This is a genomic window from Wolbachia endosymbiont of Tettigetta isshikii (assembly GCF_041154185.1).
GTDB lineage: Bacteria > Pseudomonadota > Alphaproteobacteria > Rickettsiales > Anaplasmataceae > Wolbachia.
Map to the genome: position 1 here is coordinate 1 of NZ_JBFTEN010000001.1, position 115,343 is coordinate 115,343.

Annotated in this window: 101 protein-coding genes, 5 tRNA genes and 10 pseudogenes (1 of these 116 running past the window's edge); 49 read left to right on the top strand and 67 right to left on the bottom strand. The window is 35.7% G+C overall.

Going from position 1 to position 115,343, the window contains the following annotated elements; translation table 11 throughout:
* Nucleotides 1-428: 428 nt before the first annotated feature.
* Nucleotides 429-1,379, bottom strand: coding sequence for a complex I NDUFA9 subunit family protein (locus AB6N09_RS00005; RefSeq protein WP_411130933.1), 951 nt, complete (start codon nucleotides 1,377-1,379; stop codon nucleotides 429-431).
* 48 nt (nucleotides 1,380-1,427) lie between these two features.
* Nucleotides 1,428-2,803 (bottom strand): annotated as a pseudogene (locus AB6N09_RS00010) (UDP-N-acetylmuramoyl-tripeptide--D-alanyl-D-alanine ligase).
* Nucleotides 2,804-2,987: 184 nt separating this feature from the next.
* On the opposite strand from AB6N09_RS00010, the gene AB6N09_RS00015 reads away from it, so the two are divergent.
* From AB6N09_RS00015 to mdh, 6 genes are read left to right on the top strand one after another with little or no spacing between them, the layout of a single operon-like run.
* Entirely contained in the window at nucleotides 2,988-3,851 is an 864-nt protein-coding gene (locus tag AB6N09_RS00015) for a hypothetical protein (protein ID WP_411130934.1), read from the top strand.
* Nucleotides 3,852-3,854: 3 nt separating this feature from the next.
* A complete protein-coding gene (locus AB6N09_RS00020; protein WP_411130935.1) occupies nucleotides 3,855-4,223 on the top strand; it encodes an HIT domain-containing protein in 369 nt (122 codons plus the stop codon).
* Between the two features lie 25 nt (nucleotides 4,224-4,248).
* Nucleotides 4,249-4,602 carry an NADH-quinone oxidoreductase subunit A gene (gene ndhC / locus AB6N09_RS00025; RefSeq protein ID WP_411130936.1) on the top strand — a complete coding sequence of 118 codons (354 nt, stop codon included), beginning with the start codon at nucleotides 4,249-4,251 and terminating at the stop codon, nucleotides 4,600-4,602.
* A gap of 4 nt (nucleotides 4,603-4,606) precedes the next feature.
* The gene (locus AB6N09_RS00030) at nucleotides 4,607-5,122 is read left to right on the top strand and encodes a NuoB/complex I 20 kDa subunit family protein (RefSeq protein WP_411130937.1); all 516 of its coding nucleotides are present in this window, start codon (nucleotides 4,607-4,609) and stop codon (nucleotides 5,120-5,122) included.
* On the top strand, nucleotides 5,115-5,687 hold the full coding sequence (locus AB6N09_RS00035) for an NADH-quinone oxidoreductase subunit C (RefSeq protein WP_411130938.1): 573 nt from the start codon (nucleotides 5,115-5,117) through the stop codon (nucleotides 5,685-5,687). The genes AB6N09_RS00030 and AB6N09_RS00035 overlap by 8 nt, the downstream gene beginning before the upstream one ends.
* A gap of 3 nt (nucleotides 5,688-5,690) precedes the next feature.
* On the top strand, nucleotides 5,691-6,641 hold the full coding sequence (mdh, locus tag AB6N09_RS00040) for a malate dehydrogenase (protein ID WP_411130939.1): 951 nt from the start codon (nucleotides 5,691-5,693) through the stop codon (nucleotides 6,639-6,641).
* Nucleotides 6,642-6,646: 5 nt separating this feature from the next.
* Here the strand turns inward: mdh and AB6N09_RS00045 are convergent, their stop codons facing one another.
* Genes AB6N09_RS00045 through AB6N09_RS00055 form a run of 3 tightly spaced genes read right to left on the bottom strand, consistent with a single transcriptional unit; the run spans nucleotide 6,647 to nucleotide 8,543 of the window.
* Complete coding sequence (locus tag AB6N09_RS00045) at nucleotides 6,647-7,444, bottom strand: TatD family hydrolase (protein ID WP_411130940.1); 798 nt, start codon at nucleotides 7,442-7,444, stop codon at nucleotides 6,647-6,649.
* A gap of 15 nt (nucleotides 7,445-7,459) precedes the next feature.
* Nucleotides 7,460-7,945: an RNA pyrophosphohydrolase gene (locus tag AB6N09_RS00050; protein WP_411130941.1), complete on the bottom strand. Its 486-nt coding sequence runs from the start codon at nucleotides 7,943-7,945 to the stop codon at nucleotides 7,460-7,462.
* Complete coding sequence (locus AB6N09_RS00055) at nucleotides 7,938-8,543, bottom strand: hypothetical protein (protein WP_411130942.1); 606 nt, start codon at nucleotides 8,541-8,543, stop codon at nucleotides 7,938-7,940. The genes AB6N09_RS00050 and AB6N09_RS00055 overlap by 8 nt, the downstream gene beginning before the upstream one ends.
* Nucleotides 8,544-8,711: 168 nt before the next feature.
* Between AB6N09_RS00055 and rsfS the strand changes: the two genes are divergently transcribed.
* From rsfS to AB6N09_RS00070, 3 genes and pseudogenes are all read left to right on the top strand, one after another.
* Nucleotides 8,712-9,038: a ribosome silencing factor gene (gene rsfS, locus AB6N09_RS00060; RefSeq protein ID WP_411131030.1), complete on the top strand. Its 327-nt coding sequence runs from the start codon at nucleotides 8,712-8,714 to the stop codon at nucleotides 9,036-9,038.
* 58 nt (nucleotides 9,039-9,096) lie between these two features.
* Nucleotides 9,097-10,347: a tyrosine--tRNA ligase gene (tyrS, locus tag AB6N09_RS00065; protein ID WP_411130943.1), complete on the top strand. Its 1,251-nt coding sequence runs from the start codon at nucleotides 9,097-9,099 to the stop codon at nucleotides 10,345-10,347.
* Between the two features lie 275 nt (nucleotides 10,348-10,622).
* Nucleotides 10,623-11,341 (top strand): annotated as a pseudogene (locus AB6N09_RS00070) (IS982 family transposase); the annotation flags it as partial.
* Nucleotides 11,342-11,408: 67 nt separating this feature from the next.
* Here the strand turns inward: AB6N09_RS00070 and AB6N09_RS00075 are convergent.
* The 7 genes and pseudogenes from AB6N09_RS00075 to map form a co-directional block, all read right to left on the bottom strand.
* Nucleotides 11,409-11,558 (bottom strand): annotated as a pseudogene (locus AB6N09_RS00075) (IS5 family transposase); the annotation flags it as partial.
* 131 nt (nucleotides 11,559-11,689) lie between these two features.
* Nucleotides 11,690-12,358: a conjugal transfer protein TraJ gene (locus AB6N09_RS00080; RefSeq protein ID WP_411130945.1), complete on the bottom strand. Its 669-nt coding sequence runs from the start codon at nucleotides 12,356-12,358 to the stop codon at nucleotides 11,690-11,692.
* 40 nt (nucleotides 12,359-12,398) lie between these two features.
* On the bottom strand, nucleotides 12,399-12,707 hold the full coding sequence (locus AB6N09_RS00085) for a hypothetical protein (protein WP_411130946.1): 309 nt from the start codon (nucleotides 12,705-12,707) through the stop codon (nucleotides 12,399-12,401).
* Nucleotides 12,691-13,203, bottom strand: coding sequence for a hypothetical protein (locus tag AB6N09_RS00090; RefSeq protein ID WP_411130947.1), 513 nt, complete (start codon nucleotides 13,201-13,203; stop codon nucleotides 12,691-12,693). The genes AB6N09_RS00085 and AB6N09_RS00090 overlap by 17 nt, the downstream gene beginning before the upstream one ends.
* Before the next feature lie 64 nt (nucleotides 13,204-13,267).
* Nucleotides 13,268-14,098 (bottom strand): DNA polymerase III subunit delta', encoded by an 831-nt coding sequence (locus AB6N09_RS00095; RefSeq protein ID WP_411130948.1) that lies wholly within the window; start codon nucleotides 14,096-14,098, stop codon nucleotides 13,268-13,270.
* A complete protein-coding gene (locus tag AB6N09_RS00100; RefSeq protein ID WP_411130949.1) occupies nucleotides 14,076-14,696 on the bottom strand; it encodes an L-threonylcarbamoyladenylate synthase in 621 nt (206 codons plus the stop codon). Before AB6N09_RS00100 ends, AB6N09_RS00095 begins: the two co-directional genes overlap by 23 nt.
* Before the next feature lie 445 nt (nucleotides 14,697-15,141).
* The gene (gene map / locus AB6N09_RS00105; RefSeq protein WP_411130950.1) at nucleotides 15,142-15,924 is read right to left on the bottom strand and encodes a type I methionyl aminopeptidase; all 783 of its coding nucleotides are present in this window, start codon (nucleotides 15,922-15,924) and stop codon (nucleotides 15,142-15,144) included.
* 636 nt (nucleotides 15,925-16,560) lie between these two features.
* On the opposite strand from map, the pseudogene AB6N09_RS00110 reads away from it, so the two are divergent.
* Nucleotides 16,561-16,819, top strand: a pseudogene (locus AB6N09_RS00110) (IS66 family transposase); the annotation flags it as partial.
* Here the strand turns inward: AB6N09_RS00110 and AB6N09_RS00115 are convergent.
* The 11 genes from AB6N09_RS00115 to AB6N09_RS00165 form a co-directional block, all read right to left on the bottom strand.
* Nucleotides 16,779-16,949, bottom strand: a complete 171-nt coding sequence (locus AB6N09_RS00115) for a hypothetical protein (RefSeq protein WP_411131040.1) — start codon at nucleotides 16,947-16,949, stop codon at nucleotides 16,779-16,781. The pseudogene AB6N09_RS00110 and the gene AB6N09_RS00115 overlap by 41 nt on opposite strands.
* A gap of 132 nt (nucleotides 16,950-17,081) precedes the next feature.
* Nucleotides 17,082-17,930 (bottom strand): hypothetical protein, encoded by an 849-nt coding sequence (locus AB6N09_RS00120; protein WP_411130951.1) that lies wholly within the window; start codon nucleotides 17,928-17,930, stop codon nucleotides 17,082-17,084.
* A gap of 181 nt (nucleotides 17,931-18,111) precedes the next feature.
* Complete coding sequence (locus tag AB6N09_RS00125) at nucleotides 18,112-19,008, bottom strand: cation diffusion facilitator family transporter (RefSeq protein WP_411130952.1); 897 nt, start codon at nucleotides 19,006-19,008, stop codon at nucleotides 18,112-18,114.
* 24 nt (nucleotides 19,009-19,032) lie between these two features.
* Nucleotides 19,033-19,105, bottom strand: a tRNA-Val gene (locus AB6N09_RS00130).
* 574 nt (nucleotides 19,106-19,679) lie between these two features.
* Nucleotides 19,680-20,300 (bottom strand): WD_0853 family protein, encoded by a 621-nt coding sequence (locus AB6N09_RS00135; protein WP_250778772.1) that lies wholly within the window; start codon nucleotides 20,298-20,300, stop codon nucleotides 19,680-19,682.
* A complete protein-coding gene (locus tag AB6N09_RS00140; protein WP_411130953.1) occupies nucleotides 20,287-23,544 on the bottom strand; it encodes a TrbL/VirB6 family protein in 3,258 nt (1,085 codons plus the stop codon). Before AB6N09_RS00140 ends, AB6N09_RS00135 begins: the two co-directional genes overlap by 14 nt.
* Before the next feature lie 75 nt (nucleotides 23,545-23,619).
* Nucleotides 23,620-26,649: a TrbL/VirB6 family protein gene (locus tag AB6N09_RS00145; RefSeq protein ID WP_411130954.1), complete on the bottom strand. Its 3,030-nt coding sequence runs from the start codon at nucleotides 26,647-26,649 to the stop codon at nucleotides 23,620-23,622.
* Nucleotides 26,646-29,072: a TrbL/VirB6 family protein gene (locus AB6N09_RS00150; RefSeq protein WP_411130955.1), complete on the bottom strand. Its 2,427-nt coding sequence runs from the start codon at nucleotides 29,070-29,072 to the stop codon at nucleotides 26,646-26,648. Before AB6N09_RS00150 ends, AB6N09_RS00145 begins: the two co-directional genes overlap by 4 nt.
* 41 nt (nucleotides 29,073-29,113) lie before the next feature.
* Nucleotides 29,114-31,762 (bottom strand): TrbL/VirB6 family protein, encoded by a 2,649-nt coding sequence (locus AB6N09_RS00155; protein WP_411130956.1) that lies wholly within the window; start codon nucleotides 31,760-31,762, stop codon nucleotides 29,114-29,116.
* The gene (locus AB6N09_RS00160) at nucleotides 31,755-34,160 is read right to left on the bottom strand and encodes a VirB4 family type IV secretion/conjugal transfer ATPase (RefSeq protein WP_411130957.1); all 2,406 of its coding nucleotides are present in this window, start codon (nucleotides 34,158-34,160) and stop codon (nucleotides 31,755-31,757) included. The genes AB6N09_RS00155 and AB6N09_RS00160 overlap by 8 nt, the downstream gene beginning before the upstream one ends.
* Nucleotides 34,161-34,169: 9 nt before the next feature.
* The gene (locus tag AB6N09_RS00165) at nucleotides 34,170-34,463 is read right to left on the bottom strand and encodes a type IV secretion system protein VirB3 (protein WP_250778086.1); all 294 of its coding nucleotides are present in this window, start codon (nucleotides 34,461-34,463) and stop codon (nucleotides 34,170-34,172) included.
* A gap of 65 nt (nucleotides 34,464-34,528) precedes the next feature.
* On the opposite strand from AB6N09_RS00165, the gene AB6N09_RS00170 reads away from it, so the two are divergent.
* Entirely contained in the window at nucleotides 34,529-36,106 is a 1,578-nt protein-coding gene (locus AB6N09_RS00170) for a lysine--tRNA ligase (RefSeq protein WP_411130958.1), read from the top strand.
* A gap of 463 nt (nucleotides 36,107-36,569) precedes the next feature.
* Nucleotides 36,570-36,728 (top strand): hypothetical protein, encoded by a 159-nt coding sequence (locus AB6N09_RS00175; protein WP_411130959.1) that lies wholly within the window; start codon nucleotides 36,570-36,572, stop codon nucleotides 36,726-36,728.
* A gap of 127 nt (nucleotides 36,729-36,855) precedes the next feature.
* Here the strand turns inward: AB6N09_RS00175 and surE are convergent, their stop codons facing one another.
* Nucleotides 36,856-37,599, bottom strand: coding sequence for a 5'/3'-nucleotidase SurE (gene surE / locus AB6N09_RS00180; RefSeq protein ID WP_411130960.1), 744 nt, complete (start codon nucleotides 37,597-37,599; stop codon nucleotides 36,856-36,858).
* 220 nt (nucleotides 37,600-37,819) lie between these two features.
* Here surE and ligA point away from each other — a divergent pair, with 220 nt between their 5' ends.
* Entirely contained in the window at nucleotides 37,820-39,856 is a 2,037-nt protein-coding gene (ligA, locus tag AB6N09_RS00185) for an NAD-dependent DNA ligase LigA (RefSeq protein ID WP_411130961.1), read from the top strand.
* A gap of 81 nt (nucleotides 39,857-39,937) precedes the next feature.
* On the opposite strand, the pseudogene AB6N09_RS00190 reads toward ligA, so the two are convergent.
* From AB6N09_RS00190 to mnmE, 14 genes and pseudogenes are all read right to left on the bottom strand, one after another.
* Nucleotides 39,938-40,367: pseudogene (locus tag AB6N09_RS00190) on the bottom strand (crossover junction endodeoxyribonuclease RuvC).
* 60 nt (nucleotides 40,368-40,427) lie between these two features.
* Entirely contained in the window at nucleotides 40,428-41,255 is an 828-nt protein-coding gene (locus AB6N09_RS00195; RefSeq protein ID WP_411130962.1) for a cytochrome c oxidase subunit 3, read from the bottom strand.
* A gap of 47 nt (nucleotides 41,256-41,302) precedes the next feature.
* Nucleotides 41,303-41,911 carry a TenA family protein gene (locus AB6N09_RS00200; RefSeq protein ID WP_411130963.1) on the bottom strand — a complete coding sequence of 203 codons (609 nt, stop codon included), beginning with the start codon at nucleotides 41,909-41,911 and terminating at the stop codon, nucleotides 41,303-41,305.
* Nucleotides 41,912-42,000: 89 nt separating this feature from the next.
* A complete protein-coding gene (locus tag AB6N09_RS00205; protein WP_411130964.1) occupies nucleotides 42,001-42,687 on the bottom strand; it encodes a TenA family protein in 687 nt (228 codons plus the stop codon).
* A 117-nt stretch (nucleotides 42,688-42,804) separates the two neighbouring features.
* Entirely contained in the window at nucleotides 42,805-43,977 is a 1,173-nt protein-coding gene (metK, locus tag AB6N09_RS00210; RefSeq protein WP_411130965.1) for a methionine adenosyltransferase, read from the bottom strand.
* A gap of 64 nt (nucleotides 43,978-44,041) precedes the next feature.
* A tRNA-Ile gene (locus AB6N09_RS00215) sits at nucleotides 44,042-44,118 on the bottom strand.
* Nucleotides 44,119-44,388: a 50S ribosomal protein L27 gene (rpmA, locus tag AB6N09_RS00220; RefSeq protein ID WP_041045731.1), complete on the bottom strand. Its 270-nt coding sequence runs from the start codon at nucleotides 44,386-44,388 to the stop codon at nucleotides 44,119-44,121.
* A gap of 10 nt (nucleotides 44,389-44,398) precedes the next feature.
* On the bottom strand, nucleotides 44,399-44,701 hold the full coding sequence (gene rplU, locus AB6N09_RS00225; RefSeq protein WP_411130966.1) for a 50S ribosomal protein L21: 303 nt from the start codon (nucleotides 44,699-44,701) through the stop codon (nucleotides 44,399-44,401).
* 99 nt (nucleotides 44,702-44,800) lie between these two features.
* A complete protein-coding gene (locus AB6N09_RS00230) occupies nucleotides 44,801-45,523 on the bottom strand; it encodes an ankyrin repeat domain-containing protein (RefSeq protein WP_411130967.1) in 723 nt (240 codons plus the stop codon).
* Entirely contained in the window at nucleotides 45,511-46,185 is a 675-nt protein-coding gene (locus tag AB6N09_RS00235; RefSeq protein WP_411130968.1) for an NB-ARC domain-containing protein, read from the bottom strand. The genes AB6N09_RS00230 and AB6N09_RS00235 overlap by 13 nt, the downstream gene beginning before the upstream one ends.
* A 66-nt stretch (nucleotides 46,186-46,251) precedes the next feature.
* Nucleotides 46,252-46,857 (bottom strand): hypothetical protein, encoded by a 606-nt coding sequence (locus tag AB6N09_RS00240; RefSeq protein WP_411130969.1) that lies wholly within the window; start codon nucleotides 46,855-46,857, stop codon nucleotides 46,252-46,254.
* On the bottom strand, nucleotides 46,854-47,165 hold the full coding sequence (locus tag AB6N09_RS00245) for a hypothetical protein (RefSeq protein ID WP_411130970.1): 312 nt from the start codon (nucleotides 47,163-47,165) through the stop codon (nucleotides 46,854-46,856). Before AB6N09_RS00245 ends, AB6N09_RS00240 begins: the two co-directional genes overlap by 4 nt.
* 254 nt (nucleotides 47,166-47,419) lie before the next feature.
* A tRNA-Ser gene (locus AB6N09_RS00250) sits at nucleotides 47,420-47,507 on the bottom strand.
* Nucleotides 47,508-47,554: 47 nt separating this feature from the next.
* Nucleotides 47,555-48,883: a tRNA uridine-5-carboxymethylaminomethyl(34) synthesis GTPase MnmE gene (gene mnmE, locus AB6N09_RS00255; protein WP_411130971.1), complete on the bottom strand. Its 1,329-nt coding sequence runs from the start codon at nucleotides 48,881-48,883 to the stop codon at nucleotides 47,555-47,557.
* A 235-nt stretch (nucleotides 48,884-49,118) separates the two neighbouring features.
* Between mnmE and AB6N09_RS00260 the strand changes: the two genes are divergently transcribed.
* Nucleotides 49,119-50,267 (top strand): SurA N-terminal domain-containing protein, encoded by a 1,149-nt coding sequence (locus AB6N09_RS00260; protein ID WP_411130972.1) that lies wholly within the window; start codon nucleotides 49,119-49,121, stop codon nucleotides 50,265-50,267.
* Nucleotides 50,268-50,295: 28 nt separating this feature from the next.
* Here AB6N09_RS00260 and AB6N09_RS00265 read toward each other — a convergent pair whose 3' ends face one another.
* From AB6N09_RS00265 to AB6N09_RS00280, 4 genes are all read right to left on the bottom strand, one after another.
* Nucleotides 50,296-51,627, bottom strand: a complete 1,332-nt coding sequence (locus AB6N09_RS00265) for a dihydroorotase (RefSeq protein ID WP_411130973.1) — start codon at nucleotides 51,625-51,627, stop codon at nucleotides 50,296-50,298.
* Between the two features lie 156 nt (nucleotides 51,628-51,783).
* Complete coding sequence (locus AB6N09_RS00270) at nucleotides 51,784-52,386, bottom strand: hypothetical protein (RefSeq protein ID WP_411130974.1); 603 nt, start codon at nucleotides 52,384-52,386, stop codon at nucleotides 51,784-51,786.
* Between the two features lie 72 nt (nucleotides 52,387-52,458).
* Nucleotides 52,459-52,587 (bottom strand): hypothetical protein, encoded by a 129-nt coding sequence (locus tag AB6N09_RS00275; protein ID WP_411130975.1) that lies wholly within the window; start codon nucleotides 52,585-52,587, stop codon nucleotides 52,459-52,461.
* A 298-nt stretch (nucleotides 52,588-52,885) separates the two neighbouring features.
* Nucleotides 52,886-53,455 carry a hypothetical protein gene (locus AB6N09_RS00280; protein WP_411130976.1) on the bottom strand — a complete coding sequence of 190 codons (570 nt, stop codon included), beginning with the start codon at nucleotides 53,453-53,455 and terminating at the stop codon, nucleotides 52,886-52,888.
* 273 nt (nucleotides 53,456-53,728) lie between these two features.
* On the opposite strand from AB6N09_RS00280, the gene AB6N09_RS00285 reads away from it, so the two are divergent.
* The 5 genes and pseudogenes from AB6N09_RS00285 (at nucleotide 53,729) to radA (ending at nucleotide 58,263) form a co-directional block, all read left to right on the top strand.
* A complete protein-coding gene (locus tag AB6N09_RS00285; RefSeq protein ID WP_411130977.1) occupies nucleotides 53,729-54,340 on the top strand; it encodes a 50S ribosomal protein L25/general stress protein Ctc in 612 nt (203 codons plus the stop codon).
* Nucleotides 54,340-54,894, top strand: a complete 555-nt coding sequence (gene pth / locus AB6N09_RS00290; protein WP_411130978.1) for an aminoacyl-tRNA hydrolase — start codon at nucleotides 54,340-54,342, stop codon at nucleotides 54,892-54,894. Before AB6N09_RS00285 ends, pth begins: the two co-directional genes overlap by 1 nt.
* Nucleotides 54,895-55,464: 570 nt before the next feature.
* Nucleotides 55,465-55,538, top strand: a tRNA-Pro gene (locus AB6N09_RS00295).
* A gap of 93 nt (nucleotides 55,539-55,631) precedes the next feature.
* Nucleotides 55,632-56,609, top strand: coding sequence for a quinone oxidoreductase family protein (locus AB6N09_RS00300; RefSeq protein ID WP_411131031.1), 978 nt, complete (start codon nucleotides 55,632-55,634; stop codon nucleotides 56,607-56,609).
* Nucleotides 56,610-56,915: 306 nt separating this feature from the next.
* Nucleotides 56,916-58,263 (top strand): annotated as a pseudogene (gene radA, locus AB6N09_RS00305) (DNA repair protein RadA).
* Here the strand turns inward: radA and ftsY are convergent.
* Nucleotides 58,250-59,161, bottom strand: coding sequence for a signal recognition particle-docking protein FtsY (gene ftsY, locus AB6N09_RS00310; protein WP_411130979.1), 912 nt, complete (start codon nucleotides 59,159-59,161; stop codon nucleotides 58,250-58,252). The pseudogene radA and the gene ftsY overlap by 14 nt on opposite strands.
* Nucleotides 59,162-59,347: 186 nt before the next feature.
* Here ftsY and iscU point away from each other — a divergent pair, with 186 nt between their 5' ends.
* Genes iscU through hscA form a run of 4 tightly spaced genes read left to right on the top strand, consistent with a single transcriptional unit; the run spans nucleotide 59,348 to nucleotide 62,353 of the window.
* Nucleotides 59,348-59,737 carry a Fe-S cluster assembly scaffold IscU gene (gene iscU, locus AB6N09_RS00315; RefSeq protein ID WP_411130980.1) on the top strand — a complete coding sequence of 130 codons (390 nt, stop codon included), beginning with the start codon at nucleotides 59,348-59,350 and terminating at the stop codon, nucleotides 59,735-59,737.
* Entirely contained in the window at nucleotides 59,730-60,134 is a 405-nt protein-coding gene (locus AB6N09_RS00320) for a HesB/IscA family protein (protein WP_411130981.1), read from the top strand. Before iscU ends, AB6N09_RS00320 begins: the two co-directional genes overlap by 8 nt.
* Nucleotides 60,127-60,585 (top strand): iron-sulfur cluster co-chaperone HscB C-terminal domain-containing protein, encoded by a 459-nt coding sequence (locus AB6N09_RS00325; RefSeq protein WP_411130982.1) that lies wholly within the window; start codon nucleotides 60,127-60,129, stop codon nucleotides 60,583-60,585. The genes AB6N09_RS00320 and AB6N09_RS00325 overlap by 8 nt, the downstream gene beginning before the upstream one ends.
* Nucleotides 60,563-62,353: a Fe-S protein assembly chaperone HscA gene (gene hscA / locus AB6N09_RS00330; protein WP_411130983.1), complete on the top strand. Its 1,791-nt coding sequence runs from the start codon at nucleotides 60,563-60,565 to the stop codon at nucleotides 62,351-62,353. The genes AB6N09_RS00325 and hscA overlap by 23 nt, the downstream gene beginning before the upstream one ends.
* Before the next feature lie 3 nt (nucleotides 62,354-62,356).
* On the opposite strand, the gene lepB is transcribed toward hscA, so the two are convergent.
* A complete protein-coding gene (gene lepB, locus AB6N09_RS00335; RefSeq protein WP_411131032.1) occupies nucleotides 62,357-63,103 on the bottom strand; it encodes a signal peptidase I in 747 nt (248 codons plus the stop codon).
* Nucleotides 63,104-63,565: 462 nt separating this feature from the next.
* On the opposite strand from lepB, the gene AB6N09_RS00340 reads away from it, so the two are divergent.
* Nucleotides 63,566-63,616 carry a hypothetical protein gene (locus tag AB6N09_RS00340; protein ID WP_411131033.1) on the top strand — a complete coding sequence of 17 codons (51 nt, stop codon included), beginning with the start codon at nucleotides 63,566-63,568 and terminating at the stop codon, nucleotides 63,614-63,616.
* A 125-nt stretch (nucleotides 63,617-63,741) separates the two neighbouring features.
* On the opposite strand, the gene AB6N09_RS00345 is transcribed toward AB6N09_RS00340, so the two are convergent.
* From AB6N09_RS00345 to AB6N09_RS00360, 4 genes are all read right to left on the bottom strand, one after another.
* Nucleotides 63,742-63,813 (bottom strand) — tRNA-Asn (locus tag AB6N09_RS00345).
* Nucleotides 63,814-63,930: 117 nt separating this feature from the next.
* A complete protein-coding gene (gene purH / locus AB6N09_RS00350) occupies nucleotides 63,931-65,451 on the bottom strand; it encodes a bifunctional phosphoribosylaminoimidazolecarboxamide formyltransferase/IMP cyclohydrolase (protein WP_411131034.1) in 1,521 nt (506 codons plus the stop codon).
* Nucleotides 65,452-65,623: 172 nt separating this feature from the next.
* Nucleotides 65,624-66,895 (bottom strand): APC family permease, encoded by a 1,272-nt coding sequence (locus AB6N09_RS00355; protein ID WP_411130984.1) that lies wholly within the window; start codon nucleotides 66,893-66,895, stop codon nucleotides 65,624-65,626.
* 75 nt (nucleotides 66,896-66,970) lie between these two features.
* Nucleotides 66,971-68,254, bottom strand: coding sequence for an APC family permease (locus tag AB6N09_RS00360; RefSeq protein ID WP_411130985.1), 1,284 nt, complete (start codon nucleotides 68,252-68,254; stop codon nucleotides 66,971-66,973).
* A gap of 136 nt (nucleotides 68,255-68,390) precedes the next feature.
* On the opposite strand from AB6N09_RS00360, the gene AB6N09_RS00365 reads away from it, so the two are divergent.
* A complete protein-coding gene (locus AB6N09_RS00365) occupies nucleotides 68,391-69,803 on the top strand; it encodes a hypothetical protein (protein ID WP_411130986.1) in 1,413 nt (470 codons plus the stop codon).
* Between the two features lie 546 nt (nucleotides 69,804-70,349).
* On the opposite strand, the gene AB6N09_RS00370 is transcribed toward AB6N09_RS00365, so the two are convergent.
* From AB6N09_RS00370 to AB6N09_RS00395, 6 genes are all read right to left on the bottom strand, one after another.
* Nucleotides 70,350-71,600, bottom strand: a complete 1,251-nt coding sequence (locus AB6N09_RS00370; protein WP_411130987.1) for a citrate synthase — start codon at nucleotides 71,598-71,600, stop codon at nucleotides 70,350-70,352.
* An 80-nt stretch (nucleotides 71,601-71,680) separates the two neighbouring features.
* Nucleotides 71,681-71,950 carry a 30S ribosomal protein S20 gene (gene rpsT / locus AB6N09_RS00375; protein WP_411130988.1) on the bottom strand — a complete coding sequence of 90 codons (270 nt, stop codon included), beginning with the start codon at nucleotides 71,948-71,950 and terminating at the stop codon, nucleotides 71,681-71,683.
* 50 nt (nucleotides 71,951-72,000) lie between these two features.
* Nucleotides 72,001-72,726, bottom strand: coding sequence for a lysophospholipid acyltransferase family protein (locus tag AB6N09_RS00380; protein ID WP_411130989.1), 726 nt, complete (start codon nucleotides 72,724-72,726; stop codon nucleotides 72,001-72,003).
* Between the two features lie 55 nt (nucleotides 72,727-72,781).
* Complete coding sequence (locus AB6N09_RS00385; protein WP_411130990.1) at nucleotides 72,782-73,768, bottom strand: tyrosine-type recombinase/integrase; 987 nt, start codon at nucleotides 73,766-73,768, stop codon at nucleotides 72,782-72,784.
* Nucleotides 73,769-74,126: 358 nt separating this feature from the next.
* Entirely contained in the window at nucleotides 74,127-74,762 is a 636-nt protein-coding gene (locus tag AB6N09_RS00390; protein ID WP_411131035.1) for an HdaA/DnaA family protein, read from the bottom strand.
* Nucleotides 74,763-74,865: 103 nt separating this feature from the next.
* Nucleotides 74,866-75,939 carry an AI-2E family transporter gene (locus tag AB6N09_RS00395; protein WP_411130991.1) on the bottom strand — a complete coding sequence of 358 codons (1,074 nt, stop codon included), beginning with the start codon at nucleotides 75,937-75,939 and terminating at the stop codon, nucleotides 74,866-74,868.
* 928 nt (nucleotides 75,940-76,867) lie between these two features.
* Here AB6N09_RS00395 and AB6N09_RS00400 point away from each other — a divergent pair.
* From AB6N09_RS00400 to AB6N09_RS00420, 5 genes are all read left to right on the top strand, one after another.
* A complete protein-coding gene (locus tag AB6N09_RS00400; protein ID WP_411131036.1) occupies nucleotides 76,868-77,527 on the top strand; it encodes a CADD family putative folate metabolism protein in 660 nt (219 codons plus the stop codon).
* Nucleotides 77,528-77,626: 99 nt separating this feature from the next.
* Nucleotides 77,627-78,040 (top strand): dihydroneopterin aldolase, encoded by a 414-nt coding sequence (locus AB6N09_RS00405; RefSeq protein WP_411130992.1) that lies wholly within the window; start codon nucleotides 77,627-77,629, stop codon nucleotides 78,038-78,040.
* The gene (gene folP / locus AB6N09_RS00410) at nucleotides 78,040-79,338 is read left to right on the top strand and encodes a dihydropteroate synthase (protein ID WP_411130993.1); all 1,299 of its coding nucleotides are present in this window, start codon (nucleotides 78,040-78,042) and stop codon (nucleotides 79,336-79,338) included. Before AB6N09_RS00405 ends, folP begins: the two co-directional genes overlap by 1 nt.
* Entirely contained in the window at nucleotides 79,335-79,829 is a 495-nt protein-coding gene (locus AB6N09_RS00415; protein WP_411130994.1) for a dihydrofolate reductase, read from the top strand. The genes folP and AB6N09_RS00415 overlap by 4 nt, the downstream gene beginning before the upstream one ends.
* Nucleotides 79,819-80,562, top strand: coding sequence for a putative folate metabolism gamma-glutamate ligase (locus tag AB6N09_RS00420; RefSeq protein ID WP_411130995.1), 744 nt, complete (start codon nucleotides 79,819-79,821; stop codon nucleotides 80,560-80,562). Before AB6N09_RS00415 ends, AB6N09_RS00420 begins: the two co-directional genes overlap by 11 nt.
* A gap of 775 nt (nucleotides 80,563-81,337) precedes the next feature.
* On the opposite strand, the gene cgtA is transcribed toward AB6N09_RS00420, so the two are convergent.
* From cgtA to murC, 3 genes and pseudogenes are all read right to left on the bottom strand, one after another.
* Nucleotides 81,338-82,360 (bottom strand): Obg family GTPase CgtA, encoded by a 1,023-nt coding sequence (gene cgtA, locus AB6N09_RS00425; RefSeq protein ID WP_411130996.1) that lies wholly within the window; start codon nucleotides 82,358-82,360, stop codon nucleotides 81,338-81,340.
* Nucleotides 82,348-83,625 (bottom strand): phosphopyruvate hydratase, encoded by a 1,278-nt coding sequence (eno, locus tag AB6N09_RS00430; protein WP_411130997.1) that lies wholly within the window; start codon nucleotides 83,623-83,625, stop codon nucleotides 82,348-82,350. Before eno ends, cgtA begins: the two co-directional genes overlap by 13 nt.
* A gap of 1 nt (nucleotide 83,626) precedes the next feature.
* A pseudogene (gene murC, locus AB6N09_RS00435) lies at nucleotides 83,627-85,140 on the bottom strand (UDP-N-acetylmuramate--L-alanine ligase).
* Between the two features lie 201 nt (nucleotides 85,141-85,341).
* Between murC and AB6N09_RS00440 the strand changes: the two are divergent.
* From AB6N09_RS00440 to ruvB, 3 genes and pseudogenes are all read left to right on the top strand, one after another.
* Nucleotides 85,342-85,839, top strand: a complete 498-nt coding sequence (locus tag AB6N09_RS00440; RefSeq protein ID WP_411130998.1) for a septal ring lytic transglycosylase RlpA family protein — start codon at nucleotides 85,342-85,344, stop codon at nucleotides 85,837-85,839.
* Between the two features lie 127 nt (nucleotides 85,840-85,966).
* Nucleotides 85,967-86,539, top strand: a pseudogene (ruvA, locus tag AB6N09_RS00445) (Holliday junction branch migration protein RuvA).
* A pseudogene (gene ruvB, locus AB6N09_RS00450) lies at nucleotides 86,536-87,515 on the top strand (Holliday junction branch migration DNA helicase RuvB). The pseudogenes ruvA and ruvB overlap by 4 nt, the downstream one beginning before the upstream one ends.
* 614 nt (nucleotides 87,516-88,129) lie before the next feature.
* Here ruvB and AB6N09_RS00455 read toward each other — a convergent pair.
* On the bottom strand, nucleotides 88,130-88,936 hold the full coding sequence (locus AB6N09_RS00455; protein ID WP_411130999.1) for a hypothetical protein: 807 nt from the start codon (nucleotides 88,934-88,936) through the stop codon (nucleotides 88,130-88,132).
* 137 nt (nucleotides 88,937-89,073) lie between these two features.
* Between AB6N09_RS00455 and AB6N09_RS00460 the strand changes: the two genes are divergently transcribed.
* The 5 genes from AB6N09_RS00460 to AB6N09_RS00480 all read left to right on the top strand — a co-directional run bounded on the left by AB6N09_RS00460 (nucleotide 89,074) and on the right by AB6N09_RS00480 (nucleotide 93,504).
* Nucleotides 89,074-90,129, top strand: a complete 1,056-nt coding sequence (locus AB6N09_RS00460) for an aspartate-semialdehyde dehydrogenase (protein WP_411131000.1) — start codon at nucleotides 89,074-89,076, stop codon at nucleotides 90,127-90,129.
* A 287-nt stretch (nucleotides 90,130-90,416) separates the two neighbouring features.
* Nucleotides 90,417-91,220 carry an MFS transporter gene (locus tag AB6N09_RS00465; protein WP_411131001.1) on the top strand — a complete coding sequence of 268 codons (804 nt, stop codon included), beginning with the start codon at nucleotides 90,417-90,419 and terminating at the stop codon, nucleotides 91,218-91,220.
* A 101-nt stretch (nucleotides 91,221-91,321) separates the two neighbouring features.
* A complete protein-coding gene (locus tag AB6N09_RS00470) occupies nucleotides 91,322-91,579 on the top strand; it encodes a hypothetical protein (protein WP_411131002.1) in 258 nt (85 codons plus the stop codon).
* A gap of 577 nt (nucleotides 91,580-92,156) precedes the next feature.
* Entirely contained in the window at nucleotides 92,157-92,777 is a 621-nt protein-coding gene (locus tag AB6N09_RS00475) for an ankyrin repeat domain-containing protein (RefSeq protein WP_411131003.1), read from the top strand.
* The gene (locus AB6N09_RS00480; protein WP_411131004.1) at nucleotides 92,764-93,504 is read left to right on the top strand and encodes an ankyrin repeat domain-containing protein; all 741 of its coding nucleotides are present in this window, start codon (nucleotides 92,764-92,766) and stop codon (nucleotides 93,502-93,504) included. Before AB6N09_RS00475 ends, AB6N09_RS00480 begins: the two co-directional genes overlap by 14 nt.
* On the opposite strand, the gene ccmA is transcribed toward AB6N09_RS00480, so the two are convergent.
* Nucleotides 93,488-94,099 carry a heme ABC exporter ATP-binding protein CcmA gene (ccmA, locus tag AB6N09_RS00485; protein ID WP_411131005.1) on the bottom strand — a complete coding sequence of 204 codons (612 nt, stop codon included), beginning with the start codon at nucleotides 94,097-94,099 and terminating at the stop codon, nucleotides 93,488-93,490. The genes AB6N09_RS00480 and ccmA overlap by 17 nt on opposite strands.
* Before the next feature lie 3 nt (nucleotides 94,100-94,102).
* On the bottom strand, nucleotides 94,103-94,534 hold the full coding sequence (locus AB6N09_RS00490; protein ID WP_411131006.1) for a hypothetical protein: 432 nt from the start codon (nucleotides 94,532-94,534) through the stop codon (nucleotides 94,103-94,105).
* Nucleotides 94,535-94,732: 198 nt separating this feature from the next.
* Between AB6N09_RS00490 and aspS the strand changes: the two genes are divergently transcribed.
* Nucleotides 94,733-96,535, top strand: coding sequence for an aspartate--tRNA ligase (gene aspS, locus AB6N09_RS00495; RefSeq protein ID WP_411131007.1), 1,803 nt, complete (start codon nucleotides 94,733-94,735; stop codon nucleotides 96,533-96,535).
* A 30-nt stretch (nucleotides 96,536-96,565) separates the two neighbouring features.
* On the top strand, nucleotides 96,566-97,828 hold the full coding sequence (locus AB6N09_RS00500) for an MFS transporter (RefSeq protein WP_411131008.1): 1,263 nt from the start codon (nucleotides 96,566-96,568) through the stop codon (nucleotides 97,826-97,828).
* A 105-nt stretch (nucleotides 97,829-97,933) separates the two neighbouring features.
* Here AB6N09_RS00500 and infC read toward each other — a convergent pair whose 3' ends face one another.
* Nucleotides 97,934-98,443, bottom strand: coding sequence for a translation initiation factor IF-3 (gene infC / locus AB6N09_RS00505; RefSeq protein WP_411131009.1), 510 nt, complete (start codon nucleotides 98,441-98,443; stop codon nucleotides 97,934-97,936).
* 3 nt (nucleotides 98,444-98,446) lie between these two features.
* Nucleotides 98,447-100,357, bottom strand: coding sequence for a threonine--tRNA ligase (gene thrS / locus AB6N09_RS00510; RefSeq protein ID WP_411131010.1), 1,911 nt, complete (start codon nucleotides 100,355-100,357; stop codon nucleotides 98,447-98,449).
* A gap of 494 nt (nucleotides 100,358-100,851) precedes the next feature.
* Between thrS and bfr the strand changes: the two genes are divergently transcribed.
* Nucleotides 100,852-101,331 (top strand): bacterioferritin, encoded by a 480-nt coding sequence (bfr, locus tag AB6N09_RS00515; protein ID WP_411131011.1) that lies wholly within the window; start codon nucleotides 100,852-100,854, stop codon nucleotides 101,329-101,331.
* 1 nt (nucleotide 101,332) lies between these two features.
* Nucleotides 101,333-101,947, top strand: coding sequence for an SURF1 family protein (locus AB6N09_RS00520; RefSeq protein WP_411131012.1), 615 nt, complete (start codon nucleotides 101,333-101,335; stop codon nucleotides 101,945-101,947).
* Between the two features lie 40 nt (nucleotides 101,948-101,987).
* On the opposite strand, the gene AB6N09_RS00525 is transcribed toward AB6N09_RS00520, so the two are convergent.
* Together AB6N09_RS00525 and AB6N09_RS00530 are read right to left on the bottom strand one after the other, a co-directional pair.
* Nucleotides 101,988-103,706, bottom strand: a complete 1,719-nt coding sequence (locus AB6N09_RS00525) for a monovalent cation:proton antiporter-2 (CPA2) family protein (protein WP_411131013.1) — start codon at nucleotides 103,704-103,706, stop codon at nucleotides 101,988-101,990.
* 5 nt (nucleotides 103,707-103,711) lie between these two features.
* The gene (locus AB6N09_RS00530; RefSeq protein ID WP_411131014.1) at nucleotides 103,712-104,284 is read right to left on the bottom strand and encodes a thioredoxin family protein; all 573 of its coding nucleotides are present in this window, start codon (nucleotides 104,282-104,284) and stop codon (nucleotides 103,712-103,714) included.
* Nucleotides 104,285-104,398: 114 nt separating this feature from the next.
* Here AB6N09_RS00530 and tmk point away from each other — a divergent pair, with 114 nt between their 5' ends.
* The 7 genes and pseudogenes from tmk to plsY all read left to right on the top strand — a co-directional run bounded on the left by tmk (nucleotide 104,399) and on the right by plsY (nucleotide 111,810).
* The gene (gene tmk, locus AB6N09_RS00535) at nucleotides 104,399-105,001 is read left to right on the top strand and encodes a dTMP kinase (protein ID WP_411131015.1); all 603 of its coding nucleotides are present in this window, start codon (nucleotides 104,399-104,401) and stop codon (nucleotides 104,999-105,001) included.
* 613 nt (nucleotides 105,002-105,614) lie between these two features.
* Nucleotides 105,615-106,683 (top strand): annotated as a pseudogene (gene recA / locus AB6N09_RS00540) (recombinase RecA).
* 229 nt (nucleotides 106,684-106,912) lie between these two features.
* Complete coding sequence (locus AB6N09_RS00545; RefSeq protein ID WP_411131037.1) at nucleotides 106,913-107,605, top strand: phosphatidylserine decarboxylase; 693 nt, start codon at nucleotides 106,913-106,915, stop codon at nucleotides 107,603-107,605.
* Complete coding sequence (locus AB6N09_RS00550) at nucleotides 107,602-108,372, top strand: CDP-alcohol phosphatidyltransferase family protein (RefSeq protein ID WP_411131016.1); 771 nt, start codon at nucleotides 107,602-107,604, stop codon at nucleotides 108,370-108,372. The genes AB6N09_RS00545 and AB6N09_RS00550 overlap by 4 nt, the downstream gene beginning before the upstream one ends.
* A gap of 31 nt (nucleotides 108,373-108,403) precedes the next feature.
* Nucleotides 108,404-109,744, top strand: a complete 1,341-nt coding sequence (locus AB6N09_RS00555) for an alanine/glycine:cation symporter family protein (RefSeq protein WP_411131017.1) — start codon at nucleotides 108,404-108,406, stop codon at nucleotides 109,742-109,744.
* A gap of 2 nt (nucleotides 109,745-109,746) precedes the next feature.
* Nucleotides 109,747-111,213, top strand: coding sequence for an alanine/glycine:cation symporter family protein (locus AB6N09_RS00560; RefSeq protein ID WP_411131018.1), 1,467 nt, complete (start codon nucleotides 109,747-109,749; stop codon nucleotides 111,211-111,213).
* Between the two features lie 12 nt (nucleotides 111,214-111,225).
* Nucleotides 111,226-111,810, top strand: coding sequence for a glycerol-3-phosphate 1-O-acyltransferase PlsY (gene plsY / locus AB6N09_RS00565; protein ID WP_411131019.1), 585 nt, complete (start codon nucleotides 111,226-111,228; stop codon nucleotides 111,808-111,810).
* Between the two features lie 771 nt (nucleotides 111,811-112,581).
* On the opposite strand, the gene ruvX is transcribed toward plsY, so the two are convergent.
* The 3 genes in view from ruvX to AB6N09_RS00580 are tightly spaced (at most 48 nt apart) and all read right to left on the bottom strand, a layout consistent with a single transcriptional unit that may run on beyond the window.
* A complete protein-coding gene (gene ruvX / locus AB6N09_RS00570; protein ID WP_411131020.1) occupies nucleotides 112,582-113,049 on the bottom strand; it encodes a Holliday junction resolvase RuvX in 468 nt (155 codons plus the stop codon).
* Nucleotides 113,050-114,834 (bottom strand): ribonucleoside-diphosphate reductase subunit alpha, encoded by a 1,785-nt coding sequence (locus AB6N09_RS00575; protein ID WP_411131021.1) that lies wholly within the window; start codon nucleotides 114,832-114,834, stop codon nucleotides 113,050-113,052. It lies immediately after the preceding gene.
* A 48-nt stretch (nucleotides 114,835-114,882) separates the two neighbouring features.
* On the bottom strand, nucleotides 114,883-115,343 hold the 3' portion of the coding sequence (locus AB6N09_RS00580) for a methyltransferase (RefSeq protein WP_411131022.1). 613 nt of this gene lie beyond the right edge of the window; 461 of the gene's 1,074 nt are visible here — the last part of the coding sequence; the start codon falls outside the window, past its right edge; its stop codon occupies nucleotides 114,883-114,885.

The following is a 115,343-nucleotide window of genomic DNA, read 5'->3' on the forward strand; positions in this document are numbered from 1 at the left end:
ATGTCTTAAACGACTTATAAGCGCCTTTCAGCTTGTATAGGTAAAAAACCAGAAGTTTTAAAAAGACATGCAGTGCACATAGTGCGAAAAATTAAACATAAGACGCCAAATATGCTAAGTTTTTTTGTTATTTAATCTGCACAGACTGAAGATAAATAATAGCTTCAGCGCTATGATAAAGATAACGGCCGAGGTTGTCAAGTAGTTTTTTTCTACTGGGTAACGTTATAACTTTTTTCACTATTGTCTATTCACTTCCTGTGTAGTGAAATTGGTGGTGCATCCCAGTTAGTAATTTTATAATTATAATCCACGCTTCCAGGTTTTTTTGACCAAAAATCTCCTGTTCCTTACGCCTTTTTCTCCCACTCATATAAAGCTGTCTTGCCAATTTTAAACCTTCTGGCAACATCTGCTACGCTTTCTCCTCAATACTTTCTATAAACCTTCAAATATTCTGGCACTATATTTTCAATTGACACTGGACGGATTTTTATTGTTTCAAGGTCAGTTGATTTTTCGATTGAGCTACTCATCATAACTTTCACCTGATCTCGAGTAAGTGTGGGATTTGTATTACCGGTTATAGGCTTTAGCAACATAGAAATAATCCTACTTTCTAAGAAAAAAGCTATTAACTTTGCGATTGGAAAAGATACGTTGACTAACAAGCACTTTCTGTTAGTAACATTCAAAATAAACTTTAATAGGCTTTTGAAAGAATAGATCTTTGGTCCGCCTATATTGTAGGTTTTCTTATCTTTTTTGTTAAGGTTGATGATACGATATACCACTTCAGCTAGGTCTGTTACACATATCGGCTGAAATTTAGTTGTTCCACCGCCAATTAGCAGCAAAAAAGGAAGAATTGTTGCTAGCTTCGCAAATTTATTAAAGAAACTATCTTCTTTGCCAAATACAAGACTGGGCCTAATTATTATTACTTCTGGAAATGCTGAAGTTACAGCTTTTTCAGCTTCCAATTTACTTTGGGCATACTTTGACAGCTTGTTATTTTCTACTCCCATAGCAGAAAAATGTATCATCACGGGTACATTTTTTATCTTTGCAGCTCTTGCTATTCTCTCAGCTATGCCAACATGAATGGCATAGAAATCATGCTTTTTTGTCTCATATAATATTCCTACTAAGTTTATGACTGCATCACATCCCTCCATACTTTCCAAAATTGATTTTTCATTAAAAAAATTGCCTTTAAGTACTGATATTTGCCCTAAATTTCCACATAGTTTCAGGCAAGCAGCTTTTTTCTGGTCACGAGTAAATATTCTTATTAAATACCCTGCTGCTGCCAGGCGCCTTACGATGTATTTTCCTATAAACCCTGTTCCACCAAAAATAACTATACGTTTTGTCACGATTAAAACTTCTAATAACTTAATCCTAAATTAATACAGTAGTTTTATTTAATATTCTATTATGAATCTCTGTACTATAAGATCCATTTTCATTCCACGTGAGCCTTTAACTAGAATTACATCATTATTCTGAACAATATTAGCTAAATCACTTTTCAATTGATTGGAATCATTAAAATGTGTGCCTTTTATATTGCTTGGCAAAAGCCTGTGCAATTCTAACATAAATTTACCGACCGTATAAACTTTACTTACACCACATTCTGCGATAAAATCAAGCAGCTCCGTATGAAATGCTACGTTTTCATTACCAAGTTCTAGCATATCGCCGAGTAATGCTACTTTTCTCCGATTTAAATATGTACCTAAAGTCCTTATTGCAGCTTTCATTGAAGCAGGATTGGCGTTATAGGAATCATCAATCAAATATACGTTCTTTCCATTGTATTTAGCTTTGTGAATACTACCTCTACCTTTGGTTACACTAAAATTCTTAAGTGCAAGTGGTAATTTCGACAAATCAAGACCGAGACTTTGCACAACTGCTGCAACAGCCAACACAGAGTATGCAAAATGTTCGCTTTGCGCAGGTAAACTACAGTCTATGATCAGATTATTATTCAGTCTAATTTTTAAATCCAGCCCGCCATCGTTTTTTATTAGGTCTAATAAATGAACAGTAGCGCTTCTATCTTTACCAAAACTTATTACATCTCTATCGGCATGTGATGAGAGATAGTCATAGTATTTATTATCTCTGTTCAAAACCAAAGTACCGTTATTTTTCATACCGTACAGAATTTCTGATTTTGCTTGAGCAATATCAAGTAGCGACGAAAAATTCTCAACATGTGCAGGTTCTACATTGGTAATAACTGCAATATTCGGATTGCTAATCTTAGATAATTCTTTGATTTCACAAGCCTTATTCATTCCTACTTCAAGAATTAAGTGCTGGCAACTTTCCGGAGCTTTCAGAACTGTCAAAGGCAATCCTATATTATTATTCAAGTTCCCTTCGTTTACATGAGGCACTCCATATTGCGATAAAACAGTCTGCAGCATGTCCTTTGTAGTGGTTTTCCCGACACTACCTGTGATTGCAATAACTTTAGCATTAACAAGAACATTTCTAATGTAATACGATGCCATATCATGCAAAGCTTTGAGAGTATCTTGCACAACAATTAGAGGAAGATTTCTATATTTGCCTTCGCTGACTACTGCAGCTGCTGCCACTTTTAAAAATGCTTCATGTAAAAACCATGCCCATCAAAATTCTTTCCCTTGAGAGCAATAAATACATCACCTTCTTTTATACTTTTTGTATCTGTTGAAATATTCGAGCTATGTACCAAATTACAACTACCCACTTTTCTTCCGCCAGTAGCGCCGATGATATTATTTGCGTCCCACTTGAACATAATTTTGCCTTAAAGCAAATTGAACAGTAAAAGTAGCGAAAATACTACATGCTTAAGAAAATTTGTAAATAATAGTTGCAATCCCTATAAATTCATGTTGTAATAGATACAGAAGTTTAAATGTTTTCATTTATAATTTAGGGTATATTATAATATTTAGTATGGAAATACTTAGGAGGTATGTATGGGAGATATCTGGGCTAAAATGGGCGGGGCAGTTAAAAAAGGCGCGGAAACTACAAAAGACGTACTTCTTCTTGTGCCTAAAGCGCTCATTTACCCTATAAAGAAGCTGTTTGCTTCATGGGGTGAAATGAAACATGATGCCAAAATTTCATTAAAGAAAGCTGTTGGTATGGATGTACCTGAAGAAGAAAAGGAATATTACCCACCTATAGAAACAACAGAAGCTAGCAAGAATCTCGGCATAAAAATAATATGCCATAAGGATGGGAAAATAAAATTTTTAGCGTCAAAAACTTTGACTGGAGATATACCTTATTTGACGCCAGAACAATTAGGTAAAATAGAAGAACTAAATAAGAAAAACAAGTATTCAAGCATAGCTATTTTTAAAGAAGAAAACAAAGTTGTAATTGAAGTTGATGTTGAGAAAATTACCGAAAAAATTAAAAATGCTTCTGAACACAAAGGAAAGAGTCAAGAAAAGATAAAAGAGCTTATTATTGAACAAATTAAACAGAAAGTTGACGATGACCTTAAGGAGCTGGCAAAAATTACTGGTCGAGGGTTTAAAGTTCACACAGACCGAAAATTGCTATATAGCATTGCGGAAAAATTGTATCGAGAGTATGATGGTCAGGACAAATCAGCAGAAGAGTTTAACATGACTAATCCTAGCCAGTTTCCTTTTTCTTTTGGTAAAGAAACTATATTCCCTACAAAAATACAATTATCACAAGACATCAAAAAAGGATTAGAGGGTGCTTTTAATTTTAAGGATATCTCTTCTGGTAAACCAGACAACCCACTATCTACGCCTACTGTGGAAAATAAAGAAACAGGGAAAGGTGGTCGCTCTATTTAAAGTATGAGCAATGACAATTACAACGACGGTAATATCTTTGCTCAAATATTAAGAGGTGAGTTGCCTTGTGAGAAGGTACACGAGAATGAGTGTGTGTTGGCGTTTTATGATAAGTACCCTGAAGCACCAGTTCATATTTTAGTTGTACCAAAAAGTCAATATATTTCATATGACGACTTTATTCTAAAAGCCTCTGCAGAGGAAATAGTGAGTTTCTTTAAAACCGTAAGAGAGATAACACATAAGTATAATCTAGAAAAAACAGGGTACAGATTAGTTACTAACTATGGTGAAAATGGAGAACAAGTTATACCACACTTTCACATGCATATTTTAGGTGGCAAAAGATTAGGAAAGCATGTAAGTTTGTAGTGTTGCTTTCTATATATTTTGTTAAATGAGTGAATATTTAACCATAGTAATTTTTATCTGCGTATCAATCATAGTGTCTCTTACCCTAGGCGTATTGCCGGTGTTTCTTGCGGTAAGCAATCCTGATAGCGAAAAACTTTCAGCATATGAGTGCGGCTTCAGCCCTTTATCAAGAGCAAGAAAAAATTTTAACATTAAGTTTTACTTAGTTTCAATATTATTTATAATATTTGACTTAGAAATTGCTTTTCTTTTTCCTTGGGCTGTTTCTTTATCTAAAATAAGTTATTGTGGATTTTGGTCTATGATGATATTTCTTGCTATACTCACTATAGGATTTATCTATGAGTGGTGCAAAGGTGCATTAGAATGGGAGTAAGTTTATGACAGGTCAAGTTCTATCTAATGATGATTGGGGTTATTATAAGAAAGAAGGGTTTCTTGTCACTAAATTTGGTGATTTAATAGATTATATAATGAATTGGGCAAGATCTGGTTCATTGTGGCCAATGACATTTGGTCTTGCGTGTTGTGCGGTAGAGATGATGCACACTGCGTCCAGTCGTTACGATCTTGATAGATATGGTATAATGTTTCGTGCAAGTCCAAGGCAAGCGGACGTTATGATTGTTGCCGGCACACTAACTAACAAAATGGCAGCGGCGTTGCGTAAGGTTTACGACCAAATGGCAGATCCGAAGTATGTTGTATCCATGGGCAGTTGCGCAAATGGTGGTGGTTATTATCATTACTCCTACTCAGTAGTCCGTGGTTGTGATAGAATTGTACCAGTTGATGTGTATGTTCCTGGATGCCCACCAACCGCTGAGGCGTTGTTATATGGAATGCTATGCTTACAAAATAAAATAAAACGAACTCAGAATATACAACATGGATAAAACTGCAAAACATATACAAAAAAAGACTAAATGTGAATGCCTTCAGCAAGGTGATGGTACTATTGTAATGTATTCAGCTTTAGGTGATATTGAAAATCACTTACTCTTTCTACGTGATGATGAGAAATGCAGGTTTGAATTATTAGTTGATATTTTTGGAGTTGATTATCCGGATAGAGAAAAACGTTTTGAGCTCGTATATAACTTGCTCAGCATTGTGCATAACATCAGGGTACATATAAAGCTTCAGTTATATGAAAGTGATATGCCTACAAGTGTAGAGAATATATTCAGCACAGCTTCATGGTTTGAGCGCGAGGTGTTCGATATGTATGGAATAGAATTCTCTGATCACTCCGATTTGCGTAGGATCCTAACGGATTATGGATTCAAAGGCTATCCAATGTTGAAAGATTTTCCTCTTACTGGCTATGAGGAAGTTAGGTATGATATAGAAGCGAAAAAGGTTGTGTATAATCCTATGGATTTGCCGCAGGATTTTCGGATGTTTGATAGTTTATCCCCTTGGGAAGGTAAAGCTACAAAAGTAAATATAAAGGAGTAGAAAATGACAATACAAAGAAAAAAAATATCTTTGATTGGTGCAGGAAATATCGGTGGAACTCTTGCCCATATGATTGTACTTAGGGAGCTTGGTGACGTTGTTTTACTTGATGTCAGTGATGGAATACCGCAAGGTAAAGCACTTGACATTGCAGAATCATCCCCTATTGACAGGTTTAATACTAGCATCACCGGCACAAATAGGTACGAAGATATAAAAAACTCCGATGCAGTTATAATAACTGCTGGTATTGCAAGAAAACTAGGAATGAGCAGGGACGATCTCCTCCAAACTAATGCCAAAGTAATGAAGGAGGTTGGCGAAAATATTAAAAAATATTCTCCAAATGCGTTTGTAATAGTGGTTACTAATCCTTTGGATGCCATGGTTTCAGTGGTGCACAAATTTTCAGGCATTCCAACTAACATGATTGTTGGAATGGCAGGAGTGCTTGATTCTTCTCGGTTTTGCTATTTTCTTGCAAGTGAGTTAAATATCTCAATTGAAGATATATCTGCTTTCGTGCTTGGAGGACATGGTGATACTATGGTACCACTCATTCACTGTGCTTCCATTGCTGGCATTCCACTTACCCAAATCATTGATATGGGCCTCACCACACAGAAAAAAGTTGATGAAATAGTAAAACGCACTCGTAATGGTGGAAAAGAGATAGTTGATTTACTGAAGTCTGGGTCTGCATACTATGCTTCTGCCTCTTCAGCCATATGTATGCTAGAATCGTATTTAAAAGATAAAAGGCGTATACTACCATGTGCTGCTTATCTCAGTGGTGAATATGGCGTGAAAGACCTATTCATTGGCGTTCCTGTAATTATTGGAAAAAACGGAGTTGGAAGGGTATTAGAAGTTAAAATGGAATGTAGTGAACAAGAGATGTTCGACCAATCTGTGAAAGCAGTGAAAGATTTAGTGAAGTCTTTAGGTTTATAAGTAAATTAATATTTTATAGGATTTCTTGATAATTTGAATTTCGCAAACAGCCTAAAAAAGTTGCTTGTGGTTACCTCTGCGACTTTATCAGGTGATTCATCCCATAATTTCGCCAGGCAATCCACAACATATTTTACCATTGCCGGCTCGTTTTTCTTTCCTCTGTAAGGTTCAGGTGATAGATACGGTGCATCAGTTTCAACTAAAACACGCTCACGTGGTATATCCTGCGCAATTCCTCTCAATAAGCTAGCATTCTTAAAAGTAATAATTCCAGAAAATGAAATATACAATCCTAAATCCATAGATTGATAAGCAAGCTCTCTCGAAGAAGCAAAGCAGTGCATTACCCCACTAAAAGTGCCATTCTTCATTTCTGACTTTAATATATCAATCATCTCACAATCAGCATTTCTAGTGTGAATGACTAAAGGCAACCCAGTTATTTTTGCTGTCTCTATGTGCAATGCAAAACTTTTTTTCTGATTGCTTTTGTTATTAGATTTATAAAAATCTAATCCGGTTTCGCCGATGCTAATTACCTTTTGATTTTTGGTAAATTCAACTAGTTCATCAACACGTATACACTCACCGTTTTCTACAGTAGTATCAAGTGGATGTACACCAACAGAGGAGTAAACGTAATCATAGGATGAAGAAATTTTTAATAACTTAGGAACATCATCAATGCTCACGCATATATTATGTAAAACTTTTACATCATTTTGCTCTGCCCTCGAAATTACTTTCGGTATTTCATCATCAGAAAAATAAATCAAATGGCAATGAGAATCTACTATCATGAATTTATTATAATTTCATTCAATAATAGAGGCTTTTATTTGAGAAGAAAACTCTTCTATCACTGTTTTATAAACTTCTTTTTTAAAGGATATAGCATTTGCCACCAAATCATCTATACTTTGCCAACGCCATTCTTTGAACTCTGGATGATCAGTATAGTTAATATTAATGTCCTGATTCTCCCCATAAAACCTCATTAAGAACCATCTCTGCTTTTGGCCAGAATATCTCCCATTCCAACAAGTTGGTATAAATTCCTCAGGCAAGTTGTAGTATGTCCAATCCTTATTTTTAGCTACAATCTTTGCTTTATCAGTGCCAACTTCTTCTAGCAATTCACGTAACGCTGCATGTTTCAGCTCTTCACCATCACCAACCCCTCCTTGCGGCATTTGCCAGCAAAAGTCACTATCAAAGCGTTTTCCAACAAAAACGTGTCCTTGTTTGTTAAATAGCATTATGCCAACACAAGGGCGATACTTATCTTTCTGTTCAGCCACGAGTACGCTTTGTTAAATTATTTACAGAAGTTTTAACTAATTTTTCTCCATTGTTCATCCTTTTAACAATTCTTTCTGCAACTTCCTTTGCACTCAAGTTCGAATTGTCAATTTCAAGCGAACCTTCAGGCACAAATAGCCTTTTTTCTCTAGTCCTTTTTATGGCAAAATCTGAATCAGTAATTTTATCTTCCTGATCTCTCTCTTTTGATTCAACACGCTTTATTAGCTCTTCATTATTGCAATGTAATACTACAGGAAGAATTTCTACACCCATTTTCTCACCTAAATTTACCATTGAGCTGTATACTCTTTGGTCGTAGGAATCACCATCTATCAACTCATTTGTAAATATATAATGCTTTGATTTTATGTGATGTTCTCCCAGCACCGCTAGCATATTTTCTCTAACCGCAAAAATTTTTTTCCACAGGTCATCGGGAACTTCAGCATTTGGTAATTCAACCACGTTAAGTATGACATTGTTGAATAGATTATTACTTATTATCACTGCATCAATGATCTCACTAAGTTTTCGTGCAATAGTAAACTTGCCACTACTTGGAAAGCCGATTAAGTAAACAAGAGTTTTGCTCATAATAAGTACACTATTAGAAAACCACCATTAAGTTATATATAAAAGGATATGTATTGTATATACTGTTGCATCAAAAGCATAAACAATTTTGTCTTAGTAATATCAAAAATAGTTCATGTTTAGAAATTTTGAGTATATAATTATAAACAAATTATATAATTTAAGATGATGGCTGGTGTATCTGGTGATACAGAATTAATAAAAAACATGATTGTAAGCATCATAGATCAAAATAAAGGTCATGATATAGTCACTTTAGACGTGCAGAATAAAACCGTTATTGCAAAATATATGATTATTGCATCCGGTGATTCTAGTCGCCACGTGAAAGCGTTAGCTGAGTATGTAATAAAGAGTCTCAAGCCACATGATAAAGCAGACGTAGAAGGTATGAATGAAGGCAATTGGGTAATTGTGAATTTTCAAGGTATAATGCTTCACATATTCAGACCGGAAGTAAGGGAGTATTATAAAATAGAAGAACTGTGGAATTAACTTTCTTTCATTTGTAGGACTCATAGATTTAAATCACTTTAATTGACGAAGGCAAATCATGAAACATAAGTCCGAATTTTTGAATTTTATCCAAGAAAGGGGGTGCCTATACCAATGTACAAACATCAAAGGATTAGACCAGTTATTATCACAGAATAATTATATCGTTGCATACATCGGGTTTGATTGCACAGCTCCGAGTCTTCATGTTGGTCATCTCATGCATATTATGATGTTCCGTCACGTACAAAAATTTGGTTATAAGCCGATAGTTTTACTCGGAGGCGGAACAACGAAAGTTGGTGATCCATCTGGTAAGGATAAGACAAGAAGTGTCTTACCTATAGAAGATATCAACCAAAACATATCCGGCATAAAAAAAACACTCGAGAAAATGATATCCATCAATGATGGAAAGACTGGTGCTATCGTAGTAAATAACGCAGATTGGCTAGATAGTATAAAATATATAGATTTTTTACGCGATGTAGGAGTGCATTTTTCTGTGAACCGTATGCTAAGTTTCGATAGTATAAAAATTAGGCTCGATAGAGAGCAAAATTTAAGCTTTCTTGAGTTTAACTACATGCTGTTGCAGGCTTATGATTTTGTTGAATTGAGTAAAAAGTATGGCTGCCGTTTGCAGATAGGGGGATCAGATCAGTGGGGAAATATAGTAAATGGAATTGAGCTTGGCAAAAAGTTGAATTTACCTGAATTATTTGGTCTTACCACGCCTCTTTTATTAAACGCGCAAGGAAAAAAGATGGGTAAGACTGAAAGTGGAGCGGTATGGCTCGATGGCAATATGCTAAAGCCTTACGACTACTGGCAATATTTTCGCAATGTTGATGATCAAGATGTTGGGCATTTTTTGAGGTTACTCACTGATTTGCCAATTGACGAGATTAAAAAACTAGAGTCTCTAAAGGATCAAGAAATAAATGAAGCGAAAAAAGTTTTGGCAACAGAAGTAACAAAAATATGTCATGGTGAAAAAGAAGCAGAACTTGCACAATCTGCAGCAGTCTCTGCTTTTGAGAATGAAGATAGTTCATTACTTCCTGATTATGTCATAACAAAAGAACAAGTTGCAAATGGCATACCCTTAGTAGATCTGCTAGACAACACCGGTCTTGAACCTTCAAAAGGTGCTGCAAAGCGTTTAATACAGGGCAAAGGATGTAAAGTTAATGATAATACTATAAACGATGTTAACTATATAATAAATTTCGAGAGCTTTAAAGGTCAGTCATTTATAAAGCTATCCGCAGGGAAGAAACGCCATATAAAAGTTGTGGTGGGTTAAACTTTGAAGTAATACTAATTATTTGTTATTGAAAAAGCAAATAAACACATCATAAATCCGCTTAAACACGCAGTTATAGGCAAGGAGCGTTTTTTCAATTTGTCTTACTACCATTGATGTTTGGCACTAGATGCAATTAACCAATATCAAGTGCGTAACATTATAAAATCATCTGCAGGACCATATAAACGCTAACTATGGATTAGAAAGAGAATAGAGAGAGGAAGAGAAATAGGGTAAACTCCAGTATTTTAGCAACAATAGGAGGTTACCCAATGCATAAGAATATAACAGAGTTATTCTGTTTTGTAGATGATTATTGTAAAATAATAGATGAGAACTTTGCAAGTAGGCTACTAGCCAATGGTAAAAAATCTACAAGAATACCCGCAATAACGTATTCTGAAATTATAACAATAATCCTATTATATCATCAATCTAGATATGAAAACTTTAAATCCTTTTATATACGTTGCTTAAAGCCATTACACAAGTCAGACTTTCCAACACTACCTTCATATGATAGGTTTATTGCTCTAAAACCTCGGGTTCTATGGTATTTAGCAATGTTGCTGCAATGGTTATGTGAGCAAGCAAAAGAAACAGGTATCAACTATGTTGATTCAACTCCTATCGCATGCGAAAAGAATATCAAAAAACAAAGTTTTTGCTGGAATTGCAAAATTAAGCAAGAGCTCTTATGGCTGGTTTTATGTGTTCAAACTACATATGGTAATTAATGAAAAGGGTGAAATTCAAGGTTGACAAAAGGTAATGTTGATGACAGGGAACCAGTTCCAGATCTAACCAAAAAGCTAGTAGGTTTATTACTTGGGGATAAAGGTTATATCCAAAAAGATTTATTTCTGCAATTACTTGATAGAAATTTAAAGCTTGTTACCAAGATAAAAAAGGTATGAAAAACGCATTAATCTCGCTAAATGAGAAGATTCTTCTGAGGAAAAGATCTATCATCGAAACGGGTTTTGGTTGGGAGTGTTAAATAAACTGTATCAAACCTCTATTTTTTATATCAATTTATTATTTTTTTTTACGGTTTAATACAGTTTATTTAACACTCCCCCTGCCACTTTTGGGGTGTTTTCATACCAATTTTCTATAGTATCATTGATGAAGTGAAAGAAATTTCCTCTTTTTTCTAAAAATTGATTATATTCGTTATGGTTACTGACTTTCATTTTTTGTGGCATATACTCCTCAAAGTATTCATTTTTTAACGGAGCAAGTATTCACCTTAGATTTTTCTCTCTTTTTTTTTACCTTGCACAACCTCCTTGCTATGCAACAAAGCCATCCATAGTTAGCGTTAATAAGATGGTGATCACCTGTATTTATAACAATCAACAATAAATTTAAATGGTATTATACCACTTAGAGATGCCTGAATATTGGACAAAGTAAAGCTGATATCAACAGTTCGATTCTCCACCTTCTTATTTTGTTCAGTTGTAAAAACTACAACAGCACTTCCAGCGAATGTGACTATGTCCTTAATTGGTCGGTCAATGGATAACTTTACTATATTTATGTTGGAAATTTTTTTCTTAGATAAAGACAAATCACTAATTTCATTGCTCATTTTTTCTTGAAAACCTTGATATACTTTATATATGGAGTTGTTTTGTATGAAATTTTCTCGGTATTCTGGCTCAATAACTCTACTAGATTCATATGTTTCAACGTATTTACTTACTAAGTACTTGGCTATAGAAGTGTATTCATCATCTTCTTCATTAAAACTAAGCTTACGTATTATAGAGAACTCATCTTCTGTGTAATTCACATATTTTATAAAATTTAAATCTCTTTTAATAGGGAACAACAGGTATATATTTAGTAGTAATAGACATAAGCACACTAGGAGAAATGATACTATCAATACCATCCAAGATCTTTCTGCTATACAGGACAGATATCTATAACAGTACCATTCAATTGCTTTACTAAAATAACTCTTGTTTTTTACTGATTCAAGCAACTTGTCTTCCATAGTATAAAGCCCTATTGAATTATCATAACAACAATAAACCCTAAAAATTTTTAAATATATTTAAATTTTCTAAAACAGGATGAATGATTATATCACCTTGTTCAGCAATAAGGCAGAATTTGTCGATTTTGCTCATATCCACATTTATCATCTTTACATTGAAATTTCCAGGATCATAGGTATTACCATCTGCACTTTTGTGGTAATTATAATAACGTAATTTATCTTGGTCGTCAAAATAACCAAATTCATCAGTGAGGGCTCCCATCTTTTTGCCTCTGTCACCTTTAACTAGCCCGAATAAATCCGCTGCATGGTTTCGAGATCCAGGCTCAACAGCTCCATCCATAGCAAAAAAACTCAGGTGCGTGACCAACATGTTCCTTAAATTTTAGGTTATGGGTCTTTTTCACACTACCAAAATCCACAAATTTATATTCATCTGAAATACCAGAATATTGTGGATCATATTTTTTATATTCAAAAAACTCATTGCCTAAAACGTTGCAAAACGTTAATTTATAATTACCGTCGTTCAATTTGACAACTTTAAGGTAATGAAAATCTCGAGGAATTTTTACCTCTTCTTTTATAATATGTTTACGCACAACAAGCTCGCCACTGAGCATGTGATAGCCAATTTTTGGTAAAGTAGCTATATTAATTGTTTTGTTTAGCTTAAAATTTGCTTCATAAATACCATTTGATAGCTCCTTTCCTTTTTCTAAGGTTACGTCCTGGTCTAGAGCGATATTCTTAATTAAGCTTAATTCTTCCTGCATGTTCAGTATAGCTTTCGTCAAAACTTCTATCGATTGCCATACAGTTAATTTATTATCAGTCAAACCACTTACTTCAAATATCAAATTAACAGTATTTTATCACAAATTTATGCTAAAAGTATTATGCTCAGTGGACTGATGCTATGATATTAATTGCATTAGCTAAAACATGCTTTTTATCTAAGTGGAGTTGCTTAGCAGCAACAAAAAGTTCATCTATTTTCTTCCACTTACTTAGCAAAATTTCAACACCATTTACCTCTCTTTTTATTTTTTCTAAAACGAAGGCTTGAATTATATATGATGCTAGTTCTAACTCGGTTTCGCTGTTTATTACTTTATTAATTGCTTCGGGGTTATTTAAATTACGAAGGAATGTATAAAAGCATTTGTATGATTCACAGGCATCGCTACTTATTGCATTTATTATCATTCCTGGTGTTCCAGAGAATAGGGTAACAATTTCATCGAATACTTGATCATCAAATTTACATTGAGATGAAACAACTTGCTTCGTTTCATCATAAGTCAGTGGCAGTAAATTTAGTTGAAAGCACCTACATTTAATAGTGGTTTGTATATTGTATGGCTTGTGGCTAATTATGAATATTTTAGAGTTCTTTGGTGGCTCTTCTAATATTTTTAATATCGCATTTTTAGCGTTGTTCGTCATTGCTTCTAAGTTGTCTATAACAGCTATCTTGTATTCTGATTGAATAGGGCTTAAGTGCAGAAAATTTTTCATTTCTCTCACCTTTTCTACTCCTATTGTGTCACCTTCAACAATGTGCAAATCCAACGCTACTTCATCATAGTTTTTTATAAGAAACCAATTAGAAAAGGATTTTACGAGTGTTGCCTTTCCTATTCCCTTTTTACCACAGACAAGCCAAGATTGAGCAGACGAGTTGTCCATCAACTTTTTTTTGGCTTGATCATGACCTATTACTTTTTTCATTCCTCCTCCTATCGACCTCAGCCTGAAAACATATTACTTGAAGTGAAACTGCACCCTCTCTTAAAACCTTAATCTTATCTCCAGTTAAGTCAATAACAGTAGATTCTATATCGGAAACTAATTTATCATCTTCAATTACCGCAGACAGATATTGCTTAATAGATTGAGGTATATCGCTTGCTTTGCATACACTTTTTTCTCCTGAAATATTGATACTAGTTGCAACTATTGGAGTTTTCAGCTCATTTAATATTGAAATTGCAATAGGATGATTAGGAATTCTTACGCCTATGCTGCCTTTAAAGAATTCATTTGGTAATATGTTATTATTTTTAAGCGGTAAGATATAGGTAATTGGTCCAGGAGAGAAGTGGTTTATTAAACTAAAGTATTTTTCCTCTAGCTCTGCTATTTTTGTCAAACTGTAAATATCACTAACAGATATAGATAGTGGTTTATTTTGAGAACGCTTCTTTACCTGGTATATTTTCTTTATAGCTCCACTATCTAGTGCACTACAAGCAAGAGCATAAACTGTCTCTGTTGGAAAACACACTAACAAGTTGTTCTGTATTGCATTTATTATTTCAGATATCATATAGCTAAAAACTTACATCCATATTATACAGCATAAGCAGTAAATAATTTTATTTCGGCACCAGCTTTTTTCTGGCGTGTTTTTCTTCAGCTGTTAAACTGCTATCTTATAATGGATTTTGTCAGCAACCGCTAGGTTTTTTCGATTGCTGTGCAACAAAGTCATTCCAGCTTCACATGCTGGAATGACACCACTTGTTGTAAAAACAAATGTTTGTTCATAAATTGCAACTAGCTATAAATATTTAAGAAATTTACTAAACAAAAAAAAGGCAAAAAACTGTTAGCTAGTTATTCATTATCTATCTTATAATATTGGCGTTTTTTTTGATGTCTTAAACGACTTACAAGCGCGTTTCAGCTTGAAAACCCAAAGTTTTAAGACAATGCAGTGCATATAATGCGAAAAATCAAACATAAGATGCCAAAAAAAGAGTGTAAAGAATCTAGCTATAAGGCGGGAAATGCCAATTCTTAGGTGATAATGTAAATACTTCAACACCGTCTTTTGTTACCCCAAGCGTATGCTCAAACTGCGCAGAAAGTGAAAGGTCACGTGTTGTTACTGTCCAGCCATCTAGCTTGCTGAGCAGAGTTTCATGTTTTCCAGCGTTAATCATTGGTTCTATTGTAAAAAACATGCCTTTCTTTAAGACAAGAGTTTCATCTTTATCATAAAAATGCACTACATTTGGCGGAGCGTGAAAGACTTTTCCTATACCATGTCCACAATAGTTACGTACGATAGAATAGCCAAAATCTTCAATATATTTCTCTATAGCAAGCCCAATTTCATTTAATTTATTACCAGGTTTAACTTGTTTTATCGCATTCATCAATGCGCCATAAGTAGCATCACATAAGCGTTTTGCTTTTATTGATGGCTTACCAGTCCAAAACATACGACTCGTGTCGCCATGCCAGCCATTTAAAATTACCGTGACATCGATATTTACAATATCTCCATCCTTAAGCGGCTTATCATCAGGAATGCCGTGACACACAACAGCATTTTTTGAAGTGCAAATCGATTTGGGGTACCCTCTATAGTTCAATGGTGCTGGAATTGCGCCTGCTTTGATTATAAAGTCATGACATAAATCATTTAACTCATTAGTTGTTACTCCTACTTCTACATGTGGTGCAATAAAATCGAGAGTTTCAGCTGCTAACCGGCCAGCTTTACGCATAAACTCAGAGTCTTCCTGTGAATGTATAGTTATGCCCATATTTTCCGTATATTATTGTAATTATCATACACATTTTTGTGCAGAATTAATAACTTTGTTTATAGCCTGCCATGTCATCAAAGTAGTCCCCATAGGTTCTAGCGTCAAGCGTATAACTGCACAAGCATTATGATTTGACCAGCCTTCATCCAATAGAAACAAAAAACTACTTGACAACCTTTGCCGATACCCTTACCACAGTATTGGAGCTATTCATTTAGCTTCAATCTGTGCAGATTAAACGACGAAAGTACCACGGTTGGTGTCTTATGTTTAATTTTTTGCACTATGTGCGCCTCATGTCTTTATTAATTTCACCTAGACTTCTAGGTTTTTCCCTATACAAGCTGAAACGCGCTTATAAGTCGTTTAAGACAGTATAGTACGCCAATTTGCAGAATTAGGGAGTGAGCAACTTCTACCACGGGATTTCTTTTGTCTTTTTTTTTGCTTGGTAAATTTCTTAAATATTTATAGCTAGTTGCAATTTATGAACGAACATTTGTTTTTACAACAAGTGGTGTCATTCCAGCGCGTGACGATAAAATTCTGGAATTTTATCAAGCAGGTAAGCATATTTTATGGAAAACTGGATTCCAGACACAGGATTTGGTATTACCTGAGAGCTTCTCGAGTTGCAAAAACATTTTAAAGTCTGAAAGAATGATGTGGAAATTTTTGGATGATCTAGAAAACACTCCGCTACCATGCTGAGCGGCAGATACGGCATTATGTTGTGTATCGCAAAAACTCATATTTTACACAATCGGAGCGAGGAAATACACTCCTCGAGCGAATAATTTCGTTATACTTAATATGGAAGCAAAAAGATTTGAATCCTTTTCCGCAGCTTCTTATCTATCGTTTCTTAAACCGCTTTTATGGATACCTGTAACACTATCAACATTTAAACTAGATCTTGCCTTATTCTCATCAGTTAATTTATCAGAGTTAATGTACTCAAGATTTTCTATTGTATCTATTACATTCTGTTCACTACAATTCAAGCTATACAGTCTTCTCATTAAAGGTATTGTAATTTTCTGAATAAAATTAGAAATTATTTGGTTACTGTTGTCATTTGACTTATCCCAAGCATCGAGGATTTCTTGATGATTCTTCTTTTTTTTTAGCTCTTTCTTAATAAACTCACATGCCTAATTTTCCGCATTCATTCCAATTCTATCTTCCATAAAGTATTCCACCCTAATACCAGGATGTATTCCTTCTAATGACTTTAGCATTGCACCAATAATGCCGGTAAAGCAGGTTTCAGGAACAACTGTTCCTTTAGCATAGTTCATGGCATACATTAAAGACCTTACCAACTCTTTCCTTTTTGCTGTAATTGATTCATCATCTCCACTATTACAGGCCTTTAGAACCAAATATAAAATTTGCCACCCTGTGAGTCCAGAAACACGAACTTGTTTATCATCATTGCACCATTCTCTAAGAAAACTAATCAAATCTCTTTTATTATTGTTTCCAAACTCTTTTTCCCCTTCTACGAACTTAACGAACTCAACAAATTCATCATTACGTATAACACCATTGGGTTCTGGTATCTTCTCGCCATATTCACCTTTGAGTGTATTAATACTGTCAACAATGCTATTGTTTGCCATATGAGGCATCATATGTTCTTTCATAGCACTCATCATATTCTTTGTGCCAATTAGATTCTCATATAAACCATTGGAAAGTAGCTTTAATGAAGCTTTAAGTAAGGCTATGGGGTTAAGCTTTGCTGGTCTTGTTTCAGGCTGTAATAGGATTATTCCAATTGTCAGTGGTATCGGTGCTAATAGCCAAGATAATATTAAAGGCTTACAAAAAAAATAATAAATTGTTAGCCCCGCAATACATGAGACTAAGATTGACTTGATTATGTTACCTTGACCAAATATTTTCCAATATTCTTTTTTACTTATCTTCTCCCCACCTTTTATTTTTTTATATCCAAGAAATGTTTTGATTTCTGTGTCATATAGAGCAGATACCAAGCTGACTGCTATCGAGGTAGGAATGGTTGCTATAGCTAATGCATAATAAAAAGATAAATAGAGAGCAGTTCTAACTTTACTGGAACCAATATGAGGAAATTGTGCTTGAGAAAAACCTAAAATAACCTACTCCTTCATACTACCAAATTTTCATAATAATATTATATAATGGTTTTAAATTTCAATGTTTAAGTATCTTATCATCCGCACACTCATCATATTCAATTTCAACTGTAGAGTGTGCTATTTCAAACTTATCCAGCAATATTTTTTTTATTCCATACAAAATATCAGTGTGTTGCACGCTTCGCTTAATTTTAGCGTGCATAGTTATTATGAAATAATTATCAGACAGTGACCATGCATGTATATGGTGCACATCTATCACTTCAGGTAGTTCAGATACAATCTCACTTTTTATTTCCTCAGCAGAGATACCTTCAGGTGTACCTTCAAGGAGTATATGGCAGGAATTCTTGAGAATTTTATAGCCGCTATTTAGAATTATTACGCTAACAAATACTGATAATATTGGATCTACTATTTGCCACCCAGTAAACATGATAATTATGGATGCAAGTATAGCAGCTACAGAACCTAAAATGTCTCCTATAACGTGCAGTACGGCGCTTTTTATGTTTATGTTGCTTTCGCATTTACTGTGTAATACAAAAAAGACTACAATATTAGCAATCAGACCAAGTGTGGCAATCATTAACATTATTTGCCACTCAACATTGACTGGGAAAATAAATCTCTTTATTGACTCAATTATGATGATTACTGCAATGAGAAATGGAGTTAAACCATTGACAAATGCTGCGATTATCTGCAATCGATGGTACCCGTATGATCTTTGCAGGTCAGATTTCTTAGCTGAAAACCTGTGCGCCACCCAACTTAAGACTAAGGCAAAGAGGTCAGTGAGCATATGTCCTGCATCTGATAGCAGAGCAAGCGAATGTGAAATTGTTCCACCCACTGTCTGCATGAGCATTGTTATCGCGACTATTATTATGGAATAGATTAAGCGTTTGGACTCCGTTGCTGAGTGTTTACCATTGTGTACCACTGCCATATAAAATCTTTTCATGAACAAAAATGGGTAACACTGGACTCGAACCAGCGACCGCTTGCACGTCAAGCAAGTGCTCTACCAACTGAGCTAATTACCCATTGTGGCTTTAGTATAGTGCTTCAACAGGATGAAAGTCAATTTGCTTTTAAACTATTGATTTTTCGCGTAGCTTTTGGCAGCGCACTAGGCGTATCATCCAGGAGCAAAAAACTACTTGATAAGTTCCTCCAAACCCATTATCAGGACAGTAAGGGTATTTCTGACTCAAAACTTGTTTTTTGATCTGCGGGCTCAATGACAAAATTCAGTAAAAACTCAGGATATTTTCTGGCGGATTGTATCAAATTATAGCGGCTGCATGTCTTTTTCATTTTTTCTACATTCAGCCAAATCGCACTTAAACTAAGCGTCAGTAAATTATTATAGCGCCAATTTAAAGTATTATAGAGTCAAAACTTGCCACTCGGGATTTCTTTGCCTTTTTTTTGCTTGGTAAATTCCTTAAATATTTATTACTAAAATAGTATCCTAGATCCCAGTATCAAGTACTTGGATGACAAGAAAAGGAGACGCTGGAATGACACACCATTGTTGACTGGTAAAATGGTATCTTAATTTTGTCCTATTGCCATTGGCATTAGGAAGAAAGTTGTAGACACAAAATCAGTCGACTACTTTTTTTTGATTGTATCTATTGCTCGACCAATTTCATCTTGTAAATCATCACAGTCATTTTTTTCATCATGATTTAGCCCTTCAATTCTGCTTTCTAGCTCTAGCTTAATTATAGTGTTGATTTTATCTATGTTATCGAGAAAGCTTTTACATTCTTCATCACTATATTCCTCACCAGATGCCTTTCTTTCGATAAACAGGTCTTTAAACCCTGCTAGATCGGAATTCTGATCGGTATTCAGTACAACATTTCTCTCTATGAAGCTAAGATCCGATAGTAATAAACTAACCTCGAGTAGATCTTCACTTTTAATGTTTGCAAGATTATCAAGGTTGTCTAAAATATTAAACATCTTGAGTTCTTCCTGAGCAATTTCTTGATCTTCCTTGTCAAATTCAGACAACAATTCTCTATCATCCACGAATTTCTCACTAAGAGCTTTATTGAGCTTTGAAAGATTAATATCATCTTGCTTAGTGTTATCCAGCAACAAGTCTACTCTTGCCCTACGCGCATTTAAAATGTCGTCGTAGTCACTTAGCTTGATGTTACCGTCTTTGTCCTGGTGCAGTTTATAATAATCAAGACCTTTGAAGTTTTTTTTACTGATCTTCATTGCTACCCTCTTCCTTCTCACCCGGTACACTTCTTTTTACTGATCCTTTTGATGAATTTTTCAAAAACTCATCTGATTTCTTCGAATTTGGCTCACTAGGCTCTAGTGATTTATCCGGACACGGCGCACTTGATTGACTACTATCACCTTCATCCTTGTATCTCTCTGGCTTTCTTTTGCGCCCTATGGTGTAATCATGAAGTTTGTCCAAGAATTCTCGCCTATGCGATTTTGCTCTATAGAGTAAGTTATGGTTATAGCTATGCTTTCCTATAGAATCAACACCATGTTCCCAGGTAAATTTCATAGCATCTTCTATTGTATAACCCAAGTGTGATCCCACGCATCCTTTGTAATAATCTAAATACCTACCAATTCTTTTGTGTGTAATATCTTCCTTGTCAACTCCAAACGCCTTGTAAATTTTTTCCTCAAGTTTATCGACGTCATTTTCAGGCGATGTTGCAAATTTTGTTGCTTCGATAGTAGCACCTACAAACTTACGTGGCACATCAATGGCGTATTTCAACACACCTCCAACTCGTGGTATCCTGCCCAGTAGATTAGCCGTACCTCCGGCTAATCTATCCGGTAAATGAGTAGCCCAACTGCCTAAAGACTCTAGTCTTCCGCCAACTGTATCTTGCACTCCTGATTTGCCAGAATATAAGAGTTGACTTACAAGAGATGCATTTGGGTCGCCACGTGCAGTAGCGCTTGGAGAATGCTTAGAATACATACTAGATATGTTGTAAACACTGTAGCCGCCACCGGCAATACTTGAGCCCATTTGTTGTACGAACTCACGTAAGGAGAACATTAAGAATGAAAGTAAGAACAATATAAAGATTTCCCCTGCATTGATTAAATAACCTCTCTGTATATCTTGTACCCTTTGATAGTCGCTATTTTCTTGATATTTCTTTTTATTTACATCATGAAAATTCTTTAATTCGCAGCTTACACTTCGCTTAATTATATTCTGCACTAAAACCCTTATTTTATTTATTATTTCCCTGTAACTGCTGCACTTGTTTATATCTTGGCAGTGGTGCTCTACTATTTTATTAATATCATCACCACCTATCTTATTATTTATACTATCTATCAACGATAAGATATCAGCCTTTTCTGATGCATGGGATAAACTGTTTGTTAAGCGTACTAGATCTTTTTCACTACAGTTCTTATCAACCACTATGTCACTTTCTGCTATGTAATGGTCTGCTGGATTCTGCTCAGTACCAGGAACTGGGTTAAAGAAGGGATAGTCTATATAACGGAAGCCTTTTCCAATGTAATCCGGTGGAAGAAGGATATACCCAGCACCACCAGTAAATTTTATTGTGCCATCTTCTCTGCTTAGTTTTTCTATGCCTTCTATGCTTTTGTCTACGTTCAATGGGGAAGCCTCTTCGATAGTGTAAGGTACAAAAATTTGTCCTGGAGTCCAACCAAAGTACTGTTTATCAATGATACAAAAACCGCCAAACATCCATTTTGGAGCACACAATCTTACCTCAAGCCATTTATTGTAGCATACAGTGAAACCTAGCTGTCTATAGAAGGTATTCATTATAATTGCAGCCAACAATGACAGCAGGGCAAATATCATAATCGATTGTAAACAGAAACTAATACAGAATTTTATCCAACCTTCAAATAGATTTTTCAGCTGTGAAAATAAGATAGAAATTAGAAACAGTGGCATTATGGCTATAAGAAAAGCTATACCCACGAAGCCGGAAAGGAATATTATGTAAGCATATACACATAGCAGGAAATATAAAACGATCCCTATGAGAATTGCCGGTATCATAAGTATGCTTGCCCACATTTGGTAATGCAAAAGCGCTGCAAACTTTTTCCAAACAGAGTAAGCAAAAAACTTATTGAACATGTCCTCCATAAAACTGAACAATTTAACGCGGGCTTCTCCACCGGCTTCGGCAGGGTTCCAATTAGCATCTGTATTCGTATTAGGAGCAAAGCTAGTAATTACATTTATCATATATTCAAGTCCTTCAACAAACAAAGTAAGGAAATGATCGTAGAAAAACTTAAAACTTCCGGGAGATATAAGCACTATTACTAGAGTGATTTTCATCATCTTGATGAGCATATCATGCTTAGTCTCTCGTATCATACCAAAAAGGTAAAGGAGCGATGAAATCATTATAAATAGGACAAGCAAGGAAAGAACAAAATTATGAAAACTTGTACTATTTTCAGCTATATTCTGAAACATAGCCTGTGCGGCTGCAGGGTCATTACTGTCAAAATACTTTTTGCAATTTTTATTGATCAATAATACACACTTTAGGTAGTGATAAACGTAATCAAAAAATCCAAAACTACTTGGTTTCTGCACTCCGCTCAAAAATTCAAAAGAGTAGCCGCCTACATTATCTAAGTAATATCTGTCTAATATTTTTACATATATTTTCCATCCTTTTTCCAATTCTAGCATATCGCAATTTCTGCCCTTTAATTTAGTTCTATCTCCTCTCTTTAAAGTAAAAAGTCCGCTTCCATCTTCTGCTACGGAATTGTAACCCAAATGTATAGTGGGAGATTCGGGATTGCGCATAGATTTCAGACTTTCGTTAGGGTTGTTATCACCCGGCCTTTTAAACAGAAAGTAAGCACCATGACCGTTGGTAAACCAACATGGAGCGCCACGTGATACTATGCTTTTGCAATCATCCTCATTAATGCGCTTACAATTTACAGTACAACTTGTACTAGAACTACTTGAAAATTTTTGCATACTAGATTTATAATCATTGCAAACCAAGTGAAAGTCAGGCAAGCTATTATCGCCTTGTTGGCCTTCGAATTTGGTTGCATATTTCAGCTGCTCCAAGCTTTGCAAGTTGTAACTGCCTTTAGATTCTTTCTTATTATTATTACTCCAAGATGTCCATGCACCATTAACTCGTACTATTAAGTCGTCTCCATTGGTCTCGAGTCCGGTATCCTTCCACTTCACCACTTGATTAGGGTGAAAACCATAATTGATTTCGCCGGTCTCAGGATCAATAGGTTCTCCACTTTCACCTTCTGGAAAAAACGCATCATGACCAATTGGAAAATGAGCACCAACTGTAATAGGTTCAGGACCAAAATAGTCAGCAGATATGCATCTTGGAAAAGGCATATCGTTTTTATCACAACCTGTTATCAGCGTATAAGCTGCAAGAAGTAGTAACCTAAACCAAAATGTGCCTAAGCGTAACTGCATATCTAAATTTTTTCCAAATATAGAAATAAAATTTTACTTAAAATATCTTTTTAATTAGTTACTCTATGATATCACTTATGTATTATCATCCTCCTTTTTTCTTTCTTTATTTTCAGCTTTATTACTAGGATCATTTCTTCTTATTTTATCAGAACCTTCTTGTTGCTCTGATTGTTTTGGTGTTTCAGGGTTAGAGCTTACAGAATTTTTCTTCATTTTTTTATCAGAATCTCCTTGTTTATCTGGCAACTTGGCCTCAATTTGTGTTCGATTTTTACCCATTTGCTGCTTGATTCCCTGTATCATATGCTGAGTCTTATCATCAAGTCCAATAGTTGACAGAATAGCTTGTGATGCGCTCCCAGCAACCGTGCCAACACTTTGAGCAACTCCAAAGCCAGAGCCGAATAGTGCTTGTGCCATCATCTCTGATACAGAAACAAAAACTTCCATTGCGCTAGCAATAATGAGGTATATAATTGCCTGAATTAGGTCTATAGGTAATGCCGCAAAGTGCCCGCCAGTTTTCGTTCCATCACTTAATGCAACATCAACACTAGTGCCAGGACTATATCCAAGAGGCAGTATAGATTTCATAAGACAGAAATCATAGGACAAGAAATTTATACTAATTAAACATTGATAGCATGCAGAGAAATTTGTGAGGTTGTACAAAACTGAATACATCAGTTGATTTAAAATGGATAAAGATGAAAATAAAATTATCGGCTGTACTGCAACATGAGCAAGTGTCTTTATCCAGTTATCAAACAGGGACTTAGTCTGTTGAAATAAGATAAACACGATAAATAAAGGTGTTAATGACAGCAAAAACGCCACTAGGACAGTAGATATCACATATCTTAATGTAGCGCTAATAATACATTTTAAGAACATAAAACTAGCATGGAGTATTATCAAAAAAGCGATAAAACCAAAAGGACCAGCGAATATCAACGATAAAAACTTCAACCATGTTTCTCCTGTGAGTAATATTCCTGCTGTTAAATCTAAGAACGCAAATCTTTTATCTACTTTATCTCCTTCTCCTATATAACCAGAGAAACTATCTACTAAATAAGTGCTACTGTCCATAAAAAGTTTGGATAAAGTTGTGCCAAAGAGTTCCCAGCTCTTATCGCTAAAGGCAAAAGCTATAAATGCTATCTTCATCATCCTTACAATAAAGTCAAATTGACTTAGCTGTATTGTTCCAAGCATATAGCCAATGACAGTAAATATAATGTATAAAGTAAGTAAAGCTCTTATCCCTTGAAGAAGGCCTTCAGCATACCCTTTGTATAAATCTTTGACGCTATCTCCAATTACTTCTCTTTTTATAAAGTCAAATACCTTTTTTACATTTGATGAAATGAAATCGTTAATCTTTCTTTTGACAAATAAGGTTATATTATACTCATTATTTTTATAATATTTGCCTTTTTCGTCTGTAATATCTTCTTTTTCTACGTTACTTACATCGATACCGAAATATATCTTCTTAGATTCTTCATCCTGAAAATGTTCTCCGCTTACTATATCTAATATAGTATACTTATCTTTTCCGTTTCTTACTCCTACTACTTTGAAATCATTAGTTCCCACGCCACTCAAATCTTTAGGTGGCTCATTACCTAAATACATATACAGTTTTTGGCCATTAACGTATTCACATGATCTGGTTACTTCAACATGGTACCCGCCCCTATCAGCTCCATAGAAACCATAGTCTGCAATAGCGAGCATTACATCACTACCATGCGGTACATCTCCGTTTACATCATAATTATAATTCAACCTTAAAGAAAAATCTTCAAAATTATTGATGGTTTTTGAACACTTAAATACATAATCATACCCTTCTCGCTTATCATTTTCACCTGCACCCTTTTCTCTTGGGAGACATTGAGCAACCCTAGCGCCACCATTCTCCCTATCAAACCTACGATTCTTTGTAGGGTCAAAATTACCAATTTTCGCAACAAGAGCTTCAGCCCAGAAGATATTTTCGATGTCTTCTTTGCTGTTTGACGTAAAACCAGGGCTACCTTTACTTTCTTTAATTTCCTTAAGCTTGCCTTCAACCTCTTTAAGGTGAGAATACATGTTGCATGTATTGTTGTTAGCATCGTATTTTTTGTATCTTATAGAGGAGACACAATTTCGGTTTCCTTTTTTACGCAAACCCTCATTGAATATACCTTCTTTGGTGTAACATATGTTCTGGTAGTAACAATTAAGCTCATAAGAGCCATACTTTTTTATCTCGTTAAGATTACAGTTTTTTCCGTCGCATAATTCATTCAACCCTACTTTTGCTTGTCGCAAATCTAACAGCGCGCCATTTACCCATGGTTCGTCGTCCTTAATGAAATATTTATTAAAATGCACTTTGTTATCATATGGAGTGTAGCCGTTACCAACTAACACTTTTCTTTTTTCTATGTCCTCTTTATTGAGATTAGGAAATTTTACTGCAGTCCTTTTGCCATTGTTTCCACAAAAGAACGTTCCTCCATTGAGCATTTCTTTTATTGTAACTCTTTCTTTGTCATCTTCTTTTTCAGTTCTATAACAATTGTCATCAAAGCTGATTTTTTCTCCTGGGTTGTCATAATCAATTATTATCTCTCTAGGAACCAAGTTAAAGCTTAACTTATCACCAGGATTTACTTTAATTCCAGTGTCTACATAACGTCTATCGCTACCAAATCCTTTACCACCACACAGTTCGTTTTCACTTACGCCTTTTTCGTCAACGCCGTAATTATTAGGCACATCGTTAATATTTGCGGCTTTACTATAATTTGGAATTGAATTATCAGCACAAAATACGGCAGGAACAAGTACTTTTCTTGGATTCTTGTCTTTTCTATGGGGGCAAAAATTTACTGATCCGCCAAGGGTAAATTTGATTTTTTCATTCTTACTAATTACTTGACCAGAATCAACCCAATGAATTTTAACTCCTTCATTATCTTTACGAACTGGAACATTCACGTTAACACTAGTATTTCTGCTTTGCAGTCCAGGCTCAACACAATCGATGTTACAGCCAGTGATTGCAAGGTACAGTATCAATAATAGTGATCTTCTATTTATCATGGTGCGCCTTCTGACCCTCCTGGCCCCCTAGACGGTTGAGTCCTTGGTAATTCAAGTCTTTTGCTTGGTGCACCTGACGGTTGAACACCTCCTCCTCCAGCCTGTCTTCTGTGGACGCTTTGCTCATCTAATCCTACTAGTCCCATTAGGCTCTGTTGATATTGTTTTCCAGGTTCTTCGTGCACATAAGCACCAAACAACGAGTCAGATATTTTCGAAGAAGCTTCGACTAAAGCTTTCATAGCATGACCTAAGATAACAAAAGCGATCATAGCAGCGATATTAGGTGTATGCTTAGAAGCATATCCATAGAAGATGCAAAATTCAAAAATCTTTAGGTTAACATTAAGTATACATGTAGTGCAAACCTCAAAATCAAACACTGAATATATGATGTAATCCATAGCTTGGCTTATCAGCGATATAAAAATTAAAAGCACCACTGGATGAATCGCAAATCTCGCCAAGTTTTTGACCCAATTGTGAAACATCTGTCTAGTGTATGTAAACAGAAGGCAGATAATAAAGATAGGTGTTAGAGAAAGCAATAGCATAACTATTGCTATAGATGTAACAAAAGAAAATAAGGCGTTAAAAATAGATAATACCACTATTATTAAGCCCCAAATCACTAAGCAAAAAGATACAATGCCTAGAGGGCCAGAAAATATAAGAGATATTATTAACAACACTGAATGTGATGATAAAAATCTATTCAACGGCAAATCAAGAAACTCAAAAACATTTGATGTCGTGCCCCTAAAATTTGCTATTTCTATCAACTGTTTTGGAGTGTTGATAAAGATAGAAAAAGCATTGTTATAAAAAAAATCCCAACTATTATCTCGCAGAAGTTGGGTAATAACTCCTATCTTTACACATATAATTAAAAACTCATATATAGAAACATGAGTTAAGCCAAAAAAGTAATAAAGAGTATACAATACTATATACAATACTAACAGCGATACTATCGTGGATCTAATAGTCTTCGTTCTATTTGATGCTACAAAACTTTGATAGAGAGACTTTACAGGGTTAGACTCAGAGTGGACCGCATTTGGATCTTTGTAGCTAGAACTGAAAAATGCAGTTTTTACTTTTTCATCAAAAAAATTATATATTACACTAAAAGTTCTTGTAGATGGTTCTTTGGTCGTTAGGTTAATGCTGAACTGACCTTCGTTTTCCTTATAATCGCAACCATGGTCTCTTACCCCGTAATATATGGTGCCGCTTTTGTCTTTTAGCTTGTCTTTTAAGCCTTCCATGTACTCAGTATCATGAACTCTGTTAATATTAACAGGTATATCTCCCTGGGTTTCGTCAGGGTCATGTTCAGGGAATGTGTCAGACACACCTATGTACAAGTCATCTTTCGGACTAGGTATTCTTGTTACTCTTATGTTGTAGCCACCCTTGCCATTGCTATCCCCTAACCAGAAAGTTAATTTTGGTACTGGATGATCTTTTTTTATCTCGTGGTTATAATTAGTATATGTACCACCATTTTGCGAATATTCAAAACTTTCATCATCCATATAAATTCTTAAGTGCGGGACATCAGTTTTGACTTTTGCATTCTTTAAAACATCACCAATAATCTCAGCATCTGCGAATTTACCACCAGAATTATTTAAAGCGCTAGTAATAGAATTAAACAATTCGTGTTCTGTAGTATTATATTCAACATAAGCGTAACTCTCTTCTTCTTTGTTAGGATTGTAAAGCTTATATATACGCCCACAGGCAAGATTCAGAATGTACGTATCTACTTCGCTTACCTGGCCGTCTGAAAGCTCGCTGCAATCTATATTTTTTCCTTGTTGTTTTATAGAGTTGATGATCTCTTTAATTTTCTCTTCATCTTGATCTGACTCTGAAGAATCGAGACTCCGATACCCTTTCCCATTCAACCACTTTAACTTTTCTGGGTCGCCTACAATGTATTTATTAGGGCATATTGTGTACTTGTATTCTCCATTTTGCCATATTGCCTGACATTCATTGTGATTTAAAACATGTGCAAAATACTCCGTCTCTCCTTCACCGCAAATCTCGTCAATTTTTTTATAGGTGACCGTGCCATTATCGTTTTTACACATTTTACTCCCAATGACACTAAAGCTTATTAAATCACCAACTTTAAGTGCGAATGGTAATGTAACAGCAACAGGATCTTTCCAGGGTTGAGCTGCAAAATCTTCATACCGCTTAGGACAAAAATTAACCTTGCTGGGCACTATGCTAATCTCTGTTACTTTTATACTATCTGAGATATGGACACCAGAATCAACCCACTTCTGCTCTGTTGACACTACATCTAATTTCTCGCGCAAGCCTGATAAATCTTCTGGTTTAATACAGTGATACTCACAACCGGATAACAAAAGGAGTACCACTATTAACAAAAACTTACGCATAACCTACCAAAGTTTTGGCTACTTGAACTTTTAAGCACCTGTTATCCATTTTGACCAGCACCACCAGAATTACCTCCTTCACTTCCAGCGGCTTTAATAGCTTCACTAGTGGCCTCTTTAAGAGCCCCTCCAGTAGCGTCAGCAGCTCCAGCACCTGCAGCTTTAGTGGATGGTCCGCCTTTATCATCAGCATTTCCAGACGCGGAAGCTCCCACGTCACCCCTTACCTGCTTACCTTCTTTAGCAGCTCCAGCAGCATCTCCAGAGCTGGCTTTACCAACAGCCACAGCGATAGCTTTAGCCGCAGAGAAAGCTTTAGACATCATTTTTCCAGGTGTAGCACCAGAACCAAGTTTTGCCCTGTAATTACCAGAAAGTTCTGCAGCCATTTCAGGAAGAATATTTAAAAAGTGATAGAATAAGAATAATATTAGAGCTAGTTTTAATAATTCTCCGATGAGAGAGCTGCCAAACTCCATGTATGTAAAATCGAATAGACCGAGTAAGCTGCTTTTTTTAAAGCTATAATTTTGCATCATACATGCAAGAGTATCTTCATTTTTATCACATTCGCCGCTTTTCAGTTTAAACCACTGTTTTTTATTTCCTAATATTTTAATCTCTTCTTTTTCAAAGCTTAATTTGTTAAAGTAGATTTTATCACATGCTATGAACATAAAGGACAAAAACGCAAAAAGCATAACAGGGTATAGGCTATAGGTGATCAACTCTTTTACCCACCCATCAAAGTATCCTCTAGTATGTTGAAATAAAACCATAGGGATAAACAAAGGTGATAAGATGATAATTACACTTAGGGCAACTAAAGATAAGATAAATACGTAGCACATCCACAAAATAACCATCATCATCATAACGGCCATGAATATACAGGCAAGAGCTACTAAGATCTGCCCACCGGCGAAAATGATACCGATTATGGAGCCTGCTACTAACAAAACAGGAGCAGCACCTAGTAAAACAGCCAATATTCCTACACTTCCAGTACCAATTTTGCCACCAATTCCATCTAAAGGCGCTCCTAGGTAAAATAGAATTCTACAATCAAGCCTGTCCCAAGGTGCAAGATAACTGTAAGATACCTTTTTTCCTGTATGAAGAGTATATTCATAATCTGTACCTGCATTATAATTACATATACCTTTACTTTCAGATGAAGCTTTGAGCACTATTTCTGACAAACCATTTGAAAGTTTTGTTAACTCTCCATAATAATGAGACATGGTATCGCCTGTTGTGAAGTAAATCACTAAGGCAAATTTGATGATCAACATGTACATTTCTTGAGGACCGCGAACACCACCAGACATGGCTTTTATAGAAAATAGTATCAAAGCTAAAACTAAAACGGCAGTTACGGTGTTTTTCAGCTTTTTCTGTGCTACAGATAAAAAACTACCCTTCTTATTTCCACTCTCGTATTTCAGTAGATTACCGCTTGAATCACGACCAGCGACTAAATTATCTAAGGATTCCTTAATGCATTGCACTATCATAGAAGTTATAGGAACAGGGGCTAGTGACTTACTCCCTGCCTGATTATAGCAAGCCTCAGAGACATACTGGCTAAAACAACTGGCATTATTATAACCTGCAAAAATTTTTCCTTCTTTTTCCTTTTCCCTTATAATAGTTCTGTAATCTTTATCTTTATTTCCATGGTCGTTAAGATCAACCTTATATTCGCCTGTACCATCTTTATTTTTGAATATCATCACAGATTTTTCACACATAGGAGCAATTGGGTCAGGTGGCAATTCTGTGCATCCCATATCAACCCCTTGTGGCCAAGGAGTCATTTTAATACCAAGTGTACTAACACTTTCTAACTCCACACACAACCTGCCCATTTTTTTTACTGCCTTGAATGTTGACCCATCTATGGTTTCGCGTTGTCCAGCTTTCAAAACTTTACACTCCAGATCACCATCAACCTTCGGAGACCACCCTTCCTTTCCATAGTTAAGCTCTTTCTCTCTTACATCGAAGTCTTTTTCTATTTCTTCATATGATTGAAATAACTTGCCAAATGTTAAAGGATTTCGATGACATATTTCTATATACTCGCTATATTGCGCACCATTTTTTGGCCAGTAATAGTTTTCTCTATTGACATTAACAACGTTCCAATCAGTAAAGTTTAAAATCTCTTTTTCTGTCTGTTTTCCATCTTTTCCTGATTTTTCTTGTAGTGCAGAAAAATATTCATCCTCAGTTTGATAATTTTTATCCGTGTAATCACTATAACTTGTGTTTTCTAGTTTGAAGTTTTTATATTTTCCATCATGATCGCGTGCAACTGGATGCCTAACAAAACTATGTTGACAAACAACAAGCCCTCCTATAGCTTTCCAGACCCCAACAACTGCGGCTATCATTCCAACGAAGACAAGAATGGTAAATAAACCAGCAGAAGAAACGATCAAAACAATGCCAGTAAATATTGCGCCAACAGCAATCGCTATTCCGGCAAGTGCTGCAGCCGTCTTAAACGCTCCACAATCGGGATTGGAGGCACGACTGAAACTGCCAGCAGAATTAAACCTACTAACGAATTCCGTCTTTTCAGTACCACTTACCTCATCTGCAAACACTGGATATGAGAGTAAAAAATCGATATTTAATAAAAATATCGCAATTAATAGCAATGACAGCTTAGTCTTAAACATTTTTTACCTTCTGATAGAATATAGGCAACCATACTTTTGGGTCGTCTCCGACCTCTTTTAGTATATCATGTAACAATAGAACGCTTTCTGCACGTCCGGATAACACGTTGACTATATCATCTAAGCCTTTTAAGTCTATTCTAGCAACAACGGCATTGACTCCTTGCTTTACCAAAAAAAATCTAGTGCTTGGATCTGTGTGTTTAATTAGTATGTACTCACGTTCAGTTAACATAAAAACATCCCGATAGACACTAGTGGCTTTCAGATTTGGCAAAAAAATCTGTGTTGCTGTTTGCTGTACAAGCGTATCACTAATAGCACTTTTACTTGCATCTTCAACACTCTGAGTAGCGAAAATTACAAAAGCATTTAATTTCCTCAGCACTTTCAACCAGTCTTTTATCTTGGGTGCAAAAACTGGATTATCTATTAACGCCCATGCCTCATCAAGAACAATAATAGATGGAGTGCCATCAAGAGATATACTAATCCTATGAAACAAATAAATCAAGACCGGCCCAATAGCAACGGGATCTTTGAGCAAGTTAGCCATTTCAAAGCCAAATACCCTTGCTTTTGAAAAATCTAACAAGTCTTCTTTATTGTCAAATACTGCAGCATGAGAACCATCACCATGCCACATAGATATTGCTCCAGCTAGAGTATCAGGGCCTGCAAGCCCTAAAAATGGTACGAGATTTCTTAAAAATCTGTCTTCTTTTCTCAATTTAAAATTTCCTTCAATTGCATCATTAATTCGTGCAATATCCTCTGAAGTGAATTTATCGTTGTATACCGAGATTAAAGATTTTATCCACTCCATTAAAAATGTTCTATTCTCAGGAGTATCGTCAAGTTGTAGGGGATTAAAATTTGTTTTAGTTCTAGGCTCTATTATAGTGTAAATACCACCAAGTGCTCTCAAAAAAATCTCTGCACCACGATCTTTATCAAAAAAGAATATTCTTGGAGAAAATTTCATTGCTTGAGCACATAAGAAATTCATTAAAACAGTCTTACCGGCACCAGTTGGCCCAATTATCATAGTGTGCCCAACATCCCTTATATGAAAGTTGAAGAAAAATGGGGTGCCAGATGTTGTGTCAAAAACTGTAACAGCATCTCCCCAGTGGTTATTGAATTTTTTACCAGTAGGATAATTATGTTGAGATGCAAAACCGGCCAAATTAAGACTACTTATTGTACCTTTTCTTACTATATAATCGAAATTACCAGGAATTTGTGCCCAAAATGCTGGTTCAAGATTAACTCTCTCACGGATAGGGTAAACACCGCAATTAGAAAGCTCTGATTCTACCAACGACAAAACATTATCCAATGATTTAGGGTTTTTCTCTATACATAGGATAGTTAAGTGATGTTCACCAAACGCAATCTTACCACTCATTGCACCATCAAGTGCATGAGAGATCTCTGCTATTTGAGAAATAGCTTTATCTGCAGATTGTATCATCCGATTTTGCTGTATCTGCATTTTTGCAATTGCCATTTGCCTATTTGTAAATTGGAAAGACTGTGTGATGATAAATTCATAAGGAAGTTGTAAAAAAGAATCGAGCATACCTGCAGAAGTATTATTTCCATACTCTTTGATACTAACTATTCCAGCGTATTTATTTTCATTATGAGTCACAACCTGTATCATCTTACGGCCAAAAAATAACCTATGTACCGGTAAGTATCTTGATATTTCAGTTTTTAGCGGAAGGAGTGTGTTTGTAACAAAGCCACAATTTACAATCCTAGATAGAAATTCCATTATTTCACAGAATAGGCCGTTTGAGGTTTCTTTTACTTCAAGGATTTTAGGTGAGTAATTCCTAAAGCTCGTTACCACGCGGTTTGTTGTTTCCTCTAAGTCTTCATAAGTAGCGCGCATATCGCTTTCCCAAGCGTGTTTTGAGGTCACATGTCCGAATTTTTTTAGTAGGTGCGATAAAAATTCTACTCCTTTTGTATCTGCCCTACGAATAATTGTAATGTATAAGTCATTAATAAACGATTGCCTTGTTGCGTGTTTTTCTCTCCATTTTAGATTTACGTGGTTAGCAAAAAAGTTCGGCAAATTCTGACTTGCAAACTCATCGGAAAAAATGTTTTTTTTACGCCTAATGGTGTGAAAATATAAACTAAATGCCGGGGATGAAATGCTTCTTAGCATCTGATTCCTGATCTTGTTTTGTATTACCAAATCTTCATCATCGGCTGTTTCAAATGCGAAGCCATTTAATTTGATAAACTTCACTAACCAATTTTGCTTTGTTATTAAGGTTGTGCTGTTCCAGTAACAAGAGTACGGTATAAACTCTGCAGTGTGAACCTCTCTGCCCAGAATAGATTTATTCTTCGATTGAATAGCTCTAAATCTTAGCATCGCATAATTTCAAGCAACATCATAAGAATTGGCTCCGTGATAAAAACGATTTAAACACTTGGAGCATTTTCCTAATTTTACCATAAATAATTCAATAAACAATGGTTCTTTCGCAGAAGCTATATAACCAAGTCCGTGTATCCCAAATAACATCAAGAAAGTTCTAAGATCATTTGAATTAATGAAAATTAGCATGCAAGTTAGAACGTTTAATATTGCAAACATATAACTCACACCAAAAAGCATTGCAGGTCTTGTAAGACCTTTAAACAATTGATCTGTTTGTATATTACCTGTAGACATATCCTTGTCCTTCTAATTAATAGCTCTAACACTAATACTACATCATTAATTAAAAATCCATTGAAATGAGTAGCACTTTAGGTAAGATAAGTAATTTAGCCCTAATGATGATAAGTTGGCCGTTTCAAGAAGCAGAAAAGATATTACAAGAGTTTCCTAACAAAAAAGAGATAATATTTGAGACTGGCTATGGACCTTCAGGTTTGCCGCATATTGGTACTTTTGGAGAAGTTTTTCGCACTACAGTTGTTGCAAATGTACTAAAGAAAATAGCTCCTAGTATAAAAATCAAAATCATTGTAGTATCCGATGATATGGATGGTTTGCGAAAAATACCAGACAATGTGCCAAATCAGGAGATGCTAAGGGAACACTTAAACAAGCCACTAACCATGATACCTGACCCATTTGGCACTCATGAGAGTTATGGTCATCACATGAATTCATTGCTGTGTAAGTTCCTTGATTTATTTGAGTTTGAATACGAATTTAGAAGTGCTACAGAGTGCTATAAGTCTCGTGTTTACGATGAAAAGCTCTTACTTTTGTTGAAAAATTACGATAAAGTGATGGATGTAATGCGTCCATCGTTTCGAGAAGAAAGACAGCAGACCTATAGTCCATTCTTGCCGGTATGTCCAAAAACTTCCCAAGTTCTACAAGTTCCAGTGATTGAAAGGGATACAGACAAAGGAACAATTACATACGAAGATGCAAATGGAGAAAAAGTAGAAGTTCCAGTGACAAAAGGAAGATGCAAGTTGCAATGGAAACCAGATTGGGGAATGAGATGGGCCGTATTTGGAGTTAATTACGAAGTTCATGGAAAAGATTTGACTCCATCTGCTGTGCTTTCAAGTCAAATATGCAAAATACTTGGGGAAAAGCCACCACTGCTATTTTGCTATGAGTTTTTCCTTGATAAAGAAGGAAAGAAGATATCGAAATCAAAAGGAAATGGCATTTCAATTGAAGAATGGCTTACTTACGCACCAACAGAGAGCTTGGCGTTATACATTTTTCAGAGCCCAAAAAAGGCTAAACGTTTATATTTCGATGTTATACTAAAATCGACTGATGAATATTTGGAGTTTGTTAAGCGTTACAATGAGAGTGAAGAAAAGGATGTAAACAGTCCTGTATGGCATATTCACCAGGGTAACGTTCCTAATATCAAAACTTCAGGCATAAATTTCTCATTGCTTTTAAATCTAGCAGCGGCCTGTAACGCTGAAAATAAAGAGATTCTTTGGGGTTTTATATCCACTTATACACCGAACGTTACACCGAAAAACAACAAAATGCTCGATAGGCTTTCAGATTTCGCAGTTAGGTATTATCATGACTTTATCAAGCCAGCGAAAGCATATAAGGCTCTAAATGAAAAAGAGAAAGAAACGTTGCTAGATTTAAAGAATGTCCTGCATTCTCTGCCTATTACGGCTACTGCTGAAGAGATTCAATCTCAGGTTTTTTCTGTTGGAAAAAAACATAATTACAGCAACTTACGCGATTGGTTTCAGCTGCTGTATGAAACGCTGCTTGGCCAAAAAATTGGCCCAAGAATGGGGTCTTTTATAAAGCTTTATGGAATAGATAATACTATCTCTCTTATAGAAAGTGCTATTGAACGTACACTTTAGCTTTCCATTTGAGCTATCTAGTTTTAAATTAGGTACAAAAACTACTTGACAACCTCCGCCAGTCCAATTATCATAGAATTGGAACTGTTCATTTAGCTTCAATCTGTGCAGATTAAACGACGAAAGTATCACGGTTGGCGTCTTATGTTTAATTTTTTGCACTATGTGCACCTTATGTCTTTATTAATTTCGCCTAGACTTCTAGGTTTTTCCCTATACAAGCTGAAACGCGCTTATAAGTCGTCAAGACAGTATAGTACGCCAATTTGCAGGATTAGAGAGTGAGCAACTTCTACCACGAGATTTCTTTTGCCTTTTTTTATTCGGTAAATTTCTTAAATATTTATAGCTAGTTGCAATTTATGAACGAACATTTGTTTTTACAACAAGTGGTGTCATGCCAGTGCTTGACACTGGCATCCAGGAATTTTATTAAGTTGGTGAGTATAAAAGTAGCTGTTTTATGATAAAATACGACGTTTTTGATGATTATGGAGATGCTGGATCCCAGTGTCGGAGCACTGGGATGACAAGAAGAGAGTATTGGGATGACAGGAGAAAGGGCTACTTGGAAGACACCACTTTGCTTCAATATTTGCAAGTTAACTACGTTCCTAAATAGATACCAAAGTTTTGAACCTAAACACAACCTTAATTCGCACCTAAAAAGGTGCGAAACGAGAGGTATTATGTCTAACAGCCACATATTATTCGGCTAATAAAAGATTTGCAAACGTTTTTTCAATTAACTATGGAAAAAATTTGTCTGCGTGAGAATTTTTCATAGCATTCAACGTATCATAATCTGTAAAATCTAATTTTATTGGTGTGATAGTGATAAATCCTTCTTTGATTTTACCTACACTACCACTACCTGAGTGTTCTCGAGACCAGTTTAAACTTAAAGAGCCATCTGAATTTTCAGTAAAGGTTAAATCTACATCAATGTTATATTCACCTTGCTCAACAAACTCTATTCCTTTTACTTTTTCCACAGCAGGAAGATTTACACTCATCGCTATATTTTTAGGCCAGCCAATTTCAACTAGTTTAGCAATAACCTTTGGTGCAAAAACCTTTGTATTGTGCCAGTTTATCACGTTATGATATACTTGGCTTAGCGCAATAGAAGGTATAGATCTTGCAGCGCCTTCCATAACAGCACCAATTGTTCCTGAGTAACAAACATCGTCTCCAACGTTTGATCCAATATTTACTCCAGATAATATTAAATCTGGCTTTTTATCCATGATCTTATTCAGCGCAATAATAACACAATCTGCAGGAGTACCAGATACACTGAATTCCTTTTTACCATGTTGGTTTACTCTAATAGATTGACTTATTGGGTAGTCAAGAGATCTTGCTGCTCCACTTCTGTCAGTATCTGGTGCCACTACCCATATTTCTGATGCAAAATTTTGTCCAATCTTTTTGAGTAATTTTATTCCTTCACTTTCAAAACCATCATCATTTGTTATCAATATTACCATATGAAATTTTATATACTCCAAAGTTATAATAAGTAATTCTAGCTACTGGTTGCAAATAAATATATCGCTCCTACCTACTTTCAATCATCTGCAGCTTCTGTTGGCTTTCTAGTACTTTACCTCTACTATGCATTAAATTCATGAAAATTCATAGCTTGACGAAAAAATTAATATGATTCCATATTTTTGCACTAATTCCAGTGTTGGGAGATAATTGTATATGACTAATTTGGAAAATTTGAGACAAGAACTTGCTAAATTGCAAATGCAGATAGATTATCATGATGTCTTATACCACAAAAAAAATAAGCCAGAAATCACTGATGCTAAATATGATGAGCTAAAGCAAAAGTTAACTGAGATAAAGGAACAACTTCCCGAAATTCATGCAACACAAGATAGTGTTGGTGCTGCACCCGATGAGAGATTTTCCAAAGTGGAACATCAGGAACCCATGCTTTCTCTTGAAAATGCTTATGATGAAGAAGGTGTAGAGAGGTTTTTATCTAAAGTAAAGAGGTTTTTAATTGAGGATGAAATAGAAATATTATGTGAGCTAAAAATTGATGGGCTGTCGTTTTCTGCAATTTATGAGGATGGAAGGTTTGTTAAAGCTGCAACTCGAGGCGACGGTTTTGTAGGAGAAGATGTCACCTACAATGTAGCAACAATAAAAGGCTTCCCTAAATTTTTGCAAGGTGTGCAAGGAAGGTTAGAAGTAAGAGGAGAAATATATATTAGCAACAGCGACTTTTTAAAATTAAATGAAAACAATGAGTTTGCCAATCCTAGAAATGCGGCTGCTGGTTCTCTGAAGCAGTTGGATGCGAATGTTACGGCAAGTAGACCACTTAGATATTTTGCTTATTCTTTGATTGGTGGAACGGAAAAAAGCCAAAGTGAAGTACTAGAGAGACTTGAGGAACTTGGCTTTTGCGTAAATGAGCATCGGTTCTTAACAAGCAGTTTGAATGGAATGCTGAAGTTCTATAACGAGATCTATGATCGTCGCTATAACTTGGATTATGATATTGATGGAATAGTCTACAAAGTCAATGATTTGATGCTGCAAAATCGTCTAGGAAGCACTCATAAAGCACCACGTTCAGCACTTGCGTACAAATTTTCTGCGGTTTATGCAAAGACAAAGCTAAACAAGATATTTATACAAGTAGGTAGAACAGGGGTTTTAACTCCTGTTGCAGATTTAGTGCCAGTCAATATTGGCGGAGTGCTAGTTAGTAGAGCAAGCCTGCATAACCAAGATGAGATAAAACGTAAAGATATAAGGGAAGGAGATGTTGTAACAATCAAAAGGGCAGGAGATGTGATTCCTCAGATTGTTAGAGTAGATAAAGGCTCTCGTCATACGGATGCACCTGAATTTGTATTTCCTGAAGTATGCCCTGAATGCGGTAGTGAAGTACAGATTGAGGGGGCGGCAATAAGGTGCCCTGAGGAATTTACATGCAGAGCTCAAATAATAGAAAAACTGAAGCATTTTGTATCAAAAGATGCATTTGACATTGTTGGCCTTGGTGAAAAGCAGGTAAAGTTTTTTTATGACCTTGGTTTGGTAAAGCAAATCCCAGATATTTTTACCTTAGAAGAAAAATTAAATGAATTTAATCTTGTAGAACAGTCTGGCTGGGGCGAGAAATCAATAACTAATTTATTAAATGCTATACAAAGTAGAAAGGCAATAACTCTAGATAGGTTTATATTTTCTTTGGGTATTAGATTCATTGGCCAAGTTGCAGCAGCATTGCTTGCAAATTATTATGTCTCTTATGATAACTGGTATAGCTCGATGATCAAACTGTTATCAAATGATGCTGAGATGAGCATAGATGGTACAGAGAAGAAAGCAGCCAAATCTTTTAGTGATGAGCTAGTAGGTATAGATGGCATAGGAGACAAAGCGGCTAAATCTTTGGAATCATTTTTTTCTAAGGAATATAACATCAAAATGTTAAATGATCTTACCGCATGTCTTCAAATTCCGCCTGTCAGCTCCAACTATAGCGATTCTATTTTGAATAATAAAGTTATAGTGTTTACCGGCAAACTACTTACTCTGAGTAGAGGAGAGGCAAAAGTAAGAGCCAAGGCTCTAGGAGCAAAAATCAGCTCAAATCTTTCTGCTAAAACTGACTATCTAATTGCAGGAGAAGATCCAGGATCCAAATATAAAAAAGCAGTAGAATTAGGCATAGAAATTTTAGATGAAGATCAGTGGCACAAAATGATAAATTAGGAAGTGTCTGAATGAACGTACCTTTGAGATGCCTTTTAGGACACCTTGTCTATCTCATTCTACCATTCCGCTGCACAAAAACTATCCCATAAAACATGAACCTTTCATATGAGCATGGCAAATTGCCATAGCAAGAGCATCAGCAGCATGGTGACATATTTATATCTAAATTTTTAACTATCTGTTTCACCATAAATATAACTTGATCTTTTTCAGCATGGCCATTTCTAGTAATGCTTTTCTTTACATAGCTTGCATCATATTCATTTATAGTTAACCCTTCTATCTCCAACGATAAAATCACGACCCCTCTCGCATATCCTAAAGTTAGCGAAGATTTAGGATTCTTATTAACGAAAACTTTCTCCACCGCAGCTTCACTTGGAGAATACAAAGAAATTACTTTTTTTTACTGTCCGAAAATTATGTGCAGAGGTTCACCCATGCTGAGTTTACTGTCAGTTGATATGGTCCCACTTTCCAGAAACTCAATATTACTTTTCTCACTCATATTGATAATAGCCCATCCGGTTTTATTTATTCCAGGATCGAGACCTATTATTTTAACCGCCTAAAAAACACTCAGCCAATAAATAAATACAAACAAAAATATCCAGACCACATCTACAAAGTGCCAATACCAGGAAGCAAATTCAAAGCATAAATGGTCTTGAGGTGTAAATTGATCTTTTCGAGTCCTGAACAAACATACTGACAAAAATATTATCCCTATTATAACGTGTGCGCAATGAAACCCGGTAATCATATAAAAATTGGACGCATAGATCAGCTTTTCTCCTGTTTCTTGTAGAGAAAAACTCGCCTCATGATACTCCATAGCTTGCACCATTATAAAAAATACCCCAAGCAATATAGTTGTTGATAGCATTTTAATCATGCTCTTTTTATCATTTTCGAGTAGAGAGTGATGTGCCCAGTTAATAGTTGTACCAGAAAGCAATAATATTAACGTGTTCATAAACGGTAATGACCACGGATCAGGTGGCAAAATTCCCTCAGGAGGCCATTCAACCCTTTTTGTAGGAGAAAATGCTTCAAATGAAAAAACTGGGTCAAGCCAGGCTTTAAAGAATGAACAAAACAACGCTATAAAAAATACAACTTCTGAAAGGATAAATAAGTACATTGCAACCTTAAGTCCATTTTTTACAATGGCAGTATGGCATTTATCATAAATGGCTTCTTTTATCACATCCCTCCACCAATAAAATAACACTCCCGATACCGCAGAAATTCCTAAAATTAAACTAAGTATTCCAAAAATCTGTTTATGGAGGGTGCCAACTAACCCAAGCGCAAGAATAAGAATTGTCGCTGATATAACAATTGGCCAAGGACTTGGATCCACTAAATGAAAATCATGTTCTTTACTTTTCATATCACCTTCAAAAATACGTATTAAGCATATAAATTAGCTCAAAATTGTCAATGTTCCTTAGGCACTTGATTGAATTTTGAAACATTATACGCACTGTTCCAAAAGTCCAACTCAAATTGTGCACTGATTCCAAATAATTCAAGCATTCTGCTCCTTTCATTTCCCCCTACTTTTTGGCAATATTCATCAACAATACTCTCTAAAGCGATGCACCCAGACTCTACTAAACTACCGCAATAAAAATCAAACCAATCTTTATATCTGTTATTTTTCTTAATCTTACTCTTCATGCTATCAATAACAACCTTATATATAAAATGGCAGGAGTATAAAATTGCTATAGCTTCATAAGTGTCGTTATATGAGGTAGACAAAAGAAAATTAGTGAAATTGAAGCATTCAAGGGACTTTTCTCCACGATTTATGGAATACACAGCAAAGTAGTGGTTATATAAAACTCTCATAATGGCCATTGCGCCCTGAGCCACTTCTATGAGTGGAGTAATATTGTTACAATTTTCTACTTTGGATGCAGTGATTAAAACGGTACGAATATAATCATTTAAGAATAAGGCATCTTGTTGAATATAGAATTTGAAGCTCTCTATGCTTAGAGTATTATTTGCCAATTCAGCATTAAAAGGATGTTCAATCACGTTCTTTAAAAGATTTGATCCATAATAATTCTTAATTATGCCGCTGAACACTATAATACCATCAAGACCAAGATGTGAGCAACTTTCGACTAACAGGCTTTTACCATAGGTATATTAAAGTAATACACCTCATCCCAAAACACTAACTCTAGCTCCAGCCCTCTCTTAAAAAACTCACGCATTTTTTTCTTCTCATATTCACCAGCTTCTTTATATAGCTTATTTGTAATATTGGTGACCTCATCAATTGCAGCATTCATTGTTTTGCTATTATAAATGTTGATCCATCCTTCGTACTTGTTGTTTTTAACCTCCCTAGGTGTTACCTTGTTCATCATATGATGCACAACGATTTGGTATATGTTGAAGCAAGGGTAGGACGCTGCTAAAGCTTCAGCAACAGAATTATGGTATGCAGCACACATGAAAAAGTCAGTAAAGGCAGAACAAGTCCTTGATTTCTTGTGATTATCGGATAAATCACAATCTTCAAAATATTTTTTATATTGTTTTCGAACATCAAATGTTCCCCTTGCTACATTGATTAAACTATTCATTATTTCAACGTCATTCACTTTAGCTGCAATAACCAACAAAGCACGAGTGCAGTCTAGTAAATATAAAAAATCCTGCTGAAGATAAAATTTAAATTTTTCATAATCTAGCGTACTGTTCATTAACTCAACATTAAAAGGATGTTCTTTTATTTTTTCAACAAGATCAGAAGATTCTCTTACAGCTATATCGTAGAATTTCTCTTTTATTTTGTTACACATTTTGTGAGCTCCACATAAATATGAAAATTATCACTAGTATAATATAATTATTATGAAAAGCTAATTATACTTTAACAATAGGTTAGTATATCAGTATTAAGCTATAAATCAAAAACTTTAGCAATCTAAAGAAATTTTTTTATTGTTCCCCATATTAAACTCCCTACAAAGAATATTAGACAAATCTATGTTTTCCCAAGAGAATCCACCATCTTCTTCTGATTTCTTGCCAAAGTGTCCATAACAGGCTGTACGTTTATATATAGGACGGTTAAGCAATAAATGTTTGATGATACCTTTAGTTGATAAATCTATGTTATCTTCGATAAGCTTTTTAATCCTCTTCTCATCTACCATATTTGTACCAAATGTATCAATGTAGAATGAGGTAGGTTTTGACACACCAATTGCATAAGAAAGCTGCACAAGGCAGCGCTTGGCTAAACCTGCAAAGACAATATTTTTAGCAAGATATCTTGCCATATAAGCTGCAGACCTATCAACCTTTGTTGCGTCTTTTCCAGAAAACGCTCCCCCACCATGCGGAATATATCCTCCATAAGTATCAACCATGATTTTTCGTCCGGTTAATCCACAATCACCAACTGGTCCACCAACAACAAACCTACCAGTTGGATTGACCAAGAGGTTTTCCTCAGAACACATCCACCCTTTAGGTAAAGATGAAACTATGCAAGGGTAAATTATTTCTTTTACCTTTAATTGATCCAGATTTTCATGGTGCTGTATTGAAACGATAATACTTTCAGCGCATACTGGCAGGTTATTCTCATACGCCAGGGTGATTTGCGATTTTGCATCTGGACCAAGTTTTGCTTCTTTAGCTACACTCATGATATTCCTTAAAATCAAGTGCGCATAAAAAATGGGCGCCGGCATTAGACTTTTTGTCTCTGTCGTTGCATAACCATACATTATGCCCTGATCTCCAGCACCTTGATCTACCCCTATTGCAATGTCATTTGATTGTTCATGCAGCAATATATTTACTTTCACTTTTCTCCAGTGGAAACCATCGCATTCGTAACCAATATCTTTTATTGTATCTCTCACAATATTTTCAATTCTGCTATTTGCGATGTTAGGCCCAAACACTTCTCCCGCTATAATAACGTTATCTTTAGTAACTAAAGTCTCTGTTGCGGTTCGCGAGGAAGGATCAGTAAAAAGGTATTCATCAAGTATTGCATCTGAAATTTGATCCGCTACTTTATCTGGATGACCAGCTGCAACTGATTCACTGGTGATTAAAACTTTATATAAACTCATGCTTTAGGCTTCTGCTCATACAATGTTAAAGTTGTTATAGAAAATCTATTTAGTAATTACTAGATGGTGGGCCTGGGAAGAGTTGAACCTCCGACCTCACGCTTATCAGGCGTGCGCTCTAACCACCTGAGCTACAGACCCCTAAGCTGAAACTTGTATATTATCCGCAGGCAAAATATCAATAAAAGTCTTTTTATTTACTGACTTTCTAAATTTAACCCAGCCTTCTATCTTGGCAAAAATTGTGTGATCTTTACCCATACCAACATTCCTTCCAGGGTGAAATTTTGTTCCTCTTTGACGAACAATTATGTTACCAGGAATAACTTTTCCGTTCTTTTTTATTCCTAACCTACGACCTGCGGAATCTCTACCATTACAGGAACTACCGCCCGATTTTTTAGTTGCCATATCTTACCACTTACTTTTGAAGATTAATTTCATTGATACGAAGTACAGTTATATATTGCCTATGACCAGTTTTTCTACGGTAATTCTTTCTTCTCTTCTTTTTAAAAATTATAATTTTCTCCCCTCTGCATTGTTCAAGCACTTCAGCTTTGACAGTAGCGTTAGGTGAATAAGATAACCCGTTGTCTGAAAGGCAAACTACCTTATCGATCTCTACCTCCTTTCCTTTCTCAGCTTCTAGTTTTTCTACTTTTATTACACTACCTTTTTTTACTAGATACTGTTTTCCACCTGTTTCAATCACCGCAAACATAACAAATATACACTTTCACTGTTAACTTTAATCGTAAAGGATGTCATATATGCTGTCAAGACAAATAATTTTCCTCCTCTCAAGCTGCATTAAACACTTTCAGCAGACACGGGCATGGGTTAAAAGCAACTCTACAAGCTTTTGGTGGTTATATTTAACAGCATAATACAATGCTGTCCTGCCTTCATTGTTTTCAGCGTTAACGTCTGCGCTGTGTTTGAGTAATATTTTTGCTACATCAACCTTTCCATTCATAGCAGCTAAATGTAATGGAGTAACGCTATACTCACATTTAGCATTAATAACTCCTCTAAATTTGTCTGAATATTTTCCTTCCATATGTATTAGTATGGCCTTAATTGCTTTATAATTACCATTTTCCGTAAGCAAATGTAATGGTGTACTACTGTATTTGCCGTAAGTAGAATCAAAATAAAAGTCATCAATTAACTTATCGTGTTTGCTTACATATCTCCAAATAGACGTAGCATGACTTGCACTGTTTTGCGCCACATTACCACTGTTTATCAATCCTAGAGCCTTTCTGAGAACTTTTTCTCTTTTGCCTTTCTCTCGCAACTTTAATCTTGTTACTTTCTGTACTAACCTATGAATATTCAATACACTTTGGTTTTGCTCACCATCCACCATGGAATATCTCACAAGTAAACGAATGGCAGGCTTTAACTGCTTTTTCTTATAATCACTTGCAGAATTTAAGAAGATTTCTCTAGCGATTTTATCAGGTGCAAAGTAAGCCAAAACATCTAAAATCTCTGAAGCTAATGGTCCGTATTGCTTATCACCTCTTATTTTATCCATCGTGACTTCAAAAGCTGTAAAAGTTGTTTTAGTATAGTCATTATAATTCCTTGAAATATTTCAGACTTAAATAACTTCTTAGCTTTCTTTTCATACTCTTTTAGATAATCACTAATTTTAAACTTCTCTGTTATCCTCTGATCCTCGATATAAGATATTGCTTGTTGTATAGCTAAAGGAAAGCGTTGCAGCCTTCTCACCAAATTTTTTATCCCACGATCTTGCGATCTACCTTTTTTCGGTATATTAAATCCTTTTTTAACAAACTCTACAGCGTCTCCTTGCTCCAATTCTCCTAGCTTTATAACGTCTATTCCCTTTTCCAGTTCTCGATCATGCGAGGTAATTAAAATATAAGGCTTGTTAAGATCAGGAGACAAAAACGGCAAAAACTTACTTATCTTCTTGTACTCTTGAACGTTATCGAAAATGAATAGACCCCTACTTCTTGCAAAGAAAGTATATATTTCTTCAACAATAGCTTCTATCGTCTTGTCCCCTCCGTGTTTATCTTTAGGAGAAATACCTAATCTATTTATAGCTAACATTAAGAAAGAATCTTTTATAGTTTTAAAGTTTTTAGCGTTTATCCATATAATATTGCCATCATAGTCTTTTCTATATTTACAAGCATATTTTCTAGCTAACTGGCTTTTCCCCATCCCCCAGGACCACTAATAGATGTTATGTATGAAATTACAGTACCCTTGGGATTGCGTTGTATTGGTTTATGTAGCATTCCTAATTCCTTTTTTTCTTCCTGTAAATAGTCTTACTGGACCTCTAACATCAAACCAAACTGCTCCTAAAATTTCTTCTCTTATTTCTTCAAGTAGCGCTTTCGCTTGCTTGTATGATAGAAATCTTTCTCCTTTTTCTTCCATCAACTTCGGTACTTCTTCCTTGTAACGGCTGCAGAAGTGCTTCACATCGGTATTGCTGAATTCCTTGCAAAACTCACTTTTAATGATCTCACGCAGTTCAGTTCCGCTTGGCAAATTGACTGCAAATACTAATTTATTTAAAAAGTCTTCTATTTCTTCATCGCTGACTTCTCTACCTATCTCGTGCTTTATAAAATCCTTATTTTTCTGCAAGTACGAGATAATACTACTATCAAATTTATATCTTGTGCCATTACCTACATCCAGAAACTCATCTTGTGTATCTACCCTTATAACTGGAATTTCTTTTCCTTTATTCTTTCCACTCGACATCATTCTCAGTTTTCTCACTCTGTGTTGTGTCGAATCTGCGAAGTCAAAATCAGCGTTTGTAACAATAACAAAATCTTCTATTTTACCCTCAAACTCTCCATTACTTTTGATCTTCAAATAAGCAATGAGGTATTTATTAAGCCAAACGCACTATCCTTTCCTCGCGTTAATAAGTTACCTATGCTGATTTTTCTGTGTCTGTCCTCCTCATGCTTGATTTGTATAAATCTATGTACTACTTTTCCGCCTTGTTCATAACAAAGAACAGTATCATCAAAATCCTTATCTGACTCCTTCTCTGTGAATAGGTGAAAAGAATATTCCCTATCTACTGCACGTTTAGAAAACAGCGCTAGCCATCTCAATTGGTACATAATACCAGGAAAGGTGAATTTAACCACTGAGCAGGACGATCTTCTAAACACCCTTAACCTCACATAATTTTAAAAATAGTACCGATAAATAGTAAAAAAGTAATAAACCATGATACACAGATACCATACCATAGACCTGGAAACATTTGCAAGGTATGCTGTCAAGACAAATCCTCTCAAGTCGTATTAAACGCTTCAGGCAGAGGTCGTCCATAAATACCGAATTGACCCTACCAAGAAAAAGGCACACACACATTCGACAAAATGGGCTAATAGGTTGGACTTGAGTTATGTTAAACAGTATACGGACGGAATGGGATTCGAACCCATGGTACGCTCATCGCGTACGTCAGTTTTCAAGACTGGTGCCTTAAACCACTCGGCCATCCGTCCACTTCTTTTTTATCACAACATTTGATTTCAAGCAATCTATAAAAATTTCACTTGCCCACACAGAAGTTATTGAATATATTATCCAATACTTCTTCAACATTAATAACCCCAGTTATCGCACCAAGTTCAATTGCTGCAAGCCTTAAGTCTTCGGATATTAGTTCAATTGGACTGTCTATATTAAAACGCCGTAAATGTTCTATAGCTCTCTGCATGTAATTTCTATGTCTTTGCCGAGTAATCAAAGGAGCGTCTCTATTGCAGCCAAATTTTTCCTCTACTTTTTCTTTAATCACAGAGATTAGCCTCTCTGTGCCTATTCCTTTCAAAATAGAAATAGGTAAAAAATCTATGTTGTTAATTTTTATATTGTGATTATCGGTGGTATCGTCAGCTTTGCTCAGCACGTAAATGGTGTCACTATTTGTAACACTGCAATTGATATTGTGACGCTGTTTAAAAGGAAATAATTCTATTCTTAAATCAGCTTCACAAGACTTTTTTTTTGCACGACTTATGCCTTCTGATTCTACCGGATCTAAGCTCTCACGAATTCCAGCAGTATCACAAAGAATGATCGGATATCCGGAGATGTCAATATGAGCTTCAAGTACATCCCTTGTTGTGCCTACATATTCAGAAACAATAGCGATATCGCGTTTGGCAAGAAAATTAAATAGCGTTGATTTACCAGCATTTGGCTCACCAGTTATCACAATATGTAAACCTTCACGCAATCTTTCACCACGTCTATTATCATTTAGGTGCTCTTGTATTGACTGCACGAGAACTTGCACTTCGTTATTGACTTTTTCCAGCTCGTTTCTTTCTGTTGCAACATTCTCTGGAAAATCTATATATGCTTCAATTCTAGATTGCATTGCTATCAATTTCTGTCTCCAACCACTGTATAGTCTCTCCAATTCTCCTGACATCTGCCTGATTGCTTGTTTAGCTTGCATTTTTGTCTCGGCATCAATCAAGTCTGCAATTCCTTCTATCTGCGTCAGGTCAAACTTGCCATTTAGAAAGGCTCTAAGTGAGAATTCCCCAGGCTTAGCCATGACAAAGACTTTTGATAATTCCTCCAAGATAATCTTTATAACTGCTTTGCTTCCATGCACTTGCAATTCTATAACATCTTCGCCGGTAAAGCTGTTTGGAGTAGGAAAATAAATGACTATTCCATTGTCAATCAATTGACCTGAATCATCATATAGATCAACTAAAGTAGCAAATCTAGGTTTGATGTCTTTTTTAATATGAAAATGATTTAAAGCCTTAAGCGCGTGGCTACCTGAAATCCTGATTATTGCAACTCCTGACTTACCAAATACAGTTGATAAAGCGAAAATAGTTTCACCTGTGCTTGTCATACATAAACCAGTTTATTCCTTAGCAATGCTACACTTAAGAAACCAAAACACCTAATTTGAAAGCGCTCAAAATTTTTATTCATTTTACTAATTTGTATTAACGTAGCACTACTGTGTTAATAAATCAAAAACATCTATGAATATATTAGATAAAAAAATTTACAAAAGTCACCTATTGGCTAGTATTGACTTAATATTTATTATAGAATTGATTATTAACTAAACAATCTTGCTTATGCGTAAAATACTAATTTTATTGTTGATAATATTGCCAATCAGGTTGCTTGCGGTTGAGATTGAAATTATTGCAGATGTAAATGGTGAACCAATTTCAAATTTAGATATTGAAAAACGCGTTAATCTGATAAATTCACTGTTTCACACTGAAAATGGAAAGGAACTAAAGCTTCAAATTCTGAGGCAGCTAATAGACGAAATTATCATTATCAATGAGGCGCAAAGGTTAAATATAAAATTGAGTGATGAAGAGTTAAATGATGCCATCGTGTCATTTCTAACTCATAATTTTAAAATTAAGGATGATGAAATTGCTCAATATATAAAAGAACATGATATAGACCTTGACATCTTAAAAAAACAAATAAAATGTCAGCTTTTGTGGGGCAAAATTATTGAAATGAGAATCGTGCCATTTATCAATATAAGCAACAAGGAAGTAAACGATGCAAAAGGGCAAATAGAAAAGCCAGATTATCTTATCGCGTTCCAAGAGTTTATAGTTCCTAGCCAAGAGAGTGAGAATGTTTATAGTATAGCTGAGGATTTGGCGAAAAAATTACGCAATAGTAATAATGACTTTATTCCAGAACCTCCAATAAAGATGCGTAAAGCAACAGTTAATTTGAATCAATTGAAAGGCAACCTCAAGAGCGCTTTAGAAGGACTAGAAACTGGTGAAATAGCAGGTCCGGTCAGCCTTAACGAAGGTTACACTATTGTAAAAGTAATGGATAAAGTACAACTCGATTATGCGCTACTGGAAAGCACTTTAAAATTAAAACAGGTCGTGGTTAAAAGTTCTGAAAGTTCATTAGATGATCTCAAAGAGCAGAAAGTCAATTGTTTGAATTTTGATAAATTGGCAGATAATCTCAAGTTGCCAAATGCAAAAGAATTTGAAATAAAAATGCGGGATTTAAACCCTGATTTACAGGCTTTATTCAGTAAAACAGAGGTAAATGAAATAGTAGAATTCAGAGAAAATAGCACTGCCAGGTTAATGATGTTGTGTGATATCAAAAGCAATACGGCAGATACAGAAGCTATTAAACAGGAGATATACCAACAAAAGATTATGATACAAAGCAACTTACTACTGGATGATATGCGTAAAAATGCAGCTGTCAGTTATAGATATAGTTAACCGGAACTAGGACTTCCGAGCAGACATATCACTTGTGTGAGTACACAGCTTTGCCAGACACAACAGTGCGTAGTACGTGTCCTTTTACTTTACGCCCATCAAAAGGAGAATTTTTTGATTTACTAGCAAAGTTGTCAATTTTAATTTCCCATTCGTAATTTAGATCAACTAAAATTAAGTCTGCAGTAAGGTTTTTTTGTATACGACCACGTGGCACGTGTATTATATCCGCAGGCTTGTATGTCAATTTTGCAAGTACGTCAAATAGGCTCATTTGCCCGCTGTGGTAAAGTTCAAGTGAAAGAGGCAGCATTGTCTCAAGACCTACGATACCAAATGCAGCGTTCTCAAGTGGCAGATCTTTGGAACTACGATCATGTGGCGCGTGATCAGTTGCAATGCAATCAATCACACCTGTTTTTAAACCTTCAATCATAGCCAAGCGATCTTCCTCAGTACGAAGTGGTGGATTCATTTTTGCAATTGCTCCATGTAGTTTTACTATGTCCTCAGTCAAAGTGAAGTGATGAGGCGTTACTTCGCATGTGACATTCAATCCTAAATCTTTTGCACGTTTAATAGCGTCGAGTGAATCTTTTGCAGAAACGTGTAAAATGTGATAGTGCACGTTTTCCATATCTTTCATGAGCAGTATATCGCGACTTACCATAACCGATTCTGACGCACTTAAAATTCCCTTTACTCCCAATTCCTCAGAAATCTTACCTTCATTGATTGCACCACCTGCTGATAAATTTAAATCTTCCGCATGCTGAGCAATCGGAACGCCCAGCATACTTGAATAAAGTAGCGCCTGCCTCATAATCATTGGATTCATAACCGGCATACCATCGTCAGTAAATCCAACTGCACCTGCTTCCTTTAAAAGTGCCATTTCAGTCAACTTTTCTTCTGAAGTGGTGATTTTAGCGTAAAATTCAACGTTTACATATGAAGTTTCAAGTGCTCTATATTTCAAATATTGAGTCAAAACAACGCTATCAATTGCCGGAGCAGTGTTAGGCTGGCAAACCACAGTCGTAACGCCTCCTGCGGCCGCAGATTTGCTGCCTGTATGTATAGTTTCCTTATGCTCCTGGCCTGGTTCACGAAAATGCACGTGAATGTCAATAAGGCCTGGCATGAAAACAAGTCCTTCACAGTCTATTGTCTCATCAATCTCACTTGGAACTCCATTTGAAAATAACGACTCACCAAAATCAACGATTTTATTCCCTTCAGTTAATAGTGAACCTTTTATATCGAGTTTAGTTTCTGGATCGATAATGCGAGCATTTGTATATGCAATTTTGTAGCCCTCTTTCTGCCCTGTTTGCAATAAATTCCAAGTTTTAGTCATTAAATCGCAGCGTTGATTATGAAGTAAATCTAAAGTTTTTTTTAATAAAACACAACCAAATTAAAATGCGAACTATGTAGCTAAAGTCTTGTGTTGCCTTAATTCAGGCCATGAGGTGTTACAAGTTATGTAACACCTTTGCAATAAGAATATTATTCAGTTTGACATCATCAATGTGTTTTTTGGTAGTTCTTCGGCCCTCCTAACATCTGCATCAAGCTTTGTGCCTGGTATGTCTGGTCCAAGTAAATCGATCAGTTCCTCAGTTGGCACACTCTGAGTCAAGCCCTTTTGTTTCTCCCTTTCACTCTTAATTCCCTGGTAGATGCAGAAGCCAATAAAACTAATCGCTGCTACAGCGATAACACTTGCTACTATACAACAAGTCAGCATTATTTTTTCTTCATCTGCTACTGTTTCTGTCAAATCTGCAATATTGCTGCCATGATCTGCTACTGTTTCTGTAAGTGTTCCCACTTTTTCTTCTACACTTGCGAGCCTTCCTTGCAAACTGTTTAAGTGCTCTTGCATACTTTTAATCTGCCCAGCGTTGAGCAACTGACCTTCTTGCAATTTCTCTAATCTGCTAAATGCGATTTTAATCTGCTCAGCATTGAACTGCTGATCTTCTTGCAATTTTTTTAACGCACTAAACACCTTTTGAAACTGCTCAGCATCCATCTTTTGAAGTTTTTCTAGTGCTTCTATTGCTGATTCATTAGAACCGAAAAAAAAATCATGAAACCAATTTGTTGACATTTTTACCCTCTAGCTAATTAATATATTATAATTTTACATTCTCAATGGTTAAATTATTATTAAATAAGCTGTTTATAAAATGTAAAGATCCTTGCACCAGGAAACGTCATTATGACCAACCCTTTGATCATCGATTTTCTGTCCCTGAGCAAGATATTCACCTCCATTTTTAATAAAATTAACATCACATGATTGGAACATATCTCTTAATTCACGGTTAAAAGCAAGCTGAGCAATGTTCTGCTCAAAAAAATATGATTTATCAGATTTGGAATAGAGTATTGCACACATTGTGTCTTTATCTGGTCTAGCTTGGATTAGTTTCTCAATCTTTTCTTTACCTAGCTTTTCTTCAAATTTTGCCTTTATTTCATTTTAGTTGAGTATATTCTGCTTATACTTATCACAGATTTTTTCAATATAAGCAAATCTGTAACAGCAATTATGTCATTACCATTTTTATTCGCTAAAATTCCATCAGGAATTGTTATGTCACTTCCTATACCTTTTTGCTCATCATCCCTGCCATAAAGTTTTTTCTATGCTCTTTGTACTTATTGTTACTAATGCTATCGAGAACATCAAAATCCATATAAATTACTCCTTCTTCCATTTTAGATCCCTTTTGCTCACACAGCATACAATAAGCTGCAGTATACCGGAAGGTATCAATCTCAATCGCAAAGTGCGTTCTTTCCTGAGGTTCTTTGCTGTACATGTCATGAAAATAATCTTGAATGCTAATATCCTTTCCACTTACTTTCCACCCTTGATCAATTTCTTTCCAACAAAGGCTATATTTAGGGCCATGTAGATCTACGACATGTATTCCACCCACCCCTTTAAATTTATTCTTCAGTTCCTCGATTTGACCTGATTTAAATCCTGGTCCGTTAACAACCAAAAAAATATCTCTATCCTCATTAGTTCCTTGTTTATGTTTGATTAATACATCCACGTAGTTGAGTTTGCTATTCTTGCCATCTGGCAACGTTTTCCCAATGTCTTTTGGAACCCACGTTACGAGGATTGGTGCTGTGTTGGGCAAAATCTTTATTTTTTTATCCATATTTATAAATCTTTGATAAAAATCACTATGTTTTATAATATAGTAAGATTATTAACAATTATTGGATGCTCAGGAAAAACAATGGGAATAGAGTCTAAAATAAGTATTTTTTGTGTTGTATTATTAAATCATATTGATTAAACAATATTTTCATACGCAACACGTGTACATTATAAATCTTTTACACGTACTGCGAGTAATGAAGATTGAAATAAACATTTTTATGTTATATACTAAATTATATTAAAAAGATTAGTTGAGTAGGAGCAACCGATGGCACATCAAGAAATGGTAGCAATTAATGCAGAATTACGTGATGTAACAAAAACAAAAGCAATGTATTTCCTAAGAAAAAAAGGATATATACCTGCAGTTGTATACGGTAAAGGACATGATAATGTAAATTTAACATTGTCCGCGAAGGAATTCACGAAGCAATATAAATCAGGTTCCCTTTCTGCACATGTGATAAAATTGAACATTTCAGGTAAAAAAGAATATGCTCTTGTTCGCGATATTCAATGGCATGTGGTAAATGATACTGTACAACATGTTGATTTTCAATTCGTTGATAAAGGCAGTGAAATTAAAATAGACATACCTTTATCATTTATAAATGAAAGCAAATCTCCAGGAATCAAGCTAGGTGGAGTACTTAATGTTTTATATCGTTCTATTACTGTTAAATGCTCTCCTGATAAAATACCTCAGGCTATAGAAGTCGATTTATCTGGTAAAATGATCGGCCAGTCTATACACATAAATGATGTGAAATTGCCAGAAGGTGTTAAACTTGCAGCACACGAGGAAGAAAACTTCACTGTTGTTACAATCTCTGCTGCCGATAGTGACGTTGAAGAACCTCAAGCAGAGACAGAGGAATAGTGTATCTGCTAGTTGGGCTTGGTAATCCAGGTAGCCAATATGAGCTAACTTATCACAATATTGGCTTCATCATTGTCGATGCAATTTGCAAATGTTGGAATTTTCAGCCGTTCTCTAAAAAAGCTGATTACCTCATAACCTCTGGCATAATTAATGAAAATAAAGCTATATTGCTAAAGCCTTATTCATTTATGAATAACTCGGGCATTCCCGTTGCAAAAATACGAAACTTTTACAAATTATCGTTGGACAATATCATTGTTATACATGATGATGCTGATCTGGAACTTGGAAGAATAAAAATAAAGAAGGGTGGCAGCTTTGCTGGACATAATGGACTTAAGTCTATAGACAGTTTTATGGGTAACAATTATTGGCGCCTGAGATTCGGAATAGGCAGGCCCAATGATCAAAGAGATCTAGCGGATTATGTATTGTCCAAATTTGCAAATTTCGACAACGCCGCCTACTTAGTAGAAAAAATAGCAAAAAACATACACTTAATGCTGCAAGAAGATAACACAACTTTTATTAGATCTCTTGCATTATTGTGAGGAATTTTTAGAAGAAGCGCAACCGCAGAATACTTGAAACCGCTAACACGAGCGGAATGACGGTTTTTTGAATCTTCAGGGTGTCATCCAAGTAGCTCATCCAGGATACTATTTTAGTAATAAATATTTAAGAAATTTACCAAATGAGAAAAAAGGCAAAAGAAACCCCGAGTGGCTAGTTATTCACTATCTATCTTATAACATTGGCGTTTTTTGATGTTTTAAACGACTTATAAGCGCGTTTCAGCTTGTATAGGGAAAAACCTAGAAGTCTAGGTGAAATTAATAAAGACATGAGGCGCACATAGTGTAAAAAATTAAACATGAGACGCCAAATATGCTAAGTTTTTTTTGTTATTTAATCTGCACAGACTGAAGATAAATAATAGCTTCAGTATTATAATAAGGAAGTCGGAAAGGTTGTCAAGTAGTTTTTTTGTTTCTATGGCTAAAAAATCTGAATCCAGCTAGCTATCACAAAGGCATTATGACGGACAAAAGCAAATGCTTTTTGGTGAATAAATGAACCTTGCATTTTATCTTAGTTATTGCTATTCTAAATAAAAAAATCGGGGCGTGGCGCAGTCTGGTAGCGCATTTGGTTTGGGACCAAAGGGTCGGGAGTTCAAATCTCTCCGCCCCGATTCTTTTATCAACACATATCTTACAGATTTCTAAATAATTTTACAAGATACTGATTATCAGGTAATATAGCCAAAGTTTTTATTATGTCCATCATGGTTAAAGCCGTACAAATAAAAAGAACTGGAGGACCGGAAGTATTAGAGTTTGTAGATAAAGGTACAAGTGAGCCAAAAGGCGAAGAAGTTTTGGTACGTCACACAGTTATCGGTTTAAATTGTTATGACTTGGAGCATAGAAAAGGCATTCGTAAAATTAAAAGCCTGCCATTAGTACTTGGAGTAGAAGCAGTTGGAGTTATTGAAAAGCTCGGTAAAAAAGTAAGTAATGGCTTAGAGATTGGAGATAGAGTTGGATATTGCACAGCACCACCTGGAGCATATTGCGAAAAACGTACCATACACCAAAAATATCTGATAAAAATTCCAGACGAAATACCGGATGAAATTGCAGCAGCAGTGCTATTTAAAGGCATGGCAGCTCACTATCTGGTTAACCAGTCTTATAAGATAAAGCCTGGTGCTGTTGTGCTCGTGCACGGAGCCAGCGGTGGTTTAGGACAGATAATATGCCAATGGGGAAAGGATAAAAAAGGGGTAGTTATAGGTTCTGTAAGTTCTGATGAAAAAATGAAGATAGCTTTGCAGAATGGCTGCACATACGCAGTAAATTATAACGATAAAGACTTTGTTTCTAAAATTATGGAGATTACACAAAATAAAGGAGTGGGCGCAGTATATGACCCGATAGGCTATGCTACAAGCAAGCTTTCTTTTGAATCTTTAGGCAAGTTCGGTATATATGTTTCCTATGGGCAGATATCAGGCAGCACTCCGGTTAGCTTTTCTTTACTTAGCTCACGTTCGCTATTTGCCACAGGAACCTCGATATATCATTATAAGCACGACAGACTCACACTAGTGCTTACCGCAATGGAAATCTTTGAGATGATAAAGAAAAAACTTTTAACGGTAAGGATTAACAAAAAGTATAAATTCAATGAAATAATAGAGGCTCATCGTGATATGGAAGATAGAAAAGTGAGTGGACTGAATATCATTAAAGTCTTTTGAATAAATCAACAATTTCAACTACTACTCACTAAATTATGTTAAAATCCATGCATACGCAAAGTACCCATAATTGGGCTATAATGAATCTCTTGTACAACCGACTTATGGTAAGGGATTTTTAGGAGAGATGCAGATGAGCACTGCAGAGTACTTGGGATATTTGAGAAGTGTAAGCAAATTTTGGCGCAAAATTAGAAAACAGGTTATGATGCATCATCGCGCTCTGGAACTGTACATCTAAGGCTTGATGTTTATTGCATATTTAGCTAATCCTTATTTCAATTATGAAAAGTAATTTTAACTCTTATGAAAACTGTATATGTATGTCAATCCTGCGGTCATAGCGCTGGCAGGTTGGTAGGAAGGTGCATTGCGTGTGATAATTGGGATACAGTTTTTGAAGAAATAGTCGTAAGAATAGAAACGAGAAGTACATCTGTATCAATTTCAATAAAGGCATTATCGGATGATGAAATTGTTACCCCGGATCGTCTTTTAACGGAAATAGAGGAATTAGATAGAGTTTTTGGCGATGGTATTGTTAAAGGTGCAAGCATTTTAATTGGTGGCGAACCTGGAATTGGGAAATCTATCCTTTTGCTTAGAATTGCAGCTAGCGTTGCAGAACTTTCCTCTCTCGAGTGTCTCTATGTATCTGGCGAGGAATCCTTAGAACAGGTGAGCCTCAGAGCAAAACGCCTTAAGATAAATGAGTCTAAAATTAAGCTTTTATTTACAGTATCTTTAGCTGATGTAGTGACAACGATAAGAGAAAATAGAAATAAAATTCTTAATTATTGACTCCATACAAACGATGTATGATAGCAAAATTACATCAGCACCATGGACTGTGAATCAGGTTCGCACTTGTGCCCATGAATTAACTATTCTTGCAAAACAACATGGTGTTTCCCTCTTAATAGTTGGTCATATAACTAAGGATGGACAAATAGCTGAACCTAAAACTTTGGAACATATGGTGGACACAGTGCTATATTTTGAAGGTGAAAATAGCAATCAATATCGCATTTTGCGCGCTATTAAAAATAGATTCCGCCCTGCAAATGAAATTGGTATTTTTGAGATGTCTGAAGCAGGACTCGTGCCTATCGATAATCCATCATCGTTATTTCTAGCAGGAAATATTGATGATAGGAAAGTTGTTGGCAGTGCTGTATTTGCAGGAATTGAAGGTTCAAGACCGATTTTGATGGAAGTTCAAGCATTGATAGCGTGAACGAATATGGAAAATCCAAGAAGAGCAGTGGTTGGATGGGATATTAATCGATTAGCCATGATCATTGCAGTATTAAATGCTCGTTGTGAGGTTCCTTTACACAAAAAAGAAGTGTATCTGAACATTGTGGGAGGACTGAAAATATAAGAGCCATCGGCTGACCTTGCTGTTGCTGCTTCACTTTTTTCGAGTATAGTAAATTTACCGCTGCCAACCTCTTCAATAATCTGCGGCGGAGTTGCACTTTCAGGCGAGATTAGAAACATCTCACATGCTGACCTGAGGCTCAAAGAAGCACAAAAACTAGGGTTTAAAAAAGCAATTATGCCTAAAAATGGCAACTATTCTTCTTATGATATTGAAATAATTAAGCTTGGTCATATAAAGGAGTTGAAAGAAATCTTCAATCACAGTTAAATAGTGCTTCAGCAAATTCTTTACTAGTAAACTCCCTAAGATCCTCTATACCCTCGCCAATTCCTATAGCATGCAGCTTTATCTTATAAGCTTCCGCAAGTCCAATCACTACTCCGCCCTTAGCAGTGCCATCTAGCTTGGTTACGATTAGCCCAGTAACATTCACCATCTTGCTAAATGCCTCTAGTTGGCTATAAGCATTTTGGCCGGTGGTTGCATCGAGAACTAAAATAACATCATGAGGAGCAGTATCATCCAATTTCTTTATCGTTCTATATATTTTTGATAACTCCTCCATAAGGTTCACGTTATTTTGTAGCCTGCCTGCTGTATCAATCAAAACAACATCAACGTTATCTTTTATGGCTTGACTTACAGCTCTATATGCCACACTTGCAGAGTCACTACCGTACTCTCCAGCAACAATAGAGCAACCAGAACGTTCTGCCCATATATTTAACTGTTCACTAGCAGCAGCCCTAAATGTGTCGCAGGCGACAAGCATAACGGATTTTCCAATCTCCTTACACTTATGCGCGAGCTTACCTATTGTTGTGGTTTTACCATTACCATTCACTCCGCATACCATAATTATATGTGGTTTTTTGTCCAAGGTGAGTGGTTGCACAATGGGGCTTAATATAGCCTCTATTTCGCTCATTAACTGCTGTGTGATAACATTATATTCAACTTCTTTGTAAAATTTGATGTTTGTGAGCCTATCGATAATTAATTTGGAAGTTTTATTACCAATGTCCATGCTAATTAGCAGCTCTTCCAGCTCATCCAAAAGCGACTGATCTAATTTTTTTTTGCCAGAAAAAATACTCTTTACTCCATCGCTAAAGCGCGAAGAAGTCTTCAACAGGCCTTTATAAAGATTACTAAACAAACTCAAGGGAGTACTCCTTTGAAAATTACAAACTTAATATAGAGAATTACACGCACTACGAGTATTTGTAAAGAAAAATGCACTAGCAAAACCACATATTTTACTCACAAAATATAACGTTTTTGAGTGTATTTTTCTTTGGTTTTTAACATAAATGTATTATAATGTAAGTAATGGTTTATGTGTAATTCTATGAGTTATAATGAGAAAATTTTAGATCATTACGAAAATCCAAGGAATGTTGGTTCTCTGGATAAAAATGATCCAAATGTTGGTACTGGCCTAGTTGGTGCGCCATCATGTGGCGATGTTATGAAATTGCAAATAAAGGTCAATTATAAAGGCGTTATTGAAGACGCAAAATTTAAAACTTTTGGTTGTGGTTCTGCCATCGCTTCGAGCTCTTTGCTCACAGAGATGATCAAAGGGAAAACTATTGAGGATGTAACAAAGATAAAAAACACGCAAATAGTGGAAGAATTGTCTTTGCCTCCAGTGAAGATACACTGCTCGGTGCTTGCTGAAGGCGCTATAAAAGCTGCTATTCATGATTACCAAAGTAAACAAAATAGTTATGAGTAAGCATCAAGGAATAAACGCTGCGAGGAAAGATAAAAAACTTATCACTATCACTGCAAATGCAGTGGAGAGAATAAGGTACTTATTGGATAAAAAACAGCATGATAACCTTGAGAAGTCAGAAGAAGCAATAGGAATAAGGGTACTAATTAAACAAAAAGGATGTTCCGGCTTAAAATATGATATTGAATATGCATATGATATTCGTCTTTTGGAGTCAGTAATTGAAGAAAGCTGCAGTGATGACCAAAAAGTCAAGATATTGATCGATCCAAAATCTGTCATGTTTATTCTTGGTTCTGAAATGGATTACGTAGAGGAAAAACTCTCATCTGGTTTTGTTTTTAAAAATCCTAATGAGAAAGGAAAATGTGGTTGTGGAGAGAGTTTTCATGTCTAGCAACTATTTCACATTGTTTGAAATTGAACCAGCTTTCAACATCAGATTTGATGAGCTAGAGAGAAAATACATTGAGCTCAGCAGAGCTGACATAAATGAAGGAGAGTCCAAAAACATGGAAAATATAAACAAAGCTTATCAAGTGCTCAAGTCACCACTAAAACGTGCCGAACATTTGCTGAATCTCTTTGGTGTAAAAAGCCAAAATGATCATCTAAATTCTGAAATATTGAATGAATCAATGGAAATAAGAGAGTACTTACTAGACTGCGATGATCTACAATTTGCAAGTAGGATGATTGATAAAAAAATAAAAGGTTGCACCAAAAATCTAATTAATGCTTTCGCTACAAAGAATTTTGATGAAGCTGCGATGCAAGTTTTGAGATTGAAATATTTATATAAGTTATTTGAGGAAATGAAGAAAAATGCAGCCAATACAAATTTCTGAACCAAATTTAAATGAAAAAGTGTTCGGTATAGACCTAGGCACTACCAATTCTTTAATTGCTATAGTGAATAAAGCTGGTGACGTGGAGATATTTAAAGATGAACAAGGAAGAGAACTGCTGCCTTCTGCTTTTTCATATGAAAATAACATATTGAAAACCGGCTACGATGTTGGCTCAGGTGCAGTTTACTCGATAAAACGTTTAATGGGTAAAAGTGTCAAAGACTTGCACAAAGAAGGCATCAATTTTGAAATAGACGAAGAAAGTGGAAAAGTTATTAGGGTAAAATGTTCAGAGGAAAAGTATCTCACTCCTGTTGAGATATCTGCTGAGATATTAAAAGCTTTATGTGAGAGGGTAAAAAAGTCTACGGGAATAGAAGTAAAAAAAGCGGTGATTACTGTACCAGCTTACTTTGACGACTCAGCACGCAATGCAACGAAATATGCAGCAAAATTAGCTGGTATAGAGGTTCTTCGCCTCATTAATGAGCCAACTGCTGCGGCGCTTTCTTATTCGATTGAAAAGAATAACAGCAGTGGAATATATACAGTTTATGACCTTGGCGGCGGAACATTTGATATTTCGATATTGAAACTACACCAAGGAGTGTTTCAAGTCCTTGCAGTTGGTGGTGATGCCAAACTTGGTGGTGATGATTTTGATCGCCTACTAAATTCAATTGTGCTTGATAAGTACAGAGAAAAGGCAGGTTTAAACAAAGAGTGCTCTAGTGTCATCCCAGTGTCAGCTACTTTCATGACAGGACCATCATTTACTGAATTATGTACTGTAAAAGAATACCTAAGTGAAAACACGCTAGGCACTTTTGAATTCAACATCAACGGCGAGTTGTTTGAATGCGAAATTACCAAAGAAGAATTCGAGCAAGCAATAAGTCCTTTGGTTAGTAAGACTGTCAATATAGTCACTCGTACTATAGACGATATAGATCTTAAAATTGATGACATAAAAGTGATAATTTTGGTTGGTGGTGCTACTAGAGTGCCATTAGTTTATAACTCACTAGTCAAACTCTTTGGAAATAAGGTGCTGAATGATGTAGATCCAGATAAAGCAGTTGTTATTGGGGCAGCTTTGCAGGCTCATTATTTAACTTCAAGCTCAAAAGATAGGAAAATTCTCTTGGACGTTTTGCCTTTATCACTTGGCATAGAAACTATGGGAGGAATAGTTGAAAAGATCATACCAAGAAATACGCCATTGCCGGTTTCAGAAACAAAAGAGTTTACAACTTACATCGATGGGCAAGCGGCAATGAAAATTCACGTTTGTCAGGGGGAACGTGAAATGATAGAAGATAACAAATCTCTAGCGCAATTTGAACTCAAAGATATACCGCCACTACCTGCAGGTTCTGCACGAGTTGAAATAAAATTTACAGTCAACGTTGACGGAATATTGACTGTTACTGCACGAGAAAAAACCACTGGGATTGAGCAGACAGTTGAAGTAAATTCAAGTTTTGGCTTAAGTGGGGCCGATGTTCAAGATATGGTTAATCAGTCAATAAGCAACTTTGATGAAGATATGAAGGCTAGTTCCCTTGCAGAAGCTAAAATTAATGGCAATAAACTCATACATTTGATTGAAGGTGATAATAGTCTTTCCTCTGATCAAAGGTTAAAAAATCTACTGCAAAACGCAAAAAAAGCTTTACAAGGAAATGATTTGAGTGAAATCAATAGCGCTATTGCCAAGTTAGAAAACTCTTCTTTAGAGTTGTGTAAATTGACAAATAGGTAGAGTTTACACAGCCTTGTACAATATCCTTTCAAATCTCAGGGCAACAGGTACTCTGAAATTAAATGGCAACCAATCAATCTTCTCTAATTTAAACGATAAACCAACTATGCTCACACGCCCAATTATGTTTTCCATTGGTACAAAACCAATTTCAGGAAACCTGCTATCAAAAGAATTATTTCTATTGTCCCCCATAACAAAAAATTGATCGTTAGGTACATAGTAAACCGGAGTATTATACGATAGCTTATTGGAAACATTATCTATCAAAATCTCATGTTTTCTTCCATCTGGAAGTGTTTCTATATACCTTGGTATACTGCGACTTGATTCATAATCAAAAAAACTTTCAATTTGTCTTCGCTTTACCTTCTGATCATTTAGATATAACTCTCCCTCTATCATTTGCACTTTATTGCCTGGTATTCCTATTACTCGTTTAACAAATCTGATGCTATCGTTTTTCGTAGGTTTAAAAACTATTATGTCACCACGTTCTGGAGGGGTATAAAAGATCCTACCGCTGAAAATATTAGGAGAAAATGGAAAGGAGTGTTTACTGTAACCATATGAATATTTACTAGTAAAAATATAATCTCCTTCAAGGAGAGTGCTTTTCATCGAACCAGAAGGGATATGAAATGGCTCAAATAAAAAACTTCGTATTGATAGCGCAATCAGTAGTAAAAAAAACAATGAAGATAAAAATCTTCCTGTTCTTGTTATCCAGTTCCCCCTTAATTCCTCCAACTTTTCCAATTTTGTTTTTCTTATAAATTAAGCTTATTGTAACACATAAAAGTGGTAATGTGAAATTTTACGGTATCTGTTATCCCAACGTTGCATGCACAATCGTACGAATATTTGTTCCAAAACAGTGTTTATAGCGGGTTTTACCTCAAACACAAGGTGTTCCAATTCTCGCTACACAAGGAACAAGCGGACAACAGTGGAAAAGCTACCCAACAGAAACAAAAAACTACTTGACAAATTCCTCCAACTCTCTTATCATGGCAGTAAGGGTATTTCTGACTCAAAACTTGTTTTTGATCTGCAGGCTCAATGACAAAATTCAGTAAAAAACTCAGGGTATTTTTTGGCGGATTGTATCAAATTATAGCGGCTGCATGTCTTTTTCATTTTTTCTACATTCAGCCAAATCGCGCTTGAACTAAGCATCAGTAAATTATTATAGCGCCAATTTAAAGTATTATAGAGTCAAAACTTGCCACTCGGGGTTTCTTTGCCTTTTTTTTTATTTAGTAAATTTTTTAATATTTATAGCTAGTTGCGATTTATGAACGAACATTTGTTTTTACAACGAATGTTGTTATTCCAGCGCGTGACGCTGGAATCCAGGAATTTTATTAAGTTGGTGAGTATAAAAGCTCCCCGGGCCGGATTCGAACCAGCGACCAATTGGTTAACAGCCAACTGCTCTACCACTGAGCTACCGAGGAATAAACTGGTTTCAATTTATCATATTGAGCGCTGATTGTAAACGGTTTTTGTTTGCAATTATGATCAAAGCAATCTTAAATGCGCATAATTACACATATTTGCAAAAAACATAAAGCCTAATGGAAAAAGCTACGAATACCGGTGAAAAACATAGCAATTTTATTTTCATTTGCGGCTGCTATTACATCTTGGTCCTTCAGCGAGCTGCCAGGCTGAATTATTGCTGTAATTCCATGTTTTGCACTTTCTACTATGCTATCTGAAAATGGGAAAAATGCATCTGAGGCAAGCACAGCACTTTTGCACTTTTCACCCGCCTTTTTAACTGCAATGTTCACACTATCTATTCTACTTGTTTGTCCTGCACCAATACCTATGGCACAACCGTCTTTTGCTATAACTATTGCGTTGGATTTCACATGCTTACATATTTTCCAAGCAAAAATAAGATCTTCTTTTTCTTTTTCCGTTGCAGCACACTTTGTTACTTGGCTTATTTCTTCTGCTTTTATTGTATGGTTATTATTTTCTTGCACTAAAAACCCACCGGTAACGTTTTTGATTTGACACTTTGCATTTTGCTGAAGAGAGCTATGGATAATTACTCTTAAATTTTTCTTTCGCTGTAAAATTTTCAGTGCTTCATCGTTTATTGATGGTGCTATCACTACTTCCAAAAATATCTCGCTTAATTTTTTCGCTAACCTTAAATCTATCTCCCGATTTAAAGCAACTATGCCACCAAAACTGCTTATTTCATCACACGATAGAGCTTTTTCGTATGCTTCCAGAGCGCTATCACCAATGGCGGCTCCACATGGGTTATTGTGCTTGATTATCACTGCTGCAGATTCCTGAAACTCAGAAACTATGCTAAGCGCAGATTCTATATCCACTATATTATTATAACTCAACTCTTTTCCATGTAGTTTTTCCAGCGGATACTCGGTGAATTGATTACTGTAAAAAGCAGCTTTTTGATGGGGATTTTCGCCATACCTGAGTTCTTGTGCTTTACGTCCGTATAGGGCAAAAAACTCTGGTAACTCATTGCTTTTACTCTGGGATAGAAACCAACTGTAAATATTAGAATCGTAGCACGCAGTGAGAGCAAATGCTTTAGTTGCTAGATGTTTTCTGTATTCCAATGTTGTTTCATTGTTATTTTTGACCATCTCAGCTTTCAGTGTTTCATAATCTTGAGTGCTAGAAATAACTGAAGTAAAATGAAAATTTTTTGCTGCAGCCCTAATGAGCGCTACTCCGCCGATATCAATTTGTTCTATAATTTGCTCTTCATTTGAGCCACTGCTTACTGTTTTCCAAAATGGATATAGATTAATTATAAGCAGCTCTATAGGCTTAATTCCTAGATCTTGCATTTCTTTTTTGTGCTTTTCTCGATCACCTACTATTCCTCCATGAATTTTAGGGTGTAAAGTTTTTACCCTACCGCTTAGTATCTCTGGAAACTGTGTGTAATCTGAGACTTCTTGCGTTTTTATTCCTGCATCGGATAGAATTTTATATGTATTCCCTGTTGAGAGAATCTCTATTTGTTGCTTTGTTAAAAACGATGCAAGGCCAATTATATTTGTTTTATCATAAACCGATATTAAAGCTCTCTTCACTTTTATATAGAAAGTTTTTTAAGATTATACATAAGAAAAGGAAGTCTGGCTATAGCTGTAAAAAATATCATATGTTTTTTAAAAATTTTTTATTTGTAATTTTATCCAACCATATGGAAGCTTTGACAGCAAGTAGAGATTATATAAATCTCATATAAACCACTCTCAAGAGATGCTCTTAAAAAGCCCTGCGATACCAAAATAAATAAAGAGGTATACCACTTGCGGTGAATAAGCTCGCAATTAGCAAGGTGTTTATAGGAGTTTTAAGTATTACCCAGCAGCAAAAGGTTGTTGCTATACTACCAATTAAAAGCTTGTAATAATTTCTCTCCTTTACAACAACCTTTAGAAAAGCAAGGCTGCATGTAAGGTAGACAAATAAAAATGAAACTACAGAAAAGTCGATAATCGAAGTGATTTGCTGAGCAAAATTGTTACTTGAAGTAAGGATTAGCAAAACCGCAGTTCCAACTGAGCTGGTTATTATTCCCCAAAAAGGAGAACCATGTTTGTTCCTTTTGGCAAAGAATTGTGGCATAAGTCTATCTTCAGCAAGACCAAAAGCAACTTGTCCACTAGATAATACCCAAGTATTTAAACTACCAACACAAAAAATGGATGCAATTACAGAAACAATCAAATGCCAATTACCAGAAAACATAATTTTTATTGCATCAACATATGGTGCTCTTGAACTTGCTAAATCATTCCCATTTATTAACCCCATAATCGCGAAATTATTGATAAAATATATAACAGCAACACAGATTGTGCCAAGTACCACAGCTCTTGGTATAGTTTTGGTCGGGTTATCAACCGACCCTGCAGGTGCCGTCGCCAACTCAACTCCAACGAAACACCATAAAGTCAAAAGTGTAGAGCGGGCAAGAATCTGCGATGCTGTAAGACTTGAGATTCCTTCACCTGTAATGAAGTTGTTTCTATCGAAAAAAAACAACGCTGCTACAGGGATTGCAAGCAATACAGAAATTTTTATAACCGTGAGTAGAAACTCAATGCGCCCAGCGGTAGCTATTCCTCTTAAATTTACTAACGTAATGACTGTAAATAGTAGCAACTCTAAAAGCAAACGCATGCTTTGGATATCTTCATGGAAAAATGGTGTAAGATAACCAACACCCACAACTATTAGAGCTGTTGTACTCACCCAGGAGATTACCCAATATGTCCAACCAACAAAAAAAGCTGCTGTAGGACCAAAGGCATGTTTTGCATAAACGTGAGGGCCTCCGGTTTCTGGAAACTTTGCACATAGCGTGGCAAACACTAGTGCAAGAGACACAGCACCAGCTCCTGATATCACCCAGCTTATGAGGCTATAAGCGCCGTATGGTGCAAGGCTAATTGGAAGGATAAAAACCCCAGAGCCAATTTGACTACTGATTACTAAAGCCAAAACGGTTAAAAAACCTATTTTATTTGACACAATACTTCTTAATTCTTAGGCAGTAGTATAACTTAACCCCAAGAGTTTTAACAAATAAAAAATTATGTTCTTAGGTTAAACTTTTAGGAAGGTGGATTTGCGGTACCAAAGTAAATAAATAAGTGTGCCGCTTAGAGGAAATAAGCTTGACATGAGCAGTGTGCTTATAGGAGTCTCATATATTATCCAGCAGCAAAAAAGCACAGCCACACTTCCAATCAAGAATTTGCAGTAATTTTTCTCTTGTACATTAACCTTGAGAAAAGCAAAACTACATGCTAAATAGATAAATAAAAATGAAACTACAGAAACGTCAATTATCGAAGTTACTTGCTCTGCAAAATTTTTGTTTGACGTTAGAACAAGTAAAACTAGCACTCCCAAAGTACTGAGTATTATTCCACAAAAGGGAGCATCGTGCTTATTTCTTTTAGCAAAAAATTGTGGCACTAACTTATCTTTTGCAAGGCCTAAGGTAACTTGTCCATCAGCCAAGAACCAAGCGTTCAAATTACTTACAGAAACAATAAAAGCAACAACAGAAACAATCAAATGCCAATTACCTGAAAACATGGTTTTCACTGCATCAACATATGGTGCTCTTGAATTTGCTAAGTCGTTACCATTGATTAGCCCAATAATTGCAAGACTATTGATAAAATATACAACAGCAACACAGATTGTGCCAAGCACTATGGCTCTTGGTATTGTCCTAGCTGGATTATTAACTGATCCTGCAGGTGCTGTTGCTGATTCAAGTCCAATAAAACACCATAGGGTGAGAAGTGTAGAGCTGGCAAGAGCCTGTGATGTTGTGAGGTTCGAAATTTCCTCGCTTACGATAAAGTTATTTCTATCAAAAAAAAACAAAGCTGCTGCGGGTATTGCAAGCAGTGCAATAATTTTAACGACAGTTAATAGAAGCTCAACATGTCCAGCAGTTGTTACCCCTCTTAGGTTTATTAGCATAATGGCTAAAATTAATGTTATCTCTAGAAGCAAGCGTATATTTTGCATATTATTTTGAAAAAGTGGAACTAAATAGCCGATACTTGCAACCGTTACAGCTGTTGAGCTAACCCACGAGCTTATCCAATATGTCCAGCCAACAAAAAAAGCTGCTGTAGAGCCAAAGGTATGTTTTACATAAATATGAGGACCACCAGTTTCTGGAAATTTTGCACAGAGTAAGGCAAAAACCAAAGCGAGAGATATAGCACCGAATCCTGATATCACCCAGCTTATGAGGCTATAAGCGCCGTATGGTGCAAGGCTGATTGGAAGCATGAAAATTCCAGAGCCAATTTGGCTACTAATCACTAAGGCAAGAACAGCCAAAAAACCTATTTTATTTGACACAATGGCTTTTAATTTTTATCTGAATAGATTAACAATATAACCGAAGCTCAGAAATTTCAATCGATCTTTATAAAAGCTTGCATTTTTCTATATGTATGCCATAATAAGTTATTCTATTAGTCATTGAGTGAAGGCTATGAATCCGAGATTAAAAAGATTTTTAGTTGTTTGTGGGTATATTTTATTAGTTGGCGCTGCTATTGGAGCAGTTTTTTTATTCGAACATTTGTTTGATGTCTTTATTAATGCGCTTTATGCATTCCTTCTTGCCAAAACTTCAAGTGAGGTATTAGCTGGTTTTGGAACATTTGCAATTCTTCTTGCTGCTTGTGTTGCATGCTATGGCATACATAAGCTCTGTTCTATTTTTACAGAAAAAATTACGAGCAGCTATCAATCTTTCAAGAATGAAAATAGTGGTGATAACATTTTTTCTGAAGTGTATAATGATCCAACAATAGGATTAAAAGATAAAATTTTGTTTTTTTCTATATATTTGATATATTGCATTCAATTGCCATTTTTGTACTGTGCATCGAAAATGTCGGAGCTTAGCAAAGTATTATCAAATAGTGGAGCAATAGGTGCTAGAATATGTTTAGTATTTATAAATGCTATATTATTAATCCCAGTAGCGCTTCTTGAGTTAATAAAATATCCATTAGTAAAACTCTTTTCACCTTTGGGTTTAAATGTAAAGCAACTTAGCTTTTTGTTTAATGTAAGCGATGTAGGCACTGGCAGTCAGAGTGTTCATACGAGTAGTTTTGAGTACAGTGTTCTTCAACGCGCTCAAGAGTTGAAGCAGAAATTCGGAAATCAACCAAATGTGTTGGATAAAGAACTTGAAGACTACATAAATGGTTCAGATCAGTTAACAATGGATCAAAAAGAGCTGTTAAGGCTTTATCTTAACTTTAATGGTTCTAACAGAGCAATTTGGCAAGAATCAAGAACTGGCCTTACTCTTACACAAGTGGCAAATTTAGTTTTGACTACAGCTAAGAATCAAAAGTTAGATACAGATTTTCTAAAGTGCATGTTACTGGTGCGTTTAAAAGAAGGAAATGGTGAATGTCGTCTTGGAATGTTTAACCGTATTATTTATTTACTTAGCTGTCTTGAAGCAAAAAATAACTTCACGGTCGAAGTAAACACTCAAGTGTACGGAAGAATTCCAAGCATTGCGAAAGAGTTTCTTACGCATTGTGAAAGTAAAAGGGTAAAGGTTTTAAAAGACAATTTTGATAATTTTTATTCTGAAAATGATATGGATCTTGAAGTAAAAAATAGTATAGAAAAGTTAATGGGAGAAGCAAAACAATTTGTCTTTAATAAGCTGTATATAGATTATTATAATAGGTACGGTCAAGAAGTTGGAAGGGGCTCTATGAAGCAGAAATTAAGAGAGTTAATCACAGATGATGATATAAAGGAAGCAGTAAATGCTGTGATAGATGATATAGCAATTTCTCCAGAACCGCCTACTTTTCTTGAGAGAGTAAAAGCATTTTTTATTCATACAACAGAAAAGCGTTCTGTTGTTTAGTGATGCTATGGAAGGAAATTTTTTACTTTAACTGAAAAAGTTACTTTTGCATACTTAAGACCTTATTACAATAAGCTTCTCGCATAACTAAACTAAGCGGAAAAAGGCAATTTACTATCCAATCCTACCTGCTATCTCAACGTATATTCCACTAACGTGTAGTGGGATGATGGTTGTTGTTTAGCAATGAATATTTAAGAAGTTTACCAAACTAAGAAAAAAAGGCAAAAGAAGCCCTGGTCGGTATTTATTTTCAGTATTGGCGTTTTTGATGTCTTAAACGACTTATAAGCGCGTTTGAGCTTGTATAGGTAAAAAACCAGAAGTTTTAAAAAGACATGCAGTGCACATAGTGCGAAAAATTAAACAATAGTACGCCAAATACAAGTTTTCTTGTCATTTTAACCTGTACAGATTGGGAAGTTAAATAAATAGCTTCACTACTATGATAAGGGTGACGATGAAGGTTGTCAAGTAGTTTTTTCGTTTTTGACGGGTGTATACCTAGAGCGCTGCCAAAAACTATGCGAGAGGTTTAATGAAGGTCTATTTACCAATATAGAGCTGCCTTGGTCTATTGATTTTAGTTTCTTTGTCATTTGCCATTTCATACCACTGAGTAACCCAACCGGTAGTTCTTGCAAGTGCAAAAATAGGCGTGAACATATTCGAAGGAATATCAATGGCGTTCATTATTATACCTGAGTAAAAGTCAACGTTCGGATATAGCTTGCGCACAATAAAATACTCATCCTTTAAAGCTATTTCCTCAAGTCCTTTTGCAATCTTGAGCAGTTCATTACTTTGTTCCAGTTTACCCAAAACCTCATTACAGGCGTCCTTCAATATGCGTGCGCGTGGATCGTAATTTTTATAAACACGATGACCAAACCCCATTAATTTGAATGGATCTTTATCATCTTTAGCTTTTTCAATGAACTTATCTATATCTCCACTTTGCTCTATCTCCTTTAGCATATTTATAACTGCCTCGTTAGCACCACCATGCGCAGGTCCCCAAAGTGTAGCAACTCCTGCAGAAAGGCTTGCAAACAAGCTAGAACTGGCTGATCCCACCAACCTGACAACTGCTGTAGAAGCATTTTGTTCATGGTCAGCATGAAGAGTAAATATTTTATCCAGAGCTTTTGCAAAAAGGACACTTTTAGCGTTATCAAAAGCATCGCCAAACATCATCCTTAAAAAATTTTCACTATAGCTCAATTCGTTGTTGGCATTTATGAATTCCTGATCGTTGATATGCCTGTACGTTATTGCAACAATTGCAGGAACTTGCGCTATTGCAGAAATTCCAAAATCTAGATCTTCACTGTTGACGTTGTTGCCATGTCTCTCATGGTAAAGTGCTGACAAACTTGCAAAACATGCAATTAAAATCGACATAGGGTGAGCAGTTTTTGGAAATGCTTTAACCACGTTTACAACCTGCTCTGGCACTTTAGATAATTTCTCTATTTTCAGAAGAAACTTTTTGTGTTGCTCTAAATTAGGCAACTTACCATAGAGTAATAGGTAAATTACAGCAGTAAAATTATTATTCTCTGCTAAATCAGCTATACTATGTCCCCTATACTTAAGAACTCCTTCATCTCCATCAATGAATGTAATTGCGGAAGAACACGAAGCTGTGGAAACAAACCCTGGATCATAAGTGAATAACCCTGTTGTCCTATACAAATCCTTAATATTTAATACATCAGGGCCTACTGTTCCGTTTAATATGGGTAGCTCAATCTTTAATCCGTTGCTTAATTCTAATAACGCTTTTTTATCCATCACTTAGGTCACTCAAATTCTATACAAAGCATACAAACCGAGGACTATATATTAACCTAGTTAACTTTAGATTAACCACACTAAGCAGTCATCAACGCTTTGACTTTTGCATTTAAGCGACTTATTTTACGTGCAGCAGTGTTTTTATGAATGACACCTTTATTCACGCACTTGTGCAAATTAGATTCAGCGTTTCGAAATGCTATAATGACATTTTCTTTATCACAAGACTTAATTATATCAACCAATTTCCTAATAGCAGTGCGGGTTTTACTTTTGCGCATTTTATTTATCAAAGTGCGCTTTGCTATTACCTTTATCATTTTTTTAGCACTCTTATGATTCGCCATATATTAATACCTAAAACACTGTACTCTTTCCTTATTATAGAATTTTTTCACTAATTTGCAATACTAGTTTTTTCTGCAGCCAATTTGCTACTTTTCTCTTCAATAGCTTTTTCTAAGTTTCTCAAGAATTCATCCCTACTTAACCCAGGGTATATCGGAGGTAATATCTCTATTATTGCCTTTCCGGGATTTTTTCTTATAGAAAGTATACTCTTTGGCCAAAATAAACCGGTATTTAAAGCAATTGGTAATACAGGAACAGATAATACGCTATATAAAGCTGCAACACCTGGTCGATATTTTGCTTTTTGTGTTGCAACTGTTCTAGTGCCTTCAGGAAATATTATTATGCTTCTATTTTCTTTTATACGCATCTTAGCTAACTTAACAATATAGCGTATAGAGCTGATACCATCCAAGCGGTTAATAAAAATCATCCTAAGCGTCATGAGGTGTAACCCAACAAATGGAATCCACTTCAGTTCACGTTTTAAAATAAAAACTGCGTTTCTAAATAAAAGTATAAAAATAAATGTTTCAAACGGAGATTGGTGCTTAGAAGCAATTATAAAGGGCTGCTTTGGAATGTTTTCTATCCCCTTAATTGCGTATTCAACTCCACATAATAAACGAAGCATGAACAATACAACCTTTACTGAGTAGGCAAGGAAAATAGTTATTATGCGCGCAGGAAAGAAGAGTATAGGGAGAGTAATTGAAGTATAGAGAACCTCCCATAATATAAGGAAAAAATTGAACAGTAAGCCTGAAATCATGAACTCAGATAAACTTACTTGAGTTTAGCTCTACTGCAAATTAAAAACAATAAGTTTAACTATTGATTGTCTGAGTAATAGGATGTGAGTCAGCTAATTTGTCCTTCAATTTTTTGTTAGCAATATGAGTATATATTTGTGTTGTAGAAAGGTTAGTATGACCAAGAACTTTTTGTATCAGCACAATACTTGCTCCACTATCCAGCAGATGGGTAGCAAAAGAATGTCTAATCACATGTGGAGAGATTTTATTTTCATCAATATTACATTTTCTTGCTAATCCCTTAATTAGTTGACCGATTCTTTGCCTAGTAATCGGCTTATTAGGTTTATTACCTGGAAACAGCCAATCGGACTCCTGTACGTCAGGAATCAGATTGTTACGAAGTGATAAATAATTTCTAAGGCTCCCCAGCGCTTGCTCATTAAAAAGAATTTGCCTCTCCTTACCACTTTTTCCTTTTATTATTATATAACTTTCTTTGTCATTACTGTTTGCTAAATGTAGCACCTTACATAACTTCATATTAATCAGTTCAGAAATACGCATGCCGGAAGAGTAAAGTATTTCTAAAATAGCGCATAACCTCCTACCGTTTATTTCTTTATTCCATTCGCTCGCTGATTTTCTGACTGTATCCATTAACAGGAGCATTTCTTTGACGCTCAAATATTTTGGCAAAGGACGAGAAACTTTTGGATTTTTCAATTCATCATCATTAGCTGGAGCTGGATTGAAATCTATTATTCCATCATTAAATAAGCACTTATAAAAATTTTTCATAGCAGATATCTTTCTTGATATAGAACTACTTTTATATTTCTTTTGTGTGTATAGAGATTTCACATAATCTTTGATATTAGTTTTGCTTGCGCTGACTAAAGTAGTGCCACTTTCCAACAAAAAATTTTCAAGTTGACGTAAATCTGAACGATAACTTTCTAAAGTATTTTGCGTAGCAGACCTTTCTGACACTAAAGTATCTATGTAATACGTTATGTAAAGATTCTCTTTTTTATTCTGTAACTGCTCTCTTTTCATTCTCAGCTCCTATATTTATTTCTTTGACTATAGTTTGATTGGAAATGTTATTCGTACTTCTTAATAAAAAATACGAAATAAATAAAATATTTACCAACAGAGTAAGTATAATAAACCTTCGTCTTAATTTTTCTTAGGTTTGATCTTACCTTTACCATAGTTAAATTATAACATCAAATCTGTAGAAAGCATCCTGCAAAGTGAATTTTGCTATAATATACCACTTCTTGGTTGTATCTACTTATATCCATAATAATATAATGTTTTTATAGCGCGAGCACAACTAAACGGTAACTCTTATATTAGTGCTACAGATGTTAATAAATTTTTAGTATATATGCTCTGTTAAAAGAAGAAATCACATAGTATCTCTTTTCAATAAAGCACTAATAAAAGGAAGGGTAACATTTGATCCCATAGATTCATCATCTACCTTTTCTATAATTTCATTAATGCTGTGAAAAGAACGCTCAACTCTTGCCAAAATATAATCGATCACTTTCAAATCAATTTTGAACTGTTTATCTGAAAACCGTTTCATCAACATAATCCTTAACAATTCCCCGCTCGCTGATGGAATTTTTACGCTGATGGTTGATAATATGCGAGAACTTAAATCTTTTAACTTGAAGTTAAGCTTGCTTGGTGAAGTTGAAGAAGTAATAAGCAATTTCTTGTTATTTTCTTTCATGTAGTTATAACAATGCAGTAACATTGCTTCATCTTGAATGTTTTGTATATTTTCTAAAATAAAAGCGTTGCTATATCTAATCTCGCTTATAAAATTGTTCACATTGATAAAGATCGCATCGTTCATCGATTGCCAAATGTGAGCAAGATGAGTTTTACCAGAACTTTTAGGCCCAAAAAGGATCAGACATTTCCAAGATAAATCATCAATGACTGAGTGGTACACATGTTTATTTTCATCCAAGATGATGAAGTTTTGCAGACTATAATCAGCTTGATTATTGTTAAATAAATTTAATTGCACATTAGACATTTTGTGTTCCTGATGGTAACTTTTACGTCAAAATTTACTTACTCTTCTTGAGTACATCAGGTATTCTCTCTCCTTATTACAATGCAAAAACCTGTTAGCCATTTCTGTAAAACTCACTTTTAAGATATTTATCGGTTATACATTTCACTGATACATAAAACATTGCTATTATTGGAACAAAAAGTAATATACCCATAAGTCCAAAATATGAGGCACATACAGTAACCCCAAGAATAATTACAGCTGGATGTATATGGACTTTTTTTCCTATCAATAAAGGAGCCAGTATATTTGCATCCATCAGGTGTCCAACACCAAATAATATTAAAACAGCAGTGCTTTCAAACCATCCACTGAATTGAGTAACAGCGCTCAAAAACCCAATGATAGTATATAATAATGGCCCTATATAAGGTATAAATGTTAGTGTCCCTGACAAAACTCCAATAGCAACAGAATGTCTCGACCCGATTATACTAAGACCTACAGAGTAAAAAATCATCATAAAAATGCATACATTCACCTGTCCTTTTAGGTAGTTAGATACAATAAAATCCACTTTTGAAAAATAATCTGCAACTTTTTCTCTGTAAGGAACAGGGACTAATTTACTAACTTTTGTTACAATCAAAGGCCAATCACGCAATACATAAAAGAACATCACCGGAGTAATCACCGCTAATGATACTGTATGAATCAAGCTAAAGCTCGAGCTTAACACCTGGATTATAAAATTGCTGGTAATATCAAGGGCATTTACGAAATAAGATATATAATCGCCGTAATTTTTTGCTAGGCTTTCAGATAAGTGATCAAACAAACCATCTTCTGTTTTTATATTGAGAAATTCTAACACAGATGGAATAACTTTGAGGTTTAACGAAGGTACTTTACTGACCAAAAAATTTAATATTGAAGTAATTTGAACATATATAATAGGTAAAACAAATGTAACAGCTAATACAAAGATCATTAGTAGAACAAGTATTATAAAAATTACAGAATATAAGCGTGGTATTCTATACTCCTCAAACTTTACTACTAGCGGATTAAATAAATATGCAACAACGATAGATATTAAGCATGGAAAAACTATAGGGCGCACTAAAAATAATGTGCCAATTATAAGAAGTAATATAAGACAAACAGTTGCATAGCGTTTTTGCATGTTTTTAGCATAGTCAATTTATTAAAAATAATACACAGTTTATTTTATCTATGTTAAAACAAATTACCAAAGACAGAGAAAGCTTACAAAAAACGAAGTACCTATAGTTTATCTATAAGCGGCCAAAAAGCACCTTAGCGAGTGTTTTCTGATACAAAAATACATCAGGTCACCTTTTTTTATCATCCAGTTAGCGCTTCCTTTTTTTTGTCATCCCAGCGCTTGACACACAACTGTACGAACATTGCAATTAGCAAGTAATTTGCGGGTGTCATGCCAGTGCTTGACACTGGCATCCAGGAATTTTATTAAGTTGGTGAGTATAAAAGTAGCTGTTTTATGTTAAAATACGACGTTTTGATGATTATGGAAAGCCCGGTGTCGGAGCACTGGGATGACACCCGCAAATTACTTGCTAATTGCAATGTTCGTACAGTTGTGCACGTTACGCTGGAATCTAGGTGAAAAAAAAGTGTAGATCCCAGATACTGCTTTAGTCATAAATATTTAAGAAATTTACTAAATGATAGAAAAAAGCAAAAGAAGCCCCGTTAGCTAGTTATTCACTATCTATCTTTTAAATTGGCGTTTTTTACTGTCTTAAACGCTTTAACAAGCGCGTTTTAGCTTATATTAGGTAAAAACCTTGAAAGTTTATAAAGACATGAGGTGCACATAGTGCAAAAAATTAAATATAAGACACCAAGTACATTGAGTTTTTTGTCATTTTATCTGCACAGACTGAAGATAAATAATAGCTTTAGTATTAAAATAATGGTAACGGCGAAGGTTGTCAAGTAGTTTTTTTGTATATACCAAAACTGGTTTGATATGCTAGAGATCTAGTGAAGATCGGCATGATGTCTCTTGACATCTGGTGAGTTTATGAATAGGCTGGAATAGCTTTGTGTTAACTTAAGGAGTTATTATAACGTTTGTTCAATTACTTAATAGAGAATTAGATGATTTGCATTTATTAAAACATCAGTTTTACCAATCATGGAATGAAGGAAATTTGAGTCTTGAAGCTCTGCGAGTTTACGCTAAGGAATATTATCATCATGTTCACGCATTTCCTCGTTATATTAGCAGTATACATTCTTTATGTCTAAATCTAAAAATAAGACAAGTTTTGCTTGGTAATTTAATAGAAGAAGAACAAAGCGATGAGAACCATCCAGAGTTATGGCAACGTTTTGCTGAAGGGCTTGGTGTCTCACGGTCCGATCTTCGTGAAGATGCGCAAATTAAGGAGACACAAGAATTGGTTGATGGTTACTTTGATATTGTACGATCAGGCTTTGCAATGGGTCTTGAGGCTCTTTATGCCTATGAACGTCAAACCCCTGAGGTTTCTAAATCTAAAATTGATGGCCTCAAAAAATACTATTCAATAGATGATGGGCGTTCCATCCAATTTTTTACCGTTCACATGGATGCTGATGAGTGGCATTCTGAGGAGTGCGCAAACCTTATTGCAGATTTAAATGAAGAAGAACAAGGAAAAGTTATGCAAGGTGCTAAAAAAGGAGCAAAACTTTTATGCGGTTTTCTTGATGGAATGATGAACGCATATGCACATTGCTGAGGGGTTTTTATCAATAAAGGGGAAAACTTCTTTTGAGTAATTTGGTGAACTTCATAAACATGTGGGTTTTTGTAAGCTAGGGAATAGAGAAGTATAAAGATGGAACTATGTACAAAACCGTTATGTAACCTCCTTATCCAGGATTTACGGCTTTGGGTTCATTTAGGCTGTAGTGCAGAAGAGAAGTTTCATTCCCAATTAGTGAGTATTAATGTTGATTTTACCTTTAAGTCTCCTCCTGTAGGGTTTATAACTGACCGGCTTGAGGATACTGTCTGCTACCTGGAAGTAGTGCAGAGTATACAATCGCTTGCTCAAAGCAAGCAATTCAATTTAATCGAACATTTCACTCGCGATGTATATATAATTATTAGCAAACTTTTGATGCAGAAAAGGCATACTATTTCTTCTATAAGAGTGGCTACTCACAAAGTTGCACCACCTGTTCCCGATGTACATGGGGGTGTTCTCTTTACCTATAGCAATGCACTGCAAGAGCAGGAAGACAACTAATGATTTATATTTCTATTGGTTCAAATATAGGAAATCGCCTTTCTAATTTACAAAAAGCTACTCAATTACTAAAGGAGCGCTGCTTTAAAGACCTAAAATCTTCGATTGTCTTAGAAACTAAAGCCATTTTACCAAATGGTGCCCCAACTGAGTGGAACAAGCCATTTCTTAATATGGTTGTGTATGGAAGCTGTCTTGCTTCTCCCGAAGAGCTATTAAAAGGCCTAAAACAAATCGAATGTGACATTGGTCGTCCACAGATTCATGAAAAGTGGGCACCTCGTATTATCGACTTGGATATTTTATTATTGGATGATCTAACGCTTGATACACCCTATCTTAAGATTCCTCACCCAGAATTGTTGAATAGACCATTTTTGCTTCACTTGATGGCAATGCTCAGCCCCATGGGTGATATTCCAACAACTAACAAAACGTTTAGTAGTGTTACTCACAACACCCCTAGCGTTCAAGACCGCTTTTTAAAGAGTTTTACGCTTTCACCAGAGCTTGTGGGAATTGTCAACGTCACTCCTGATTCATTTTCAGATGGTGGTCTTTATTATGATGCAGATCAAGCAACTAAACAGGCATTGCAACTGGTGTCAGATGGTGCGAGAGTAGTTGATCTTGGTGCTCAATCAACAAGGCCTGGATCTTCGATGCGGATCCCAGAGGAAGAATATGCACGTTTAAAACCAGTACTTGATAATCTTAGTCATTATATGAAAGCTGGCGATATTAAAGTAAGTATTGATAGCTTCTGGCCGGATGTTATTTTAAAAGCTTTGGAATATTATAGCATTGCTTGGGTAAACGATGTTAAAGGAGATCTAGATGATAATACCTTAAAAGAAATTGCTAGCGGTGGGTGTAGCATCGTTATTATGCATTCACTCTCTATACCACCACATAAGGACAACATTATTCCAGGTAACACTGACCCCATCAACACCATAAATCACTGGGCAGAGAAAAGTATTGATAAATTACTAGCTCTAGGTTTTAATAAAAGCTCAATAATTATTGATCCTGGTATAGGTTTTGGAAAATCCCTATATCAGAATATCTGGATTTTACGCAAGATAGAAGCATTACAAAGTTTCGGCTGCAAGGTTCTAGTGGGTCATTCTAGAAAGTCATTCATTTCTTCTTTTTCTTCAGAACTTGCCTTTAACCGAGATTTGGAAACAATTTCCACGTCGTCTGTATTACACAATAAGGTTGATTTCCTTCGAGTGCATAATGTGCGCGATCACATGAGATTTTTTGTAGCCCAAGCTGCTTTACATGGATGATGATTATCGGAGTTATGGCCGTTGATCCAAGCGGGGTAATTGGAATAAATAATGGATTGCCCTGGGACTACCCAAGTGAGCTGGAGCATTTTTGCCAAGTGACTGATAAACAAGTTATTGTTATGGGAAGAAAGACATTTGAAGCAATACCTCAAAACATATTGAAGAATCGTGTTCCTGTTGTTTTTTCTCGTAACAAGCTAAGTTCGTGTTTTAATAGAGGTATAAAATGTACTATTGTTTCTTCTATGCAAGAGTTTCTATCAATTCAAAATAGTTGGAATTACCCCAAAATCTTCATGATTGGCGGAGCACAGATAGCGCACCTTTTTTTAGAACATGATCTAATCTCAGAATTTATCATAACAGAAATTCACAAACCTTATAAAGGTGATGTATATTTCAACTTAGCACTCCTTGATGTGTGGAATAAAACCATTCTTATTGAAACAAAAGATTACACTATATGCAGGCTAATATATGCAAGTTGAAGCAATTTACACACACCGCGTTGAATGCGGTGAAGCATTAGAGAAGATTCTTGATTGCTATGTTTCAAAATTATTGAGGGAGGAGGTTGTGCTTGCTATCACATCAAAAATCATTTCCATTTGCCAAAAGCAAGTAGTTCACAAAACTGCCTGTTCTAAAGAAGAGCTGATTAAAAAAGAAGCTGATGCGATTGTTGATACAGATTGCAATCTTTGCAGTATCTATTTGACAATTAAAGATAATATCTTAATTCCATCTGCCGGTATTGATGAATCAAATGGTGATGAGGTGTATATTCTATATCCAAAAGATGTTCAGAAAACAGCTGTATCAGTATGGGACTACCTAAGGACAAAACGTTGCATAAAGCATCTTGGTATTTTGATTACAGATAGTAGTATAGCGCCTATGCGCCTTGGGGTTACAGGAATTGCTCTTGGTTGGTGTGGGTTTGAGCCGCTTTATTCCTATGTAGGCAAGCCAGATCTTTATAGTAAGCCACTCCAGGTAACACAAATCAATCTTCTTGATGCGCTGGCAACATCTGCTGTTTTAGTTATGGGAGAAGGGGCAGAACAAACGCCAATGGCAGTAATTAAAGATGTGCCAAAAATCCGCTTTCTTACTCGTCCACCGACTATAGAAGAAGAGAGAAGTGTTAAGATATCAGTGGAAGACGACCTTTATTCTCCTCTGCTCATGAAAGCCCGGTGGTTGAAGAATGAGGGGTAGATTAAAAAAATGTACAAGACTAGGTCATGCAGCCTGACTTTTCCTTTTATATCATACGTTAGATCTATTGCATAACAAATCGGCTTTTGGCATATGAGAAAAAACTACTTGACAACCTCCGCTGTTACCTTTATTATGGTACCGAAGCTATTATTTATCTTCAGTCTGTGCATATTAAATGACAAAAAAACTTAGCATATTTGGCGTCTCATGTTTAATTTTTCGCACTATGTGCACTGCATGTCTTTATAAAACTTCTGGTTTTTTACCTATACAAGCTGAAACGCGCTTATAAGTCGTTTAAGACATCAAAAACGCCAATGTTATAAGATAGCTAGTGAATAACTAGCTATCTGGGTTTCTTTTGCCTTTTTTTATATTTAGTAAATTTCTTAAGCACAAAGGTTACACTAACTTTCGTTATCAAACAAGATACATAATAAATTCGCTAATCGTAGGGAAACTTTTTAATTTATCCTATTACCATATAGATTTGGTATAAATGGATTTCCAGTAAAAAATTACTTCGCCTATTTATCCAGTGTTACTCTAATTACAGTAGAGATATTTAGAGAGCTCAAAATCTATCTCCGTATGCAGACCTTTTCAGTGTGCGTGGGTGCACACACGTCTCTGTCGTATGTGCGTTGCATTTTTTCTAAATTTTTTACATGAGGAGACTTTATGTCTAAAATATCACATTCTTAACAGAAAATTGCTCAAGTCGGCGAAAGTAATATTGGATTTGTTTATACGTAGCCATTGAACGGGAAATTCATGCCTTAAAAGGATCATATACATCAGTTTCCCTAGTGTCGTTCTTTTTCAATTTTTCACTTAATAACCTCAAAATGGGCTGTAAATCATCATCGATTGATAAGCATAGTACTTCTTTATCAAGGTAGTTAGCCAAATGATTCTTCTTCTCCAGAATTTCTTCTTCTTCCGATAAGTCACATTTGTTTAACAACACAACTTCCTCTTTTCTAACAAGATCACTATTGTAAAGCCCCAGCTCATTGTGTGTGCAATCATACGCTGAAATGACATCATCGTGAGTTACATCAATTAAATGCAGTAAAATTTTACACCTTTCTATGTGCTTCAAGAATTTATGTCCAAGCCCAACTCCAAGGTGAGCATCAGAGATTATTCCTGGAATATCTGCTATTACAATTTCGCTATCATCCACTTTTGCTACACCTAAATGTGGTCTTATCGTGGTGAATGGATAATCACCTACTTTTGTATCCGCATTTGAACAGCGAGTTAAAAATTTTGATTTACCTGCGTTTGGCATGCCGATAATGCCAATGTCAGATAAAACTTTTAGTTTTAATAATACATATTTTTCTTCGCCAGGTTGACCGTAGGTAAAATGCCTTGGTGCCCTGTTGGTAGAGGATTTAAAATTGGTGTTTCCGAGTCCACCTTTTCCACCTTGCACTACTTGAAATTCCATCTCAGGTTTATCAAGGTCTACTATCACCTCCTCACTTTCTTCATCGATTATTTGTGTCCCAACTGGAACTTTAAGTACGACGTCTTTTTCTGCTGTGCCAGACCTATCTCTGCTTGCACCACTTTTTCCATCGTTTGCTTTAATGTGTCTCCTATAACGAAAATTAAGCAAAGTGTTGAGATTTGCATCACTAATAAAAACTATGCCTCCTCCCTTCCCTCCATTACCACCGTTTGGACCACCAAATTCAACGAATTTTTCTCGACGAAAACTCACACAGCCATCACCGCCATCACCTGCCTTTAGATACAATCTAACTTCGTCTATAAAGTCCATGGCAAACCACTATAATATTTGACATTTCTTCCTAACGTACCTTCTATTCTCAGCAGCTCATTATACTTTGCAAGCCTATCAGAACGCGATAGCGAGCCAGTTTTTATTTGTCCACAATTCGATGCAACTGCTATATGAGATATCGTTGTGTCTTCTGTTTCACCTGATCGGTGAGAAATGGCTACTTTGTAGCCATTTGATTTTGCCATTTCAATGGCAGCAAAAGTTTCCGTTAATGTTCCTATCTGATTTGGCTTGATTAGTACAGCGTTTGCCATTTTCTCCTTTACTCCTTTATGTATCAGCTCACAATTTGTAACAAACAAATCATCTCCGACCAATTGAACTTTGTTTCCAAGTTTTGCGGTAAGCAATTTCCAACCTTCGTGATCATCTTCACTCATTGCATCTTCTAAAGAAATTATTGGATATTTTTCGACAAGGCCGCAATAGTACTCAGCCAATTCCTCTGAAGTAAGCTCTCTATTTTCAAATTTGTAAATTTTATCTTCATAAAAAGTAGATGAAGCCACATCAAGGCCTAATGCAAAATGATTTTGTATTGAATAACCGGCAGACTCTACAGCATGAATTATCAGATTAAGAGCTTCTTCGGTGCTTTCGATATTCGGTGCAAAACCACCCTCATCTCCTACATTTGTGCTGTAACCCTTTTTCTTGAGAATGCTGCGCAAGTTATGAAACACCTCTGCGGACATTCTGATCGCTTCACTGAAAGCTTCAGCTCCAACAGGAAGAATCATAAATTCTTGAAAATCGAGTTTATTGTCTGCATGTGCTCCGCCGTTGATTATGTTAATGAGTGGAACCGGCATAACACTTGCCTGCTCTCCTCCTAAATATTTATATAGTGGCATTTTGAAACTGTTTGCTGCTGCTTTTGCAACGGCAAGGGACACCCCTAAAGTTGCATTTGCTCCAAGTTTTGATTTGTTTTGCGTTCCATCTAGCTCTATTAAAGCCTTATCAATCACGGCATGGTTTGCTGTATCCATGCCAACAATTTCATCTGCTATCACTTCATTCACAGATTGAACAGCTTTCAGCACTCCTTTACCGCAATATCTTTTTTCATCTTGATCTCTAAATTCTAAGGCTTCTAGTTTTCCGGTTGAAGCTCCAGAAGGTACAGAAGCTCTACCTGTTGCTCCATCACAGAGCTCAACTTCTACCTCAACGGTTGGATAACCCCTGCTATCTAAAATTTCTCTTGCGAATACATTGTTAATTATCTTTTTCATCATGTTAAACCTCTATTTCCGACATAAGTGCTGCAGTTTCTTTCGCTAGTTTGGCTATATTACCACCAGCACCAATAAATAGTACTACATCACCTGAATTTGTCGAATCATTGATGAAATGTGAAATTGGCAAAGCATTATTCATAATCTCTACGTTACTAAACCCATTGCTGATTAAAGCTTTCTGTATATCATCAATTCCACAACCGGGAATAGGCTCATCATCTGGAGGATGAACAGGAGTGAGAATGACATAGTCAAACATCATAAAGACTTGTACGAACTCATGAAAAAATTTACGAATGCGAGCAAAACGGAGCGGTTCGATGATTCCTATTACCCTTTCCTTTAGTGATCAAGCGTGCTGCTGCCAGGGTTGCCTGTATTTCGTTTGGATGATGGGCATAGTCCTCAATTAACTTAACGCCTTTAATATCAGTAGTTAAAGAAAATCTTCTTGCTACTCCTTTAAATTCCACAAGGCCCTTTTTGATATCCGCATCGCCAATTCCAAGCTTTACCGCAACCGATATTGCAGCTAGGGCGTTGCTGACTTTGTGAATACCTATTGCGTTTGATAGTACTACATTCTTTATTCTGTGGTTATTGTCAATCAACACGTCAAATTCTATGCTGCTAATATGCTGCTTAATGTTTGCAGCTCTAACGTTATTCACTTTTGCAGAGTGTGACGCTGATTTTTTTCTGGATCCCAGTGTCACGCACTTGGATGACAAAGGAGGATTGGATGACAGAAGGAGACACATCTTCGAACCCAAACGTTATAAAATTACCTGCATCACAATTGATGCCTACAGAATCAGGCAAAATTGCAAAGTCTGCCCTGTTTACAAATTGAGAAAATGCATCTTTGATATTGTCAAGTGTACCGTAATGGTCTATGTGATCATCATTAACACTAGTTATGACAGCGATATTTGCAGGGATTTTTAACATAGTTCCATCAGATTAATCAGCCTCAGTCAAAAAAATGTCACTCTTGCCAAGTTTTGAGTTATTTCGATAGGAGTTTAATGTCCCTCCCACAATTACAGTTGCATCGGTACCAGAGTGGTCAAAAATATAAGCAATCATAGCCGTTGTTGTCTTTCCGCTTGAACCTGAAACTGCTATCACATATTTATCTTTCATAATCTCAGCGAGTATGTATGACCTATGTAAAATGGTCTTATTGTTATCTCTTGCGGCAACTAACTTCACATTGTCGGATTTTATCGCAGAAGAATGTACTACTATTTGAGCTTGTTTAATGTTATTGGCATTGTGGCCAATATAGACCTCTATACCTAGCTTTTGTAATCTATCTACATTGTCATTTGATTGCGTATCACTGCCTTGGACTTTATGATTAGAGTTATGAAGAATTTCAGCAATTGCGCTCATCCCAATTCCACCTATACCAATTATATGTATTGTTTCTTTTCGAGTATTGTTCATATTTAGCAGTAGACGTTTACTGATTACTAAATTTGTTATAGTATAATTTAGAATCCTCATGGTATCGAACCCTTTCATTGAATAAAATGATAAAAAATCTAGCTTTTTTATGCCTAATATTTGTTTGATAAGTAGTTGCGGTTTTCGCAGCAGGTGTAACAATGCTGCAGGCCATTATAAAATTGGCAATAGCTATACAATAAATGTGGTAACTTATCATCCCAAACACTGTAATCATTACGAGGAAATAGGAGTAGCATCGTGGTATGGGATGGAAGATCATGGTACACTACAGCAAACGGTGAAGTGTTTGACCGTAACTCAATTTCCGCATCGCACAAGACTTTGCCTCTACCCTGCTTTGTTCTTGTCACCAACCTAGAAAACGGGAGAAAACTTGTTGTAAGGGTTAATGATAGAGGGCCATTTGTTAATGGCAGAATAATAGATCTTTCGGAAAAAGCAGCTAAAATTTTAGGATTCCATAAATCTGAGCTTGCAAAAATAAAAGTTCAGTATCTAAGGAAAATGTCAGAACGATTAGTACAAAAAGCTCCTAATTATAAAAAGCAGTATGAAAAAGAAATGCAGAAACGCCACCCAAAACAAAACAGTGCAGAAAGTAGGGGATATGTTGCGTTTTTCGAAAATGCTCAGGCTGCCAAGTCAGCTGCATCAAAGCTTTGTAATCAAGGAATAAAAAATGTTAGATTGCTTTTTAAGAACGACCGATATTGTGTGAAGGTAAGTTATAAGTAGTGGTGTGATAGTTAGATTCTGGAGCACTGTAAACGTGTAAATTCAAAAGAGTAAGACCACACATCTCAGACCAATACTTGACCTAGGACCCAGGAGTTTTTAAACTGCACTCTATACAGTGCTAAAAATGATAGGAAACCTAAGCGGAATAGTCGACGAAGTTCATAGCGATCATATAATCCTGAATGTAAATTATGTTGGCTATATAGTATACCTTTCAGCCAAAACCTTAAATGCATGTTCCACTGGAAGTAAAATCAAATTGCTTATTGAAACCTGTGCAAATAATAGAGAAAACATTACTCAGCTATATGGTTTCATAAGCAGAGAAGAGCAGCAATGCTTGCGCTTGCTTGTTAAGGTGAGCGGCGTTAGCTATAAAACTGCGATGTCGATTTTGAGTAAATTAACCCCAGAGCAGTTGTTTTTGGCAATTATGAATGAAGATAAAGCAACACTCAAGATCAGTGGGCTTGGCCTCAAACTCATTAATTGAATTATTACAGAACTGAGTGGCAAAGTGAGCAAATTAGAAATAAATAACAGCAATTTCCATCCAATTAATGAAGATGCCATTTCAGCATTGATCAATCTTGGATATGAAAAAACGAAAGCTTATAATACTATAAAAAAATACAGGCCAAACCTGGACACTAAAGAGATTATTCGCATAGCTCTTAAGGAGCTTTCAACATTATGAAGTCAATATCATGTGGCAAAGAATATGCTAAAGATGTGCGTAATGTAAACATCAGGCCTGAACAACTTGATGATTTTGTTGGGCAAAAAGATTTAATACAAAACTTAAAAGTGTTTATAAATGCTGCAAAGACGAGAGCTGAAGCTTTGGATCATGTTTTGCTACACGGTCCTCCAGGGCTTGGCAAAACAACCTTAGCACAAATTGTCTCTAAAGAGTTAAGGGTTAGCTTTCGCGCAACTTTTGGTCCTTTACTTAACAAAGCTGGGGATTTAGCTGAAGTGCTTACCACTTTAAATGCAAAAGATGTCTTATTTATCGATGAAATCCATAGGTTAAATCGCAGCATTGAAGAAGTCTTATACACCGCCATGGAAGACTTTTACCTAGACATGCTAGTAGGCGAAGGCCCGTCCACTCGCACTTTAAGGATAGATTTGCCACCATTTACGTTGATTGGAGCAACAACACTGCTTGGGCTGCTTTCTGCACCGCTGAGGGATCGTTTTGGCATCCCTTTGTACCTCGAGTTTATTCTTTTGAGGAATTGGTTGACATTATAAAAAGAGGCGCAAGAGTCCTCTTTGCTGAAATCGAGTAGGGTGCCGTATGGGAAATTGCCTGCCGTACACGCGGCACTCCAAGAATTGCTTTGAGGTTACTCAGAAGAATAAGAGATTTTGTTGAAGCGGAAGATGATAAAAAAATTACCTACGAAATTGCTGACTCTGCGCTATCAAAATTGGGCATAGATAAGATGGGATTAAATAAATTAGATATGGATTATCTAAGATTTTTATTCAATACCTCAGGACCTGTTGGAATTGACACCATATCTATTGCGTTATCTGAAGATGCTGGCAATATTGAAGAAACAGTAGAACCTTATTTAATAAAAATTAGTTTTGTAAAGCGCACACCAAGAGGACGTATTTTAACCGATCAAGCAAAGGAGTATTTGGGCCTTCGATATTGACACAAACGCAACTACAAAAAAGTTCTGAATCAATTAAAGTTTTGCAGCAGCCTTCAACAGATGTGAAAGATGTCGATATACCACAACACAAAGCTCCTGCTGCTCAAGCCAAGTAGGTGAAATTTTAACCAAGTCCCAATGGTAAATTAAAAAGTTTCTCTACAATTAGAGATTTAGCGAACTTATTATATATCTTGTTTGATAACGAAAGTTGATGTAACCTTCATGCTTAAGAAATTTACTAAATAGAGAAAAAAAGGCAAAAGAAACCTAGAGCAGCTAGTATTCAAATTCTCCCTTGTTCTATTTGACGTTCTATACTGTCTTAAACGGCTTATAAGCGTGTTTCAGCTTGTGTAGGCAAAAACCTAGAAGTTTTATGAAGACATGGAGTGCACATAGTGCAAAAATTTAAATATGAGACGCCAAATACAAAATTTCCTTTGTCATTTTAATCTGCAGATTGCGAAGTTAAATGAATAGCTTCAATACTATAATAAGGGTAACGGCAAAGGTTGTCAAGTAGTTTTTTGTTTCTATCTGCATAGTGAGAATTGGTATAACTCCACTTGCTACGCAACAAAAGCGCAGCTGGGGCTTTTTAGATAAGATACTTATGAATCACGACTTTTCTCCTCGTGTTCCACTTGTTCAACACTACCATGCTTAACTTTACTGCTTATTACTTTCTCGTGCTTACCGTCCGTGCGAATTATTTTTGCCTCATCTTTCGCTTTGTTATAGTGAACCACAAATTTGTGTGGTTTTTCATACGCTTCATATGCCTTCCTGCTTTTATCTATAGGGTCGATGATAATTTCTATTTTTTCAGGTGTGAAAACTTTTGCTAAAAACTTTCCAATAATTGGTATTGATTTCAAGAAATTCCTTCGCTTTGAGTACTCATATTCTTTTTTCTTACTATGGTCCTGTGTTGAAGTTTCCTTAAACCCTTGCCTATTACGCTTTTTGTCTTGGCTCTCAAAATCAGGAGCTGTTTTTTCCCTCAATACCTTAAATAATTCGTTAAAATTCTGTTCCAGTTCCTCTACCCTCGATACTTTTCTTTGTATTATCTCATCCGCTTTTTTTGCCTTTTTACCCGTAAGACCCAGTTTGAAAATTTTGTTTATTAGATTGTTTTCTTGCCTATATTTCCCATCTCCACTGTCTGCTAAGATTTTACTAAACGTTAATTTCTTTTCTTTAATCAAATCAAACAGTTGTCTAAGCTTCTGGTTTTTATTCACTTTATCAAAATCCTGATAGTCATCTACCAAGGAATACTCAACTTCGGTAAGAAGCTTCTCACGTGCCGCGCTGTCTTTACTATAATCAGTCCCTACGCTGTGCTGGGCTTTACTTTTTCCTTTACCTGCATTAGGCTTAGCGCTACGTTTACCGCTTTCTTTGTTACCCATTTCTTATTACCATATAATATTACTAATCTTGCATAAGAATAACTAAATTATGGTTAATTGCAAGGTAAAAATATTAAAACAATTGTAAATTTTGTCGGTGAAAATATAATATAACTTTAAGTTAAAGGTTCATCTATATGGGACATAAAATTGCTGTTGTTGGAGCAACGGGAAGAGTGGGACGCGAGGTGCTGAGTATACTTGCTGAGTTTCAAGACGAAGGAAAAATTTCGATAGATTCTATTACCGTACTCGCATCAAAAAAATCAAAGGGAAAAAAGGTGAGTTTTGGTGATGAAGAACTAACTGTCTTATGTCTTGAGGATTATGATTTTGTTGGAGCCAATATAGCCATTTTCTGCGCTGGTACTCATGTTTCTGAAAAATACGTACCAATTGCAACTGAGGCCGGATGCGTTGTGATAGATAATAGTTTCCATTTCAGGATGAAAGAAGGTGTACCGCTGACCATTCCAGAGATTAATAAAGAAAAAATCATGGAATACAAAAACCACAACATAATATCCAATCCAAACTGTACTATAATACAGATGTTGCTAGTACTGCACTTATTACACCAAAAAGCACAAATAAAGAGAATTGTTACTTCAACTTATCAATCAACCTCTGGCGCAGGCAAAGCAGCAATGGATGAACTTTATCATCAGACAAAAAAAATCTTTATGAGTGAAACCAAAAAACCCGAGATATTTCCTAAGCAAATAGCATTTAATTGTATTCCTCACATAGGAGAATTCATGGAAGATGGCTCCACAAAAGAGGAATGGAAAATGCAAGAGGAAACAAAAAAAATCTTAGGAGAAGATATAAAAGTTACTGCAACTTGCGTGAGAGTGCCCGTTTTTATTGGTCATGCTATAGCAGTGAATATAGAGTTTTATCATCCCATAACTGAAGAACAAGCTCGTAGAGTGCTAAGTGAAACCGAAGACAATGGAATTTTAGTGTATGATAGGCGCGAAGATGGTGAATATACAACTCAAATTGATGTTGTACAGGAGGACGCTGTATATGTATCGCGTATTAGAAAAGACAATACCGTTGAACACGGATTAAACATGTGGATAGTGGCTGACAATCTGCGTAAAGGTGCAGCACTAAATATAGTGCAGATTCTCGAGATTTTGGCGAGGGAACGCTGTAACTCCTGTACACCAAATGGCAGCGCGTAATGCGCGAATATTTTACATATGCCCAAGTTAAGGGAAAATAACAGCGGGAAGAGTTATTTCAATATTGAACATTTCCGACAATAAGCTAAAAGTTGTTTTCCCTTTTTGAAAATTTGCCTTTAATTTAACGCGTATGGTTGTTGTATTTCTCTTGCTGGTGTCCATCCTATCTTGATTCCATTACTTCTTTACGTGAGTATTCCCAGTAATTTTGGTAAAGTAATGAAAAATATTCTTTGCTAAACGCTTTAGATGGGATAATTTTATCAATTAGTTGAAAATTTTAAATGCTACTACCATTTCTGTTGATCTTATCTTTGATTGCCAAGTTTATTGAAATCGATGTTTCTGTACCTAGCTTTCCGGATATAGTGCGCTATTTCAATGTGTCAGAAGGCACAATTCAATTAACTATTGCTTACAATTTCCTAGGTTTTTGCATAGGAGGGTTATTCTTTGGTCCATTGTCTGAATGCTATGGCAGAAGGAGAATTATGATAATAGGCAACACTTTACTACTCGTTGGTGCTGTTGGCTGTGTTTTTGCACCTTCAGTTTTTTGGCTTTTAATTTCTCGCTTTATTCAAGGCATTGGTGTTAGCACATCTGTAGTTGTATTTGCAATTGTTGCAGATAGCTATAAAGGCGACGAAGCAGTGAAGTTTATCGGAATCATGAATTCTGTTCTCACAGTTGTCATGGCAGTTGCACCGGTTTTGGGCAGTTTCATCAATGAAATTGTGGGATGGCGTGGCAATTATACAAGTGTTGCAATACTTTGTTTAATCTCCTGGGCTTTGCTGCTTTTTCTGTTACCGGAAACGAAAAAGGACCGCGATATCTTTAATTTGAAAAAAATGATGAAAGACTATGGGAAGCTATCATTGAGTTCAAAATTTATGGCACTGTCTTTGATAATGAGCCTTTTTTTTGCTGCTTATATGTCATTTATCACTTGTGGAACTTTTTTATACATGGAGACTTTTGGTTTGCCAAGCGCTATTTATGCACTGCATCAAGGTGCAATAGTTGGATCCTTCTCACTCGTCAGTCTATTTACTGGCAAGATCTTACAGAAATTTGGGCAATAAGGTGTGTAGTTTATGGTGTAAGTGTGATCATGATTGGGTCTATATTACTTTTGATATTCAGTGTAATCATACTCCATTCTTTCTACTTAGTAACACTATCTATGGTCATTTTTGTTATTGGTTGTGCAATTTGCCAGGCAGTGCTTTTTAACGCATCACTTAATGTTTTCCCTGAAATCAGAGGTACATCTTCTTCTGCAGTTGCATTTATCAGATCTTTTATTATGGCTGTTTTTATTGGCTTAACGAGCTGTGTTTACAATGGTCAAGCAATCAGTGCAGCTATTCTTGTTTTGTCTTCGTCAGTACTAGCATTTATTTTTACTGTTTATTTATTGCTTTTAAAAGGTGCAGTATAAATGAATAACTCCACCCAGGTTCAAGTTCTTTTATGCCTATATATTTCACTATATATTCAGAAGCCACGGGAATTCGATAGAAACGAAAAACTACTTGACAAATTTCGCCGACTTTATTATTATAACAATAAGGGTATTTCTTACTCAAAACTTGTTTTTGATCTGCAGGCTCAATGACAAAATTCAGTAAAAAACTCAGGGTATTTTTTGGCGGATTGTATCAAATTATAGCGGCTGCATGTCTTTTTCATTTTTTCTACATTCAGCCAAATCGTGTTTAAACTAAGCGTCAGTAAATTATTATAGCGGCAATTTAAAGTATTATAGAGTCAAAACTTGCCACTAGGGGTTTCTTTACTTTTTTTTTTACTTGGTAAATTTCTTAATATTTATAGCGAAAGCAATTTAAGAGAATGCAGCGTTACAGAAAACGCCAATATTTAAAGTAACTATCTTTTTTCTAGGTCATGCGAGAAGTCTGCTTTCATTTTAACTAAAATTTTAATCATTACTAATATTAATAAAAATTTAATAATAGTCCTTAACAATATATGAATTAACATGTGCGCAATTTCTTATGATAGAGGAAATAGAAGAATACTCTCTTAGAGTAGGGACGCAAGAAATAAAGCTAAGTTCAGAGGAACTTAGAGATCCTTACTGTATGTCGAACTTACTTTCTGACATCATAGAAGGAAAAGAAGAATGGGCTAAACTAGATAAAACTGTTCAATTAGAGATAATTGAGAAATTAATTAGGAATTTAGTTAATTTAAGGACAAATCTTGATGCACATAATAGAGATGGACGTACCCCTTTATACGTTGCAATTTGGAAGGGTAATGCTGAAGTAGCAAAGCTACTGGTAAAGTATGGTGCAAATGTCAATGATAATTACGAACGCAATCGTACACCACTGCACATTGCCATCGGACGCAAACAACTAGAAATAGCGAAATTGCTGATAAAAAATGAAGCAAATGTTAATGCAAAAACCAACAATCATGGTAAAGATGATTTAACACCAATGCACTTGGCAATTTTTGCAAATACGCAAGAATTTATAGAACTACTAACTAACCATGGTGCAGTAATCGATGAGAGAGAAAGCACCGAAGGACACACTTCTCTCCACTTTGCTGCTTTATATGGAAACAAAAGTATAATACGAGCCTTGGTTGACAATGGACAAAATTGAAGATACAGGTAATAATGGACGAGCATCCCTATTTTTGGCTACCAGGCAGTGCACCGAAGCAGAAAACGATAGCAGAATAGAAGTTATCAAGTATTTGATAGGCGAACTCAAAGCAAACATAACAAGAAGAGACAATAATAACAATACGGTACTTTTTCCTGCTGCTAATAATTGTCCTTGGAAAGTGGTAAAACTCATCATTGAGCAATATGTAGAAAACTTCGGCAGCAATAAATTAAAGAGCTTTATTGATTATAAAAATAAAGCTGGAATAGATGCTTTGGATATCGCACTTAATAGTGGAAATGAGAAAGCTATTGAAGTATTAAGATCTTATGGAGCAGACATTGAGAATAAGATAAATGGTGAAAGCTGCCTACTTCGTGCAGTAAAAGAAGGTGATATAAAAAAGACAGAGCTTCTTTTAAAACAAGGAGCGAACGTTAATACAAAAGATGAAAAGGGATTGACTTCTTTAGACCTTGCCATGCAGAAAAGCAATCAAAGTATGACTCAATTCCTAAAAGAAAATGGAGCAAAAACAAGTTTAGAGATAAAAGTGCAATTAGCAGTATTAACTACACTAACTGTTATGACCCTTGGTTCAGCACTAGTAGTATGTTCTATTATGAAAGGCATTCGAGAAATTGCTGCAAAAAAACCATGCGGCATTCTCAATGAAGTAGAGGGCGAAATGGTGAGATCTTCAATTACGCAAAAAGTATAAGGTCAATTGTAGTAAAATCACACAATTGCTTCGTAGAGCTATGTCCTGTAATAATTACTATACCATTTTGTTCAGAACGTATTGAGATTAGGTTCAGCACTAATTCACAGGTTGTACTATCAAGATTACAAAATGGTTCATCTATCAGCCAAATATTCGCATTAGAGATTAAAAGGCGAGCAAGTGCAACTCTTCTTTTCCAACCTGTAGAAAGTTCACCATATCTAATATTAAGTACAGGTTGCAACTGTAAACAACAGACAGCGGCCATAATCAATTCTTTAGTATCTCGTATTCCTGCCCAGAGTTCTATGTTTTCAGCAACAGTTAGACTATTCTTGCAGGCATTTTTATGCCCTATATAGACCATAGAAGGTATATAAGACTTTGGGTCATCATATATGTCTTTTCCACAGTGCATTATGTTGCCTGATACTGGTGGCAACAGTCCGGATAAGCTTCTGATTAAGCTGGTTTTACCGCTACCATTTGGACCAGTGATTAAGATCTTAGATTTTGGCTTAGCTTGAAAACTGAGATTTTTAAATAACATTTTATTATTACGGGCGCAGGATAAATTTTCACATTCAAGCATGAATTATTTGCCTTTCCCTTTATGTTTACCTTGAGTTGAAGCCTGAGCTTTTACAAACAGCTCCCAAAACCCTTTCTTACCACCTTCTCTGTTTATTAATTGTGCCAAACGCTGCATAAATCCATCACTTAACATAACCATTTTTGTCCATTTACCTACTGGCTTTACAATGTCAACTATTTCTGGATCTTCTTTGTAAACCCGTATATCTTTTTGCTTTTCGTGCAGTATTTTTTGATGTTTCATCAACTCTTTTTGCTTATTCTTTTGATATAATTCATTGAATTTTCTGTCCTCCTCCCACTCTTCTTCAAGGACTTTTTTAGGAAACATGACTTTTCGAATTCGGTTCTTGTATATATTTATCAAAAAGAAAAATACCGCAGCCGCAGCAAGCAATGTTATGCTATATATTATGATCTGTGCAAATGGCATTTTTCGTATCCAGGTTTATTGAAAATACCCTTATTATTATACCACAATTATAGAAATTCTGCAAACTTATGTGTGAGCAAAGGCAGCACAAGGCAACATTTCTCTATCTCGCAAGTTGTGTAAATATGTGATGAATGGGCTTGTATACAATAAGGTTTATTTCTATACTGCTTAAAGAATTCTGGTGACCAAACAAATATGAACTACTATAAAACTCACACGTGCAATGAACTGAGAAAGAGCGATGTAGAAAAGGAAGTTACCTTCTCTGGATGGTTATACCGCAAGCGCGACCACGGTAATCTGATTTTTGTTGATTTAAGAGACTTTTATGGAATCACTCAGTTAGTATTTAACAATGACAAAGATTTTTTTGATGAAATATCAAATTTAAAATCAGAAAGTGTAATTACTGTTACGGGCATAGTCAAAGCTAGAACTGAAGATGCGGTAAACAGCTCTATTTCTACCGGAGAAATAGAGGTGATAGTCAACAATTTGTGCGTTGAGTCGGAAGTTGAGTTCCACCACGATGAAGAAATAGCAAAAGAAGAAAGAAGTATATTAGCAAGCATTGCCAGTGAGCAAGAATACCCAGAAAACATAAGATTTAAATACCGATTTCTTGACTTAAGGCGTGAAAAAGCCCGCAACAACATTATTTTGCGTTCACAAATCATTGCGGAACTCCGCAGGTTCATGATAGAGCAAGGGTTTTTGGAGATTCAAACTCCAATACTCACGGCTTCCTCCCCTGAAGGAGCACGCGATTACCTAGTGCCAAGCAGGCTAAACCCTGGTAAATTCTATGCATTGCCACAAGCTCCACAGATTTTCAAACAGTTGCTCATGGTTTCAGGGTTTGATAAATATTTTCAAATTGCACCATGTTTTCGTGATGAAGATGCAAGGGCTGATCGTTCTCCTGGGGAATTTTATCAGCTAGACCTTGAAATGTCTTTTGTAACTCAAGAGGACATATTTGACGTTATTGAATCTATTTTATATGAAGTGTTCGTCAAATTTTCTTGCAAGTCTGTTGACAAAGACTTTCCACGCATTACATACAAAGAGGCGGTGCTTAAGTATGGCTCTGAAAAGCCAGATTTGCGTAATCCACTATTAATCAGCGATGTTACAGAAATTTTCCGCGATTCAGGGTTCAATATTTTCAAAAGCAATATTGAACGTGGCATGGTAGTGAGAGCTATCCCTGCTCCCAAAACAGCAGAGGAACCACGTAGCTTCTTTGATAAAAAGATAGAACACGCACAGAAAGAATTCGGCGCCAAAGGGCTTGGATATATAACGTTTGATAAAGATGGCACTGCAAAAGGACCAATTGCTAAATTCCTTGATGACAATAGGTTAAATCGCATAAGGGAAATAACGAATATAGAGCCCGGGGATAGCGTGTTCTTTGCTTCTGATCAAGAAAATGAAGCAGCAACAATCGCAGGAAAAGTGCGCACCCTTTTAGGGTCAGAACTGGGTCTGATAGATGGCAATATCTTCAAGTTCTGCTGGGTTATTGATTTTCCATATTTCATATACGACGACAAAAGTAAAAAAATTGATTTCTTTCACAACCCATTCTCTATGCCTCATGGCAGCTTGAAAGGTTTAGAGGAAAAAAATCCACTAGACATTCTTGCTTACCAATATGATCTCGTCTGTAATGGGGTAGAACTATCAAGCGGGGCAATCCGCAATAACAAACTGGATATTATGTACAAAGCTTTTGCCATTGCAGGTTATAGCCAGGAAGAGGTTGATACAAAATTCGGTGCGCTTGCGCGCGCATTGAGATTCGGAGTGCCGCCTCACGGCGGAATAGCCCCAGGAATTGATAGAATGGTGATGCTGCTTGCTGACGAGCCAAACATTCGCGAGGTAATCTGTTTTCCTATGAATCAGCAAGGTGAAGATGTTCTAATGGGTGCTCCTTCTAAGGTAGACAATGGACATTTACGTGAATTGTCTTTGCAGGTCATTGACTAAGTACCCTAGATCATATTAAACTGAGAAATCATGAGTAACATCCAAAAAGCAATACTATCAGGCATAATTTGCAACATGATTATAGGGTATGAATTAACTCTATTTGGGGTTTTGACGCATATAATAAGCGATGTTTTTTTTCCTTCAGAAAATGATTATTTAAGCACAATTAAATTTCTTGGCAGTTTCGCAATTGGATTTGGATTTAGACCACTTGGTGCATTTATTTTTGGCTACATTGGAGATAAGTATGGCAGGAGGAAAATTTTGCTAACTTCCGTAATATTAGCTTCGATATCATCTACTGCAATTGCGGTTATACCAAGCTTTAGAGAAATAGGGATATTTTCTCCTATATTGCTTCTACTTTGTAGAATAATACAGGGAATGGCGGCAGGTGGGGAAACGAGTATCAACTCAGCCTTTTTAATAGAGCATTCGGTCGATAAAAAAAATCTAGGCTTCTTAGGTAGCATGAAAGCTTTTAGTGGTGCTCTTGGTTCTATTACATGCTTTGTAATGATAACTATTTGTAAAAAATTTACAGGCGAAAACTATGAAATTTGGGGTTGGAGACTGCTCTTTTATTTCTGCTCCGTTATGGGCGTAATAGGCTTTTCAATAAGATACATAATAAAAGAGAGCCTGGCATACACAACTCACGATCAAAATAAGAGTTTATCTCATTCTCCATCTCTAGAATTAATCAAGGACTATAAAAGGGCATTTTTGATAGCAATCGGGCTTGGCATCGCCCAAAATGCAATTGTTTATTCAGTAATCATGTTTTATAATATATCTGTAAAGGAACTCACTCTTTCAGGCATCGATATTAAAAATGTAGTAAGGATTATGGTTGAAATTACATTTGGAGTATCCGCAGTGTTGCTTGCAACACTATCTGACAAAGTAGGAAGGAAAAACGTGATGATTCCTATATTAGTAGTTTTAGCTTGTGTCAGCTTACCGGCGTTTTCGCTATTATCATATGATAACCACTATATTGTAGCATTCACTTTTCTATTGATGAGCATACCAATAGGTGCGTCTTTTGGAATATATAATTCTCTTGCTTGTGAGTTGTTTCCAACGAAAGTTAGATGTACTGGTTTTAGCCTAGCACACAATATCTCTGCAGGAATTTTTGGTGGCCTCTCTCCCTCTATATGCATGTGGCTGATAGAAAAAATCGAAACAAAACTTGCAGCAGGTACTTATCTTACTGCTTGTGCATTAATCAGTTTAATATCTGTATTGCAAATTAAAACAAGAGATAAAAAAATTGATTGGTGAAATTTTTCCTTTAATAGTAATTTCTCATATTTTAATCACACCCTAGAACTATAAATGTAGTTTGTTTAATTCAAGCAAAAATCAGTTTACCGTGAACAAATTTTGCTACCTAGCAATCAGAGTTAAAAAATATTGATTTCCTTCTCGTTTAGGTGCTAATTCTACCTTTGCAATATCTTCGGTATCTCTAATTAGCCGTTCCAGTTTTTCCACCCCAACCTCAGTGTTTATGAGCTCTCTACCTCTAAATTTCATTGTGACTTTAATTTTGTGTCCATGTGTAAGAAAATCCCTTGCGTGACGCAATTTTGTTTCATAGTCGTGATTTCCAATATTGGGACCTATCTTAATTTCTTTTATCGTCAACGTTTTTTGTTTCTTCTTTGCTTCACTTGCTTTCTTTTTTGCATCGTACTTTTGCTTGCTGTAATCCAGTATTTTACATACTGGAGGAGTTGAGTCATGCGCGATTTCCACTAAATCTAAGCCGATATTCTGAGCAGATTCCAAAGCCTGCTTTATTGCCACAATCCCAACCATTTTACCATTTTGGTCAACTAAGCGTACTTCCTCAGCTGTAATGGATTCATTAATTTTGTGTTTTTTAGTTTGCAAATTTTAACTCCCTTGACTAAGGTTAATACTTTTTAATAGCAATTCAGCAGCTTTTTTGTAGGAAGAGGACTCCTGTTTTTCTGATCCTAAATTTCTCACTGACAACGTTTTACTCGCAACTTCATTTTTACCTACAATCCATAATATAGGAATCTTGTTTGAACTATGCAAGCGTATCTTATAACTAATTTTCTCATTGGTTAAATCGTTTTTAACTCTAACACCTTGTTTTTTTAAAGTATTGTAAATTTCTGTAGCATAATCGTCAGCTTCGCTTGTAACTGTTAGAATGGCAAGTTGCGTTGGAGCGAGCCACAGTGGAAATTTTCCTGCATAATGCTCTATTAAAATTCCAATAAAACGTTCAAAAGTTCCAAGAATTGCCCTGTGTAGCATAACAGGATGGTGCTTTTGTCCGTCTGCTCCTATATAGAAAGCCTCCAGGCGCTTTGGTAAAATGAAGTCAACTTGCAACGTTCCACATTGCCAATTTCTACCTATTGCATCTTTCAAAACAAACTCTAACTTTGGGCCATAAAATGCACCTTCACCAGGGTTGAGCTCATAGCTTAAACCTGCCTCTCTGACAGCTTCAAGCAGCGCTTTTTCAGCTCTATCCCACACTTCATCATCTCCTGCTCTAACATTTGGGCGGTCTGAAAATTTCACGGAGATTTCATTGAACCCAAGCTCTGAATATACTTCTTTTAAAAGATCGCAAAATTTTACAGTCTCAGAATTAATCTGCTCTTCCATGCAAAAAATGTGCGCATCGTCCTGCGTAAAACCACGCACTCTCATCAGTCCATGCAATGAACCTGAACTTTCGTTTCTATGACATGTACCAAACTCTGCCATACGTGTCGGTAAATTGCGGTAGCTTCTGGTGTGGGAGTTAAAAATCTGCACATGACAAGGGCAATTCATGGGTTTTATTGCTAGCTTTTTGCTTTCAGATTCATCAACGATAAACATGTTTTCACGAAACTTATCCCAATGCCCTGATTTTTTCCACAGCTCCTTGCTTACTAAAATAGGGGTTTTCACTTCAGTATAGCCATTGTTTATTAATTTTTTCCTTATGTAAGACTCAAGAATGTTATATAAAGTATATCCCTGTTCATGCCAAAAAACTTGCCCAACAGCTTCCTCTTGGATGTGAAACAAGTCCATATCCTTAGCAATCTTGCGGTGATCGCGTTTTTCCGCCTCCTCCAAACGCTTAAGATAAGCGTTTAATTCATCCTTATTTCGCCACACGGTGCCATATATTCGTTGTAGCATTGGACTATTAGCATCACCACGCCAGTATGCTCCTGCAGCTTTCATGAGTTTAAACGCTTTAACTCTACCTGTTGATGGCGAGTGCGGACCACGGCACAAGTCAACAAAATCTCCTTGTCTATAAACAGTTAGATTTTCACTCTCTGGTATGGAGGAGATAATATCAACCTTATATTTTTCACCTATACTGCTAAAAAAATCTATTGCTTGCTTACGCGTCCAAACTTCTCGAACAAATCTGTGATTGCTTTCTATGATTTCTTTCATTTTCTTTTCTATTGCAGCAAAATCATCCGTGGTAAAGGTACGACCTGTAGCAAAATCATAGTAGAAGCCGTCCTGAATTGTTGGGCCGATGGTAATCTGAGTGTTAGGAAAGAGCTCTTTCACTGCCTGAGCCATTATATGAGCAGCATCGTGCCTTATTATATCCAAACCCACTTCGTCACTGAGTTGTATCACCTCTATTTCTGTGTCAGATTCAATTTCACGTGAGAGATCATATAACTCACCATTTACCTTTAGGGCAACGGCTTCTTTTAAAACGCCTGGTTGTAATATGTCAAAACCAGTAACTCTACCGCTGTATTCTTCTACTTTTTGTTCAGCTGAAAAAGTAATTCTAATCATAAATATAACTATTGGGAGGACATTGGAACAACAGAGGCTCTGCACACAAATCAACAATAATTTTTATATAAATCAAAATACCTCCATAACCCTTAATAATTTTACGTAAATTAAAGTAGTACGCTTCCACGGTTCTCTCCACAGTCTGGTATGACAGTTAAGCCGCATTATACTTGTGAGGCAGGAGTGAACAGCAACATGTCTAATACGAAATCTAAGTTTTACTCTGCTCTTACTTATCCTTTCCATCGGCATTACTACCTTGAGTAAAATTTATGTTCCTCCTATATTTTTAATAACAAAATTCTGTTTATCAACTAACATTCTATGCATGATTACAGCTAATTTCTGGGCTACTGCAACAATTACCTTACTCCAACAACTAGGCATAGTCAATTTGAGGAGCAGAAGCAAGTTTTGACGCAAAATCGGAAAAAGGCTATGATTCTCATTGTCATATAGATTATACTAATAGATAAAACTAAAGGAAGGTTATGAATAAAGAGATAATAATAAGGCATTTGAATAAATCACTCACTGGTGAGTTAACTTCTATACGCCAATATTTTTTGCATTCTACAATTTTCAAAGATAGTGGGATCAATAAACTTGCAGAGAAAATGAAAAACGAGCTTGACGAGGAACTTGAACATGCAAGTAATATAGCAGAAAGAATTTTATTGCTTAAAGGTATACTAAACTTTCAAGACACAAATGAAATCTCAAAGTACGACGGGAAGTTTACAAAAGATACAATACGAAAAATCTTGGAAGATAACTTAAAATTAGAAGAAGAAGGTTTAAAAGACTATAGGGAAGCAATTTCTGTTGCTGAAAAAGAGGAAGATTTTGTTAGTGTAATCTTATTAGAGGAACTATTGAAAAATGAGGAAGAGCACTACCATTGGATCGAAGAGCAAATTCCTCTTATTGAACTTATAGGTGTTGAAAATTACCTAAAAACACAAATGTAAGGTGTTAAAAAAAACAATATTCATCTTAATTATACCTTGCTTACTTCTTTTTTTATTAGGGTTGTGGCAATTATTTAGGTTGAGCTGGAAGAACAATATTATCAAAAATATGAATCTTCCAGTTGTCTATCTATTATCCAATAATGATCTTGCAAAATTTAACTACAGACACATCAAGATTGATGGGATTTTAAGTGACATAGAGCTATATGTTTTTGCAGGGCAACGCGGCTATCATGTGCTGTCTCCCATGCTTCTCACTAATGGACATTACATGCTAGTGAATAAAGGAATAGTAAGAGAAAAAAAGAAGGAAGAAGCAAAAATTGAGAAAATAGCTGCAAGTGGAGTTTTATATTGCGATAGCAGTAAAAGCAAAAGTTGGTTAATCAAAAATGATACTGCTTTGAACACATGGTTTACCCTAAGTACAGAAGAAATCTCCAATGAACTCGGTATTAAGCTAGAGCGGTGTATGCTGTGGCAGAAGGGTTTCAGCAATAAGTTAACTATACAGCCGATGAAACACTTGGAATACGCGATAACTTGGTTTGCACTTTCCTTGATTTGGTGTATTGTTTATTACAGACAAAATAAACGCCACTCAAGTACCTGACATCAACGTTGGGATAACAAGAGAAGAACTGAAGAAATAATCATTCATCTATATCGCTGCTAATATCCTTTATCATGCTATAATTGCCTTTCCTAAATCTACTTTTTAAGGACTCAACTCCGCTTTCGCTAATACCACTTAGGCTCAGTGCCGCTCCACCAAGCTGCAACCCAATCTCAGATGTCTCCGGAATAATTTTACTAGCCCCTAGATCTTTGTAAGCTTCTACATTACTCAGGTCTGGTAGGCGTATTATAATATTTACATGTGGAAAATTTGTTGCAACTAGAGAAACAATCTTCTTTATAGTAACTTCGTTCTTTATTGAAATTACGAGAGCTTGGGCTCTTTCTATTCCTACTGATTTTAAGATTTCATGTCTCGTAGCATCTCCAAGATATACAGGAAAGCTATCACTTTTCCCTTCTTTGACTATCTTTGATTGAATGTCTACAACAACGTAACTTAGATGCTCTGCGGTAAGCATTTTTGTTACCATATATCCTACCATGCCGAATCCAGCAACTACTACATGGTTATAGAGATCTTGTGTGTCTGTTTCAATTGCTTCATCGTCTAATATTACTTTCTCAGTGCTAAGTGAATTTGCTATCCACTCTCCAAGTCCCGATAGAAGAGGAGTGAAAGCCATAGTTACCGTAGTTACCATCATAAGCACTTGAGCAATTTCACTTGGTAGTACATCTAACTCATCTGCTAAGCGAAACAGGATAAATGCAAATTCACCACCCTGTGCAAGCAATAATCCAGCTTGTATGGCAGGTGCACTCTTAAACCCAAAAAATCTACACAATACGTATATGATAGATGTTTTTAAAACGATAAGGATGATCGACAATAAAGTAATTAGCGGCAATTTATTGAGTAAAAGGTCAATATCGATAGACATACCGACAGTCATAAAGAATAAGCCGAGAAATAAATCTTTGAATGGCAACACCGTGTGTTCCACAGAGTGCCTGTGTTCTGTTTCTGCGACTAATAACCCGGCAACGAATGCGCCCAGTGCCATTGATAGATGAAATTGCTCGGTAATAAATGCTGCTCCTAATATTATTAAGAGTGTTGTTGATACAAAGACCTCGTTACTTTCCATTTTAGCAATAACCGAAAATAAAGGTCTGAGTAATAACCTACCGGTTATAAATATCAGCACTAATGCAATAGCTGCTTGTACTAATGAACCTGCCAGTGAGCTTATCAGACTGTTTTCAGAACTACCAGTAAGTAAGGGTACTAATACTATTAGCGGTACCACTGCAAAGTCTTGCATTAGTAGCACTGCTATTGACAACCTACCAACTTGACTTGCTTGAGAGCCTTTTTCCTGCAGAACCTGTAACACTATTGCCGTTGAGGACAATGCAAGCCCACCGCCGATAACTGCTGCCATGTTAGTGTTCACTCCAAAAGCAAGAGCAATGCACCATATTGCTACCATGGTAACTATAACTTGAAGGGAACCAAACCCAAATACATGGATACGCATGGCAATAAGGCGTTCAAAGGTCAATTCAAGACCTATAATGAATAATAGAAAAACTACGCCAAATTCTGCAAAATTATCCATTACATCAGCTGAATGTATCAGATTAAATCCATGAGAACCAATCAACGCGCCTGCAACGAAGTAACCGAGCACTGGGCTGATATTCATTTTCCAAAACGCTATGACTATAAACACAGCAGCGGAAAGTAGAATTATAATATCAAACAAATACTGAGAGCTGCCATGCATGGTATTTAACCTGTAGGACCAGACCATTTAATTGAGCAACCAATGCTTGACTTTTGGTCAACCGTAGGATTACCAGTTTCTGCAACAAATTTCATAGCTTGAAACAAATCACTACTTCCTGTTTTATAGTTTTGAACCTTTTCTTTTTTTGCATCACTAAAACGTCCACGATAGCAGAGTTTTAAATTAGCATTAAAACCAAAAAAGTCAGGAGTACAAACAGCACCATATTCTTTAGCCACTTCTTGCGTACTGTCAATCAGATATGGAAATGTAAACTTATTTTCCCTGGCAAAATCAATCATATTTTCAAAGGAGTCTTCTGGATATTCATTTACATCATTTGGCATTATTGCAACAGTACTTATCTGATAATCTTTTTTTAACAAATCAACATCGCTCACCAGATTGCTAATAATTGATCGAACGTAAGGGCAGTGATTGCATATAAACATTACAATAAGACCATTTTTTCCACGACAGTCACTTAATGTATAATGTTTGTTATCCACCCCTAAAAGATTGAAATCCTTTGCGGTAAAGTTAAAATCTACCTTAGGAGTATTCAGTGCAACCATAGCTTACGGAGAATTGTGTATCAAGCACAGCTTATAATATTATTACTTAAGTGTCAAATAGTTCTTGTGTATACTGTTTGCATATTCTTTGTTGACATTACGATTATAGAGCTTATGTTCATAACCTTCGAAGGAATAGACGGCTCCGGTAAAACAACGCAGTCTGAGTTACTTGCAAGTCATTTTAAGCAGATTCATGGTGAAAATAATGTGATATTGACCCGAGAACCAGGTGGCACTTACTTTGCAGAGAAGGTAAGAAGGGTGTTACTTAAGGACAATATTGATCCAATCTCTGAACTTTTGCTGCTCACCTCAATGAGATATGAACATGTAAAAAAATTAATACTGCCAGCTCTAAAAGAAGGAAAGATAGTGATTTGCGATCGATTTATTGATTCAACTATTGCATATCAAGGGTATGGGCTTGGAGTTGACTTATGGCTAATAGGGAACCTTCATAAGTTAGTAAAAATTAGACGTCCAGATATCACATTTATCCTAGATATTGATGTTCAAGTTGGGCTAAGAAGAGCAAAAGATAAAAATAAATACGAAGAGATGGACATTAATTTTTATAATAAAGTTCGAAAAGGATTTCAAGAAATAGCGCTAGGAGAGCCTGATAGGTGCAATATTATCGCTGAAGTTGAAACTAAAGATGACAGTCAAGTGTATGGTGAAATTATCAATAGAATTGCTAGCACTATACAATAGAGCTGGTTTTGCTAGCAAAATGAAAGGACACAAGGCTTTATGGTAATGGATCTCTTGTAACCAACCTTTAGCTATAAGCGTTAAGAAATTTACCAAGTAAAAAAAGACAAAAGAAGCCCCGTGGTAGCTAGTTATTTACTTTTGTGTCGAAATGTTGGCGTTTCTTTATCCTAAACGCTTAATAAGTGCGACTTAGCTGCTTTTCAATGCAACTAATCTTAGCCATAAACATTTAAGAAATTTACTAAGCAGAAAAAAGGCAAAAAACCCGAGTAGCTAGTTATTCACTATCTATCTTATAACATTGGCGTTTTTAATGTCTTAAACGACTTATAAGCGCGTTTCAGCTTGAAAAACAGAAGTTTTAAAAAGACATGCAGTACACATAGTGCAAAAAATTAAACATGAGACGCCAAATATGCTATGTTTTTTTGTCATTTGATCTGCACAGACTGAAGATAAATAATAGCTTCAGCGCTATGATAAAAGGGTCGGCGGAATTTGTCAAGTAGTTTTTGTTTCTAAAGCGTCAACGTTCTTCGTTATTAAAAACCCCTTGGCAGGTTGTTCATGTTCGATTATCATGGAATTTATACAAATTAATAAATGACCTATGGCAAGCAACCCAGAAGAAAGAAATAATGATAAGCAAAGAGCGCTAGATAACGCAATAAGCCAGATTGAAAAAGCATTAGGTAAAGGCGCTATAATGAAGCTAAAGCAGAATCCTGTAGAGAAGATAGAATACAATATCCACAGGGTCAATTGCGCTTGATTCAGCCCTAGGTGTTGGGGGGTTGCCAAGAGGACGTATAATTGAGATATTTGGTCCTGAGAGTTCTGGTAAAACCACTCTTGCTTTACATGTAATTGTTGAAGCCCAGAAGAAAGGAGGATTATGTGCATTTATCGATGCAGAGCACGCATTGGATGTCATATATGCCCGTAAACTTGGAGTAAACACTAATGATTTGGTAATCTCGCAACTAGACAACTGGAGAACAAGCGTTACATATCGTTGAGTATTTAGTGTGTTCTGGTGCAGTTGATGTGATAGTTGTTGACTCTGTTACAGCATTGACTCCAAGAGCTGAAATTGAAGGAGATATGGGCGACCAGCACATGGGGTTGCAAGCGAGACTTCTAAGTCATGGGCTTAGGAAACTAACTTCCGCAGTTTCAAAAGCGAACTGTATACTGATATTTATTAATCAAATCCATATGAAAATAGGAGTAGTATATGGAAACCATGAAACTACCACCGGTGGGAATGCGTTGAAATTTTACACTTCTATAAGGCTTGATATAAGAAAAATCGGTGCAATAAAGGATAAAGAGAATGTCACGGGCAATGAAACGAGAGTTAAAGTTGTAAAAATAAAGTCGCTCCTCCATTTAGAGAAGCAAAGTTTGATATAATGTACAATGAAGGTATATCAAAACTTGGGGAGATGATAGATATAGGAGCAAAACTTGGTGTGCTTGAAAAAGCAGGTGCTTATTATTCGTACAGTAACACACGTCTTGGACAAGGAAGAGAGAATGTAAAAAATTACCTCAAGACAAACAAAGAAGTTGCAAATGAAATAGAGACGAAAATTAGAGATTTATTTAGAAATCACGGTAACTCTATTGCGATGGAAGAAGAAAGCGAGCAGCTTTTAGAAGAATCAGTTTTCTGATTTAGCTGAAGTTTGGACACAATCGTCGTACCGCTGCAGTATCTTCGCATAGATTCTGCTAGTGAAGAGCGGGATATCAAATCGTCGATAAACCTAGGCTGCTTTAGCTATTATATAATAATTTACAATATTACCTCGTATCAAAAAGCTTTTTGAAGCAGTTAAAAAAAACTTCCCATGAAGAGTGATAAATGATAAGTTGTCAATAACAGATTATTGTTTTAGGATTATGTGTTTTAGTTTGCCTAATATAAACAAGGAAGGTTATTTGTTTATAGTAGTTTCTTTTATAGTAACATGTATAGCGTTCTCTATATCTTGGGGTTTTGGCGTTACATGCTTGTTTCCAACGTTATTGTGCACTTATTTCTTTCGCGATCCAGCAAGGGTTGTTCCAGGCAATAAAGACCTTGTACTAAGCCCTGCAGATGGTGTGATTTCAAAAATTGAAGAAGTGAGTTACACTTTATTAACAGGAGACGAAGAAGAAAAGAAATTCATGCTTGTTAGCATATTCTTGAGTGTTTTGGACGTGCATGTGAATCGTATACCAATATCTGGTACAGTAAAGGAAATGCACTATAAGAAAGGCAAGTTTGTGTCTGCAATGAGCAATAGGTCTAGTAACGAAAACGAAAAGCAGGTTGTTGTGGTTGAGTATGGAGAGGGAAAAGAAATTATTGTAGAGCAAATAGCTGGATTAATTGCACGTCGCATCGTTTGTAATTTAAGAGTGTCTCAAAACGTAAAAGCAGGTGAGAGATTTGGAATTATAAGGTTTGGCAGTAGGGTGAATATTTACATTCCTACTGATATAGAAATAAGAGTTTCAGAAGGGCAAACTGTTGTTGGCGGTGAAACAATTATAGCAAATTTGAATAAGGAAAGTGCTCAAGAAAAGCTTACTTTTGATGTCATATGAGCAGTAATGGCGGTAACAGTAGGTCTTTACCTGTTGCCAAGTTATTCCCAAATTTTATAACTTTATTGGGTTTATGCTCTGGTCTTACTTCGCTTAAATTTACATTTAATGAACAGTGGGAGTTTGCAGTAATTTTTATTATCATTGCGGCAATTATAGATGGTATGGATGGCAGAATAGCCAGAATTCTAAAATCAACTAGTGATTTTGGGGCACAGCTTGATTCTTTTGCAGATTTTCTAAATTTTGGTGCGGCACCTGCATTTCTTTTATATTTTTGGAAGTTAAAGGAAATCAAAGTTATAGGGTGGATATTAGTAATGATATATGTTATCTGCATTTCGATAAGACTTGCAAGGTTTAATGTATCGCTGAATGCAGAACAACTTGACTGGGGAAAATTCTTCTTTTCCGGTGTTCCAGCACCGATATGTGCTTTACTTTCTTTATTGCCAATAATCATTACCTTTCAATCTCATGAAAGTGAATATTTACTTCTTATGGAGCAATTTTTTAACATAAGAAATACGGCTTGTTACTTTTTAGCTATTTCATTTTTTTCAGTCAGCCATATTCCAACTTTCTCTGCAAAGTACATTTATATTCCCAGGAGCCTGTCCTATATATTTGTGTCACTTTTTGGAGTATTTATCGTATTCTTTGTCAGTAAGCCTTGGATTACTCTACCAATTCTAGGTGTAATATATATACTGACTATTCCAGTAAGCATCGGGCTCTATATATATTACACCTATAAAGCTCGTTAGCTAAAGATTGTAACAAAAAGTAGTAAGTAGCATGGTTATAAAAATAAGTGAACTATTAAATTCATTTCTATACGTAAAGATATTTAACATTCCATTTATAATTATTTGGGTAATTGTAGCTGGAGTTTTTTGCATGTTTCAGTTCAAGTTTACTAACTTTAGGTTATTCAAGCATGGAATACAAACGCTATTCAACATAAAATGTAATCATAACGAAGGTGTAATCACTCATATTCAAGCGTTCGCAACAGTAATTTCAGGAACGGTTGGTCTTGGAACAATATCAGGAGTTGCTATAGCTATCACAATAGGGGGCCCAAGTGCAATTTTTTGGATGATAATTACTGGAATACTTGGTATGTCGATAAAATTTGCCGAAGTGGTGCTTGCATTCAATTATCGCTCTGAAAACTCAACTGGCGGGGCTTTTTATTACATGAGGTACGGACTTGCTAAGATTGGATTTGTTAGGACTGGTAAATTTCTTGCATTCACTTATGCAATTATGTTACTTATTGCGATAATTTTGGGTGGTATACCATTTCAAGCAAATCAAATTGCAGCATTGTCAAACAACCTCTTTGAATATAACACGTCTATTATTATATCGCTGCTTGTCTTGATTGTAATATTGGGAGGAATAAAACGAATTGCTTCCGTTTCAACAGGTTTAGCACCAATTATGATAATATTGTATATAGGCATGTGTGTGTATTTAATCTGTGTAAACAGAAGTAATCTGTTAAACGCTTTATCTACAATATTTCAAGATATCTTTAACAAATCAGCCATAGGAGGTGGGGTGCTGAGTGGATTAATAGCCGGAGTTAGAAGGTCAGTATTTGCTAACGAAGCAGGTACTGGAACAGCAGCTATAGCACATTCGGTTGTGAAAGAGAAAGATCCAATTAAAGTTGGAAGCGTTGCAATGATTGCACCATTTATAGACACAATATTAGTCTCATTTTTGACTGGCATTGTGATAATTATCACTGGTATGAATAGTACCAATAAAATTGGTGATATTACGTTAGTTAGTTCGGTGTTTTCAACGGCCTTGCCTCTATTTAGTAAGCTAGTTCTTCCGCTGATAATGTTCTCCTTTGCATTTTCCACGATAATAGCTTATTGTTACTATTGTGAAGTTGCCTTATTGTACTTGTTTGGTAACAAAAAAGTACTGATATTATTTCAAGTTCTTATAGTGGTTTCAGTGTATATCAGTTGTACATCAAAAAATATAGAATTTATATCTTATCTAGGCGATAGTTTATTTATGTCTCTTATGGTTCCAAATGCTATTGCGATATATTTACTGAGAAAGGAAGTCCTAAACACGATAGATTCTTATTATCATTCTAAGAGGTATTAAACATGATTTGTAGATTGTTGTATGTAGTATTGTTTTGCCTATTGTTTAATGATGCGTATGCTATTTCAGGTTTGTACGAGAGTTATGACGCTGTGTTGAATACAATAAATAACTTCATGAATGAGGTATTGTTTTTCAAAATCTTCTACGTGCCATTTGTAATTCTCCTAGTGGCTTTTGGTTATATATTTCTAACATTGCGTTTTAAATTTCTCAACATAAGAATGCTTAAGCATGCATTTGCTATCTTATGTGGAAAATATGATACAAATCACCACGATGGTCACATCACGCATCTTCAGGCATTTGTAACCGCACTCTCAAGTACGGTAGGTCTTGGAACTGTTGCTGGTGTTGCAATTGCCGTTTCAATGGGAGGACCAGGAGCGGTGCCTTGGATGATGATTACAGGCTTTTTTGGTATGTCAGCAAAATTCGCCGAAGTGACTTTAGCGTTCATGCACAGAACAGAAGGTCAGGAGCGATTATTTAGCGGTCCCTTTCAATACATAAGAAATGAGCTGGAGGAATTTGGATTTAAGAAGCTTGGTATTGTATTGGCTGCGATATATGCAGTGTTTTTTGTGTTATCAGGTCTTGGTGGAAGTGTAGCGTTTCAAACCAACCAGATGGTTTCAATATTATCTGGTTATTCAAATTGGGTGGATAGTCATCCTTGGTTTCTTTCTTCTATAATTTCTGTATTACTTGCTCTGGTAATCATGGGTGGAATTAAGAGAATAGCCAGAGTATCTTCTGCGCTGGTGCCTATTATGTCACTTATATACATTTTTAGTTGTGTCATTATAATCGCATTTAATATTCACAACTTTAGCAATACATTTAAAATATTATTTTCCAATATGATAGATTTTAATGCCGTTGGTGGAGGAGTAGTTGGAGCGTTCGTTGCTGGTATTCAAAGAGCGATTTTTGCCAGCGAAGCGGGTGTTGGTTCTGTTTCAATTACACACGCAGTAGCTAAAGATGAAGAGCCAGTTAGAACTGGACTAGTTGCAATGATAGAACCATGCTTTGATACAATGTTAATTTGTTGTTTGACAGGAATAATAATAGTAATCACAGGTGCGTATCAGACTGGTGTTGGCGAAGGGATATTGATTACTAAAAAGGCATTTGAAACAGTTTCTTCTTGGTTTCCTATACTTTTGGCAATAGCTGCACCTTTGTTTGCGTTTTCTTCGGTAATTTCGTTTGTGTATTGCTGTGAAATGGGATGGCTATATTTGTTTGGTGCAAAGAGTATAGTGATATATCGCATAGCGGTAATAATTGTGGCGTTTTTCTCTGGTCTTTCTAAGGATATAATGACTATTGCCAATATCGGTGGAACTTTATTCTCTTGTTTGGCTGTCATCAACATGACAGCACTTATACTCTTTAGTAGTAAGATTAACGATGAAGTTCAATGCTACCTGAGAAGGCTAAGAAATAACGAGATTAGCTAGATTTTTGTTACGGTGGAGAAGTATATAGTTCTTATATTATCCTACGTGTTGGGTTCAATACCGTTTAGCTTAATCATTACGAGGATAAAAGGAATAAATCTAAGGGAAGTAGGTTCTGGAAACATTGGCGCTACAAATGTTGCAAGAACAGGGAATAAAAGACTTGCTGCTCTGGCACTGTTTCTGGATTCCTTGAAGGGATTCATCGCGGTTCATATAGCGCGACAATTTTTTGGTTGTGGTAGTTTTTACATATGTGCATCTGCAATGTTAGCAGTTCTAGGGCATATGTTTCCTATATGGTTAAAATTCAGTGGAGGGAAGGGAGTTGCAACAACTTTGGGGACTTTGATGGCACTTAGTATTCATATGGCATTAGCATTTATATTTGTTTGGCTAGCAGTGTTTTCTATCTTTCGGTACTCCTCTCTTGCCTCCTTAACGGCCACTGCAGCAGTTGTTGCGATATCTCTTTTTTTTCAAAAAGACTTATTTTTTACTCTATTGATTGTGGCAGTATTAGTTTTTTTAAAGCACCACAAAAATATTGCAAACCTTCTGCAAGGCAAAGAGTACAAATTTCATAAGCAGTTTTAGCCAATGGCGTCAATTTAAGAGCCTCGATTAGCAAACTCTCCTAAAGACATGATGGCGTTTAGGCTTATCTATGTTATTCAACAGAAACGAAAAAAACTACTTAACAACCTTCGCCATTACCATTATCATAATGCTGAAGCTATTTGTTTAACTTCCCAATCTGTACAGGTTAAAATGACAAAGGAAACTTTGTATTTGGCGTCTCATGTTTAATTTTTCGCACTATGTGCACTGCATGTCTTTTTAAAACTTCGGGTTTTTACCCATATAAGCTGAAACGCGCTTATAAGTCGTTTAAGAAATCACCCAACGCCGGATTTTAAAATAGAGAGTGGAATAACTAGCTACCTCGGGGTTTTATTGTCTTTTTTTTCTGTCTGATAAATTTCTTAAATATTATAGCTTAGACTAGTTGCGCTTAAAAGCAGCTAAATTGCAGCGTTTAAGGCATAAAAACGCCAATACTGAAAATAAATACTGACCAGGGCTTCTTTTGCCTTTTTTTTATTTAGTAAATCTCTTAAGCATAAAGGTTATATCAACTTTCGTTATCAAACAAGATACATAATAAATTTGCTCAACCTCTAATCGCATGGAAACTTTTTAATTTACCATTGGAATTTGGTATTACAACATCCGCTGAAAATTTCATATATCTAGCTATGACTAAGATTATGATAAAGAAGAATTTTCTTTAAATTTATTAGTTTTAAGTTCTTAGTATCTTTACTTTTGCGATATAAGTTCATACAGTTACGTGCTGAAAAGAAACTATTTAATTGTATTTATCTTGTCTAACGTTCGTTGTAGAATAATACATGCAGCAATTTTATCATCTATTTTTTTCGATTTTGTGATTGATACTCCGGTAATCTTTAGTGTATGAGCTGCAATAGACGTTGACAAGCTTTCATCTTGTAAATATATAAATACCTTATGTTTTTTTATCATTTTGTTTGCGAATTGGATTATGGTTTCACGCCATTCACTTTTTTGCTTCTCTATTTCCAGTGGTAGCCCCATTACTATTGACCCAGCTTCATTTTCTTTGAATATCCTGTTTAAATAACCTAAATCTTTACTTATATTTTTTCTGTGGTATACGCTGTGAGCTGTGGCTATGAGCTGTGTTTTATCACTGAATGCTATACCTATTCGCTTTTCTCCCATGTCAAGACACATTATGCACTTGTCTTTTGGAATAGACTTTAGAAATTCATAAGGATATCTATGTAGCATCTACTGACATGACAAACACTCATCGTAATCAATATCTGTTCTTTGCTGCAATATTTCACTTTTTTTAAATATGTCGTGCGAAACTTTGTCGGCCCTCTGCATTGACTGTGATCTACAGTAATATAAACTTTTCAGGCTTTTTTTCCAAGCAAGCATGTGTATTTTGTGCAAGTAACGTTTATGTACGTTAGCAGGTAGAAACAAGTTTACTGATTGAGATTGGCAAATGTAAGGTGTTCTATCGCTTGCGTGTTCTATAATCCATCTTTGATCAAGCTCATACGCTGTTTTGAATGTCAATTTTTCATGTTCGCTAAGGAAATCTAAGTGCTGCACGGAACCTTCGTTTGTTGAAATTGAGGACCATATTTTATCATTGTCTTGATTTTTTTCTGCCAATAGCTTTTGCAAGAATTTGTTTCGCACTACAAATGAACCTGTTAGTGTCTTTTGTGTAAATACATTTGCTGCATATGGTTCTATTCCAGGGGAAGTGTTACCTGCAATAATGGAAATTGAGGCAGTTGGAGCAATAGCGAGCTTATGTGTAAATCTTTCCATTAGATTAATTTCTTTAGCATCAAGACATGCTCTCTTTTCTTCTGCTAATTTTTTAGAAACCATATCTGCCTGCTCACGTAAATACTTAAATATTTTTTTATTCCACTGTTGTGCTGTTACTGATTCAAAAGGAATCATTTTACTTTGTAAAAATGAGTGAAAGCCCATCACACCAAGACCGATACTACGCTCTCTTGTTGCAGAATATTTTGCTCGCTGTATTTCGTCTGGTGCTTTATTTATGAAATCCTCTAATACATTGTCAAGAAAACGCATTATATCTTCTATGAAGAGTCCATTGTCTTTCCATTCTTCGTAGTATTCAAGATTCACTGATGATAGACAACACACAGCAGTACGAGATTTGTTTAGATGATCATAACCTGTAGTTAAAGTGATTTCACTGCACAGATTTGACATTTTGATGTCTAGATTGAGTCTTTTGTAAGACTCTGGCTTATTATTATTCGTTGCATCAAGAAAAATAATGTAAGGTTCTCCAGTTTCAATTCTTGCTGTTAATATTTTGATCCATATGTCACGTGCTTTGACGGTTGAGATAACTTTGTTATTATGAGGACTAATCAAATCCCATTTTCGATCATTCTCAACAGCTTGCATGAATTTATCATTTACTATCACGGCATGATGTATATTTAATGCTTTACGGTTCGGATCACCTCCCGTTGGCTTGCGTATATCAAGAAACTCTTCTATCTCTGGGTGGGATATAGGAAGATAAACTGCTGAACTTCCTCTTCTTAAGGACCCTTGACTGATTGCAAGCGTTAGAGCATTTTGCACCACAATAAATGGCACAATTCCAGATGTTTTACCGCTGCCCTTTACACTTTCACCAATTGAACGTAGATTTCCCCAATAACTACCTATGCCTCCTCCACGTGCAGCAAGCCAGACATTTTCATTCCATAAGTCAACTATTCCCTGCAAGCTGTCTTCAGTTTCATTGAGAAAACAAGAGATGGGCAATCCTCTTTTGGTACCACCATTGCTAAGTATTGGTGTTGAAGGCATGAACCACAAGTTGCTCATGTAGTCATAAAGACGCTGCGCATGCTCTTTATTATCAGAATAATAGCTGGCAATGCGTATGAAAAGATCTTGATAACTTTCATTTTCTATCAGATACCTATCCGATAGAACTGCTTTTCCAAAATTGGTTAATTTACCGTTTTTTTCGTGATTAATAGTGATATTACTCATAAAATTCCTCTTCTATTTCATTGTATCTGCTTTGAGCAATAGTGATCTTTAAGCTGAGCTCTTCGATTTTTTTTGTGGATGTTGTAGCGCGAACAAGATACCATTAACCTGACTTCCATATATTTTACAGTAACTCATATAACTTATTTGCATATTTATTTCTTTTGCAACGCGTTGGACATAACTTTCTGAGTGGCAAAAGTAATCTCCTTTATTTACAAAGTCAATACCTTCACCTTCCTTTCTTCTTATTAAACATATGATTGCTCCTTTTTTGCTCATAGATCCTTTTGCTAGTTCCAGTTCTGCTCGGAAGTCATGTAGATAATGTAACACTTCGGCAAAAATAATGACATCATACAAATAATTTCTTTCTTGTTTAAAGAAATCTGTCATTTCCATGTGTATCAACTCATTATAGACAGGTTTACCCTTTATAAAGCATCCTCTGGCAATGTTTAGCATTCTGTTTGAAATGTCAACTCCTGTTACGCAATTTCCAGTATTGT

Coding starts and splice junctions, on each gene's coding strand:
- AB6N09_RS00015 (WP_411130934.1), top strand. CDS start 2,988: ATGGGAGATATCTGGGCTAAAATGGGCGGGGCAGTTAAAAAAGGCGCG.
- AB6N09_RS00020 (WP_411130935.1), top strand. CDS start 3,855: ATGAGCAATGACAATTACAACGACGGTAATATCTTTGCTCAAATATTA.
- ndhC (WP_411130936.1), top strand. CDS start 4,249: ATGAGTGAATATTTAACCATAGTAATTTTTATCTGCGTATCAATCATA.
- AB6N09_RS00030 (WP_411130937.1), top strand. CDS start 4,607: ATGACAGGTCAAGTTCTATCTAATGATGATTGGGGTTATTATAAGAAA.
- AB6N09_RS00035 (WP_411130938.1), top strand. CDS start 5,115: ATGGATAAAACTGCAAAACATATACAAAAAAAGACTAAATGTGAATGC.
- mdh (WP_411130939.1), top strand. CDS start 5,691: ATGACAATACAAAGAAAAAAAATATCTTTGATTGGTGCAGGAAATATC.
- AB6N09_RS00045 (WP_411130940.1), bottom strand. CDS start 7,444: ATGATAGTAGATTCTCATTGCCATTTGATTTATTTTTCTGATGATGAA.
- AB6N09_RS00055 (WP_411130942.1), bottom strand. CDS start 8,543: ATGAGCAAAACTCTTGTTTACTTAATCGGCTTTCCAAGTAGTGGCAAG.
- rsfS (WP_411131030.1), top strand. CDS start 8,712: ATGGCTGGTGTATCTGGTGATACAGAATTAATAAAAAACATGATTGTA.
- tyrS (WP_411130943.1), top strand. CDS start 9,097: ATGAAACATAAGTCCGAATTTTTGAATTTTATCCAAGAAAGGGGGTGC.
- AB6N09_RS00080 (WP_411130945.1), bottom strand. CDS start 12,358: ATGGAAGACAAGTTGCTTGAATCAGTAAAAAACAAGAGTTATTTTAGT.
- AB6N09_RS00085 (WP_411130946.1), bottom strand. CDS start 12,707: ATGGATGGAGCTGTTGAGCCTGGATCTCGAAACCATGCAGCGGATTTA.
- AB6N09_RS00095 (WP_411130948.1), bottom strand. CDS start 14,098: ATGAAAAAAGTAATAGGTCATGATCAAGCCAAAAAAAAGTTGATGGAC.
- AB6N09_RS00100 (WP_411130949.1), bottom strand. CDS start 14,696: ATGATATCTGAAATAATAAATGCAATACAGAACAACTTGTTAGTGTGT.
- map (WP_411130950.1), bottom strand. CDS start 15,924: ATGGGCATAACTATACATTCACAGGAAGACTCTGAGTTTATGCGTAAA.
- AB6N09_RS00115 (WP_411131040.1), bottom strand. CDS start 16,949: ATGAGAAGACTGTATAGCTTGAATTGTAGTGAACAGAATGTAATAGAT.
- AB6N09_RS00125 (WP_411130952.1), bottom strand. CDS start 19,008: ATGGCAGTGGTACACAATGGTAAACACTCAGCAACGGAGTCCAAACGC.
- AB6N09_RS00135 (WP_250778772.1), bottom strand. CDS start 20,300: ATGAAGATCAGTAAAAAAAACTTCAAAGGTCTTGATTATTATAAACTG.
- AB6N09_RS00140 (WP_411130953.1), bottom strand. CDS start 23,544: ATGCAGTTACGCTTAGGCACATTTTGGTTTAGGTTACTACTTCTTGCA.
- AB6N09_RS00145 (WP_411130954.1), bottom strand. CDS start 26,649: ATGATAAATAGAAGATCACTATTATTGATACTGTACCTTGCAATCACT.
- AB6N09_RS00150 (WP_411130955.1), bottom strand. CDS start 29,072: ATGCGTAAGTTTTTGTTAATAGTGGTACTCCTTTTGTTATCCGGTTGT.
- AB6N09_RS00155 (WP_411130956.1), bottom strand. CDS start 31,762: ATGTTTAAGACTAAGCTGTCATTGCTATTAATTGCGATATTTTTATTA.
- AB6N09_RS00160 (WP_411130957.1), bottom strand. CDS start 34,160: ATGCTAAGATTTAGAGCTATTCAATCGAAGAATAAATCTATTCTGGGC.
- AB6N09_RS00165 (WP_250778086.1), bottom strand. CDS start 34,463: ATGTCTACAGGTAATATACAAACAGATCAATTGTTTAAAGGTCTTACA.
- AB6N09_RS00170 (WP_411130958.1), top strand. CDS start 34,529: ATGAGTAGCACTTTAGGTAAGATAAGTAATTTAGCCCTAATGATGATA.
- AB6N09_RS00175 (WP_411130959.1), top strand. CDS start 36,570: ATGATAAAATACGACGTTTTTGATGATTATGGAGATGCTGGATCCCAG.
- surE (WP_411130960.1), bottom strand. CDS start 37,599: ATGGTAATATTGATAACAAATGATGATGGTTTTGAAAGTGAAGGAATA.
- ligA (WP_411130961.1), top strand. CDS start 37,820: ATGACTAATTTGGAAAATTTGAGACAAGAACTTGCTAAATTGCAAATG.
- AB6N09_RS00195 (WP_411130962.1), bottom strand. CDS start 41,255: ATGAAAAGTAAAGAACATGATTTTCATTTAGTGGATCCAAGTCCTTGG.
- AB6N09_RS00205 (WP_411130964.1), bottom strand. CDS start 42,687: ATGTGTAACAAAATAAAAGAGAAATTCTACGATATAGCTGTAAGAGAA.
- metK (WP_411130965.1), bottom strand. CDS start 43,977: ATGAGTTTATATAAAGTTTTAATCACCAGTGAATCAGTTGCAGCTGGT.
- rpmA (WP_041045731.1), bottom strand. CDS start 44,388: ATGGCAACTAAAAAATCGGGCGGTAGTTCCTGTAATGGTAGAGATTCC.
- rplU (WP_411130966.1), bottom strand. CDS start 44,701: ATGTTTGCGGTGATTGAAACAGGTGGAAAACAGTATCTAGTAAAAAAA.
- AB6N09_RS00230 (WP_411130967.1), bottom strand. CDS start 45,523: ATGGATAAAATAAGAGGTGATAAGCAATACGGACCATTAGCTTCAGAG.
- AB6N09_RS00235 (WP_411130968.1), bottom strand. CDS start 46,185: ATGGGGAAAAGCCAGTTAGCTAGAAAATATGCTTGTAAATATAGAAAA.
- mnmE (WP_411130971.1), bottom strand. CDS start 48,883: ATGACAAGCACAGGTGAAACTATTTTCGCTTTATCAACTGTATTTGGT.
- AB6N09_RS00260 (WP_411130972.1), top strand. CDS start 49,119: ATGCGTAAAATACTAATTTTATTGTTGATAATATTGCCAATCAGGTTG.
- AB6N09_RS00265 (WP_411130973.1), bottom strand. CDS start 51,627: ATGACTAAAACTTGGAATTTATTGCAAACAGGGCAGAAAGAGGGCTAC.
- AB6N09_RS00270 (WP_411130974.1), bottom strand. CDS start 52,386: ATGTCAACAAATTGGTTTCATGATTTTTTTTTCGGTTCTAATGAATCA.
- AB6N09_RS00275 (WP_411130975.1), bottom strand. CDS start 52,587: ATGTTCCAATCATGTGATGTTAATTTTATTAAAAATGGAGGTGAATAT.
- AB6N09_RS00280 (WP_411130976.1), bottom strand. CDS start 53,455: ATGGATAAAAAAATAAAGATTTTGCCCAACACAGCACCAATCCTCGTA.
- AB6N09_RS00285 (WP_411130977.1), top strand. CDS start 53,729: ATGGCACATCAAGAAATGGTAGCAATTAATGCAGAATTACGTGATGTA.
- AB6N09_RS00300 (WP_411131031.1), top strand. CDS start 55,632: ATGGTTAAAGCCGTACAAATAAAAAGAACTGGAGGACCGGAAGTATTA.
- iscU (WP_411130980.1), top strand. CDS start 59,348: ATGAGTTATAATGAGAAAATTTTAGATCATTACGAAAATCCAAGGAAT.
- AB6N09_RS00320 (WP_411130981.1), top strand. CDS start 59,730: ATGAGTAAGCATCAAGGAATAAACGCTGCGAGGAAAGATAAAAAACTT.
- AB6N09_RS00325 (WP_411130982.1), top strand. CDS start 60,127: ATGTCTAGCAACTATTTCACATTGTTTGAAATTGAACCAGCTTTCAAC.
- hscA (WP_411130983.1), top strand. CDS start 60,563: ATGCAGCCAATACAAATTTCTGAACCAAATTTAAATGAAAAAGTGTTC.
- AB6N09_RS00365 (WP_411130986.1), top strand. CDS start 68,391: ATGAATCCGAGATTAAAAAGATTTTTAGTTGTTTGTGGGTATATTTTA.
- AB6N09_RS00370 (WP_411130987.1), bottom strand. CDS start 71,600: ATGGATAAAAAAGCGTTATTAGAATTAAGCAACGGATTAAAGATTGAG.
- rpsT (WP_411130988.1), bottom strand. CDS start 71,950: ATGGCGAATCATAAGAGTGCTAAAAAAATGATAAAGGTAATAGCAAAG.
- AB6N09_RS00380 (WP_411130989.1), bottom strand. CDS start 72,726: ATGATTTCAGGCTTACTGTTCAATTTTTTCCTTATATTATGGGAGGTT.
- AB6N09_RS00385 (WP_411130990.1), bottom strand. CDS start 73,768: ATGAAAAGAGAGCAGTTACAGAATAAAAAAGAGAATCTTTACATAACG.
- AB6N09_RS00395 (WP_411130991.1), bottom strand. CDS start 75,939: ATGCAAAAACGCTATGCAACTGTTTGTCTTATATTACTTCTTATAATT.
- AB6N09_RS00405 (WP_411130992.1), top strand. CDS start 77,627: ATGGAACTATGTACAAAACCGTTATGTAACCTCCTTATCCAGGATTTA.
- folP (WP_411130993.1), top strand. CDS start 78,040: ATGATTTATATTTCTATTGGTTCAAATATAGGAAATCGCCTTTCTAAT.
- AB6N09_RS00415 (WP_411130994.1), top strand. CDS start 79,335: ATGATGATTATCGGAGTTATGGCCGTTGATCCAAGCGGGGTAATTGGA.
- AB6N09_RS00420 (WP_411130995.1), top strand. CDS start 79,819: ATGCAAGTTGAAGCAATTTACACACACCGCGTTGAATGCGGTGAAGCA.
- cgtA (WP_411130996.1), bottom strand. CDS start 82,360: ATGGACTTTATAGACGAAGTTAGATTGTATCTAAAGGCAGGTGATGGC.
- eno (WP_411130997.1), bottom strand. CDS start 83,625: ATGATGAAAAAGATAATTAACAATGTATTCGCAAGAGAAATTTTAGAT.
- AB6N09_RS00455 (WP_411130999.1), bottom strand. CDS start 88,936: ATGGGTAACAAAGAAAGCGGTAAACGTAGCGCTAAGCCTAATGCAGGT.
- AB6N09_RS00460 (WP_411131000.1), top strand. CDS start 89,074: ATGGGACATAAAATTGCTGTTGTTGGAGCAACGGGAAGAGTGGGACGC.
- AB6N09_RS00465 (WP_411131001.1), top strand. CDS start 90,417: ATGCTACTACCATTTCTGTTGATCTTATCTTTGATTGCCAAGTTTATT.
- AB6N09_RS00470 (WP_411131002.1), top strand. CDS start 91,322: ATGGTCATTTTTGTTATTGGTTGTGCAATTTGCCAGGCAGTGCTTTTT.
- AB6N09_RS00475 (WP_411131003.1), top strand. CDS start 92,157: ATGATAGAGGAAATAGAAGAATACTCTCTTAGAGTAGGGACGCAAGAA.
- AB6N09_RS00480 (WP_411131004.1), top strand. CDS start 92,764: ATGGACAAAATTGAAGATACAGGTAATAATGGACGAGCATCCCTATTT.
- ccmA (WP_411131005.1), bottom strand. CDS start 94,099: ATGCTTGAATGTGAAAATTTATCCTGCGCCCGTAATAATAAAATGTTA.
- AB6N09_RS00490 (WP_411131006.1), bottom strand. CDS start 94,534: ATGCCATTTGCACAGATCATAATATATAGCATAACATTGCTTGCTGCG.
- aspS (WP_411131007.1), top strand. CDS start 94,733: ATGAACTACTATAAAACTCACACGTGCAATGAACTGAGAAAGAGCGAT.
- AB6N09_RS00500 (WP_411131008.1), top strand. CDS start 96,566: ATGAGTAACATCCAAAAAGCAATACTATCAGGCATAATTTGCAACATG.
- thrS (WP_411131010.1), bottom strand. CDS start 100,357: ATGATTAGAATTACTTTTTCAGCTGAACAAAAAGTAGAAGAATACAGC.
- bfr (WP_411131011.1), top strand. CDS start 100,852: ATGAATAAAGAGATAATAATAAGGCATTTGAATAAATCACTCACTGGT.
- AB6N09_RS00525 (WP_411131013.1), bottom strand. CDS start 103,706: ATGCATGGCAGCTCTCAGTATTTGTTTGATATTATAATTCTACTTTCC.
- AB6N09_RS00530 (WP_411131014.1), bottom strand. CDS start 104,284: ATGGTTGCACTGAATACTCCTAAGGTAGATTTTAACTTTACCGCAAAG.
- tmk (WP_411131015.1), top strand. CDS start 104,399: ATGTTCATAACCTTCGAAGGAATAGACGGCTCCGGTAAAACAACGCAG.
- AB6N09_RS00545 (WP_411131037.1), top strand. CDS start 106,913: ATGTGTTTTAGTTTGCCTAATATAAACAAGGAAGGTTATTTGTTTATA.
- AB6N09_RS00550 (WP_411131016.1), top strand. CDS start 107,602: ATGAGCAGTAATGGCGGTAACAGTAGGTCTTTACCTGTTGCCAAGTTA.
- AB6N09_RS00555 (WP_411131017.1), top strand. CDS start 108,404: ATGGTTATAAAAATAAGTGAACTATTAAATTCATTTCTATACGTAAAG.
- AB6N09_RS00560 (WP_411131018.1), top strand. CDS start 109,747: ATGATTTGTAGATTGTTGTATGTAGTATTGTTTTGCCTATTGTTTAAT.
- ruvX (WP_411131020.1), bottom strand. CDS start 113,049: ATGCTACATAGATATCCTTATGAATTTCTAAAGTCTATTCCAAAAGAC.
- AB6N09_RS00575 (WP_411131021.1), bottom strand. CDS start 114,834: ATGAGTAATATCACTATTAATCACGAAAAAAACGGTAAATTAACCAAT.